Source organism: Curtobacterium sp. LFS084 (genome assembly GCF_047977705.1).
Lineage (GTDB): Bacteria > Actinomycetota > Actinomycetes > Actinomycetales > Microbacteriaceae > Curtobacterium.
Genome location: NZ_JBFPFM010000004.1, coordinates 110,705 through 208,359, shown reverse-complemented (window position 1 = coordinate 208,359; position 97,655 = coordinate 110,705). Strand labels below are relative to the sequence as shown.

Here is a 97,655-nt window from a genome sequence, read left to right as displayed (position 1 = left end):
GGGGGGGGGGGGGGGGGGGGGGGGGGGGGGGGGGGGGGGGGGGGGGGGCCCCCGGGGGGGGGGGGGGGGGCGGGGGGGGCCCCCCCCCCCGGTCGGGGTGGCTAGGCGGTGAAGGTCCAGGTCATCGGCACGGAGGCGGCGAGGCCCTGGTAGGTGTTGCCGGCCGAGGAGTCGAGCGTCACGGCGAAGGTGAACGGCACGGACGCACCGGCGGCGGGGGCTGCGGGCATCGTGAACGCCGAGGCGGCGGCGCCCTTGAAGCTGGCGAGCGTGCCGGAGAAGACCGTGGTCGAGCCGGACGTGATGACGAGGTTCATCTTCGCGCAGAGATCGGTCGCGGTGCCGTTGACCGAGCCGTTCGCCGACTGCGTGCAGGTGGCACCGGGGGTCAGCGTGAAGGTCGAGGCGTTCGCGGTCCCGGTGTTCTTGATCGAGATCGCGGTGGTGACGGTGTTGCCCGGCGTCATGGTGGTGCTGCCGCCGAACTTGTTGATGGTCGAGCAGGTCGCGGCGTTCGTCGAGACCGAGCCGCCGTCGGTGCTCGTGCACGTGACGGTGCCGCCGGCGTTCTGCTCCTGCATCGTCAGCGTGCCGCTCGCGGCGGTGTTGCTGCTGTTGGTGATGCTCGCGGCGAACCCGGAGAGGGTGCCGGTGAGCGAGAGGGAGAGCAGCACGGCGGCGAAGATGCCCGCGAGGAGTGCGACGGGGGCGAATCGGACCCGCTTCAGTGCGGGGGTGCGGAGCTTGTCGGACACGGGAACCTCTTCGGAGTGGTGATCAGGGATGGGGTGGAGCAACGCGTTCGGGTTCGTTTGCTTCGATGATCAAGATAGTCACTCATTCACCAAATTGACCACTCGTATACTGGCCCCAGTGCGAGGGACGCTCCCTCACGACCCGAAGGCGAGGACCGCCGTGCCCACGGCACCCGACAGTGACCCGACCGACCTCATCGCGGCGTTCGAGGCCGTCGTCCGCGCGAACGCGAGCCTCGTCGGCCGCCTGAGCGCCCGCGCCGGAGTGCACGAGAACGCCCTCCGCGCCCTGGTGCTCGTGAGTGACACGGGGTACTCCACGCCGACCGAGGTCGCCGGCTACCTCGGCCTGACGTCGGGCGCGGTCACGAACATGATCGACCGGATGACGAACGCCGGCCTGCTCGAGCGAGCACCGAACCCCGACGACCGCCGTGGCTCGCTGCTGCGGCTGCTGCCCGACGGCGAGGCCGTCGTCCAGGACCACCGACGCCGCTACGCCGAGGTCCTCCGCGAGGTCGACGCGGCACACGGCGGCGCCGCACTCGCGGTGCTGAGCGACCTGGCCACGGCGCTCTACCAACGGGCCGGCGACGTCGAGCCCTGATCGCGCACCCGGTCGCGACCCGGGGCGCGACCGCACGACGAACGGGAGGCGCCGTGGCCGCGGGCCCCCCGCCTCCCGTCCGTCGTCGTGCGCGTGGGCGCATCAGACCGCCGGCATCACTCCTTGACCGGGATCGACTGCGCCTTGAGCGCCGCGACCGTCTTGGACTGCCCCGACTCGAGCGCGTCGAGGAGGGTCCCCTGCCCGGAGGCCGCCTGGCCGAAGCCGTCCGACACGTCCGAGTAGGTCTGCGTCATCGTCGGACCCCAGGTGAAGGGCTGGATGTCCTTCGCCGCGGTCGCGAACTCCTCGTAGATCTTCTGGTTGCCGTAGAACGGGAGCCCCTCGGTGAGGGCGGGGAGCTCAGCGCCGGTGGACGACGCGGGGTAGAGGTTCGCCTCCTTGTTCAGCGCGGCGAGCGCCTCCTTCGAGGTGTTCAGCCAGACGAGGAACTCCGACGCCTCGGCCGGGTGCTTGCTGCCCGCGAAGACGACGTTCGACGAACCGCCCCAGGCGGCCGACTTCGAGTCACCCTCGGACCACTGCGGCATCGGCGCGACGGCCCACTTGCCCGAGGTCGACGGCGCACCGCTCGAGATGGTGTTCGCACCCCAGACGGCCGAGACCCAGGTCCAGTCCTGGCCCTTGTCGTAGGCGCTGTTCCACTGGTCGGTGAAGCTCGGCAGGGTGTTCACGAGCTTCTTGTCGATGAGGTCCTGCCAGTAGTCCGCGACCTTCTTCGACGCACTGTCGGTCAGGTTCACCGTCCAGTCCGAGCCGGAGTTGGAGAACCACTGGCCGCCGGCCTGCGAGACGAGCCCGGCGAACTGGTTGACGTCACCCTTGGCGAAGTTCGTGATGTTGCCGCCCATCGCCTTGATCTTCACGGCGTCCTGGGCGTACTCCTCCCAGGTCTTCGGGACGTCGAGCCCGGCCTTCTCGAAGAGGTCCTTGCGGTAGTACAGCGCCATCGGACCGGAGTCCTGCGGCACGGCGTAGACCGACTTCGACTCGCCGAACGTGACCTGGTTCCACAGGCCGTCCGAGAAGTCCTTCTTCGCGGCGCTGATGCCGGAGCACGCACCGATGTCCTCGAGGCCGCCCTGCACGCGGAAGGCCGGCAGCGTGTCGTACTCGACCTGCCCGATGTCCGGAGCCTGCTTGGCCTTGAGCTGGTTGAAGAAGTTCTGGTACGTGCCGCTGTTGCCGTTCGCGACGATCGAGACCTTCACCTGGATGTCCGGGTGGGCCTTGTTCCAGATGTCCACGACCTTGTCCATGTTCGGCACCCAGGTGGTGAAGTCGAGGGTGACCTTGCCGCTCGACGGCTTGCAGCTCGCGGCGGCGGTGTCGGAACCGCCACCCGAGCCGCTGCCACCGGTGCTGCAGCCCGCGAGGGCGACGGTCGCGGCGACCGCGACGGCGGCGACGCTGAGGAACTTCGTTGTCTTCATGCTGTTTCCGTTCGGGATGTGAGTGGGGTCGGTGGTGCGGGTGGGGGGCGGGCCGGGCGCCCGCCCGGGCCGGTCGGGCCGGGCGGCCGCGCGCGGGCGGGCTACTTCAGGCCGCCGGCGCCGAGGCCGGACCGCCAGAAGCGCTGCAGGGAGAGGAAGGCGACGAGGAGCGGGATGATCGAGACGAACGACCCGATGAGCACGAGGGTGCGGAGGTCGGGGTACTGGTTCACGCTCGAGTTCCACGTGTAGAGGCCGAGTGTGACGGGGAACAGCGACGAGTCGCGGAGCATCACGAGCGGCAGGAAGAAGTTGTTCCAGATCGCGACGAACTGGAACAGGAAGATCGTCACGAGCGCCGGCGACATGAGCCGGACGGCCACGGTGAAGAACGTCCGGACCTCGCCGGAGCCGTCGATGCGGGCGGCCTCGATGATCTCGTCGGGCACACTCGACGCTGCGAACAGCCGCGACAGGTAGACGCCGAACGGGCTGACGATGCTCGGCAGGAACACCGACCAGAACGTGTCCGTCAGGTCGACCTGGCTGAAGATGAGGAACAGCGGCAGGGCCAGCGCGGTCGCCGGCACGAGGACGCCGCCGAGGAACACGTTGAAGAGCACCTCGCGTCCGCGGAACCGGTACTTCGCCAGGGCGTAGCCGCACATCGCCGACAGGACGGTCCCGATGAGCCCGGCCACCCCGGCGTAGGCGATGCTGTTGAGCATCCAGCGCACGTAGACGCCGTCCTGCCGGGTGAACAGGTCGCCGAGGTTCGTGATGAAGTCCTGCACCGACGACGCGCTGAACCACAGCGAGAACGTGGTGTTGAAGTTCGCGGTCGTCTTGGTCGACGAGACGAACAGCCAGAAGATCGGCAGCAGGAAGTAGATCGTGAAGACGCCCATGACGAGCATCGCGGCGCTCCGCGAGATGACGCTCTCGCGCGGCCCGCGTGCGCCGGGCTGCAGGGGCCTGGAGGCGCGGTTCGGCTCGAGCGGTCGGCCGGCGTTCCGCACGGCGTCGCGTCGGCTCGGTGCGTTGACGGTCACTGGTCACCCTTCCGCTGGGTCAGTCGGAGGAACCCGATCGACAGGACGAACGTCGCGACCGCGAGGACCACGGAGAACGCGGCGGCGAGGTTGAAGTTGGGCACCGACGAGGTCGAGTAGACGAGCATGTTCGGCGTGAAGGTCGACGAGATCGTCGAGGTGAACTGGCGGAACACGGTCGGCTCGGTGAGGAGCTGCAGGGTGCCGATGACCGAGAAGACCGCGGTGAGCACGATCGCCGGGACCACCATCGGGATCTTGATCGACCAGGCGATCCGGAACTGGGACGCCCCGTCGAGCTTCGCCGCCTCGTAGATCTCGGTCGGGATCGCGAGGAGCGACGAGTAGATGATGAGCATGTTGTAGCCGACGTAGACCCAGGTGACCACGTTCGCGACGGCCCAGAGGACGGTCCCGGAACCGAGGAGGTCGACCTTCGACGTGACGGCCGAGAAGGGCGAGAGGTTCGGCGCGTAGAGGTAGCCCCACATGATCGCGGCGATGACACCGGGCACGGCGTACGGCGCGAAGAACGCCAGGCGGAAGAACCGCTTCCCGCGCAGCAGCGGCGAGTCGAGCAGGAGTGCGAACACCAGGGCGAGGGCGAGCATCACCGGCACCTGGACGACGCCGAAGAGCAGGACACGCAGGACCGAGCCCCAGAACTCGCTGTTCTGGAACACGAGCACGTACTGGCTCAGTCCACCGAACACCTGCGTGGGGGCGCCGAACGTGCCCTGGCGCTCGATCTTCTGCAGCGACTGCCACACCGCGTAGAGGATCGGGACGAGGTAGAACGCGGTGAAGAGCACCGCGAACGGCGTGACGAAGACCGCGATGGCGCGGCGGTACCGGAAGCCCCCGCCGCGTGGACGTCGGGCGACCCGGGGTCGCTGGGCTGTGGTGGTCATGAACGCTTCCTGTCCGTGCGGATGATCTGGGTGCCACCGGGGGCGATGGTCGTGGTGCCGGCGACGGGGCGGTCGGCGACGAGCTCGTGGCCCGCCTCGTGGTGCTCGACGGGCTGGTCGGAGTGGTTGAGCAGGAACACCCACTCGTGCTGGTCGTCCAGGCGGCGGACGACCTCGAGGCCGGGTCGGGCGGCGGGGTCCGGTGCGACACCGGCCTCGGCGAGGACCCGGCGGAGCAGCTCGGTGCGCGCGGCGTCCTCGAGGACGGTCGACACGTACCAGGCGCTGCCCGCGCCGTGCGCGTTGCGGGTCACGGCGGGCGACCCGGCGAGCGGCCCCTCGGCGTAGGCCGTGACGGGCTCGGCACCGTGCAACGAGACCGGCTCGGACCAGGTGTGCGCCCGGGTGCCGTCGGTGAGCGCGAGGGTCTGGCCGGCGCCGAGCGGGAGGAACTCGTCCACGCGCACGCCGAGCAGGTCGCGGAACGCACCGGGGTAGCCGCCGGTCCGGACACGGTCGCGCTCGTCGACGATCCCGCTGAAGAAGGTGACGACCGCGTGCCCACCGCGGGCGACGTGGTCCGCGACGACCGCGGCGTGCTCGTCACGCACCATGTACAGCTCCGGCACGAGGACGACGGCGTAGCCGTCGAGGGACGCGCCGGGTGCCACGACGTCGACGGTCACGCCGAGGTCCCACAGCGCGGCGTGGAACGCGTGGACCTGCTCGAGGTAGCGGAGCGCGGTGCTGGGGTGCGCCTCCAGGTCGGCCGCCCACTGGTTCTCCCAGCTGAAGACGAGCGCCACGTCGGCGACGACGCGGGACCCGCGGAGCTCGCCGAGCCGCTCGACGAGGGCGCCGAGGTCCACGACGTCGCGCCAGGTGCGGGAGTCGGTGCCCGCGTGCGGCAGGAGTGCGGAGTGGAACTTCTCGCTGCCCTGCACCGACGCGCGCCACTGGAAGAAGCAGACGCCGTCGGCCCCACGGGCGATGTGCGCCACGGTGTTCCGGAGCATCTCCCCCGGCGCCTTCGCGACGTTGTACGGCTGCCAGTTCACGGCGCCCGTCGAGTGCTCCATGAGCAGCCAGGGCGCTCCGCCGGCGAGCCCGCGGGTGGTGTCCGCGGCGAACGCGAGCTCGACGTGCGGTCGGGGCAGTCGGTGGTCGAGGTAGTGGTCGTTCGCGATGACGTCCATGTCCGCGGCCCACGACCAGTAGTCGAGCGCCGTGATGTGCGCCGCGACCATGAAGTTCGTCGTGACGGGCTTGTCGCTCAGGCCGCGCAGGACCTCGGCCTCGGCGCGGTGGTGCGCGAGCAGTTCGTCGGACGAGAACCGGTCGAAGTCGAGCGTCTGGCCGGGGTTCGTGAAGGACAGCGTCGCCCGCGGCGGCAGGACCTGGTCCCACGCGGAGTAGCGCTGGCTCCAGAAGGACGTGCCCCAGGCGGCGTTCAGCTCCTCGACGGTGCCGTACCGGTTCCGGAGCCAGCCGCGGAAGGCCTCGGCGGAGACGTCGCAGTAGCAGTGCGCGTTGTGGCAGCCGAGCTCGTTCGAGACGTGCCAGAGCCGGACCGCGGGGTGGTCGCCGTAGCGCTCGGCGGTGGCGCGGACGAGGGCGAGGGCGTGCTCGCGGTAGACCGGGGAGCTCGGGCAGAACGCCTGGCGTCCGCCGGGCCAGCGGGTCGTGCCGTCGGCCACGACCGGCAGGACCTCGGGGTGGGCGGTGGTGAGCCACGGCGGGGTCGAGGCCGTCCCGGTGCCGAGGTCGACGCCGATCCCGGCGCCGTGCAGCAGGTCGATGACGCGGTCGAGCGCGGCGAAGTCGTACTCGCCCCGGCGCGGCTCGACGTGCGACCAGCCGAAGACGTTGATCGCGACGAGGTTCACGCCGGCCTCGCGCATGAGCCGGACGTCCTCGACCCAGACCTCGGGGTCCCACTGCTCGGGGTTGTAGTCGCACCCGAACGCCAGGCCGGTCGAGCCGAGCCCGAGCGCGCCGGTGGCGACGGTCGGCTGGGTGGTGGTGGTCACGTCGGTTCCTCGCTGATCGGGGCGGCGCTGCACCGTCCCGGTCGCGAACGACCCCTTCGACGGCGAAGGTCACCCATGTTCTGGGAGCGCTCCCAGTCCGCACCAGCCGATCGGGGCGGGATGGTTCTGGGAGCGCTCCCAGAGTGAACAACAGAATTCGGTCCGTGTCAACACGACCGCGTCGAACCAGGCTTCCGACGTCGAACCAGCGTCGACGCCCGGTTCGACGTCGCGATCGTGGTTCGACGCCCGTCGGCCGCCGATCCGCGGGCGGCGAGCCGCTATCGTTGCCGCATGTCCGACGTCCGGTCCGCCCGCTCCCGCGCCACGATCCAGGACGTCGCGGACGAGGCCGGACTCTCCCGCGGCACCGTCTCCCGCGTCCTCAACGACGAACCGTACGTGTCGCCGAAGGCCCGCGAAGCCGTCCAGGACGCCGTCCGCCGGGTCGGCTACGTCCGCAGTGCCGCGGCCCGCAGCCTCGTCACCCGACGATCGGGCGCCGTGGCGCTCATCGTGCACGAACCGAGCGTCCAGGTGCTCGACGACCCGAACATCGGCAACATCCTCATCGGCACGAACGCCGTCCTGTCCGAGGCCGACCAGCAGCTCGTGACGATCATGGTCGACTCCGCCCGCGACAACGAACGCGTCGTCGAGTACCTGCGCGGCGGCTTCGTCGACGGTGCGATCGTGCTCTCCGCCCGCGACGGCGACCCGGTGACGCGCGCCATCGAGCAGATCGGACTGCCGGCGTGCTTCGTCGGGCACCCGTCCGACGCGCCGAACACCTCGTGGATCGGCATCGACAACCGCTCCGCGGCCGAGGCGATCACCCGGCGACTCGTCGACACCGGCCGGCGACGCATCGGCATGCTCGCGTCGGGGCTCGACCGCGACTCCGGCCAGGACCGCCTCGCCGGGTTCACCGCCGCGCTCGGCGACCGCTTCGACCCCGGACTGGTCGCGCGGAACCCGCTCTTCAGCTACACCGCCGGCGTCGAGGGCATGCGTGAGCTCCTCGAGCGGGCACCGGACGTCGACGGGGTGTTCGCTGCGTCCGACGCCGTCGCCGCCGGGGCGATGGACGTCCTGCAGCGGGCCGGCCGGTCCGTGCCGGGCGACGTCGGCGTGGTGGGCTTCGACGACAGCGCGTGGGCGCTCCGCTGCGACCCGCCGCTCTCGACCGTGCGGCAGCCGGCCCGCACCCTCGGCGAGCACGCGGCCCAGCAGGTCCTCGAGCAGATCGCCGGGACGGACGACACCCCGCGCGGGTTCGTCCTGCCGACCGAGGTGGTCTGGCGCGGCAGCGCGTAGACGACCGTCAGCGCCAGGTCCGCGCGACCACCCAGCCGTCGCCGTCGGGGGCGATGTCGACCACCACGGCCTCGTCACCCGAGCTCGCCTGGAACCGCCACCCGACCGTGCGCTCCGGCGCGTGCGTCATCGCCGACGGCAGGTACTCCGCCGTCGCCGTCAGGCGCGTCGGGGTGTCGGACACCCGCCAGCGGCGCTCCCGCCACACCATCCGGTCCGGCACGCCCTGCTCCCACCACACCGTGGCGACCTCGTGCGTGAGCATCATCCTCGACCTCCTGGTTCGAACGTGTGTTCGAATGGTAGGCGATCTCGGCGACGTCCGCGCACCGTCCTCAGCGGAGCGCGGGATCCGGCGAACGGCCGGGCGTGGCGCGCAGGACGAGTTCGAGCGCGACCTGCCGGGGCCACAGGGCGTGGCGGGGCAGCACGTCCGGACCGCACGCTCGGGACCCCAGGCCGTGCTGCGCCGCGTCGAGGTACAGGTGCAGCAGGTCGGACACGGGGAGCTCGTGCGGGTGCTCGGCGGCGTCCCACTGCTGGGCGCTGTGCCGTGCGAGCTGGAACCCCGGCAGGTCCGCCCCGGCGCGCTCGTGGGCGACGACGACGAGCGGCCCGACCGCGAGTTCACGTAGCCCAGGTCGGTGGCCGGTCTCCTGCGGCCGGGCGTACCGCACCACGAGGTCGTCGACGGATCGCTCGAAGCGGCCGACCACGGCACCGTTCCGTGCGTCCGGGTAGGACTCGTGCGGCCCGGTCCCCCACCACGACACCCGGTCGGCGAGGTCGGCGTCGAGCTCGAGGTGCAGACCGATCCGCGGCCAGGTGCAGTCCCACGCTCCAGTCGGGGTGACGCTCCACCGCAGGCGGAGGTCGTCCCCGTCGCCCGTCCACCGGAACTCGGAGTCGATGCCGGACGCGCTGCCCGCCGGCATCGACCGGACGCGTTGCACGAGGGTGTCGCCGTCGTGCTCGAGCGCCGTGACACGGTGGGTGAGCCGGTCGAGTCCCCGTACCCGCCAACGGTCGGCCGACGGCGGGACGGATTCGTCGCCCCGCCCCGCGCTGAGCTCCGGCCACGTCGTCTCGTACGACCCCTGCCCCGCGGCCCGGTCGTTCTCCGTCGGGGCGCGCCACAGTTCCGGCTCGATCGCCCGGATCGGGATCCCCGACCACGCGCGGAGCGTCCCGTCGTCGTCGAAGACGGCACCGACGGGCCGGGCGGATCCGCCGGACGGGCCGGCCACGGGCGGCAGGGCCGCGACGGCGAGCTGTTGCCGTGCCAGCACGTGCCCGCGACCGGCCCACACCGTGTCGTGCCGGAGGACCGCGCGGAAGGTGAGGTGCGCCTCGCGGCCGCGCCGGGGGGCGATCGCGTCGCTCGGCAGGGCCACGGTGGCCTCGTGGCCGGGCAGGACCGTCGGCACGTCCAGCGTGCCGCCGTCGACCACCCGTCCGTCGACCGCGAGCTCCCAGTGCACGGCGAGGTCCGCCGTGTCGACGTGACGGCGGACGTTGCGGACGGTCAGCGACGAGCCCTCGCGGGTGAACCGCACCGGCGCCCAGAGCGCCGCGAGGTCCGCGAGCGCCGGGGTCGCCGTCCCGTCGGACAGCACGAGCCCGTCCATCACGAAGACACCGTCGTGCACGGGTTCGCCGAAGTCGCCGCCGTGACCGAAGTACTCGACGCCGTCCGGGGTCCGCGTCCGGATCCCGTGGTCCCGCCACTCCCAGACGAAGCCGCCGTGCAGCCGCGGCCAGCGGTCGAAGCGGTCCTGGTAGTCGGCGAGCGCCCCCGGTCCGTTGCCCATCGCGTGCCCGTACTCGCACAGCACGAAGGGCTTGGCGCGCTGCCGCGCTCCGGCAGCGGGACCGACCTCGTGCACGGGCATCGTGACGGTCCCGCACACCGAGTCGATCTCCTCGAGCGTCGGGTACATCCGTGAGTACACGTCCGTGTACGCGCCCTCGGTGTCGCCCTCGTAGTGGATCGGTCGCGACGGGTCCCGGCGGCGGATCCACTCCGCCATCGCGGCGAGGTTGGCGCCCGTGCCGGACTCGTTGCCGAGCGACCACATGACGACGCACGGGTGGTTCTTGTCCCGTTCCACCGTCCGCCGGACGCGGTCGAGGTAGGCGTCCCGCCACGCGGGGTCCGCCGAGGGGTTGCCGACCCAGTCGACCTCCCAGAAGCCGTGTGTCTCGAGGTCGCACTCGAGCACCACCCAGAAGCCGTACTCGTCGGCGAGCTCGAGGAAGCGCGGGTGCGGCGGCTGGTGCGCGGTGCGGATGGCCTGCACGCCGTGCTGCTTCATGAGCGACAGGTCGGCGCGGACCACCGCCTCGTCGAAGACGCGACCGAGGTCCGGGTGCGTCTCGTGCCGGTTCACCCCGTGGAACACCAGGGGCACGCCGTTCGCGAGCAGTCGGTCGCCGACGACCTCGACCCGACGGAACCCGACGCTCAGGCGGACCGTCTCGGTCCGCGTGGCCACGACCAGGTCGTAGAGCCGGGGTGTCTCCGCCGACCAGGGGTCGACCGGACCGACGTCCAGCCGGGCCGGCGTGGCGGGGTCGACCCGCGCCTCCAGGCCGACCTCGGCGAGGCGGACGGTGACCTCCGGGGCGGTGGTGGTCGTCTCGACGACGAGTGTGCCGCGACCCGTCGACGGGTCGCGGTCGGCGACCACGAAGACGTCGTCGAGGCCGTGGAGCGGCCGGTGCTCGAGGGTGACCGACCGGAAGACCCCTGGGAGCCACCACTGGTCCTGGTCCTCGAGGTAGCTGCCCTGCGACCACTGCACCACGCGCAGCGCGACGGCGTTCGTGCCGGGGCGGAGGTGGTCGGTGACGTCGTACTCGACGGCCAGCCGACTGCCCGTCGACCAGCCGACGGCGGCTCCGTTCACCCACACCCGTGCGAGCGACTCGGCGCCGTCCAGCCGCAGGACGGTCCGCCCGTCGACGGGCCACCACTCCGGCAGCTCGAACGTCCGGACGTGGTCGCCGGTGGGGTTCGCGTCCGGCACGTGCGGCGGGTCGACCGGGAACGGGTACCGGATGTTCGTGTACCAGGGCGATCCGTGCCCGTGCAGGGCCCAGTGCGAGGGGACCGGCAGGTCGGTCCAGTCGGACGCCGCGTGCGCGTCGGCGTGTGCGTCCCCGCGCGCGAACGGCGGGACGCCGTCGACCTCGTCGCGAGGCACCCGGTCGTGCAGCCGGAACCGCCAGGTCCCGTCGAGCGAGAGCGTCCGGGCGTCCGACCGCACCCGCGCGCGCGGCGCCAGGCGTGTCCGGGACCCGGGGTCGGTGGTCCCGAGGGGTCCGACCGCGCCCGGTGCCGTCACTTGATCGCGCCCTTGGCGATGTCGCCGATGAACTGGCGGGCGCCGATGAGGAAGACGACCAGGAGCGGGAGCACGGACAGCAGCGCACCGGCCATCACCATGCTGTAGTTGTTCGCGAAGGTCGTGTTGAGCTGGGCCATCGCGACCTGCAGGGTCAGGTGGTTCGGGTCGTTCAGCACGATGAGCGGCCAGAGGTAGTCGTTCCACGAGCCGATGAACGTGAAGATCCCGAGGAACCCGAGACCCGGACGGATGAGCGGGATGCAGACCGTCCACCACTGGCGGAAGAACCCGGCGCCGTCGATCACGGCGGCGTCCATGAGTTCGTCCGGGATGCTCGACAGGATGTACTGCCGGAGCCAGAAGATGCCGAAGGCGTTCGCGGCGGCCGGCACGATCAGGGCCTGCAGGTGACCGACCCAGCCGAGGTTCGTCATGGTGATGAACTGCGGGATGATCGACAGCTGCATCGGGAGCATGAAGGTCACGAGCACGACCGTGAAGAGGGTCTTCCGGAGCGGGAAGTCGAACTTCGCGAAGGTGAACGCGGCGAGCGAGTCGAAGAAGAGCACCAGGACGGTGACGCTCACCGACACGATGACGGTGTTGAGCAGGGCACCGCCGAAGTCGATCTTGTCGAAGACCTCGCCGATGTTCTGGAACAACCAGGGCCCCGGCACGAACACCGGCGGCGACTTGTAGATGTCGCTGGTGGTGTTGCTCGCCATGACGAACAGCCAGTAGAGCGGGAAGATCGAGATGACCGCGCCGATCGTGAGCAGCGTGTAGAGCACGACGCGCGGAGCACCGGGACCCTTGCGGCGGCGACGAGTGACGGTCGCGTTCCGGGTCGGGGCGGCCGTGGTCGGACGGGTCAGGACACTCACGCGCGTGCCTCCTCTTTCCGGCCGGCAGTGAAGCGCCAGCTGATGATCGTGAACACGACGACGATGAGGAACACGCCCCAGGCGATCGCCGCCCCGTAGCCGAAGCGGTTGAACCCGAAGGCCTGCTGGTAGAAGTACAGGACCATCGTCAGGCCGCCCTGACCGGCGCCGCCGCTGTTCGTCGAACCGGCGGTGGTGGTGAGGACCTGTGCCTCGGTGAAGCTCTGCAGGCCGGTGATCGTGCTGACGACGAGCACGAAGATGACCGTGGGGCGCAGCAGTGGCAGCGTGATCGAGAAGAAGCTGCGGAAGGCGCCGGCGCCGTCGATCTTCGCGGCCTCGTAGACCTCGCCGCCGATGGACTGCATGCCGGCGAGGAAGATGATCGCGTTGTAGCCCGTCCACTGGTACGTGATGAGCAGGGAGACCGTGACCTGGATGCCGAACGGGGTGCTCAACCACGGCACCGCCGGCAGACCGATCGCGTGCAGGAGCGTGTTCGCGAGACCGAAGTTCTGGCCGAAGATCGACCCGAACAGCACCGCCATCGCCACCACCGAGGTGATGTTCGGGATGAAGTAGGCGATCCGGAAGGCCGTGCTGTACCGGACGGCGCTGTTCAGCATCGCCGCGATGACGATCGCGATGACGAGCATCGGGAACGTCGACAGCGCGAAGATGACGAACGTGTTCCGGATCGACAGGTAGAAGGTCGGGTCGGTGAAGAGCTTCTGGAAGTTCTCGAGACCGACCCACGTCGGGTCACCGAGCCCGTTCCAGTCCTGGAACGAGAGGACGAGCGAGTACATCGTCGGGTAGAGCCCGAAGACGAGGAACAGGATGAAGAACGGGGCGACCGCGAGGTACATCGGCCAGGTGCGGCGGATGCCCCGCCAGCGACGGTGCGACGGAGGCGGTCACTTCGCCGATTCCAACGCCGACTTCGCGGCCTGCACGGCGTCGGACCAGGCCTTGTCGGGGTCCTTGCCGGTCTGGACGTTCGTCAGTTCCGTCAGGTACGGGGCGGACACCTGCGCGTCGTAGGGGCTGGTGTACCTCGTCGGCATCGACTCGATGGACTTCTGGAAGACCGAGACGGTGTCCTGTCCACCGAAGAACGCGTCGCCCTTGGTGAGCGCCGACTCGTCGAGCGCCTTCGACGACGAGGGGAAGTTGCCGACCTGACTGTACGTCGTGGCCTGCGCCGACGGTGCGACCAGGGCCTCGATCACCTTGAGGGCGGCCTTCTTGTCGGACGTCGCCGCGGGGATCGTGAGGAACGACCCACCGGCGTTGCCGGGGCCGCCGGGGGTCGCGGTGACTCGCCACTTGCCGGACGTGTCCGGTGCGGCGCTCTTGATGTCGCCGGCGTGCCACGCAGCGCCGATGACGGTGGGGAGCTTGCCCTGGTTGACGGCCGATGCCCAGTCGGGGCTGCCGTCCTCGATGTTCGCGACGATGCCGGCCCGCTCCGCCGTCACCGCGCGCTCCCACGCCTGCTTGACCGTGCTGTCGTCGCCCAGGAACTTGCCGGTCTTGCTCACGAAGCCGCTGTCGGCCTGCGCCATCGACCAGCTGAAGACGTCACCGGCGGAGACCTCGAGGGACGCACCCGTCTTGGCCTTCAGCTCCTTGCCGAACGCGAAGTACTTGTCCCAGGTGCTCGTGGCGTCCGCGACCGCGGCGGGCTCGCTCGGCAGGCCGGCCTCGGCCAGCACGTCCTCGCGGTAGAACAGGGCGGACGGACCGATGTCCGTCGGGATGCCGATGAGCTTGCCGTCCGACGTCGTGGCCTCGGCGAGCTTCCACTTCGGGAACTGGGCGAGGTAGGACGCGGGCACCAGCGACTTCAGGTCCGTGAAGAGGCTGGACTGCTGCAGGAAGTACGGCATGTCCTCGCCCTTGACGCCCGTGATCGAGGGGACGTTCGTCTTGCCGGTGAAGGTCGTCACCAGCTTCTGCTTGAAGTCCCCACCGATGACGTTGACCTGCAGCTTGTCCGAGGCGAACTCCTTCTTCGCGCTCGAGACGACCGAGTCGCCGAGGGCGCCGGGCCACAGCCAGGCGGTGAGCTTGCCGTCGGACGCGGACGATCCGGCGGAGCAGCCGGTGAGGACGAGTGCCGCGGCGACCGCGGTGGCGAGGACCGCGGCGGTGCGGCGACGCTTCGTGGGGGTGCGCATGGGTTCTCCTGGGTTCGGGTGGCGATCGGGGAAGTGGTGCGGTGGGACGTCAGGGTCTGGGATCCGGCGGACCGGCGGTGGCGGCCTGGAGGAACGTGGGGAGGAAGTCGTACCGGTGCGGTTGGGCCGCGGTCGGGTTGGCGGCGAGCCACGGCAGGAGTTCGTCCCGCCGCGGAGCGGTGGACGCCCCGCCGGGTCGGGAGACCGTGATCGCGGCGACGAGCGCCGCGAGGTCGACGCGTTCCCGGAGCGGTCGGTCCTCGAGCGACGCGACGGCGAGCGCGGCACAGAACACGTCGCCGGCGCCGGTCGCGTCGACCGCCCGGACGCGCACGCCGGGGACGACGACCTCGTCCCCTGAGGCCGAGTCGACGGCGACCACGCCGTCCGCGCCGCACGTGACGACGCTGAGCGGGACGCGCTCGGCGAGGAGCCGCGCCGCGCGGACGGGGTCGTCGGTCCGTGTGTACGCCATGGCCTCGCGGTCGTTCGGGGTGAACGCGTGGGCACCGTCGATCGCGTCGAGCACCGCGGGGTCCCAGGCGCCGGACGCGTCCCACCCGACGTCGGCGAACACCCGCTGCCCCCGGTCGGCGCTCGCGCGCACCCACTCCGCGGTGGACTCGTCGACGTGCAGCGCCGCGACACGACCGCCGGTCGCCGGGAGGATGTCCGGGAGGGCGACGGGCGACTCGGTTCCGCCCGTCACGATCGCCCGGTCCCCGTCGTAGCCGAGGCACGCGCTCACCGGGATCGACCACCCCGGGATGCGGGCGAGCAGGGCGGTGCCGATGCCCTCGCGGGCGAGCGCGGCACGGCAGAGGCCGCTGAGCTCGTCGTCGCCGACAGCGGCTGCGACGTCGGTGGACGCGCCGAGACGGGCCGCGGCGATGGCGAAGTTGGCGATGCCGCCGGGCGTCCACGCGAAGTGGGGCGTCCAGTGCTCCTGGCCGAGCACCGGACCGTGCGGCAGGTCGGCGAACACGGCGTCGAAGAACAGCATCCCGGCGACGAGCACGTCAGCATCGGTGCTCGGTGTCGGTCGGTCGTCCATCGCTGCCTCCATCGGTCGGCGTGTGAGGAAGTTGTAACACAGATCGATCGACATCGCGCATCTTTTTGTTTGAAAAGGTTTGCATGTTGATCGAATTTGATCGCTATGCTGATCGGTATGAAGGACATCCGTGATCTCGCCATCCTCGGTCGCCTCCGTGCTGACCGCGCGGCCTCGGTGACCGACCTCGCCGAGGCCACCGGATCGAGCGTCGCGACGATCCGCCGCGACCTGCAGCGCCTCGACGACGCCGGTCTGCTGCGCCGCACCCGTGGCGGTGCGGTGCTCGCCGACGGACACGAGGGCGATGCCCCCTTCCCCGAGGTGGAGACGGTGCACCGCGACGAGAAGCTCCGCATCGCGACCGCGGCGGCCGACCTCGTCGAGGACGGCCACACCGTCGTGCTCGACATCGGCACCACGGTGCTGCAGCTCGCGACCCTGCTGCGCGGGCGTCCGGTGACCGTCATCACGGCGAACATGGCCGTGTTCGAGGTCCTCAAGGACGACCCCGAGGTCCACCTCGTCCTCCTGCCCGGCGACTACGACGCGGTGTACCACTGCGTCTCGGGCCACCTGACCACCGACTCGCTCCGGCTCATCCGCGCCGACCACGCCTTCCTCGGCGTCAGCGGGATCTCGGCGAGCGGCGACCTCCGCGACACCACGATCGCGCAGGTCCCCATCAAGCAGGCGATCGCCACCGCGTGCGACGAGGTCACCGTCCTCGCCGACAGCAGCAAGTTCCCCGGCACCGGGGCTGCGCGGATCGACCTGCCGTCATCGATCGTGCGGGTCGTCACCGACGCCGAACCGCCGGTCCCGGTCGCCGCGGCGTTCGCAGCCCACGGTGTGGAGGTCCTCGTCGCATGAAGCTCGTCATGATCGGCGGTGGTGGCTTCCGCACACCGCTCGTGTACTCCGCGCTGCTCCGCGACCACGCCGACGGGCGGGTCACCCAGGTCGCGCTCGTCGACGTCGACGTCGACCGGCTGCGCACGATGGCGCGGATCCTCGCCGACCAGGCCGAGGGCGTCGCGGACGCGCCGGCGATCAGCGTGCACACCGACGTCGAGGAAGCCCTGCCCGGGGCCGACTTCGTGTTCTCCGCGATCCGGGTCGCCGGGATGGAGGGCCGCGCGACCGACGAGCGCATCGGGCAGTCGCACGGCGTCATCGGGCAGGAGACCGTCGGGTTCGGCGGCATCTCCTACGCCCTCCGCACGCTGCCCACCGTGATGGCGTTGGCGCACACGATCAAGCGACTCGCGCCCGACGCGTGGGTGATCAACTTCACGAACCCGGCCGGTGTCGTGACCGAGGCCATGTCGACGGTGCTCGGCGAGCGGGTCATCGGGATCTGCGACTCCCCCATCGGGCTCGCACGTCGGGCTCTCGGCACCCTCGGCATCCAGCACGGCCCGGACGTCGAACTCGAGTACGCCGGCCTGAACCACCTCGGCTGGCTCACCGCGGTCCGCGTGGACGGCGTGGACCGGCTCCCGGAAGTCCTCGCCGACGCGGACCGGATCGAGTCCTTCGAGGAGGGCAAGCTCTTCGGGGCGGAGTGGATCCAGGCCCTCGGTGCCCTGCCGAACGAGTACCTGCACTACTACGCCTACCGGCGCGACGTCCTGCAGGCCGACCAGTACGCGCCGCACACCCGGGCGCGCTACCTCGTCGAGCAGCAGGACCGGTTCTGGGTGGACGCCGCCTCGAGCACCCGTCCGTTCCACACCTGGCAGGAGTGCCGGCACGAGCGTGAGTCGACGTACATGGCGACGAACCGCGACTCGGTCGGCATGGGCGAGCGGGACGTCGAGGACATGACCTCCGGCGGCTACGAGGACGTCGCGCTGGCCCTGATGCGGGGCATCGCGTACGACCAGCGCGCGCGGCTCATCCTGAACGTCCGGAACGCCGGTGCCCTCGCCGGGGTGGACGACGACGCCGTGGTGGAGATCCCGTGCATCGTCGACGCGACCGGTGCACACCCGATCCCCGGCGCCCGGGTCCCCGACTTCGGGCTCGGGACGGTCACCGCGGTCAAGTACGTCGAACGACAGACGATCCAGGCGGCACTGCACGCCGACCGGGCCGCGGCGCTCCGCGCCCTCGCGCACCACCCGCTCGTCGACTCCGTCCGCGTCGCCCGTGCGCTGCTCGACGACGCACGGTCCTCGTTCCCGCACCTCGCCTACCTGTCCTGACCCGCGCCTCCCGGCCGACGGCGCACAGCGCTGCCGCCGCCGGCCGGCCCGTCCCGAAAGCACAGCCATGCACCAGAACCAGAAGCTCGTCGAGGCGCGCATCGAGCGCGTCCTGAACGAGCGCATCGTCCCCGCCGTGTACCAGGCACGCACCCCGGTCACCCTCGCCGCCTGGCAGGTGCCGGACGAGCCCGTGCCCGCCGCCGAGGCGCTGGCGGCCGAGTACCGTCCCTTCACGGTCGGCGACCAGTGGGGTCGGGCCTGGTCGACCTGGTGGTTCGAGGTCACCGGCACCGTCCCCGCCGAGTGGGCCGGCCGGACCGTCGAGCTCCTCGTCGACCCGGGGTTCCAGGGCGACTGGCCCGGCAACCAGGCCGAGGGGCTCCTGCACACCCCGGACGGCACCCCGGTCAAGGGCATCCACCCGCGCAACCACTACCTGCGCATCGCCGACCAGGCCGACGGTGGCGAGCAGGTCCACCTGTTCCTCGAGGCGGCCGCGAACCCGGACATCCTCGTCAACGAGTTCGTCCCGACGGCGTACGGCTCGAAGCGGACCGCGCCCGAGACCCCGATCTACACGTTCCGGACCGCCGAGCTCGCGGTGTTCGAACCCGAGGTCTGGGCCCTGCGCTTCGACGTCGAAGTGCTGTTCCAGATGGTCAAGGAGCTGCCGGAGACCGACCCGCGTCGACACGAGGTGCTCCGCGACCTCGAACGCGCGATGGACGTCCTGGCGCTCGACGACATCGTCGGCACCGCCGCCGCGGCCCGCGCCGAGCTCGCCGGGGCCCTCGCCAGCCCGGCGAACCCGTCCGCGCACCGGCTGAGCGGCATCGGCCACGCGCACATCGACAGCGCCTGGCTCTGGCCGATCCGCGAGACGAAGCGCAAGACCGGTCGGACGTTCTCGAACGTGCTCGCCCTGGCCGAGCAGTACCCCGACCTCCGGTTCGCCGCGTCGAGCGCGCAGCAGTACGCGTGGGTCAAGGAGCGCTACCCGGCGGTGTTCGAGGGGATCAAGGCCGCGATCGCCCGCGGACAGTGGATCGTCGTCGGCTCGCAGTGGATCGAGCCGGACGGCAACCTGCCCGGCGGCGAGGCCATGGTCCGGCAGATCACGCAGGGCCTCCGGTTCTTCGCCGACGAGCTCGGCGCCGACACCCACGGCATCTGGCTGCCGGACTCGTTCGGCTACACCGCAGCGTTCCCGCAGATCGCGAAGCTCGCCGGCCTCGACTGGTTCCTCACGCAGAAGCTGTCCTGGAACCAGACGAACACGTTCCCGCACCACACGTTCTGGTGGGAGGGCATCGACGGCTCCCGGATCTTCACGCACTTCCCGCCGATCGACACCTACAACTCGACGCTCGAGGGCGAGGAACTGCACCACGCCGTCCGGCAGTTCCGCGAGAAGGGCGCCGCGACGACGTCGCTCGTGCCGTTCGGCTACGGCGACGGCGGCGGCGGTCCGATCCGCGAGATGATGGAGCGGCAGCGCCGGGTCGAGTCGCTCGAGGGCTCGCCCCGCGTCGAGATCGAGCACCCGGACGACTTCTTCGCCCGGGCGCGCGACGAGTACCAGGACGCCCCCGTCTGGGTCGGCGAGCTGTACCTCGAGCTGCACCGCGGCACGTTCACGTCGCACGCCCGCGAGAAGCGCGGCAACCGCAGGGCCGAGCACCTGCTCCGCGAGGCCGAGCTGTGGTGGACGGCAGCGGCGCTGCAGGGCGCCGAGTACCCGTACGCGTGCCTCGACGAGCTCTGGCAGGCGACGCTGCTGCAGCAGTTCCACGACATCCTGCCCGGCTCCTCCATCCGCTGGGTGCACGAGGAGAACGAGGAGAGCTACCGGCGGAACCACGCCGAGATCGAACGGCTCATCGCCCGCGCGCTCACGCACCTCGGTGCGACCGGTGTGGTCGCGAACGCCGCCGACCACGACCGACACGAGCTCGTCGTCGACGACGACGGCACGCCGATCGGCGTCGTCGAGGCACGGGCGCACGCACTCTCCCCGCTCGCCGTCGTGGCACCGACGAACCCCGTCCGAGCGACGACGGACGCCGGCGGCACGGTCCTCGACAACGGCCGTGTCCGCGTCCACGTCGACCACGACGGGCTCGTGGACTCCATCCGCGACCTGGCGAACGACCGGGAACTCGTGCCGGCGGACCGCAGCGCGAACCTGCTGCACCTGCACGAGGACCTGCCGAACGCCTGGGACGCGTGGGACATCGACGCGCACTACCGGCACTCGGTGGTCGAGCTCCGCGGCGCCGAGTCCGTCGAGCTCGTCTCCGACGGCGACCTCCGCGCGACCGTCCGGGTCCGCCGGCGCTTCGGCGCCTCCGAGCTCGTGCAGACGATCGCGGTGCACGCCGACGACGTGCGGGTGCACCTCGGCGTCGAGGTCGAGTGGCAGGAGCGCGAGAAGCTGCTGAAGGCCTCGCTGCCGTTCGTCGTGCACGCTCAGCACCACAGCGCCGAGATCCAGTTCGGGCACCTCCGTCGGCCGACGCACACGAACACCTCGTGGGACGACGCCCGCTTCGAGGTCATGGCCCACCGCTGGGTGCACGTCGAGGAGCCGGGCTACGGCATCGGGGTCACGAACGCTGGCACCTACGGCCACGACGTCACCAGGCGGATCGGGTCGACCGGCGAGGTCGAGACCGAGGTCCGGCTCAGCCTGGTGCGCGGGGCGCAGTCCCCGGACCCGGAACAGGACCTCGGCCACCACACCTTCTCGTACGCCGTGCACCCCGGCGCGGACCTCGACGACGTCGTCGCGAGCGGGTACGACGAGAACCTGCCGCTCCGCGCGGTGTCCGGCGAGACGGCCGCGACGACCACACTGCCGGCACCGGCCGTGTCCTCGTCGTCCGGCGTGCGGGTCGAGTCGGTCAAGCTCGCCGACGACCGCTCGGGCGACGTGGTCGTCCGGCTGTACGAGGCGCTCGGCGCCCGGACCGACACCGTGCTGGCGCTGCGGATCGACGCCGCGTCCGTCGAGCAGGTCGACCTCCGCGAGCGCCCGATCGACGACGCACCGCGGTCCGCCCGGCACTTCGCCTGGGACGGTGGTGGGTCGGTCGCGCTCGGCCTGCGCCCGTTCCAGGTGGTGACGCTCCGGATCCGGCCGCGTCGCTGACGCACCGCCGTCCGGACGGGAGGCGCGGTGCCGCGTCCCCCGTCCGGTCGCGTCCGTCCGCGCGGCGTACTGTCCGGTCCATGCCCGCTCTCATCGACACGTTCACCCTGTCCAACGGCCTGCACATCCCGAAGATCGGCTTCGGCACCTGGCAGATCCCGTCCGGCGCCGACGCCTACGACGCCACGAAGGCCGCGCTCGACGCCGGCTACCGACACATCGACACCGCCCTGGCCTACGGCAACGAGGCCAGCGTCGGCGAGGCCGTCCGCGACAGCGGCATCCCGCGCGACGAGCTCTTCGTCACCACGAAGCTGCCGGCCGAGGTGAAGACCGCGTCCGGTGCCCGCGAGGCCTTCGAGGAGTCCAGCCGCAACCTCGACCTCGGTCACGTCGACCTGTACCTGATCCACGCGCCGTGGCCCTGGAGCGACATGGGCTCCGACCACCGGGACGGCAACGTCGAGGTGTGGAAGGTGTTCGAGGAGCTGTACGACGCCGGACGCACGAAGAGCATCGGTGTCTCGAACTTCGCCGTCGCCGACCTCGAGGACCTGCTCGGCCGCACCGACGTCGTCCCGCACGCCAACCAGATCCGCTGGTTCATCGGGAACACGCAGGCCGAGACCACCGCGTTCGACCGCGAGCACGACATCCTCACCGAGGGGTACTCGCCGCTCGCCACCGGCGGACTGCTCGACAACGAGCAGATCGCCGAGATCGCGGCGAAGTACGACAGGAGCGTCGCCCAGGTCGCGATCCGCTACCTGCTCGAGCAGGACGTGCTGCCGCTGCCGAAGTCGACCACGCCGTCGCGCATCGCCGCGAACGCGGACGTGGACTTCGCGCTGTCGGCCGAGGACGTCGCGGCGCTCGACGCGCTCGAGGGCACGACCGACTGACCCGCCCTCGTTCACGCGACCACATGACGAAACGGGAGGCCCGTGGCGGATCCGCCACGGGCCTCCCGTCCGTCGTCGCCGTCGCGCAACGTTTACATGCCGACGACCTGCGACACGAGACCGAAACAGCCGGGCAACGGGGACGACACAGCAGCGCAGAACACTGGTCGCACTACCTGTCACCCGACAGGTACTCCGCGAAAGGTCTGCAGCCATGCGCTCTCCCGAAGCACCGCTCCACGCACCCCGCGCCACGTCCAGCGTCGATGCCCAGGGCCTCGCCCGGCTCGGCTACGAGCAGGAACTCCACCGCGGGGTCGGCTCGTTCTCGTCCTTCGCCGCCGGGTTCTCCTTCGTCTCCATCCTCACCACGGTCTTCCAGCTCTTCGGGCTCGGGTTCGGACTCGGGGGCGCGGCGTTCTTCTGGGCGTGGCCGCTGGTCTTCGGCGGCCAGCTGCTCGTGGCGCTGAACTTCGCCCAGCTCGCCGCACGCTGGCCGATCTCCGGGGCGATCTTCCAGTGGTCGAGCCGGCTCGCCGGGCCGCGGTTCGGCTGGTTCACCGGCTGGACGATGATCATCGGGCAGGTCCTCACCGTCGCGGTGGCGGCCATCGCGGTGCAGGCCGTGCTCCCGGCGATCTGGAGCGGTTTCCAGATCGTGGGCGGTGCCGGTGCCGACCCGTCGCTGGCGTCCCCGACGGGTGCCGCCAACGCGGTCGTGCTCGGACTGGTCATGCTCGCCGTGACGACGATCGTCAACATCCTCAGCGTGCGGCTGATGGCCCGGGTGACGAGCTTCGGCGTGCTCGTCGAGATCGTCGGCGTCGTCGTGCTCATCGTCGCGCTGTTCCTGCTGCCGCACCGCTCCCCGACCGTGGTGTTCACGACCGAGGGGTACGCCGGCCCGACGAACGAGCCGTACGTCTGGGCCTTCCTGGCGTCGTCGCTGATGGCCGCGTACGTCATGGTCGGCTTCGACTCGGCGGGCGAGCTCGCCGAGGAGACGCACAACCCCCGGCGCACCACCCCGAAGACGATCATCCGCGCCCTGACCGTGTCGGGTCTCGGCGGCGGCCTGCTCATCATCGGTGCGCTCATCGCGGCGCCGAGCCTGACCGACGGCAAGCTGGCCACGCAGGGCCTCGCCTGGGTGATCACCTCGGCGCTCGGCGACGTGTTCGGCCGGCTGCTCCTCTGCACCGTGGCGGTCGCCGTGTTCGCGTGCACCCTGGCGGTGCAGACCGCCGGTGCCCGCATGGTCTTCTCGATGGCCCGTGAGCAGGCGCTGCCCTTCCACCGCACGCTCGCCCGCGTCTCGCCCCGCACGGGCACCCCGATCGCGGCGTCGATCGTCGTCGGGGTCGGCGCCGGGCTCGCCCTCGCGGTGAACATCGGGCAGTCCGCGATCTTCACCGCCCTCTCCAGCCTCTGCATCGCGATGCTCTACCTGGCGTACCTCGGCGTGACGGGCCCGCTGCTCGTCCAGCGCATCCGACTCCGCCGCACCGGGCTGCCGACCGGGGTGGACGAGGACGGCCGGCCGCTCTTCACGCTCGGCCGGTGGGGCATCCCGCTGAACGCCCTCGCCGTCGCGTTCCAGATCGGCATGGCGGTCAACCTGATCTGGCCCCGCCCGGAGATCTACGACCTCACCGGACACTCCTGGTGGCTGCAGTACAGCGCGCTGCTGTTCATCGGCGGCGTCCTCGTCGTCGGGTGGGCGTGGTCGTCGTGGCGGCACCGCGCACACGGGCCGATCACCCTCGCCGAGGTGCCGCACACCGCGCCGACCCCCGTCGAGGCCTGACCCCGGCGCCACCGGCGACCCCGCACCGCCAGCACCGCCAGCTCCACCCGCTCCACCCGCTCCACCCGCTCCACCGGAAGGAACCACCGTGCGTGACCTGCACCAGACCGACAGCGTGATCGCCTCGCGATCGGACGCCCGCGCCCAGGGCGGTGCGACCTCCGACTGGATGCCGTACCTGCCCGCGTCGTCGTCGCCGTTCGCCCCAGCGGGCGTCGACCCGGCCGGTCTGGTGTGGGCCGAGACCGTGGCACCGGGCGGGTACACGCACAAGGTGCTCGCCCGGGGGACGCGGATCCGCTTCGACGACCCGACGGGTGACGCGTGCGCGAACGTGCTCGTGTACAACGCGCTCGAACCGTGGGAGCGCCTCAACGTCGCGGACACGCAGAAGATCCCGTGGCAGGCGTACCTCGGCCAGGGCTCCCCGCTCCTCAGCGGCGACGGGCGGGTCCTGGCGAGCATCGTCGAGGACACCTCCGGCCACCACGACGCGTTCTGCGGCACGAGCACCGACGCCGGGAACGAGCGGAAGTACGGCGACGCAGCACCGGAGGGCCCGAGCCCGAGCGGGCGGTCGCTCCTCGCGAAGGCGGCGGCGAAGCACGGCCTGTCGAAGCGGGACATGCCGCCGAGCGTCTCGTTCTTCCGGGGTGTCCGCGTCGAGGCGGACGGCACGCTGACGCCCACGGGGAGCGCCGGACCGGACCGACACGTCACCCTCGTCGCCGAACTGCCGCTCCTCGTCCTCGTCGCGAACGTGCCGCACCCGATCGACCCGCGACCCGACTACACGGTCGGCCCGCTCCGCGTGCACGCCTGGCGCGGCGCCCCGACGACCGCTGCCGACGAGCGCTTCACCGCGACGCCGGAACTGCACCGCGCCTACCTGAACTCCATCGACTACGCGGAAGCACGAGGCTGCTGATGACCACCGCCACCACGACCTCCACCGTCCCGGTCGGCGCGGTCCACGCGCCGGACGTCCCCCTCGACCGGAGCGGCTCCCTCGTCGCCGGCACCGTCGTCCGCGACGACGACGTGGCCCCGCTCGCACCGTGGTCCGCCGTCGTCCGCGCGGGCGAGGTGCTCACGATCGTCGACGTCGGCGGCAACCAGAGCGCCGACTGCCTGGTCTACGACGCGCACGACCCCGACGAGCGCTACAGCGTTCCGGACACCCTCGCGGCGCAGGGCAACGCCTACGTCCGGACCGGCACCGTCCTCATGTCGAACGAGGGCCGCCCGCTGATGACCGTCGTCGGCAACGAGATCGACCGGCAGGACACCATCGGCGGCGCGTGCTCGAAGGAGTCGAACACGCTCCGCTACGGCCACCACACACAGTTCCAGCACGGCTGCCGCGAGAACTTCCTCGCCGAGGCCGGACGGCACGGCCTCGGCGCCCGGGACATCGTGTCGAACCTCAACTGGTTCATGAACGTCCCGGTCGAGGCCGACGGGGCGCTCGGCATCGTCGACGGCATGAGTGCCCCCGGCAAGCGCGTCGCCGTCCGTGCCGAGCGGGACGTCCTGGTGATCGTCTCGAACTGCCCGCAGATGAACAACCCGTGCAACGACTTCTCCTGCACCCCGCTGCGCATGATCGTGGTCCAGCCGTGACCGCCGCGCCCGACCCCACCGGGACCGACACCGTGACTCCCCCGCTCTCCACCGACACCGTCCTCGTCGCCAACCGCGGCGAGATCGCCCGCCGCGTGATCCGCTCCGCCAAGGCGCTCGGCATGCGTACCGTCGCCGTCTACTCGGACGCCGACCGCGCCGCCCCGCACGTCCGCGAGGCCGACGTCGCCGTCCGGCTCGGTCCGGCCCCGGCGCGCGAGTCGTACCTGAGGATCGACGCCGTCGTCCAGGCCGCGATCGACACCGGCGCGGGACTCGTGCACCCGGGCTACGGCTTCCTGTCCGAGAACACCGAGTTCGCCGCGGCGTGCGAGGCCGCCGGCATCCGCTTCGTCGGCCCGACCGCCGAGCAGATCGTCCGGTTCGGCGCGAAGCACACCGCCCGTGAGCTCGCCGCGGCAGCCGGCGTCCCGATGCTCGCCGGCACCGGGCTGCTGGACAGCGTCGAGGACGCCGTCCTGCAGGCGGAGCGCATCGGCCTGCCGGTCATGCTCAAGGCCGCCGGTGGCGGCGGCGGGATCGGCATGCAGGCGTGCGCGACGCTCGACGAGGTCCGCGAGGCGTACGCGAGCGTCGAGCGCACCGCGTCGGCCGCCTTCGGCTCGGCCGGGATCTTCCTCGAACGGCTCGTCCGGCCGGCCCGCCACGTCGAGGTCCAGCTCTTCGGCGACGGCGAGGGCCGCGTCGCCGTGATCGGCGACCGCGACTGCTCGCTCCAGCGCCGCAACCAGAAGGTCATCGAGGAGGCCCCGGCCCCGGCGCTCCCCCGCCGGGTCCGGGAGGAACTGCACGCGTCCGCCCGTCGGCTCGCCGAGAGCGTCGGGTACCGCAGCGCAGGGACGGTCGAGTTCGTCTACGACCCGGTCCGCGAGGAGGCGTCCTTCCTCGAGGTGAACACGCGGCTGCAGGTCGAGCACCCGGTGACCGAGGAGGTCTTCGGCGTCGACCTCGTCGAGCTCATGCTGCGCCTGGCCCGCGACGGGGCGGTCGGCATCGACGACGACGTCTTCGACCGCGCGTGGACCCCGACCGGGTTCGCCGTCGAGGCCCGCGTCTACGCCGAGGACCCGGCGAAGGGGTCCCTGCCCTCGAGCGGCCTCGTGACGCAGGCGGTGTTCCCCGAGCGTGACGGCGTCCGCGTCGACGGCTGGGTGGAGACCGGCTCCGAGGTCTCCGCCTTCTACGACCCGATGCTCGCGAAGGTCATCGCCACCGGCGAGACCCGGGACGACGCACTCGACCTGCTCCGGGACGCCCTCGCCGACACCCGAGTCGACGGCATCGTGACGAACGCCGGGCTGCTCCGCTCCCTCACCGACGACCTCGAGCTCCGGACCGCGACGCACTCCACCTCGACGCTCGACGAGACCGAGGACCCTGACCCCCGGATCGACGTCGTCACCCCCGGCACCATGACCATGATCCAGGACCTGCCCGGCCGGGTCGGGTACTGGCAGGTGGGCGTCCCGCCGAGCGGCCCGTTCGACGCGGCGTCGTTCGCCGAGGCGAACCTCGTGGTCGGCAACCCCGAGGGTGCTCCGGCGCTCGAGGTCACCGCCACGGGCCCGACGCTCCGCTTCTCGGCGAGCGCCGTCGTCGCGGTCACGGGCGCACCGCTGCCGGTCGTGCTCGACGGCGAGCCCCTGGCGCTGTGGGAGCCGATCGAGGTGCAGGCGGGTCAGACCCTCGCGCTCGGCACGGCTGCCGGACCGGGACTCCGGAGCTACCTGGCGGTCCGCGGCGGCTTCGACGTCCCGACGTACCTCGGCTCCACCGCGACCTTCACGCTCGGCGGGTTCGGCGGTCACGCCGGTCGTGCCCTGCTCGCCGGTGACGTCCTGCGTCCCGGTTCCCCGGACTCGGACGCCCCGCACCCGGCCTTCCCCGCCGGTAGCCGGCTCGGCCTGGTCGGCGGTCCGACCCCAGCCGACCGGCGGACCGCGCTCACCGACACGTGGGAGGTCGCCGTCACCGAGGGGCCGCACGCGGCGCCGGACTTCTTCACCCGCGCCGACCTCGACGTGTTCTACGCCACCGACTACGTCGTGCACCACAACTCCGCCCGCACCGGCATCCGGTTGATCGGTCCCCGGCCCGGCTGGGCTCGGACCGACGGCGGCGAGGCAGGACTGCACCCGTCGAACATCCACGACACCCCGTACGCGGTGGGGGCGATCGACTTCACCGGGGACACCCCGATCGTCCTCGGGCCGGACGGCCCCTCGCTCGGCGGCTTCGTCTGTCCGGCGGTGGTCGCCAGCGGCGACCTGTGGAAGCTCGGTCAGCTCCGACCGGGTGACACCGTGCGGTTCGTCCCGGTGCGCGAGGCCGACGCGGCCGCGCTCGAGGCGAACCGCGCCTCCCGGACCGTCCCCCGCACCGGCGGCGACGGCGACGACGGGGTGATCGCGCGTCTGGACGCGACCGACGCCCGCCCGGGCGTCGCGTACCGACGCGACGGCGACGACAACGTCCTCGTCGAGTACGGCGACATGACGCTCGACATCGCGCTGCGGATGCGCGTGCACGCGCTCATGACGAAGCTGCAGGAGGAGGCGCCCCGCGGCGTCCTCGACATCACCCCCGGCATCCGGTCGCTGCAGGTGCACACCGACGCGAGCGTGCTGAAGGCGAGCACGATGGCGGGCCTCCTCCGCGAGCTCGAGGACGAGATCCCGCCGACCGACCAGCTCGTCGTGCCGTCCCGCACCGTGAAGCTGCCGCTGTCGTGGGACGATCCCGCGACCCGGCTGGCGATCGAGCGGTACATGGCGGGGGTCCGCGACGACGCGCCGTGGACCCCGTGGAACATCGAGTTCATCCGGCGGATCAACGGGCTCGACAGCGTCGACGACGTGTTCCGCACGGTCTTCGACGCGAGCTACCTCGTGCTCGGGCTCGGCGACGTGTACCTCGGTGCGCCGGTCGCCACGCCGCTCGACCCCCGGCACCGCCTCGTCACCACGAAGTACAACCCGGCACGCACCTGGACGGCCGAGAACTCGGTCGGGATCGGCGGCGCGTACCTGTGCATCTACGGCATGGAGGGGCCGGGCGGGTACCAGTTCGTCGGCCGCACCGTGCAGATCTGGAACCGGTTCCGCCGCGGCGGCCTGTTCCAGGAGGACCCGTGGGCGCTCCGCTTCTTCGACCGCATCGAGTGGTACCCGGTCTCCGCCGAGGAGCTCCTCGACCTGCGCGCCGAGACCGACGCGGGACGCGGGGACTTCGAGACCGTCGACGGCGAGTTCTCGATCGCGTCCTACAACCGGTTCCTCAGCGACAACGCGGGGTCGATCGCCGACTTCCGGGCGCAGCAGGCCCGCGCGTTCGACGAGGAGAAGGAGCGGTGGCGGGCATCGGGCGAGTTCGACGTCCGCGACGAACCCGCCGTGGTGCTGCCGGACGAGGTCGTCCTGCCGGCCGGTGCGACCGCGGTGACGGCGCCGTTCACGTCGACCGTGTGGCAGGTGGACGTCCGGCCGGGCGACCGGGTGGACGAGGGCCAGAAGCTGCTCGCGGTGGAGGCGATGAAGATGGAGTCGATGGTGCACGCACCGGTGGAGGGGCACGTGTTGGAGGTCTACATCAAGCCGGGCGACCAGGTCGCACCCGGGCAGGTCCTCGCCGCGATCGGAGCCGCAGCGTGAGCGGCGGCGTGAGCGGCGGCGTGAGCGGCGGCGTGAGCAGCGGCCGGGACGGCGCGGGCCGGGGTGGCGACCACGTGGTCGCCCGCGTGCACGCCGCCTTCGACCGGATCGACGCGGTCGACCGTCCCGAGGTGTGGATCACCCTGCGCGACCGGGCCGACGTGGTCGCCGAGGCATCGGCCGTCGATCCGGCCCTGCCGCTCGCCGGCATGCTCTTCGCTGTCAAGGACAACATCGACGTCGCCGGGCTCCCCACCACCGCCGCCGCGCGCTCCTTCGCGTCCACACCCGCCGCGGACGCCACCGCCGTCGCACGACTCCGGGCTGCCGGGGCGGTCGTCGTCGGCAAGACCAACCTCGACCAGTTCGCGACCGGCCTCGTCGGCACCCGGTCGCCCTTCGGCGCCGTCCGGAACGCCTGGGACCCCACCCGGATCTCCGGCGGGTCCTCGAGCGGGTCCGCCACCGCCGTCGCACTCGGGACGGTCGACTTCGCGCTCGGCACCGACACCGCCGGCTCCGGACGCGTCCCGGCAGCGCTGAACCACCTCGTCGGGGTGAAGCCCACGAAGGGGCTCGTCCCGAACACCGGCGTCGTCCCCGCCTGCCGGTCGCAGGACTGCGTGACCGTGTTCGCCCGCTCGCTCGACCTCGCCCGGACCGTGGCCGAGCTGATGGCGGGGCCGGACGGCTCCGACCCGCTCGCCCGGCCGGACGCCGCACTGGCCGACGGCTCCCTCGTGGTCCTGCCCCCGGTGCCGCGCATCGCGGTGCCGCTGCCGACGCAGCTCGAGGGACTCGCGCCCGGGTGGGCGGCGGCGTTCGACCGTGCCGTCGACCGGTTCCGCGCCCTCGGGCACGAGGTCGTCGAGGTCGACATCGCCCCGCTCCTCGACGCCGCGACGCTCCTGTACGACGGCGCGTTCGTCGCCGAGCGGTACGCGGCGGTCGGGGCCCACATCGAGGCGAACCGTGACCGGATCGGCGAGGACCTCGACCCCACGGTGGCCGCGATCGTCCTCGGCGGCGCGACGCCGACGGCCGCGGCGCTCTTCGCCGACCAGGAGCGCCTCGACGCCCTCGGTGCCAGGGGCCGCACGCTGCTCGACGGCACGACGGCGCTCCTCACCCCCACCACCACCTGGCACCCGACCCTCGACGAGGTCGCTGCGGACCCGGTCGGTGCGAACAGCCGGATGGGTCGGTACACGAACTTCGCGAACCTCCTGGACATGGCGTCCCTCGCGGTGCCGGCCGGCTTCGTGGACGGGCTGCCGTTCGGCGTCATGCTGACCGGACCGGCGTTCACCGACCGCCGTCTGGCGGCACTCGCCGCGGCCTTCGCCGCCCCGACCGTCGACCTCCTCGTCGTCGGCGCGCACCTGCGGGACCAGCCCTTGAACGGGCAGCTGGTCGCCGCCGGCGGCACGTTCGTCCGCGCGGCGCGCACCGCCCCCGACTACCGGCTGTACGCCCTCGACACGGTGCCCCCCAAGCCGGGGCTGGTCCGGTCGGGCGCCGGTGCTGCGGGCGGAGTGCGGTCGGAGGACGGCAGCACGGCGCCGTCCGGGATCGCCGGCGAGGTCTGGCGGCTGCCGGCCGCCGGCTTGGGGACGTTCGTCGCTGCGCTCCCCGCACCGATGGCGATCGGCTCCGTGACGCTCGACGACGGGTCGGACGTCACCGGCTTCACGGTCGAGGCGCACGCCGTCGCGGGTGCCGAGGACATCACGCACCACGGCGGCTGGCGTGCGTACCGCGAGATGGTGGCCCGGGAGCACACGGCCCGGGAGCACGCGTGACGGCCGGCTGCGAGGATGGGGCCATGTCCTCCGACGACCGGCCCACCCGACTCGGCAGGCCACGAGCGGTCCCGGACACCGCGTCCGGGCTGAGCCCCCGCGACCAGATCCTGGACGCCGCCGCGGCGCTGTTCGTCGAGAACGGCTTCAGCGCCACCTCGACCCGGGCGATCGCGGAGCGGGTCGGCATCCGACAGGCCTCGCTGTACTACCACTTCGCCGGCAAGGACGAGGTGCTCGTCGAGCTGCTCACGACCTCGGTCCGCCCGAGCCTCGACGTGGTCCGCGGCCTCGAGGAGCGGGTCCCCGGGACCGTCTCCGCCGCCGGCGCCCTCGCCGCCCTGGTCCTCATCGACATCGACACGCTCGCACGGACGCCCCACAACATCGGCACGCTCTACATGCTCCCCGAGGTGCAGGGGGACCGGTACGCCGGCTTCCGCGCCGACCGGCAGGAGCTGCAGGACACCTACGGGCGGCTCGGTGCCCGGGCGGCGAGCGAGGACGTCCGGCGATCGGTCACGGCCGAGCGTCTGGGCGGCGTCCTCATCCAGCTCGCCGAGACGGTCATCCAGCTCCGCCGCACCCGCGACGTGGACGACCAGGACCGCGAGCTGCTCACCGACACCTGCCTCCGCGCGTGCGGGCTCGACGCCGATGCCGTCGCCGGCGCACGCCGGGACGCCGACGCGCTGCTCGCCGCAGCCGCCGTCTGACCCCGCCCGACCGGACCCGATCCCCGACCCGCCGACCCGCTCCCCGAGGACCCGATCATGACCGCCAACGCCCCCGCACCCGTGCCGACCACCGCCCTGCGCCCGTTCGCCGACGTCCTGCTCCCCCGGACCGCGCTGGTCAGCACCGCGCTCGTCGTCGGTGGCGCGCTGCTGACCGCCGGCGCCGCCCAGGTGTCCGTCCCGCTCTGGCCGGTGCCGGTCACCGGGCAGACCCTCGCCGTCCTCCTCGTCGGGAGCGCGCTCGGCTCCCGACGCGGCGCCCTGTCGATGCTCGTCTACGCGCTGCTCGGCGTCGTCGGTCTGCCCGTCTTCGCCGAGGGCGCCGCCGGACCGGGCGTCCTGCTCGGCCCGACCGGGGGCTACGTCGTCGGGTTCATCGCCGCCGCGGCCCTCGTCGGACGGATCGCCGAGCGCTTCGGCGGCCGCCGGTTCACCGCGGCGCTGCTGTCCTTCGTGCTCGGCACCGTCGTCACGTTCGGCGCCGGCACGGCCTGGCTCGCGATCGCCCTCGGGCTCGACCTGCAGCACGCCCTCGCGTACGGCCTGTACCCGTTCGTCATCGGCGAGCTGGCCAAGGCCATGATCGGCGCCGGTGTGGTCGCCCTCGGCTGGCACGCGGCGGGCCGTCGTCGCGACGCGGACCAGCGCTGATCGCGCGGTCGCGTCGCGGACCAGCGCTCTGTGCACGGCGGGAACAGACCACAGCCCTCGCCGGTTGCACCACACGGTGCCGCAGCCAGCGGTACTCCCGACACCAGGAGGCCACCATGACCACCACCGAAACCGCCATCCTCGCCGGCGGGTGTTTCTGGGGAGCGCAGCAGCTCCTCCGTCGCCGTCCCGGTGTGATCAGCACGCGCGTCGGCTACTCCGGCGGCGACACCCCGAACGCCACCTACCGCAACCACGGCGACCACGCCGAGGCGGTCGAGATCGTCTTCGACCCGTCCCAGATCTCCTACCGCGAGCTGCTCGAGTTCTTCTTCCAGATCCACGACCCGTCGACGAAGGACCGCCAGGGCAACGACGTCGGCCGTGCCTACCGCTCGGCCGTGTTCCCCACGTCCGACGAGCAGCGCCAGGTCGCCCTCGACACCATCGCCGACGTGGACGCCTCCGGCATCTGGCCGGGCAAGGTCGTCACCGAGGTCGAGCCGGCCGGTGACTTCTGGGAGGCCGAGGAGGAGCACCAGGACTACCTCGAGAAGCACCCGCACGGGTACACGTGCCACTTCGTGCGCCCGGGCTGGACGCTCCCGCGCCGCGACGAGACGGCCGCAGCGGTCTGATCGTCGCGGTCACGCTGATCGCGTGACCACGTGCAGGACAGGAGGCGCGGTGCCGGCTGGCACCGCCCCTCCCGTGTGTCCCCGGTCGCGTCGACGGCCCTAGCGCGACCCGCCGAGCCGTTCCAACCAGTCCGCGGGCAGGCGGTCCGCCGGCCCGGGGACCGACTGGTCCACGGGGTGGCTCGTCGGCGCCTGGAGCTCGACGCCCTCGAACGTGGACCGGTCGCGGTAGTCGTACGCCCACGTCTCACCGGGCTCGTAGCTCTGGATGACCGCGTGCCCGGTCGCCTCCCAGTGCCGGGTGGCGTGGGTGTCCAGCGAGTCGTCGCAGCACCCGACGTGGCCGCACGCGGCACACCGGCGCAGGTGCACCCACCAGGACCCGGTGGCGTCGCACTCGACGCACCCGTCGCCGCTGGGCGCGACCAGGGGGTCGATCATGTCGCTGTCGTCGGTCATGTCGCTCATCCTGCCCGGCTCAGCCGCGCGGCACCAGGGCCTCGATCGCTGCGAGCTCCTCGTCCGTCAGCGGCGCACCCTCGAGCGCGTCGAGCGTCCCGTCGAGCTGTCGGACGCTCGACGCCCCGACGAGCGCGGACGTGACCGCCGGCTGCCGGAGCACCCACGTGATCGCGAGCTGCGCGAGCGTCTGCCCGCGCGACACGGCGATCTCGTTCAGGGCCCGCGCCGTCGTCAGGTACGCGTCGTCGATGCGGTCTGCGCCGAACCACCGGCCCTCGGCCGCACGCGACCCGACCGGCACCGAGCCGTCGAGGTAGCGGTCCGTCAGCAGCCCACCGGCCAGCGGGGAGAACACGATCGCGCCGGTCCCCAGACGGAGCAGCTCGTCGAAGAGGCCGTCCTCGGGCGCGCGGTCGAACATGTTGTAGCGCGGCTGGTGGATGAGCAGGTGGATGTTCTCGGCGGCGAGCGCCTCGGCCGCGGCGGCCGTCTGCGCCGGGTCGTGGTTCGAGATGCCGGCGTAGAGCGCCTTGCCGGACCGGACCGCGGTCACGAGGGCGCTGACGGTCTCCTCGATCGGCGTCTCGGGGTCCGGCCGGTGCGAGTAGAAGACGTCGACGTACTCGAGCCCGAGCCGTCCGAGGGACTGGTCGAGCGACGCCAGCATGGACTTCCGGGACCCCCAGTTGCCGTAGGGGCCGGGCCACATGTCGTAGCCGGCCTTGGTGGACACCACGAGCTCGTCGCGGAACGGGCGGAGGTCCGACCCGAGGATGCGACCGAACTGCTCCTCGGCGGCTCCGGGCGGCGGGTCGTAGTTGTTCGCCAGGTCGAAGTGCGTGATCCCGCGGTCGAACGCGTGCAGCACGATGTCCCGCTGCGTCGTGAGCGCCCGGTCGGTGCCGAAGTTGTTCCACAGCCCGAGGGAGATCCGGGGCAGCAGCAACCCGCTCCTCCCCACGCGCTGGTACGGCAGCCGCTCGTAGCGGTCGTCGGCGGGGCGGTGGACGTCAGGCATCGTTGCTCGATCCGGTTCGTGAGGGGGTGGTGGGTCCGGGATCGACGCTAGCGGACCGCGGACGCGACCCGGTGACGGACGGGAGGGACGGTGCGGGCCCGCCCCGCGCCTCCCGTCCGTCACGTGGTGCGTCCACCGCCGGACGCGCGCCGTCCGCGCGGTCGGGGGCCGCTACGCCGTTCCGGCGTCGCGGGAGACCTCGTCGTGCGCGTCGTCCTCGCGGCGGATCCGCAGCAGGCTGGCGCCGGTCGCCACGCCCATCGCCACGACGATCACGAGCAGCGACACCACCGTGCCGATCTCGGGCGCCCACTCCACGTGCTCGCCGCCGTTGATGAAGGGCAGCTCGTTGCCGTGCAGGGCGTGCAGCACGAGCTTCACACCGATGAACGCGAGGATCGCCGCGATCCCGTACTTGAGGTAGACCAGCCGCTCGAGCAGCCCGCCGAGCAGGAAGTACAGCTGCCGCAGGCCCATCAGGGCGAAGACGTTCGCGGTGAACACGATGAACGCGCTCTCGGTGATGCCGAAGATCGCCGGGATCGAGTCGAGGGCGAAGAGCAGGTCGGTCGTCCCGATCGCGATGAGGACCACCAGGAGCGGGGTGAAGTGCCGGGCGCCGTCCTGCACGACGCGGAACTTCATGCCGTCGTACGTGTCCGTGATGCGCACGCGCTTCCGGAGCAGCCGCACGATGAGGCTGTCCTTGTCGTCGTCCTCGTCCTCGCCGCGGAGCTGCTGGATCGCCGTCCAGATCAGCCACGCACCGAAGAGGTAGAAGATCCACGAGAAGTCCTCGATCAGCCGGGCGCCGAGCAGGATGAAGACGCCGCGCAGGACCAGCGCGATGATGATGCCGAGCATGAGCACCTCCTGCTGGATCGTCTTCGGCACGGAGAACCGGGCCATGAGGATCACGAACACGAAGAGGTTGTCGATGCTCAGGCTGTACTCGGTGAGCCAGCCCGCGAGGAACTGCCCCGCTGACTCCCCGCCGGCGAAGACGAACATCGCGACGGCGAACAGGAGGGCGAGGCCCACGTAGAGGCCCACCCACACGCCGGACTCCTTGAGCGTCGGCACGTGGGGACGCCGGGCCACGACGAGCAGGTCGGCGAGCAGGATCGCCACGATGACGATCAGGGAGCCGACTTCGAACACGGCCGGGAGCTCGAGCATCCGGGGCCTTTCCTGGTTGTGCGGGAGGGGAGCCCGTCAAGCCTCGCACGCCGGGAGCACCGGGGTTCTCCGGCGGCGTCAGGTCGAGTCGCGGACGACCAGACGCGCCGGGCTCGTGAACTCGACGCGGGCGCGGTCGTCGCCGGCGATGCGCGCCACCAGCAGGTCGACCGCGGTGCGGGCCATCAGGTCGTGGTCCGGGTCGATGCTGGTGAGGGACGGCGTCGTGTAGTCGGCCTCCTCGACGTCGTCGAAGCCGATGACCTTCACCTGCCCCGGGACGTCCACGCCCGCGTCCGCGAGGCCGCGCAGCGCACCGATGGCGACCGTGTCCGTGATGCAGAAGACCCCGTCGAACTCGGTCCCGGCGGCGAGGAGCTGTGCCACGCCCGCTCGTCCGCCCGCCATCGTGAAGTCCGCTATCCGCACGTGGCGGCGGGGATCGAGGGTCAGGCCGGCGTCCTGCAGGGCCTGTCGGTAGCCGACCGCACGGAGCGCGGACACCGAGATCTCGTCGTCGCCGTCGTCACCGTCGAGGAAGGCGATCCGTCGGCATCCGCGCTCGATGAGGTGTTCGACGGCGATGCGCCCACCGTCCTGGTTCGCCATCGCGACGTGGTCGACCGGTCCGTCGAAGATCCGCTCGCCCAGGATGACGACCGGCTGGTCCACCCGGAGCAGGTCGGCGTCGGCCGGACCGAGGCCGACGGTGCTGAGGATGAGCCCGTCGTACATGCGGTTCCGTGAGCGCCCCAGGGCGTCGATCTCCCCCGAGCGCTGGGCCCCGGTCTGCTCGATCAGCACCTGGAGGTTGTGCCGGGCCGCCTCACGGATGATCCGGGCGGCGAGCTGCCCCCAGTACGGACGGTCGATCTCGGCGACCGCGAGTCCGATGGTCGACGTCCGACCGGCACGCAGGTTCCGGGCGGCGACGTTCACCCGGTACCCGAGGTCGTCCATCGCCCGGACCACCTTCGCCCGGGTCGACGGTCGGACGTGCGGACGGTCGTTGATGACGTTCGACACCGTCATCGCGGACACCCCGGCCGTGCGCGCCACGTCCTGGATGGTCACCACGTCGTCCTCCTCGTCCGGGTCCATCTTGGCGCAGTCGACCGGGACCGTGGCGACGTGGCGCCCGGTCGTGTCCGTCCGACCCGTCAGCCGGCCGCGGCGATCCCGAACGCGTCGACGAGCCGGTCGAGCTCGTGCTGGTCGATCGACAGGACGGAACCGTGCTTCACCCCGGGCGGCAGGACGGTCCCCGGGACGTGCTCCCAGCGGCCTCGGGCGGGGTCGTGGGACCGGAAGAGCTGGTACCCGCGGAAGGTGAACTCGTCGATGAAGAGCCACGCGCCGTCGCCGACCGGGTCCGCGAACACCGCCGGGCCCTCGCCACGCCGGAGCACCCCGGCGCCGATCCGGTCGACGACGTCGGTGAAGCAGGGATCGTCCCGCACGCTCCCGGACTCCTGCCGCACGAACTGCACCGCCCGCGCGGGATCGTCCGTTCGGGCGTCCGCAGCGAACCGCTGCACCGACCCGCCCAGCTGCAGGAACGCGACGTCGATGACGTCGTGTCCGGGGTCGAGGTAGACCTCGGCGGGCTCGAAGGACCGGAAGTCCCGGGTGCGGGCGACGAACATGCGCTGGTGGGTCGCCGTCGTCCGGTCGCTGCCGGCCGGGTGGACCGACGACGCGAAGTACACCTGCCAGGAGCCGTCCGGGAGCGGGTACGCCTTCGGTGCCCACGCGTTGCCGGCGCCCGGGACGGCGATCGGGACGAGGTCCGGTCCGGTCCAGTCCACGAGGTCGACGCTCTCCCAGACGAGGACACCGGTGGACCCGTGGCGGACCGCCCGGTCCCAGTCGGCGGCGTCGGTGGTCCGGAGGTCCGTCGCGATGAGGACGAACCGCGCACCGTCGCGGACGAGGAACGGGTCGCGGGCACCGTGCTCGCCGACGGTGCTCGCGAGGATCGGTCGCCACCCGGCGAGGGGATGCCAGTGGGTCGGCTCGTCACCGATCGCCACCGCGAAGCGCACCTGTTCGTTGCCGTCGCGGTGGTCGTCGTCGGTGAACGATGCCATGAGCCATCCGGCGTGCCGTCGGCCGGTCATGCCGCGCTCCCGGCGACGACGGCGTCGCGCGTCGGTCGGGGCACGCCGCGGTCGACCATGCCGGCGAGCGGGTGTGCGCCCACGTCGTCCCGGTCGACCACGAGGACGTCCGACTCGACGCGGACCGATGCGAAGTGGACCGCGCTCTCCCGCGTCCCCGGTCCGCCGGGGTGGGTGAAGTAGACCAGCACGCCGTGCGGCTGACCCGACGCCGCGACGACGACCGAGGCGTGGTGGCCGATCTCGGTGTCGTCCGGTGCGCGGCCGGGACGGTCGAGCACGAGTCCTCCGCCGGTTGACTGGCGAGTCCACTGCCGCGCGTCCGGCGAGCGGTGGACGGCGAGTCCACGCCACTCGTCGGTGACCATCCACCACCACCGACCGAGCCGGAACACCACGGGCCCCTCGTGCGGCGGCGTGGCCGGGACCGCGACGCCCTCGTGCGTCCAGGTGACGAGGTCGGCGCTGCTCGCGACGACCGTGCAGCTGCCCCGGTGTTCGTCCTTGGCCCACAGCCGCCACCGTCCGTCGTCGCACCGCGCCACGCAGGCGTCGATGACCCGGTCGGACCGGAGGTCGACCGTGCCCACACGTTCCCACCGCTCGAGGTCGCGGCTCCGGAACTCGACCACGTGCCCGGACGCACCGTCCCAGGAGGACGGCACGCCGTCGACCACGGTGAGGAACATCCGCCACCCGTCGTCGACGCGGACCACCTCGGGCGCCCAGCAGGTGTCGGCATCGGGCAGCCCGTGTGCCGCACCACGGTCCGACCAGGTCGCGCCGTCGTCGTCGCTCGTCGCGATGCCGATGCTGCTCCCGTGCACCCACCGGACGCCGGGTCCGTCGTCGTGCGGACGACGGAGCGTCGTGAACATCCACCACCGGCCGGTCGACGGGTCGTGCACCAGGGTCGGGTCGGTCGCACCGGACTGCGGTGTCCGCAGGATCCCGGCGCTCATCCCTTCGTCGCTCCGGCCACGAGCCCGCTCACGATCTGCCGCTGGGCGACGACGAAGAAGACGACCATCGGGATGAGCACGATCACGCTCAGCGTCATGAAGACCGGCCAGTTCGTCGTGAACTGCCCCACCGCCGAGTACACCTGCAACACGAGCGTCTGCTTCTGCGGCGAGTTGATGAAGACGTTCGGCGTGATGAAGTCGTTCCAGACCCACATGGTCTGGAAGACCCCGACCGTCACGAGGATCGGACGGATCAGCGGCAGGACGACCGACCAGTAGACGCGGAACGCACCCGCACCGTCGATCCGCGCCGCCTCGAAGAGCTCCGTCGGGATGGTGCGCATGTACCCGATGATGAGGAAGTAACAGAAGATCGCGCCCGCGGCGTACATCACGACGAGCCCGTTGAGCGAGTCGACGAGCCCGGCGCCGGCGAGCATCCGGTAGAGCGGGATGAGCGTGGCCTGCCCAGGGACGAGGAACGCGATGACGAGGACCACCCCGACCGCCGTGGTGAGGCGACCGCGGCCGACCAGGACCCCGAAGGCCGCCATCGACCCGATCAGGAGCATCACAGCGATCGACGCGACGGTGACGTAGAGCGTGTTGACGAACGACTGCACGATCGGCAGGGTCTGGAAGACGGTCACGTAGTTGGACAGGTCGAACGAGCTCGGGAGTGCGAGCGGGCTCTGTGCCGTCTGCTGCTGCGTCTTCAGGGTGTTGACGAGGATGTAGTAGAACGGCAGTGCCACGACGGCCGCGATGGGGATCATCACGACGCTGAGGACGATGCCTCTGCTCTGCTTCACGAGAACCGTGCCTCCAGACGGCGCGAGACAGCGAGCTGCGCCACGATGATGATGCCGACGGCGAGCAGGAACAGGACGCTGAGCGCCGACGCCCGACCGATGTCGGACTGCGCGATCCCGTTCTCGATGATCGCCTGGGTGAGGGTCCGCGTCGCGAACCCCGGCCCGCCCTTCGTCAGGGTGAAGGGCAGGTCGTAGACCTTGAGGCCACCGGTGAGCAGGAGCAGCGAGCTCACCGAGACGGCCGGGGTCAGCAGCGGGAGTGTCAGGTAGCGGAACTCCTGCAGACGACCGGCTCCGTCGATCTTCGCCGCCTCGAACAGGTCCGAGGGCATCGCCTGCAGGTAGGCCAGGTACAGCACGGCGTGCCAGCCGACCTGTGCCCAGACCGCGACGATGATCACGCTGAGCTGCGCCAGGGTCTCGTCGGACAACCACGGGATCGGAGCGGCACCGAAGGCACCGATGATCGAGTTGATCACGCCCGACCCGAGCGGGTTGAAGATGAAGCCCCAGACGAGGCCGAGGATCGCGACGCTCGGCACCGCCGGGAAGAAGAACACCGAGCGCACGAAGTTGCGGCCGAAGAACCGTCGGTTGAGGACCAGCGCGAGCGGGATCGCCAGCACCGTGACGACGACCGTCGTCGCCACCGCGTAGAGCAGCGTGAAGCCGAGGGCCTGCACCATCGACGAGTCGTTCCAGATGCTGACGTAGTTCTTCAGCCCGACGAAGCTCGGGTTCTGGACGTAGCCGTTATAGTCGGTGAAGCTGTACCAGATCGACTGGCACATCGGCACCGCGTACAGCACGACGAAGACGAGGATGATCGGGAGCACGAACCACGTGCTCTCCATCCGGGTGAGGGCTCGCCGGAACCACCGACCGGTACGGACCGACGGGGCGGCCGAGCGGGTCTCGCGTGGCTGCGCGAGCGTTGTGACGTTGACCATGGGTACCTTCCCGAGTCGAGCCGGTGCGCGGGGCGGCCGGTCGGCCACCCCGCGCGGTCGGCTACTTGACGCTCTGCAGTTTCTGGTCGAGTCCTTCGGTCACGTCCTTCGGCGAGATCTTGCCGGCGATCAGCTGCTGCAGCAGTGCGGTCGCCTGCGTCGACATCACGTCGCTGTGGTCTGGCCAGCTGACGGCGGGCAGGTAGAAGTCGCCCTTCCGCACGGCCGAGGTCATCTGGTCCAGCGAGGCGTCGAGCTTCGGTTGGAAGTCGGCGGTCGTCGTGATCGCGGCCGTCTGCTTCTGGAAGACCTCCACGCCCTCCTTGCTCTGCAGGAACGAGACGAACTTCTCCGCGGCGACCGGATCCTTCGCCTTCGCGTTGATCGCGTAGCCGGGAGCCACGGCACCCGCCCAGTACGCCGTGCCGTCGGGGGTCGGCACCGGCCAGTACTCGAGGTCGAGGTCCGGCGCGGACTGCTGGATCCCGCCGAGCGCCCACGACCCGGTCCCGATCATGGCGACCTTGCCCTGCTCGAACTGCTGCGTCACCTGGTCACCGGTGAGACCGGCGACGCTCCGCGACTCCAGCCCCTGGTCGAAGAGCTCGCTCCACGCCTTCACGCTCGGCGTCCACGTCTTCTCGAACGTGGTCTTCCCGGACCAGATCTGGTCGTCCATCTTCCCGCCGAGGGAGGCGTTCTCCGCGCCGACGAGGGCCGCGAGCGACACCGGCATGCCGTCGCCGCCCTCGTAGAACGGGGTGATCCCGGCTGCCTTGAGCTTCTTGCAGAGCGCGAGGAAGTCGTCCCACGTGGCCGGGGCCGAGGTCGCGCCGACCTTCGCGAGCAGCTGCTTGTTCACGAGCAGGCCGCCGCCCCACGACGACGTCGCGGCACCGTAGAGCTTGCCGTCCTTCGTGTAGGTGGCCTTCGCCGCGTCGGCGAGGTTGCCGGTCCAGGACTCCTTGCTGAGGTCCTTCGCGAAGCCGCCGTTCATGATCTGCGTCTTGTTCTCCGCAGTGATGATGAAGACGTCCGGTGCGGTGCCCGAGCCGAGCAAGGTCTGGAGCTTCTGGATGTACTGCGGGACCGGGGGCGCGTAGGACAGGTTCGCCGTGTACCCGGGGTTGGCCTTCTCGAACGCTGCGACGACCGGCTTCATCGTCGCGGCGTTGTCCCACGACAGGAAGGTGACGGTCTTCGAGCCGGAGTCGGCGCTGCTCCCGGCGGAGCAGCCGGTCAGGGCCGCGGTGACGGCGCCGACGGCGAGCATCGCCGTGATGCTCCGCCGGAGCGCCCGGCGGCGGGGGTGTGTGCGGTGGACGAGCGTCATTGCTGCATCTCTCTTTCGTGTGGTGTTCGGGGCTGGAGCAGGACGTCAGACGAGCTCGATCGCTCGGCGTGACGGCGTGACCGGGACGAGGGAGCGGTCGTCCGCGTGGCGGAGTTCGTCGATGACGATCTCCCGGTGGAACCCGTCACCGTCCGGGACGGCGAAGCGGTGGTAGGCGATGATCCAGTCGTCGGAACCGGGCAGACGGAGGATCGTGTGGTGACCGGTCGCGAACACGCCGTCCGTCGGCGACTGCTCGAGCAGGACGCCGCCGTCGGTCCACGGGCCGTGCGCCGATGGTCCGGACGCCCACCGCACCCGGTAGTCCGGGTCTCTGGTGTCGTTCTCGGACCAGCTCAGGTAGTAGCGGTCGCCGCGCCGGTGGAGGTGCGCCGCCTCGCGGAAGGACGGGATCTGCCACGTGACGACCGAGTCCTCGACGATGCTCAGCCCGTCGTCGGCGAGCCGCGCGATGTTCGCGGCACCGTTCCCCCAGAGCAGGTAGGTCGTCCCGTCGTGGTCGACGAAGACGGACGGGTCGATCGCCCGCCCGGGGTACCGGCCCGCCGGGACGATCGGCTCACCGGCGTCCTCGAACGGCCCCAGCGGAGTCGGCGCGGACGCCACCCCGATGTTGTCCTCGGCCGAGAAGTACAGCAGGTAGCGGTCACCGGCGACGTGGGCCGCGGGCGCCCACGCCCGGCTCGACGCCCACCGGACGTCGGTGCCGAGCCGGAGGACCTCGCCGCGGTCGTCCCAGCGGAGCAGGTCGGTGGAGGTGAACACCCGGAACGCGTTGGCGCCCCAGTCCGGCTCGCCGTCCGTCGTCGGGTACAGGTGGAAGACGCCGTCGACCACCAGGAGGGCCGGGTCGGCGAAGTAACGGGAGGGAGCCACGGTGCGTCCTCGTGATCGACGGTGATCGCAGAAACTCAGCGTTGCGAGCATCTGTATCGATACAGAAGTGTATCGATACAGATGATGCACGCCCAGTGCTTCGAGCGCAAGACCCTCCGTCGAGATCGGGCCGCGACGGGCTGGGCTGCGGCCCGTCCGAGGCGCGTGGTCACCCCGTCAGGACACGCTCCGCGCGGGTGCGTCGGCACGCTCGGCGCGGCATCGCTGCGCGACCGGCCGTCGGACGGCCAGGAGGCGCGCACCACTTCCCGAGGCGGCGCCGGATCGCCGTGGGCGCCGGTCCGGCGCGACCGGTCGGGGTGCCAGGCGGGCACCTCGCGGTCTCCGAGCAGCGAGTGCTCCTGACGGGCCACGCAGGGCGGTGGAGCCGACCCATCCGGTGCCGCGACGGACGGGGCGGAGGATGCCGTGCGTCCCGGCCATGGGCGCGGTCTCCTCGGGGTGGTCACTCCGCACGGCAGGAACCTACCGCAGTGGCGGAACGACCCACCGAGGCATCGGGTCTCGAGCCACCGCACGCCGACCGACGATCGCCGATCGCCGGCCCACGCGGTGAGTCCCTCTCCCGGACACAGAAGCGCCCCCGGCGGGAGCCAGGGGCGCTTCTGTCGGATCGGACCCGTCCACACCGGAGGCCGACCGCCAAGGTGTGCCGACGTGGACCGCCCCGCGGGACGAGGTCAGTTCCGGCCCTCGCCGTGGGACTCGGCATCCTCCCGGAGCGCTTCTGCGGCACGCTCGTCCACAGCGGCGTCCCGCGCAGCACCCGCGGCCTCGGCCGCGTCATCGCCCGCGGCGGAAGCGGCTCCACGAGCACGATCGGCACCGTCCCGGGCACGGTCTGCGGCCTCGGCGGCGCCGTCGCGGACTCGATCCGTGGCGTCGGTCACGGCCTCGCGCGCGGCGTCCGTGGCGTCACCGGCGCGGTCGACCGCGCGGGACGCGGCATCGCGAGCCCGTTCGGCGGCGTCGGCCGCGCTCTCCTCGACGTGAGCAGCGGCCTCGGAAGCCGCGGTGCGGACACGGTCCACCGCGTCCTTCCCGGACTCGACCGCCCGATCGAGGGCGCTGGGCTCATCGTCGAAGGGACCGTGGACGTCGAGCACGCGCACGTCGACCGAGACGACGTCGAAGTTCAGCTGCGCAACCGCCTCACGCACCTGTCGGCGGACCTCGTCGGCGACCTGGACCACGGGCTCGGGGTACTCCACGACGATCGAGACGACGACGTCGAGCTCGCCGTCGGTCTCGTCGACCTGCACCCCGGTCGTCCCGGCGGAACGGCCGAACCGGGCGCGAACCGTGTCGGCGGCGCGGGCCAGGAGGTTGCCGAGGTGGTGCACACCGTGGACGCCGAGGGCGGTCTCGGCGGCCGTCCGCGCAGCGATGGTGACGGGCGAGGCGTCCGCGGGCAGGGGCTCGGTGAGCTCCTCGGGCAGGGGCACCTCGATGATCTGCGTCCTCGCGTTCGGGTCGTGCTGCATGACTTCCTCCTTGCTCCGGGACGACGGACGCCGCCCACCGTGGGCGGGCGGCGTCCGGGTCCGAGACGGGTTACTTGAAGACGTCCTTGACGTCCTCGCCGGCCTTCTTGGCGCTGGCTGCGGCCTGGTCCTCCTGACCCTCGGCGACCTTCTGGTCGTCGTCGGTCGCCTTGCCGACGGCCTCCTTGGCCTTGCCTGCGAGGTCCTGCGCGGCGTTCTTGATCTTGTCGTCGAGACCCATGACGGGCTCCTCTCGCTCGTTCGGGCGTCAGCCCGGTTGGTTGGTGGTCGCTGGTGCTGCCGGGAGGCGCGGTGCGCCTCCCGGGGTCCGGTCTCGTCGTGCAGACGGCCGGGTCTACTGCACCCGGGTCGACTTGGCGAGGACGGCGCGGGTGCCGCCGGTGAGGTGGACCAGGACCGGCACCTGCCGGCCGAGGGTGCGGTCCAGGACACCGATGGCGTGGTCGACGGCGTCGATGACACTCACCGCGTCGCCACCGCGACGGACGCTGACGCGGATCCGGGCGGCGCGTTGGCGCTTGACCAGGAACGTGTCGACCTTCGCGCCGACGACGTCGCGGACACCGTCGAGCTCGTGGTCGATGACGTCACGGACGAGCGCGACGTTGATCGTCACCTCGTCGTCGCCGGAGCGTTCGCGGACCGCGACGCTCGTGCCGCCTCGGCCGCGGGTGAACACCCACAGCAGCGCCAGGACGATCACGAGGACGCAGGCGCCGGCGACGATCCACAGCGACGCCGCCGGGACGGTGACCTTCGACGGGAACGTCAGGTACGGCGCGAGGGCATCGCGGACCGCGGGCAGGACGCCCGCGCCGACGGCGAGGCCGATGATCACGGCGACCAGCCCGAGGACGAGCAGGATGATCCTGTTCAGGGTGCGGTTGCTCTTGGTCATGCGAGGGTTCCCTTCTGCTCCACGCGGACCGTGACGCGCTTGCCGAACCGGGTGTCGAGGCGGCCGAGCCGCTCCTCGACCGCCGACCGGACCGCGGCCTGGTCGACGGGGATCCCGGACAGGGGCACGAGCCGCACCTCCGACGAACGGCCACGGGCCGACGCCTTCGCGTGGTCCTCGGGCAGCCCCGCAGCCAGGGCTGCGGCGTTCGCGGCGGTCGAGGCGAGGATGGCGGTGTCGATCACGACGGCACCCCGGTCGTGTGGGACCGCGGATCGCGGCTGCCGACCGGGCTTCAGCGCCAGGACGATGAGCACGACGCCCAGGACGACGAGCACGACCGCGATCGCCTCGGCGATCGCCACGAACGCGCCGTCGGGCTTCAGGGCCGCGTCGACGACGGTCTGCGGGTCCGCGAGCAGCGGCGCGGAACCGACTGCCCGGAGGACCGACTCGGTGCCGATCCAGGCCGCGACCAGCGCCAGGACGACGAGCGCCACCGCGACGGCACCCGACCGTGACCGGTGGATGCTCCGACGCTGGATGCGTCGTTCGAGCGAAGTCGTGCTCATGTCTTCCTCCTCTTACCGGACCCGGCCGTCGTGCTCGTGCACGATGCCGGTGAGTTCGATGTGGGCGCTGCCGACCCGACGGCCGGACAGCTCGCCGACCCGCTCGCGAACGCGTTCGGCGACGGCGACGGCCGAGCCGAGGACGTCCTGCTGCGCGCGGATCGGGCCGGTGACCTGCAGTGCGACGGCGCCCGCGTGGTCACCGAGCTGCACGCGGACCCGCCGGGCGGGCGCGCCGAGCCGTTCGGCTGCGACGGCCCGCGCCAGCGAGTTCAGCGCGCGAGCGGAGATCTCCACGCGGCCCGGCACGTCCGGGCCGCCGGTCACCGGGAGCTCCGACGTCCGGTCAGCACGTCGGTCAGGGCACCACGGTCGATCCTGCCGGACGAGATCGCGGCCACGAGGGCACCGATCGCGCCGAACACGATCACCAGGACGAAGCCCCAGAAACCGAACTGGAGTGCGACGACGGCGAGGATGGCCCCGATGAGGGCGCCGGTCAGCGTGTTACTCAACGCGCGACTCCTTCTTCTCGTCGTCGTTGTCGTCGCCCGGGATGAAGACGTCCTGGACGGTCACGTTGACCTCGGCGACCTCCATGCCGACGATCTGGGTCAGTGCGCGGGCGACCGACGAACGCACGCCGTCGGCGACCTGCTGCAGCGACACCGGGTACTCGGCGACGATCACCACGTCCGCGGCGACCTGCTTCTCGCCGACCTCGACCTTGACGCCCTGACCGAAGTCACGCTGGCCGATCGCGTCGCGGATCGCGCCGATCGCACGGGCAGCGCCCGAGCCGAGCGAGTGCACGCCGTTGACCTCGCGGGCGGCGATGCCGGCGACCTTCTCGACCACGGTGTCGTCGATCGTGGTCTTGCCCGACGGAGTCGAGCCCGCGGCGTGGGTGCCGGCGGAACGGTTGCTGCTGATGGTGTTGGGGGTCGTGGTGTCAGCCATGTCGTTTCCTTCCGTTCGTCCCGCCGGGCGTTCCCAGCGGTTGCTGTTCACGGATGAGACGGGGCACCCCAGACGGAAGTCACGCCCCGACGGAATCCTTCATCGAGTTCCCAGACAAGGACCCCGCGGGACGGATCTTGTCCCCCGATCCAACGTCGCCGTGGGAGCAGGTTCGGAAAACGGAGCAGCAACGGCGGGATCGTGACGAAAAGCGAGCAGGTGATGCGTACCCCGATCGCGGAGAGTAGGGGTCCACGACGATCGCCGATCGGCAGCGGTCCACGAGAACGAGAACGGTCGGTCGGTCACCCCGCACATCGTCACAACAGGAGGGTTCGCCATCCTCCTCACCGCCTCCGTCTGGGTCGGAGTCGCCCTGGTCGTCCTCGGCACTGGTGCGCTCGGGCTACTCGCCGTCGCGCGTCGCCGCGGCCGGTACTGATCACGACTTCCACCCGAACTGCGTCGTCGCCGTGGCCCGGCGGGCGGTCCGGCGATGGATCAGCTCTCGGTTCGGGCTGCTCGTAGGCTTACCTGGTGATTGCGCGCGTTCTCGGTTCTGGTCGTCCGCTCGTCGCCATCCACGGGTTCGGTGTCGACCACCGGATCATGCTGCCGCTGGCGGACGCGCTGCAGGACTTGCCTTGGCGGATGGTGCTCCTCGACCTGCCGTGGGCCGAAGCCGCCGCCGCGACCGCGACCGCGAAGAGTGCGGTCGACGTGGCCGACGAGGTACTCGCCGACATCGACGACCACCTCGGCGACGAGCCGTTCGCCGTCATCGGGAACTCGTTCGGCGGCATGATCGCCCGACACGTCGCCCACGAACGCCGAGACCGCGTCCTCGGTGTCGCGACCCTGGCTGGCGTCGTGCAGCCAGCACACGCCGACCGCGCCGTCCCCGAGCGCACCGTGCTGCACACCGAACCGTCCGTCCTCGAAGCCGCTGGCGACGCGCGAGCAGCGTTCGAGGAGGTCAGCGTCATCCAGGACGCCGCCGCGTTCACAGCGTTCGAGCGGTACGTGCTGCCTGGTCTCCGTAGCGCCGACCCTGCCGTGATGGACCGCATCGCCGCCGACTACGCGCTGGACGCCGTGCCGGAAGAGCGCCATCCGGAACTGTTCACCGCGCCGGCCCTGCATCTGTTCGGTCGGCAGGACGACGTCGTCGGGTACGAGGACGGGCTCGCACTCCGAGACCACTACCCGCGAGGGAGCTTCGTCGTGCTCGATGCAGCTGGGCACAATGTGCACCTCGAGCAACCGGAGGTCACTGCCGCCCTGGTCCGCGATTGGCTCGCACGCATCGACCGGTAGCCCATCAGTTGTGATGGGTCGGTCGTACGCGTCGCCAACGCTGCGGCGGAAGACCGTTGACACCCGAGGGTGACCTGCGATCTCGTGCTGCAAGGGTTTCGGTCGCGGAGATCCCCGCACCCCTTCCCACCACTCACCTCGCGCTCGCGACAGGTGCGTCCGACACGTCTTCGGCTTATGGTTGCCTCTGCAACACGTTGGCCCAGGAACGGGGGGTGCCATGGCTGGGGAGCTCCGGCTCGACGAAAGCGGACTCTGCGCGCTCATCCGCGAGATGCACGTGCACAGTTCATCGAGCGACGAGCACGCTGCAGACGCTGACACGGCGCTGGCCAGCGCAGCGAGTGCCGTCTCGACGCCGCAGCTTGCGGGTGCGATGCAGCGCCTCGCCGAAAGGTTCCGCGGCAACGCGGACGATGTCGGAACCCGCATGACGAGTCTCGGCGCGTCGCTCACGACCGCCGCCCACGCGGTCGCGAGCACCGACTCCTCGATTGCCATGGCGGCGCGGAAGCTCAGCCCGTGAGCGTCCTTGCTGGTGCGCTGAATGCCGCCGACGTGATCGACGTCGCGGATGACGCCGATTCGCTGCGGTCAGCGGCTCAACGGTTCTCGGCTGCCGCCGAAGGCGTGTTGTCGGCTGCGACCAGCGGCTCCATCACCTGGTCGGGGCTCCCGGCGGTGTTCACGTCAGATGCACTGCAGCCGGCCCTCGCTCCGCTGATGGGCCCGGCGCTCCAGAAGGCAAAGCAGATCCAGACAGCCGCCGACGAGGTCCTGCAAGTCGCCTCGATCGCAGCGAACCGCATCGAGGACCTCAAGCACGATCACGACGTCTTGGTGCGGCAGATCGAGCAGTTCCACGCCTCCGCTCCTGGCCGAGTCGCTGCGGAAGCAGCAAAGCAGGCTGCGCGGGGTGACCTGCTCGGCGCCGTCGGTACCGTGGTCGAGAATTGGCAGCAGGTTCCCGCGCTGGTGACGGAAGAGGTCGGGCTGCGTGTCCGGGTCCAGGCCCACAACGACAACGTCACCAGCACGATGAACGCCATCGCCGCACAGGTCGATGCGATCAGCCCCTCATCGGTCAATGCTCACCCGGTCCACACCGCGGCGCAGGTCTCCAGCACGGGTGCCAAGGCCGATCGCGACAACTGGTTCGAGGACGCTTGGAACACCACCAAGGCCGTCGTCGGCGTGGGCGGTGCGGTCCTGGGCGCGGAAGCCGAAGCGATGTGGCCGCATGTTCAAGATGCTGCGGCGACCGCGGGCAACATCTTCGCCTCACTCGGCAATGCGATGACCAACCATCCCGACGAGGTACTCGAGCTCCTCGGCGGAATCGCCATGATGGCCGGTGGCAGTGCGATGGAGGTCGGCGGCGGGGCTCTTGACCTCACCGGCGTCGGTGCCATCGGCGGTGTGCCGCTGAACATCGCCGGGGCCGGCGTCATCGCCGCAGGTGCTGGCATGGCCGCCACCGGCGGCGGTCAGCTCGGTATCCATGCGATGACCGATGACCGGAACACCCCGTACCGCACCGACCATGCCTCGGAAGCCGAGAAGGCTCGGCGCGCGAAAGAGCCCCACGACAAGCACGGCGGCCGCAGCAAGGACGGCAAGTACCGGTCGCAGGACAACTCCAAGGCTCGCGTCGACGCCGCCGAGAAGGAAGCACAGGGCATCAAGCAAGTCGAGAAGAGACTCGGTACGGAAGTCGACACGACGAAGGTCAAGGCCCGAGTCGACGGCGTCTCGAACGGCCGCGTGTACGACGGCCTGGCGAAGAAACCGGACGGCACATACGTCGGCATCGAGATCAAGAGCGGCGCCGCGTCCCGCAACGCAGAGCAACGCGCGTTCGATGGCGCGGTCAGCCCCAGCAACCCCGCCATCGCGACCCTCAACGGCAGGATCATCAAGATCACTGAGGTCATCGAGCAGAAAGTACCCTGACACTGATGTTCGTCATGACCACCAACTCCGAGTCCAGCATGCGACTGACCGACGCGTTCCGGCCGTACCGGGAGCAGATCCGGTTCAACCTCGGTCAGCTGGACAACCACGAGGACTGGGCCTACCAGCTCTGGTACGTCCCGGACTCGGCCGGCTGGCCCGACGCCCCCGGCTACTCAGACCACGACTGGAACAGCCGGTACATCCAAGCCGGCGGCAGCGCCGAGCGCATGAGCATCGAGATCCAGCGCGTCGAGAACGGCGAGCTCCGCCACTACGTCGTCGGACGCGAGCACGACGTGGACGAGCCACTCACCGAGACGGTGAACGTCGCAGGAACCGACCACCCGGTGCACCCGGCCGAGGTGTTCGGCGCCGACGAAGCCACCGAGATCTTCTTCCACTACTTCGGCGACAGCGGCACGGTGCCCGACGGGTACGCGCTGCGCTACCTCGACCTGTCGTAACAGCGCTCAGCTACCTCGGGGCACGTTCGCGCGTACGTCGTCGGCCTGCGCCTCATCGAGCTCCCAGCGTTCATGCTTGAGGTGCTCCGGGTACTTCGCGCGCAGGTAGACCCGAACGACTTGCCCGGGCCGGGACTCGTTCGTGTAGCCGAGCTCGGCTGCCAGCTCTCGAGGCATGGACGTCGTCACGAGCGTGGCCGCTTCGCGTGTTTCCGCGCGGGATTTCGAGGCTGGGTGAGCGACTTCGAGTTCGTCCGGCACAGCTCGCCGATGTCGGAGCCACATGACGGGCACGGGTGGGACAAGTCCTCGGTGGCGCGCAGATCGCGTTCCATACCGGCGTAGAACGCGTCCACCGGAACGCTCGACGAGTCGAGGATCGCCTGTTCGACCAGATCACGGTGCTTCACGAGCGCGTCACAGAACCGTTTCGGGTCGTCGGCCACGCGCATCACGACCGGGGCGACCTCCCACAGCGCCCGCTGCAGGTTCGGGAACGGTCGCGGACCACCGAAGTCACCGTTCCCGACACGTACGCCGTCCCGTCGAGCCTCAGCGATGTGCAGCATCTCGAGGTAGTCGCTGACGACGCCGACCTCGCCCTGGCAGTCTGCCGCCTCCGTCTCCCATAGGTGGTCCGCAACCGATCCCGGTGAGGGGTGTCACAAGGACGCCGTCGCATCATCGAGAAGCCGCGCGCAACTCACCATCGAGGTTGAACGGCTAACGCCAGTACAGCCTGCGACCCGAAGTGCGGTCGCTCACATCTGCTGCGAGAAGGTTCGTATTGCCTAGTTACCAGAGCATCTGACGCGGTGATACGAAAGAGCCCCAGATCCCCGTCGGAACGGGGATCTGGGGCTCTTTACGCTGGCGGTACCGGTGGGATTTGAACCCATAAGTTCACACACCAGCAGACAGGTGAGATGGGGAAATCGCCGTCATGGCGGAGGTCTTGGACGCAGTTGCTCCCACCGTTGCACGTCTCGAAACCGGCACTCCGTTACTGCTCGGTTACCGGAACACCCACGGAGGTGCCAGTGGTGAGCGCCACAATGGCTCTAGGGTTGATGGATCGAATCGGCCACCCGCGCTACCGAAGCAAGAACGCTCTGAGCGCGGGCGTGAACCGGCCAGCGCAGCGCGATGCGAACGTATCACTGCCATCCTCGGGCAAGGCTACCGCTGCCTTCACGTGCGCCTCCACTTGTCGTAACTGAAGCTCGCTACCGAACATTCGGCCGGAGCTCGCTGTCGATGCGAACAAACACTGAGTGATCGGGCTTCACTGATGCGGCATGCCGCAGATCGCATCGTCGGCGACACGGTGCAACATCTAGGTATTTGTGCACCACAGCATCGGCAAACCGATGATATGCGTTATGTTCCATCTTGCGTCACTCAGTTCGACACACTTCGTAGACCCTTGCGGAGGGTCCTTTTGGGAGCTTGATCGAGTGAGAAGTTGACGCTTCCGCCCCCGGGGGAAACACCTGCATGAGCGGGCCGCTCAGCGATGGAATCGTCAACGTCTGCGCCGCTTTGGACCGGTTCCATACGAAGACGCGCTGCGTCTCGCCCGTGTCGAGGCCGAGACAGACGATGTCGTCCGACCAGGTAGGTAGCCCAAGAGGCCAGACCGGCAGTGCTTCGCTGAGGTGACCTGTCCACTGTTTGGCGAGCCTGACCGCTTCTGCGACAAGTTGCTTGTTCGGTGCGGACAGCTCGTGAAGGAATCCGGAGAGGTAGAGACGTCCAGACAGTCCGGTGATGAGGGTAAACGCGACTTCTTCGGCTGTCATCGCGGCTGACGGGTACGCCCAGTTGCCGGCCTGTTCCGGAAGGATCGTCACCGGTGCGGAGGCGGCAATGGGCGGATACAGCAGGAAGTCCTGCTGGTCGCTCGTGGACTGCAGCTGCGTCACTGCAAGCATTCCGTAGTCGGCGCGCATCGCGCCCGAGCTGCAGTTTTCCACGCTGATTTGCGGGTGGCGGCGCCGCACGTCGGACACCCACTCCGCAAACGCGCGCGCATGTCCGAGGAGCCCTGCGGCTGCTGAGATCCCGCCGTCGTCGGTCCCGGCGCCGGGGTTGATGTTGTAGTCGAGCTTGAAGTACGTGATGCCGTGGCTGACGAGCCGGTCGACAGTGGCGTCCAAGTGCGCTCTGGCTGCTGGGTGACGGAAGTCGAGGTGGTAGCGGCGGTGTTCCTGAACGCGGCGACCCCATCGATGGAAGAACGCCGCCTCCGGGAGCTGCTGTGCGATGGGGATGTCCACGCCGATGACTTCGGGTTCGAGCCAGATGCCGCTGCGCATACCGTGTCCATGGATGCGGTCGAGGATGGGGCGGAAGCCGCCGGCAAAGCGGTCTTCGAATACTTCCCAGTCACCGACGGTTGCCCACCAGTCACCGATCGTCGGGTCTGCGAACCAACCGGCGTCGATGCAGAACACCTCAGCACCGGCGGTCGCTGCGGCGTCAATGAGCGGCAGCAGAGCCGCGGTTGATGGTTCGCCCATGAGCGTGTTCATGAAGTCGTTATAGACGACGGGTAGCGAGTCGTCGGCGGTGTTGCTGCTGCGCAACCAGCGACGGTAACGGGTCAGCTCCGCAACTGCTGCGTCGAATCCGTCGCCGAGTGCGATCGCCGCCGGCACGGTCGTGAACTCTTGCCCAGGGTTCAACTGGACTGCGAATCCGTGCTCGAGTTCTGTAGGGCCGAGGAGCGTCAGGACACCGCCGGCGGCCGTTTGTGAGAGGTCCCAGTGCCACGCGGCGCTGCTTTCGATCTGCCAGACAGCTGTGGTCCCGCCAGCACTGGCGAGGTAGCCGGCGGGGAGGTACTCGCCGGTTGACCAGGAGCCGTGGCTTGTCACGCCGAAGTGCCCGCGACCGTCCTGCCCGTGCAGGGGAAGGGACAGCTTCGGAAGAACCTCGCGGAGGGGTTGTGAGGTCCAGCGGTCTTCGGCGAGCCACTCACTTCTGGCGTAGCCGACCGTGAAATTTGCCAGGTCGTCTTCGCTGAGCCCGAAGCCGAGGGTGAGGGAGCTGACGGCGGTAAGGACGATCGGCTCGTCTGCGTCGTTGTGGACGCTGGTCTGCACGCGAAGGGCAGCGCTGCTGTGGGGCCGCGTGACGCTCGTCCGGGTCCGTATGCCCGTGGCAGCATCACCCTGCTCGATCACGAGAACCGATGCGACGGCATCTTCGCGAACCTCATGATGAATGTGTCGGAGCCGATCGCCGACTGCAGACCGGACATACGCCTGGCTGGTCCGTGCCCGCTGCTCCTCAGGCGTGAACAGCTGCACGAGCGGCACGTCGCTCCGCCCGAAGGCGCCCGTGCCCGCAAGCGCCAAAAACGCAACGGGCGACGTGTCAGACCACGTCACAAGCTCGAGAAGTTCAGCGGTGGCAGTAGTTGTAGACATGGTTGTCCTAGCAAGATGCGGCGGGCCGGCCCTTGGCCAGATGATTGCCGTGAGATGAGTGCAGTCGTCAGCTAGCGAGCGGGTCGACCGCTGCTGAGGGGAACATGGGCCGCGACGGCGTCGATAACACGAGCGGCAACCTCGTCGTACGCGGCGTCCCAGATCGCTTGATTGAAGACCTCGACCTCGACGTCGCCGACGTAGCCGGCGGCGTCAACGACGGCTGTCAACGCGGCGAAGTCGATGTGGCCATCACCGGGGAGACCCCGTGAGAGCAGCGGGTCCGCGGCGATGGGGGTGAGCCAGTCGCACACCTGGTAGCTCGCGATGCGATCTTCATCGCCGGCACGGGCAATGCTGCGGGTGACCGCCGGATCCCACCAGACATGGAACGCGTCTACGACGACGCCGACACTGGCCGGTTCGTGTGGCGCGGCGAGGTCGAGGGCTTGCTCGAGCGTAGACACCACCGCTCGGTCTGCGGCGTACATCGGATGCAGCGGCTCGATCGCGAGCTGCACGCCGTGCGCCGCGGCGTCCGGTGCGAGGATCTCGAGCGCGTCCGCGACCTGCTGTCGTGCCCCAACGAGGTCGCGGGAGCCGGACGGGAGGCCACCGGCGACGAGGACGACGACGGCGCGTGAGCCCGGCGCAGCGGCATCGGCGAGGGTTGCAGCTTCCTCGATCGCGCGCCGGTTCTCATCGAGCATCCGGCCAAAGTCGCCACCGTCTGGTGCGGTAAAGAACCCTGCTCGGCATAGGGACGACATCCGAAGGCCTGAGTCCCGCAGCATCCGTGCCGCTTCCTGCAGGCCGACCTCCGCGACCGATTCCCGCCACAACCCGATCGATTCGATGCCAGCGGACCGGGTTACCTCGAGAGCGTCCCGGAGTGACGCGTACTTGATGGTTGCCTGATTCAGCGACAACCTCGGGTGCGGAGCACAGCGGCGCGCCGCCGGTATTGCTGCCGTCGTCTCCGCGGTCATCGAGCGACCTGGGCGAGCTGCGATTGCGGTGCGAAGGTGGTCGGGGCGCCTGCCGTGTCGACACCGTTGAGGTGCAGGAGGGCATGCCACCGCTCGAGGGCGAACTCCGGCCGTTCCAGCGCACCGCACGCGTTGGCGAGGCGGACGAGTTCGGACAGGTGCGGCAGGCTCCGCGCCGCGTGCAATCCGCCAACCATGGTGAACGCGCTCTGGTGGCCGTTCAGCCACGCGAGGAACGCGACTCCGGTCTTGTAATGCCAGGTTGGTGTGGCGAAGATGTGCCGCGCGAGGGGCTCCGTCGGGCCGAGCATGCCGCGGTACGCCTGCTCATCGGGGAGCGCTTGCACTGCGGCGGAGGCGAGCGGGCCGAGCGCCGCGAATGCGCCGAGGAGCGCGTCCGAGTAGATGCCGTCATCGCCAGCGATCAAGTCCACGTAGTGGTAATCGTCGCCGGTGAACATGCGCACGCCTGTGGGCAAACGCCGGCGCATGTCACGTTCGGCGTCGGCGTCGAGGAGACTCATCTTGATGCCGCTGACACGGTCGGCGGCGTCTTCCATGATCTGCACGACGGTGCTGCTTGCCACGTCGTACGAGGAGCCGAAGTAGCCGGTGAGCGCCGGGTCGAACGCGTCACCGAGCCAGTGCAAGATGACCGGACCGGATGCTCTGCGGAGAACGCTGGCGTACACACGGCGGTAGTCGTCTGGGCTGGTCGCCGTGCGGGCAAGGTGCCGGCTTGCCATCAGGACCGGTGTCGCTCCGGCGTCTTCGGCGTGCTGCAGCTGCGCTGTATATGCGTCGGCGATGCGGTCGAGGGTGGCGACGTCGTCGGTAATGTCGTCGGTGTTCACACCGACTGCGATACGACCGCCGACGGTGGCTGCTTCCGCGGCGCTGCGGGTGATGAGTTCACGAACCGCGGCAGGGTCCAGGCCCATGTTTCGCTGCGCGGTGTCCATCGCGTCGGCGACGCCGAGCCCCCAGGACCAGAGGTGGTGTCGGAACGCGAGCGTTTGGTCCCAGTCGATGTCAGCGGGCGCACCTGGGGTGTTGTCGCCGCTGGTGCGGGGCACCACGTGGGCGGCGGCGAACACTTCCCGCGCTGCAAGCGGCGTTGCCGGCCGGGTCAGAGCAGGCGCCGGGGCGAGGGCGACCGAGGTGGTGCTGCCATCGGCCGCCAGGAGGGTCAGGGCTGTCATGAGTGGACCGCCGCGACTTCGCGAATGTCGGCTGCGTCCAGGGTGACCTGCGGCAGGGCGATGCGTCGGCCCTCACGGGACGACTGCAACGCCGCTTCGGCGAGTACAACGCCGCGTGCGCCGGAGAACAGGTCGTAGGGGTGCGGGGCGTCTTCGGCGACGTGCCGGATGAACTGCTCCCACTGCGCCTTGAAGCCGTTGCCGAACTCGTCGTTGTCCGGCACCTCGATCCACTGTCCGCGGTAGTCGCGTTCGTCGCGGAGGTCGGGGTTCCAGACCGGCTTCGGAGTCGCTTCGCGCGGCTGGATGCGGCAGCCAAACAGTCCAGCGACGGCGCTGCCGTTCGTGCCATCGACCTGGAACTCGACGAGTTCGTCACGGTCGACGCGCACCGCCCAGCTGGAGTTGATCTGCGCGGTGATCCCGCCGGCGAGGTCGAACACGCCGTAGGCGGCGTCGTCGGCCGTTGCTGGGTAGGCGTGGCCCTGCTCGTCGGTGCGTTCGGGGATGTGTGTGACTGCTCGGGCGTAGACCGATTCGACGGGTCCGAACAGGTGCTCGAGGACGTAGTTCCAGTGGGGGAACATGTCGACGATGATCCCGCCGCCGTCCTCGGCGCGGTAGTTCCAGCTCGGACGCTGCGCGCGCTGCCAGTCGCCTTCGAACACCCAGTACCCGAACTCGCCGCGGACGCTGAGGATCCGGCCGAAGAAGCCGCTGTCGATCAGACGCTTCAGCTTCCGCAGGCCCGGGAGGAACAGCTTGTCGTGGACCACACCGTTCTTCACACCTGCCGTTTGCGCGAGGCGTGCGAGTTCGATCGCATCAGCGGCGGTTTCTGCGGTTGGCTTCTCGGTGTAGATGGTCTTGCCCGCCGCGATCGCCTTCTGCAGGGCGTCGAATCGGGCACTCGTGACGGCGAAGTCCGCGTAGATCTCCCACCGCGGGTCGGCGAGAGCGGCATCCAGGTCGGTGGTCCACTCCGCGATGCCGTGTCGTTCCGCGAGCTCGGCGAGTTTCGCCGCGTTGCGGCCGACGAGGATCGGTTCAAGCTGAACACGGTCCCCATTCGACAGGGCAACGCCCCCCTGATCGCGGATGGCGAGGATGGAGCGCACCAGGTGCTGCCGGTAGCCCATCCTTCCCGTTGCTCCGTTGAGGATGACGCCGATGGTGCGAGTGGGCATGAGATCTCCTTCGATCTTGCCGTACTGGTCGGAAAGCGCTATCCACTGTACAGTCCCGACGTGCCCTTCAGCAACGGAACCGAAGACATCGTCGTCCTGACCGGTCATGGCAGGTACGCGGACCCGTGGCATCCCTTTGCCGCAACGTCGGAGATTCTCCGGGGCTGGTTGCAGGCTGCTGGTGCTGGCGAGTCGGTCGTCATCGTTGAAGACGTCGATGGGCAGCTTCGGCGCTGGGGGGAGGGTGAGCCACTTCCACGTCTGGTGGTCGCGAATCTGGGGTTGCCGCGCGACGGCGGAATCGCTCCCGCGGACGCGCAGGCGACGCGCGGGCTGGAACGGCTCCTGAACGCCGACGTTCCCACGCTGGCGCTGCACGTTTCTGCGACGACGTTCACTGATGCGTCCGCCTGGCGGGAACTGTTAGGGGGTCATTGGATTCGCGGGACCAGCTGGCATCCGCCGCAGGACGCTTTCACGGTCCGCGCTTTGCCGACACAGACAGTGCCTGCCCCTGAGCTCGGTGACGGAAGTACGGTCGACGAACGGTACGCCCTGCTCGAGCGGGATCCGGATGTCGTAGTCATCGCAGAACACGAGGTCGACGGGCACCCGGAACCGACCGCCTGGTTCCTTGAGCGCGGTACGCGCCGCGCTGCTTACATCAGCCTTGGCCACGATGAGACCGCATTCGGACCGGTGATGCGCAGCCTGTTCATCGCTGCCCTGCGGTGGACGCTGCCCACCGCGACGGAGGGCGACGCATGAACCCGCAATCGATCCGGGAAGCTCAGACGGAGGAAGGACACGCCCCCAACCCGGTGTTCCCAGGCTTCTTCCCGGACCCGAGCACCATCGTTGTCGACGGTCGCTACTACATCGCGCATAGCAGTTTCGAATGGTTCCCAGTCGTCCCCATTCACAGCTCGCCAGACCTCGTCCAGTGGTCGTATGCGGGCGCGCTCGCGTCGTCCACCGATGATGCGTGGAACCTTGCCGGAGCGCCCGACTCGCTCGGCGTGTGGGCGCCCTCGCTCAGCCACGACGGCCAACGGTTCTGGATCGTTGTCAGCATCCTCCGCAGCAACGTTGCTGGGGAGAAGAACATCGAAACGGTCATCGCAACCTCGAACGACGCTGCCGTGTGGTCGCCGCCGGTGCGAGTGCCGAGCACGGGGTTCGACCCCGCGCTGTTCCACGACGATGGCCGGCTGTGGTTGGTCAACATGGCGTGGGACAACGCTCCCAACGCCGAACGGTTCGCGGGCATTACTCTCGTCGAACTCGACCGTGAGTCGTTGCAACCACTCAACGCTCCACAGACGATTCTGCGCACCGGGACCCTCATCGAGGGGCCGAACCTGTACCGCACCGCGGACGGCTATCTGCTTACCGTCGCGGAGGGCGGCACGGGGTGGAACCACGGAATCACCGCGTTCCGCGCGGACAGGCTCACCGGGCCGTGGCAGCGCGATCCGGTACGGAGTCTGCTGACGACGCGGCATCGTCCTGGCCACCCGATTCAGAAGGCTGGCCACGGTGAGATCGTCGCCGCGGATTTCGATGGTCCGTTCTTCTTAGTGCACCTTGGCAGCAGGGTCGCGCTGGAACAAGGCGAGCGTCGGGCGCTCCTTGGACGCGAGACCTATGTGCAGAACCTCGTATGGGAGGACGGTTGGCCGCGGCTCGCAAACGGGACTGACCTGCCGGACGAGACGTTCCGGCCGCCTGCAGCTATCGCCGATGCCTCGACTGCCGCGGATGCCTCGACGACTGATGGCCTCGGCCGGGCTTGGCCTTGGTCTGGGCTTCGGCGAAGCGCCGACCGTTTCACGGAGGCTCTGTCGCCGGGGCGGGTTGCGCTGCGCGGCTCGGGCTCGTTGACGTCCCCGTACGAGGTCTCGTTGCTGGCACGGCGGGTGCAATCGGCGGAGCATCAGTTCACGGTGTCGGTGGACGCCGCTCCCGAAGGCCCCTGGCACGGCGCAGGGATTGCGCTGTACTACGACACGCGCAACTACTTCCTGCTGGAGGCCACGGCGACTGCCGTAGGAGCGCTGACGCTGTCGCTCATCCTTCGTGACGCCGGCGCGGTGCCGCAGGAGCTCCTGCTCGACGAAGCGGTGCGGACGTTGCCGGCCCACCTGGTGCGGATGCGGGTCACCACGAGGGACTTGCGTACGCAGTTCAGCGTGGATGTCGGCGCCGGCTGGCTGGATGTCGGGCCGGAGCTGAATTTCCTGACGCTGTCCGACGACCACGATTCGACGTTGCAGTTCACGGGGCCGATGTTTGGCGTCACCGCGCGCGACACACTCCTCGGGCAGTGGACCGCAACGTTCCACGACTACGTCGCGGAGCCTTGACGAAGCACACCCAGCCGACCGGAAGGGGCGCTTAGCGCAGTCGCGGGGTAGTTCCTCGCAGCACGACCTCTCCGGACAGGACGCGGTCGTCGGTCGTCGTACCCAGCGCTGCCCGCACGGTGCGGCGGCCGAGCTCCTCGAGGGGCAGACGCACCGTCGTCAACGTCGGTGTGACGTCTTCCAAGGTGGGAATGTCGTCGAAGCCGGCCAGCCCGACGTCCTTCCCTGCGACCAGTCCTCGTTCTCGCAGGGCGCGCATGGCGCCGAGCGCCATGACGTCGGCGGGTGCGAAGACGCAATCCGGCAACGGGCCGGCGTTGATCAACGCGAGCATCTGCTGATACCCGACTGCTCGGTCGAAGCCACCATCGGCGCCTCCTGGCATCGACGCAACGGCAGCGTCGCCGACACCGGAGCAGAATCCCTGAATTCGTGCGCGAGCGGTGACAAGGTGCAAGTCCCCGCCGAGGACCGCAAAGCTCTCGTAGCCCGCGTCCACCAAGGCGGCCCCGAGCGCGTGCGCTCCCGCCCGGTTCGCAACCCGGATGGTGCCGCCATCCGTTGCGCCGTCGTGGTCATCGTCGGATTCGACGGAAATCGGCTGCGTGCCTCGGAGCGCGAGTTCGTCGAGGAGTCCTTGATGCTCTGCGGCCGAGCGGTCGGTGCGGCGGCCGGCTGCGAAGATCGCGGCTCGCGGTCGCATCCCCAGCAGAAGTCGTGCGGTTTTCCCGTCCCCGTCCGTGGCGGGCACGACAGTGACGAAGAGGCCGGCCCGATCAGCCTCGGCGACGACGCCCGCGGCGATGCTGGCGAAGTAGGGGTCCGCAAGGTCGCCGACCACCAACGCAATGACGGAGCTGCTGCCACGTGCTACGGCTTGCGCTTGCACGTTCGCGGCGTAGCGCAGCTCCTTGGCGGAGGTGCGTACCCGTTCGGCGTTATCCGGACGGACCCGCCGAGTGCTGCCATTGAGCACCCGGGAGGCTGTGGCGAGCGACACACCTGCATGGGCGGCAACGTCAGCGAGCGTCGCCGAGACGAGCTTTTCCATGTTTCTCCTTACGCCGACGGCGCGGCGAGCCTCGTGAGCCCACCGCGCCGTCCGCATCGCGTGTTACTGACCGGAAACGGTCAGCCCCTGCTGCTTCATGTCGTTGACGATCCACTTCTGCATGTGCGGCGCGATCTCGGAGACCTTGATCTGACCGGCGAGGGCTTTGCCCCACCAGTTCGCGAGTTCCGCGAACGCAGCAGAAGCGTCCGGGCCGTACGTCCAGTTGTCCGCGGACTGCTGCTTTACGGCAGTGTTCACGGTCGAGTCCCACTTGTCCGCATGGTCACCGATCAGGCTCGACGGTTCGGAGATGCCGACGTACGGCGACGGGTCGGCGACGGCCGGGAACCAACCGGTACCCGTCGTCGGGCTCGCCAGCGCCTTCACGGAGGAGTCATTCGTGGCGAGCCAGCGAGCCGTGTACGCCGCAGCTTCCTTGTGCTTGGACTTGTCATTCACGGCCCAAGCGCGGGTAAAGCTCTGGTTCGAGGGCTGCTGCCCCTCGTAGGACGGGTAGGCCGACGGTTCCCATGAGCCGAGCGTCGACTTGAGGTTGGTCTGCATGCCGGCGGTCTGCCACGTCGACAGCGTTCGGAAGGCGATCTTGCCCTGGTCGTACTGCTGCATCATGGCGTTGTAGTCGGCGTACGAGATCTTCGAGACGATGTTGTCGTCGATCATCTGCTGCAGCGTGTCAGCGGCCTTCGCCGTGGCCTTGCTGTCGACGTTCACAGTCCACTTGTCTCCGTCCAGCTTCCACCACTGTGCACCCGCCTGCCATGACATGTAGACGTAGTTCGTGTAGTCCTCGCCCGCCAGGTTGAGGATCTTGACGCCGCGCTCGTTGAGCTTCTTGCCGTCCGCGATCACCTGCTCCCACGTCGTGGGGTACGACAGTCCCGCATCGCTGAAGACCTTCGCGTTTGCAAGCCCGAAGGTGGGAATTTGCGACGCCGGCACTCCAAAGGTGCGACCGCCGGTGGTAACGGCCGACCAGCTGGCCTTAGAGAAGTCTGACTTGTCATTCGACAGCGCAGTGGTCAGATCTGCCGCGATGCCATCCGACGCGAAGCTGTTGAGCTGCTCGGTCTGCGTGTCGAACAGATCCGGCCCGTTGCCAGCCTTCACAGCGTTCCGGAGGTTCTTCTGCAGGGTGTCGGCCCCCGCCTGCTCGACGAGCTTGACAGTGATCTTGTTCTGGGCCTTGTTGAACTCGTCGACGGCGGTCGCGATCTTCGCATTCGATGCCCAGAGCGTCAAGCTGACCTTGGCGCCGGTGTACTTCTTCGAGAGCGCCGGGATGGTCCCGTCACCCGTGGAGGCAGTCGTTCCGCCGCTGCACCCCGCGAGGAGGGACAACGCGGCAATCGCCGCGGCGAGGGCGCCGAGGCGCTTCGTAGCCAGAGGCATGGGGCTCCTTGAGTCTTCGTTGACATCGCCGATGCGGGCAGCACGCAGCGTTGGATAGCGCTTACCATGCATGCACTGTCCTTTGAAAGTCAAGTCGGATTTCTGACTTGACCCCGGGGCGGGCCCCCCTTACGCTGGCAAGCGCTTTCCACGACGAAGGAGTCGATCATGCAACAGACGCCATCCGTTCCCACCCCAGGGGTTCCGTCATGACGGCCACCGCGGCACGCGCGACTATCCGACCGGAGAACGGCCATGGTCAAGCCGATCCGAACCACCTCCGGCGTCAGCCGAGCTGGCGACGCAGCAGGCAGCTGAAGGGGGCGATGTTCACTCTGCCGTTCGCGCTGGGGTTCCTGGCGGTGTTCGTGCTTCCGTTGGTGTGGGCAGTCGTACAGAGCGTGTTCACGGTCCAGAAGTCGGGTGCCGGGTTCGGTGGAGCGGTCACCGTCTTCGCCGGATTCTCGAACTATCTGCAGGTCTTCCACGACTCGGTGTTCTGGGCGTCGGTGCTCCGCGTTCTGCTGTTTGCATGCGTGCAGATTCCGGTCATGTTGGCGCTCAGTCTCGTGATGGCACTGCTGCTCGACGCGTTCGCCTCGCGTGCTGCCGGGATCTTCCGCATCGGGCTGCTCATCCCGCACATGGTTCCCGGGATCGTCGCAGCGCTGATCTGGCTGTACCTCTACAGCCCGAACCTCGGACCCCTCCACAGCGTCTTCGGGATCGACTTCTACGGCGCTGACGTCGTGTTCTTCTCGATCGGCAACCTGCTGACGTGGAGTGTCGTCGGATTCAACATGCTGATCATCTACGGCGCCCTCCGCGGCGTGCCGCGAGACCTGTTCGAGGCGGCACGATTGGACGGTGCCGGTGAGTTCCGCATCGCATGGAGCATCAAGATTCCCTACGTTCGGGGAAGCCTCGTGCTGACCGGCATGCTGGCGATCATCGCAATGCTGCAGATCTTCAACGAACCGCTGGTGTTCCGCACCGCTACACCGCAGACCGTGACGTCACAGTTCACCCCGATCATGGCCATCTTCAACCAGGCGTTCACCGCGAACAACTACAACTACGCGGCCGCGCTGTCCGTCGTCCTCGCCGTGGTCGTCGGCATCGTCAGCGCGGTCTTCTACCGGCTCACCAACAGGAGCTCCTCATGAGCGCAATCGACCTCCGCCGCCAGAAGAAGACCAGCACCGCGAACGAGGAACGGGTCGTCGGCACTTCACGCACGAAGCGACTCATCATCATCGCCGGACTGGTCCTGTCACTGATCTACTCCGTTGGGCCGATCTGGTGGCTGATCGTCAACGCGACGAAGAACTCCCGCGACCTGGTGACCACCAACGGACTGTGGTTCGCAGAACCAAATCTGCTCAACAACCTCCACGAACTCTTCGCCTACGACGGCGGTGTCTTCCTCCGATGGACCGCGAACTCGCTGCTCTACGCCGGAGTGGGATCGCTCGTGGGCACGTTCATCGCCCTCGCCTGCGGATACGGCCTCGCTCGCTTCAACTTCGCGGGCAAACGAGTGCTCACCGCAGCCATCATCGGCGCGTTCCTCATCCCCTACGCCATGCTGACACTGCCGCTGTACCTACTGTTCTCTGCCGCAGGCATCATCAATACGGTCTGGGCAGTGCTCATCCCCACGGTCGTGTCGCCGTTCAGTGTTTACCTGTCGAAGACCTACATCGAAGGTGCGGTCCCCGAGGAACTTCTCGAAGCGGCGCGTCTTGACGGTGCTGGTGAGCTGCGGATCTTCTTCTCCATCGTGCTGCGCATGGTGGGTACGGGGGCGGCGACCGTGTTCCTGCTCGCCTTCATCGCCGCCTGGAACGGGTTCTTTCTCCCGCTGACGATGCTGCAGGGATCCGAACAGTGGACAATGACGCTTGGCCTGTACAACTGGCTCGTGCAAAGCCAGGCCAGCGCCTCCTCGACCACGGACTTCACCGCCCTCGTCATCACCGGATCGCTCCTGTCAATCATCCCGCTCGCGGCCGTGATGCTCGCCATGCAGCGGTTCTGGCGCACTGGCGTGAACCTCGGAGCTCTCAAGTGAGCGTCCTCGTCGGCATCTGGATGAGTGGCAGCGTCCGGGAGCACGTTCTCCCCCCGGACCTGCATAGCCAGTTGGAACGAGTCAGCGGCGCTGCCCCTCGGATCCTCGGCGAAGACCCGACTGACGCGGACCTGCAGGACGTGGAGGTGCTGCTCACCGGGTGGGGTGTTCCGACGATCACGCCCGAGACGCTTGACAGGCTCCCGGCACTGCGGGCGGTGGTGCACACAGGAGGGTCCGTCCGATTTCTCACCGAGACCGCGTGGGACCGGGACATTAGTGTCTCCAGTGCCGCCGACGCGAACGCCCAGCCCGTCGCGGAGTTCACCCTCGGGTCGATTCTTCTCGCCGGGAAGGAAGCGCCGTGGACCGCCCGCGCGTACCGCAACCGCCGCGTGTTCATGGACCGAGAAGAGGTTGTTCCGGACAGCGGCAATAACGGTCGCCGCATCGGCGTTGTCGGCGCCTCCCGCATCGGACAGCGGGTCATCGACCTGCTCCGGCCGTTCGACTTCCGCGTCTCGCTGTACGAACCGTACTGCACCCAGGAGGGCGCCGACCGGCTCGGCGTCCCCCTGGTCGGCGACCTCCGCGAGCTTGCTGCACGCAGCGACATTCTCACCGTTCACGCGCCAGACCTTCCCAGCACCCGGGGCATGATCAGCGGCGACGTCCTCGCGGCGCTCCCCGACGGCGGCGTGCTAATCAACACCGCTCGCGGCGCGCTCGTCGATCAGGACGCCCTCACCGCAGAAATCTTGAACGGGCGAATCCGAGCACTGCTGGACGTCACCGAACCAGAGGTCCTCCCAAAGAAACACCTGCTCTGGGACCTTCCCGGGGCAGTCATCACTCCGCACCTCGCGGGCGCGACCGGCAATGAGATGCGACGGCTCGGATCGGCGGCGCTCGACGACCTCGAGCGGTTCATCACCAGCACTCCGCTGGCTGGTGCTGTCAGCCTGCACCTGCGACAGACCGCCGCCTAATGCGCGTCCTCGTCGCCCCGGACAGCTTCAAGGGATCGCTGTCGGCGGCCGACGCCGCGACCGCGATCGCAACCGGTTGGCGCACGCAGCGACCGGACGACGACGTCGTCGAGATGCCGCAGGCCGACGGCGGCGAAGGCACTCTCGCCGCCATAGAACGCTCCGTCCCCGGAGCGGTTCGCCGATCCGTCGGCCCCGTCACCGGTCCCGCCGGCCTTCCCGTCGCGGGGGAATGGCTTCGCCTGCCCGACGGCACCGCCGTTGTCGAGATGGCGCAGATGAGTGGGATCACGCTGATGCCGATGCTCGATGCGCTCGGCGCGACAAGCCAAGGTCTCGGAGAAGTCATCGCGGCCGTGCTCGACAGCGGAGTGGGCCGCCTTGTGGTCGCGTTGGGCGGGTCCGCATCCACCGACGGTGGAAGCGCTGCGCTCGCCGCCATCGGCGTTCGACGCCCGCCGGCGGGTGGGGCGGTGCTGCTCACGGACGTCACCAACCCGCTCCTCGGACGAGACGGCGCTGCGCACGTCTTCGGGCCGCAGAAGGGAGCATCTACGGAACAAGTCCGTGCGCTCGAGCGCCGGCTGACGCAGTTCGCGACGAGGATCGGTGCCGATCCAACTGTTCCCGGAGCTGGCGCTGCCGGAGGTGCCGCGTATGGCCTGCACGCTTGGGGGGCAGGAATCGAATCCGGCGCCGCAGCGGTCGCGGACCTCACTGGGCTTGCCGCTCAGGCGCCGACGGCGGACATCATCATCACCGGCGAGGGACGCTACGACCGGCAGTCCCTCCACGGCAAAGTCGTCGGCCACGCACTGGGCTACGCCACCCCGCTCATGCTCATCGCGGGCTCCGTGCGCCACGAGTTTTCGGGCTGGTCCTGCGACCTCAGCCGTCTCGCTGGAAGCTCCTCGGATGCGATGCGCGACACGACGCACTGGTTGACCGCAGCCGGCGCCGCTGCCGCCAAGACAGTGCTGCAACCAGCCAGCTGACGCCTCTGCCTGTCCCGGTCGCGGACGACGCACCTCTCCCATAGGATCTCGGAACGTGCCAAGCAAAGGGAACGGGGTAACGAAGCCGCCTACCCTCGCTGACGTCGCCCGCCTCGCAGGAGTGTCGGTTCCCACGGCCTCACGGGCTCTCAACGGCGGCATCCGTGGTGAGAACAGCGGCTCACCTGAATTACGCGAACGGGTGCGTACCGCTGCTCGCACGCTCGGATACGCCGTCAGCCCCGCCGCGCAAGCGATTGCCGGAGGGCGGGCGAGGAGCGTCGGCCTCGTCGTATCGGACATCCAAGACTACGGAGCTGCCACCATCATCGCCGGCGTCATGCTCGCCGCGGAGCGGCGCGGCGTCTCCGTCGCCGTCCATGCCACGCACGACGACCGTGCCCGCGAACTCGAGCTGCTGCGACAACTCAACGGTGAACGTCACCGCGCCGTCGTCGTCGCAACCGCCCGAACCACCGACGCCGTCCGAGAACGACAGTTCCGCAAAGGACTGATCACCCTGCGCGACCACGGCGCCGCCGTCGTCATGGTCGGCGACAACTCGTTCGAGTTCTCCCGCGTCATCGTCGACAACGCCGCCGGCGCCGCACAGCTCGCCGCGGCACTTGTCGGCTCCGGCGCACGACGCTTCGCCATCCTCGCCGGCCCAGCGGGACAGGTGACATCGCAGTCCCGCGTTGACGGGTTCCTCAACGGGCTCGCAGCGAACGGTATCGAACCGAAGACCGTGCCGGTGATTCGTGGGGAGTTCACGCGCGACGGCGGTGCCGGCGCTGCGGCAAGCCTCGGTGACCGTGCGCGCGAATACGACGTCGTTGCCGCGATGAGCGACGCCATGGCAGTCGGAGCGATCGCCGCCTTCCGCGCACTGGGCATCGAAACACCAATTACGGTGCAGATCACTGGCTATGACAATGTCCCGATCCTCGCCGACGTCGTCCCGCGATTCAGCACTGTCGACGTGCCACTGATCAAGTTCGGGGAAGCTGCATTGACGCTGGCACTGGATGAGGCGGACACCCCGATGGCATCCGTGTCGCTGCAGCCCACTGTCATCCTCCACGGCGCACGGCAGGTGTAACGGCTCGCATCCTCCGCAAGCCGCAGGAGGACATCTGCAGGGTTGCAACCCGCGGCACTCAGGACTACCGTCCGTGGCAAGCGCTATCCACTGCGTGAGTCTCCGACTTCCAACCATCAACGACGAGGTTGCACCGTGAGTCTTCTGTCGCTTCGGCGAACCATCACACCCGTGCTTGCGGCGTCCATCGCGCTGACCGCCGGGCTCACCACCGCAAGTCTGATCCCCGCCGACACCGCTGCCGCTGCGACGGCCGTGTCCTGCGAGGTGCAGATCCACCCAGAGGTCGACGACGCCGGATTCACTCATCCCGGCATCGGTCTGACCGCCGAGAACCTCGCCAACGCCCGCGCTGGTATCGCGGCCGGGGAGGAACCGTGGACGAGCTACTACAACCAGATGCGGCAGTCCACCGCGGCCGCCGGGACGGTCACCTCCTCCAACGCGAGCACCACGGACCCGACGAAGCCGATGTCCGTCGCGTTCAACTCGCAAGCTGTTGAGTCCCGCTTCATCGCTGACGGTCTGAAGGTGTACTCGCAGTCACTGATGTACTACTTCACCGGGCAGGAGTCCTACCGCGCCAACGCGATGGCGATCATCCGCATCTGGGAGCAGATGGACCCCGCGCAGTACGGGCAGTATCCGGACGCGCACATTCACACCGGCATCCCGCTGAACCGGATGCTGACCGGCGCGGAAATCCTCCGGTACAGCTCCTGCGGGACCGACGAGACCGCGCCGTGGACGCAGAGCGACACGACGAAGCTGACCGCGAACCTCATCACCCCTGTCATCGAGAACTTCCAGCACGACCAGAACCACTTCATGAACCAGCACCTCTATCCGCTGCTTGGGGCGATGGCTGGCTACATCTTCACCGGCAACGACACCCGGTACGCCGAAGCAGTGGAATGGTTCACCGTGAACTCCACCGCTGACAACAGCGGCTTCAACGGGTCCATCGAACGGCTGTTCCGGATGGTGGACCGCGACGACAAGACAGGGCAGCCGATCGCTGACCCGCACGTGCAGCAGGTCGAGATGGGACGCGACCAAGCGCACGGCGGCGGTGACCTCACGAACGCGTACTACCTCGCCCGGATGATGCTCGCGCAGCACACGAAGGTCGACCCGGTGCACGGCACTATCTCCACCGCAGCGAACGCGGTCGGCCCGTACGAGTTCCTGCAAGACCGGATCCTCGCCGCGGCGGACTACTTCTGGCAGTTCATGCTCGGCCACGACCCGGAGTGGACGCCGGTGGGGTACTCCATCGGCACCGACGGCACGATCAAGGACACGTACGACCACATTTCCCACGCCTACCGCGGCCGGTACAACACCGCAAGCTTCTGGGATCTGTACTACTACTACACATTCACGCGCCACGAGGACCTGACGAAGAAGGCGCCGTACTACGCCGAAGCGTTCCAGAAGCGGCTGCCGCTGATCTACAACTACAACGGCGCAGCGGTGAACGCTTGGGACAGCCCCGACGGCGGTGGTGACTTCTGGCTGTACGTTCCGCCGGCCGCTGCCGGCACGAGCATCCCGAAGCCGCAGGCGAGCAAGACCGTCCTCGATATCGAAGACCGATACACCTCCATCAGCGGCAACGTCACCGCCGGATCGGATGATGGGACGGGTTACGCGCGCCTGGCGGCTTCGACGTCTGGGTCGAAGCTTGCCTACCTCACGGGCTCCACCGCATCGAAGGCTCTGTCGTTCCGGATTCGGACCGACGGCACCGCGAAACTCGCGGTGGTCGCCGACTCCGTCCACGAGACGATCACGCTGCCGAACACGCACGCTGCGTGGCGGAACTTCCGCGTGACACTGACGGCGTCGGAATCGCTACCCGACCTGTTCTACCTGACCGCAACCGGTGACGGAGCGAACGTCGACGTCGACAGCATCAACACCGCTCCGACAGGTATGGCGTTGACGTGGGGCAACGTGACCGCACGGATCGTCACCTGGACCGGGCAGCAGACAACGACGGACCTCAGCGCGGCGAACACCGGTTTGTTGACGTACTCCGCCGACGGGCTCCCCAGCGGCGCGGCGCTCGACTCGGCGACAGGCGAACTGACCTGGGATGCACGCACCGCCGGGTCGTTCACCTTCACTGAAGCGGTCAGCGACGGAACCTCCGGCGTCGCCCGGAACGTTACCGTCGCAACCGCGCAGGGCCGCGGCGGTGCACTTCGCCTGGCAAAGACGGGCTACCGCGGAGGTGTCGAGTACGAGCCGGCCACCGCAACCGCATACCAGGCGGCGTGGAACGCCGCGACCGCTGCTGCCGACACCGGAACGGACGCCGCCTATCTCAACACCCTCCGCACGCTCGTCACCGCAACCAACGGGCTGAAGCTTGAGTCCCCGCGTCTGGCGGACGGCAGTCTCGACTACGCAGAGCTGCTGGCGTCGAGCTCGGCGGGAACGACTGTCTCCACACTGACCGACGGCACGAACCAGACCGGCACCACGTACCAGACCGCATCCGGGCTGGCGCAGATCGTCAATTTCGGGCCCTCGAGCCGGGTGACCGCATCCAAGTTCGGGTTGCAGTCGAACATTTTCGAGGACCGGTTGGCGAACTCTGCCGTGTTCGGTTCCAACAACGGCACCGACTGGACCCGACTCACTCCCGACGTCACGAAGATGACGCAGGACTACCAGGTCCTCGACGTGGAGCCGGACCTGCGGCAGACCCGCTTCCAGTTCTTCAAGGTGCAGCTGCTGCAGCCGCTCCCGGACGTTCTCTATGGGACGATCAACAACCTGTTCGAGATGACTGAGTTCCACATCTACGGTGACCGACACCCCACGACAGGGCAGCTCGACCAGGTGAGCATCGCCGGACCGAGCACCGCGGTGAACGGCCGCGTCATCGCCGGCGACGCCGTGACCCTCACGTTCCATTCACCGGACCCGGTGACGAATCCTGTGGTCACCATCGGAGGGAGCACTGCGACCGCTGCCTCGAGAGACGGCCAGACGTGGACTGCACAAGCTGCGGTTCCCGCATCGGTGAAGACGAACCAGCAGCTGCCGTTCAACATTGACTGGACGACCCCAGATGGAAGAACAGCCGACCAAGTCGGCACGACAACCGACGGCAGCAAACTGTACGTCTCCACGAACCAGGGCCTCATCGACGCCGTCATCGCGGCAACGCAACCCACGAACGATGCCGGCCAGGTTGTGGCCAGCATCACCACGGATGCCGCGCGACTGTTCGACAACAACGCGGGCACACACTCCGACACACGTCTGGTGAACGGGCGAGCCAGCATCGTCTGGGACCTCGGCGCCGGCTCCGCAGCAACCATCACCGGCGTCGACGTCCTCGTCCGGCAGGACCAGTACGGCACGTCACGGCTCAGCACGCTGCGCTTTGAAGGATCCGCCGACGGAACAACCTGGACGCCGATGACGACCACCGTGACCGCCTCCGCCGACTGGCAGCACCTCGACAGCACGAACGCCGGGGCGTTCCGGTACCTGCGGTTGACGAACGGCAACATCATCAACATCGCTGAAACGCGGGTGTTTGGAACCGTCAGCGGTCCCGCCGCGCCATGACGGGCCACCGCCCGGCAGCATTCACAAGCTGCCGGGCGGTTACGCATCACGCGGGGAAAACTCGTTTATTAGCGACGGCCGTAGGAATCGCATAGAAGCGCGTCGACTAAACCCGACAGTCAATGTTCCTTCGGCGCCCAGGTTTCCCACCACTCGACTCTCGCACGGCCGTCCTCGATGAACAGAGGAAGCCACACCGCGGGGGAGTGGAATAGGTCATCCTTCGCCCATCGGTCCCCGACGTACACCCAGCCTCCAGCCGGGCCGCGAACTACGGTGCTTATCTGTGATTCGATGGTGCGGCTTCCGGCGGGAGCAAGGTCCTCCCACGTGCTCCAAGGGCCACCAAGGTTCGTAGCGGTTGCGAACTTATCGTCGTTGTGGCTCCATCCGGTGAGGTCGGACCCAAAGAGGTAATACGTTCCAGCCTCCTTCACCACGGCTGGAGACTCATAGCCATGTGCTCCGTCCATTTTCATGGTGGTCGCTACAATGCGTTCCGGTCGTAGGAAATCGTCAGAAATCTCGTAGATGTGCAGTCCCGACGCGCGATCTTCCGAAAGCAGGTATGTATCCGGTGCGTCTCGGCGCGGCCGTGCGGCTCGATCGGGCTGACTTAGGTTCAAGCTTCACCGGCACAGAAGACTTCGAACGGCTCGAGTGAGACGGATCGTTCGCTCAGTCGAACGAGCATTTGATGCTCGACCTGGGCAGGTAGCCGATAATATACATTATGTCAGATAAAAGGCGTTTTACTGTTCGAATCAAGGGTGACTAGCAGCCATGTGACCTGTGAGACGCTGCCAGCGTGGATCAGCGAGACCTCGAACAGCTCATCGCAGCAATCGGTCACCCCGCCCCGTGGGACTACTTCGTGGGAGCAACGTCGATACTCGCTTCGGCCGCGAGCGTCGTCGTGGCAATCGTCGCGACCCGGATCGCACGGAACGCCGAAGCGGGTCGTGTACAAGCGGAACAGCGGCTCGCACAGGAGCGCGCCGAAGGAGCTCTGCGGGACGCACTACGGGCGCTCATTACGGCGCTTAGCGAACAAATCCACGAGATCACCGCCTGGGCCGCACGTCCCAATGACACGCTCTCTGCGGCTGGCTTCGAGCGGACAAACGGCGGTGTCGAGGACCTCCTGATCCGGTACGGGCCAGTCGAGGGATCACCGACCCCGTACGTCGGAGAGGCAGCAGTGCGGCCGGCCTTTGACCTACTCCGAGGCGAGATGGACAATGTGCTGCTCGCCGCCACGCCCAGCAGCATCGGCCCACTCGAGACGATGCGCGAGCTCGTGCTCCTGGTGGTCATCGAGCCGCAGTGGTTCGGCGCCACTGGCCACCTCACGGCGATCCGATCCGCGCTCGCCCGCTGGAGTGGTCGGGCGGCCGGCGACGCACAGTTCTCCTCGGACCTTGAGCAGGTTCGCTCCCAGTACCTCACCCAGTGCCGCGAGGTCGAATCTCTCCGCGGAACACAATGACTCCGCGACGTCTGCACGTCTCGGTCTGTCAGTTCAGCGCACTGGAAGGCGAGACGCGTTCGTCCTCCAGAACCTGCCCAGGCGTGAAGAGCGTCGCGTGGGGATGCTGCGGTGGCGACCGCTGGTGCGGTGGCCGCTCGCGACCGTCGTCCAGGATCGGGAACGGCACGTCGGCTACCGCATGGCTTAAGCCAGACCCACACCCGGGTCCTGTCGCACCCAGCACTCCCCCTGGCTGGACAGCGAAGGCCCCGCTCGCCGGGGCGAGCGGGGCCTTCTTGTTGCTACCGCGCGCCGAGGACCTTGAGGAGTTCCTCCTTGGTGAGGTCGAAGGATCCGTCCCCGTACGCGCCGGTGCGGATCTTCTCGCGCCAGATCGGCGTGAACACCTCCAGCATGCGCAGGTACGACGGCAGCCAGGGGTGGTGGGAGTTTCCGCCGTCATACGGGCTGTCGTCCTCGAACCGATCAGCCAATGACGGCCAGCGTCCCTGGTCGACGACGAGGTGGCGGGCATAGCTGAGCAGGCGGCTCTCGTGGTCGTCGTTGGCGTCGAAACCGCGGAACCTCGTCCGGTAGGCGGTCTGTTCGTCGAAGCTTCCACGATCCGCATCGTTGAGGCGCTCCATGGAAGTCTCAAGGGCTCGGAACATGTCGAGGATGTCCATGACGAGGCCGCTGTCCCGGCGTGGTAGTTCCGCATAGATGGCGGTGAAGAGCTGCGGGTACTCTCCCGTCCACCCGTACTCGAGGACCTTTGCGCGTTCACGCTCCCAGTCCCCGTCAGCGTCCGGCTCCGCATCGAGCTGCTGGGCATGGATCCGGTGGAGCATTGCAAGCATGTGCCGCTCGACAGTGCTGAGGCGCTCGGGGACGGGGGCCTGGCCGGAACGGTCCACCTCGTCACGATCGTCGTCGCGCTCGAGACTCGACAGGACGATCTCCCGCGCGTGCGGGCCCACGGTGAGACCGTGCTCTCGTGCGGTCGCTTCGAGAGTGCGATACGCGTCGTCGGGGACGCGGAAGGTGATGACTTCGCTCATGCTTTTCACCGTAACGTATACGTGTAAACAATACAAGGATTTCTGTCTGGGATGGAGGATGCCCGCGTTGGGGTGCCTCTACCCCAGCGAGCGACGGGCCGTCGGACTCGGCCGGCCGCAACGTCTACGGTGCGGACACGTCATCGGCCCGGGATCGCCGAGCAGCGCGGCCGTTCACCTCGTTCTTCCGGACCGCCTCGGACTGCTCGTTCCCGAGGCGCTGTTCACTAACGTGCCTGGACCTGGCCGCACCACAGGGTCAGGACATCCAAAACCCACGCCGGCCACAGGCACCTCAACCACCGGCAGAACGAAAGTCTCAGCGCGGACATCGACAAGGCTCGTCGCTGGGCCCACAGTCGAGGACCGACAGTCGCCGAGCGTGTAAACGGTAGGCGAGCCTCGTCTGGACGCGATCGAACCGCCGACGTTCACCAACGGATAGGACCGAATTCCTAGCAATGCATCCGTGGCTCCTACAGGAATGGGACCGAGCTGGTCCGAGCCTCGCAGTTATCGACAAAGTCGGGATAGACTGACTGTGTCCGGAATCCTCCAGACACAGAAACACCCCAGCGGTGCTGGGGTGTTCTGCCCTCACAACCAGTCGACGGTCAACTTTGACAGGTGTACACCGTCGGCGGAAAGGTCCATTTTGAACAGGCGCTTCGCCATGTCCATGCGGATGCGCGGCCTCTGCGTCATCCGCGTTCACTACGAGTCTACCGCGAACGAAAACGTTACGCCAGTACGTATGAGTGCCGCGGTAGTTATTTCCTTTATTGCGACAACGTTGACGACGATGCTTACGGCAGTTCAGTTGTTGGATTGCGTTTCCTCCGCCATCACAGCAACGTCGTAAACGGCCATCTCGATCGAACGGCCCGTCTCGTTTCTATGAGACGGGCCGTTTTCATGTTTCTCGTGCAACTTCTCCTGCCGGCGAAGCGTTCCACAACGACAGAAGCGCAAGCATCATTGACAGTCGTGCTTCCATGTCCCGTTTCGTTTTCGTCGACGTCGGCCACATCAGCCCTGCATCCAGCGACGCGCGCACGTCTGGCAGGTGGGTGGCTTCCCGAGAGAGCCAGGCAAGCACTCGCGCCCGGCACGGTTCATCCGTAGCCTGGAACCAGAGAAGGAGGTGCCGGGATGACGATGAGTACGCGTGTGCTGTACAGCGACGTGAAGCCGTACGCCGTGCCCGCGCGCCTCGAGGACCTGCGTGGGCCCGAGCATGGAGTGCTCGAGCTGCCGTTGAACGTCTACTGGGGTCCGAACCCGCTGGTCGATCTCGACACGGACGACGGCGTCGAGAAGGCGTACCAGTCGGTGATCCAGGAGGGCCGCGTCGAGGACCTCGTCGCGATCCTCCACCCGGCTCGCCTCCACGCGGTCTGGGCCGACCTCCTTATCCCGGGCCGCGCTCGCACCGAGTGGGAGTCCCACTTCCCCACCCTGGCCGCGTGAGCGAGGACACCACAGAGCTGCAGCGACAGGTCACCCACGCTGCCCTCGACGCGCTCCGCGAGCACCCGTTCGCTCTTGCTGGGTCCGGCGCGATCCGGGAGCACGGGTTCATCCGCCGGCTCTCCCACGACGTCGACCTGTTCAGCAACGACCCCGCGTCGTTCGGCGCCGCCGTCGACGCGCTCGACGCGGAGCTAACCGCCCGCGGGTTCACCGTCGACCAAATCCGCCGATACGAGTCGTTCGCGCAACTGCGCGTGACGACCGCCGACGGGCAGGCAGTGGACATGGACCTCGCCGTCGATTGGCGCAGCACCGAACCGGTGTCCCTACAGGTCGGTCCAGTGCTCGCGGTCGAGGACGCCGTCGGCAGCAAGGTCGGCGCGATCTACACCCGTCTCGAGGCCCGCGACTTCATCGACGTCGACGCGATCCGCCAGTCCGGCCGCTTCACCGACGAGCAGCTGCTGCAGATGGCCGAGACCCGCGACGACGGGTTCGACCGTGCCACCTACGCGACCCAGCTCCGGCAAGTGGCCCGGATCCGAGACGGCCGGTTCGCCGACTACGGCACAACCGGCGAGGACCTGACCGCGCTCCGCACCCGGATCCTCGACTGGGCGGACACGATCGCGCCGCGGTCGGCTGACCAGCGCACGCCAGCAACGACCGTCTCACCGTCACGACTCGCTGTGCCAAAAAGTCCCTGGCCCACTGACACAGCACGGTCGACGGCGGCAACTCCACGGCGTGAGCGTCCGGGGCCAATCATCGTCTGACCTCCTACCGATTAGGTAGCAGGCTCGTCGCGGTAGAGGGCACGCTGATGGGTCGTCACCAGCACGAGGGCACTGTCAGCCAGCTCCCCAAGCCGGCTACGCCGGCGGTCGCACTCCGCGACGATCTGGTCGGCGCGGATGGGGCGTTCGATCCGCGTGACATCCGTCATCTCCATGCGCATGGTGTGCAGCTGCTCGCGTAGGTCGTCGTCGAGAATCCGGTTCGTGACGAGCATGAGCTCAGCCGAGACAGCCAGCCCCTCTTCGCCGCCCGCGGGGTGGTTGCTGGTCAGCAGCCCGGATGTGATCAGTGCGCTCTCGTCCGCGAGGAGGAGCCGCATCCGCATTCGGACGTGACCATGCACGAGGTCGGGGAGACGACTGAACGTCTCGATCTCGAAGGCGCGTCGTTCGGCGTGTTTCGCAGCCGCGCGTGCCGCGTCCCTCGCAATCTGTTCTCGTCGAAGAGCGCCCGCGTTTGCCCACCAGTGGCCGAAGACGGTCCCGAGGGAGCCGATGGCCGCACCGACCACGCCGCTCGCAGCGGGGATGATGAGTTCGACCCAGGTGAGCTCTGCCATGCCGAGAAGGTATCGGGGAACTGCCGCTGTGCCATGTGGTGATCAGGAGATCGAGGGGTTGTCTCCGTCTACGGGTCGCCACGAGGCCGGCGCCGCCACGTCCTCCGCTCGTGCACGTCGTGCAGCACGACCGTTGGCCTCGTTGCGGCGGACCGGGTCGGGTTGGCTGCCGCGGAGGCGCTGTTCGGTGACGCCGTCGTCAATCCGCGCCATGACCTTCCGGTACGACTTCGACAGCTTCGCCTGCTGCGCCTTGTCCTGCTCGAGGCCGGCGGTGAGACGGTTGCGGGCGTCGGCGAGCTTGTCGCGTTCGGCGGGCTCGACGGGACGGCCGGCGTGCCGGTTCGCGTTGTCGCGAGCTTCGAGGTCGGCCAGACGTTGGTCGAGCTTGAGTAGCGTCCGTTCCCGCTGCGCGATCCGGTCGACGACCTGCTCGAGCGCGTTCCGGGCGTCGTGCTGCACGGCCCGTTCGGACTGCAGGCGGTCGTCGACGTTGGCGGCGTGTCCCCAGGGGCGGTCCTGCCATGGCGCCGGCACGTCTGGCTCCCCCACTGCCCGAGCGGCGGTGTCGAGTTCGGCCTGCGCGGCGGCACGGCCGTCAGCGATCGTGGTCTGTCTCGCCGAAACCTGGGCCGACAGCTCGCCGGAACTCCGGGCCGGGAGTCCTACTTTGGCCCGCTCGCCGACATGTGGCGTGCGGCGCGAGCGGCGGTGGAGCGCCAGCGCGCGATGCGACGTGCGTCCCGAGCCGACCCGCCCGGCTAGATCCTGGACGCCGTGCGGCTTCCGACTCGCCCGCAACCGAGGCCCGCTACCCCATTCGGAGCGGCCTGCCTTCTTCAGCTTGGAGGTATTCATCCGTGCCGATAATGTATCTTATGTCAGATTAGCCCTCCCCGGCTGACATGGCGGCGGATCGCGCTGAAACACGTCTGTAACTTGGATCACCTACGCTGGCTAACGTACGTTCGTTCGGCAGCTGGAGGTGGGCTTTGGTGGTCACGGAGCAAAGAACCGTTCATGGCAGTGTTGCCATCGTCGGGAGTGGCCCATCCGGCTGCTACACCGCTGCGGCCCTGAGGAAGAGCGCACCGGAAGTAGAGATCGTCGTCTTCGACTCGCTGCACACTCCGTACGGCCTCGTCCGACATGGCATTGCGCCGGATCATCAGGGGATGAAGGCTGTGACTCGGCAGTTCGATCGCATCTTCGCAGACGGTCACGTCCGATTTGTGGGCGGCGTGCACATCGGCCGTGACCTGACCCTGTCCGATCTTCAGAACCACTTTGATGCTGTCGTCGTCGCGACCGGTCTTCCGGAGGACCGGCCGCTTTCCGTTCCTGGAGCTGATCTGCCGGGCGTCGTTGGATCCGGTGAGATCGTACGGCTTCTCAACGCACACCCGTTTGCGCGGCTGCGGACCACGTCCGCGCTGCCGAAGCGCGGCCTCGGCAGCGAGATCGCGATTATCGGCACCGGCAACGTCGCCATCGATGTGGTGCGCTTGCTCGCGAAGTCCCGCGCGGAACTACATGGCTCTGACGTTGACGATGGGGCCCGTGATCTGCTGCGTCCGGATCAGATCCGTCGTGTGCGGATTTTTGGACGAGGCCCCGCAACAGCCGCGAAGTGGGATCCTTCAATGCTGCGAGAACTTGCCGGCGTCGCACGGATCGACCTCACCATCGATGGCGTCGCGTTCGTCACCGAATCCGCGACGGTGGCCCCGACGAGCACGGACGCCACAGCTGAACCCCTGCTTGTTGACGTGCAGTTCGACTTCACGCTCGAGCAGCTCACCTCCTCCGCCGCCGGCGCACTGGAGGTGCATGGTCACGGCCGCGACATGAGCTCCGTCGTGATCGAGGCTGACACGGTGATCACTGCAATCGGATTCGTCGACACCGCGAAGCCGATCGGCGACGTCGACCTGCCGGTGTTGTCCCGGCGAGTGCGGACGGTTGGTGGCTGCGGGACCGGTGTTCTCGGGAGCCTCGCGCAGAACCGCAAAGCCGGACAAGAAGCCGCCGCCGCAATCCTCAAAACGCTCGGAACGCTCACTCACCCCCGGTCGGGATGGTCAGGTCTGTCCGCACGTGTGCCCTCACAGCACACTGACTACGTCGCGTGGAAGCGGATAGACGAGGCGGAGCAGGCGCGTGCTGGTACTGATCGGTGCCGACGCAAGTTCAGCACGCAGGAGGAGCTGCTTGCGGCGGCCTTCACTGCTGCACCGTGACCGGCGCACCGCCTCCGATGCGGCTTTTGCGGGCACGGAGCCTCTTTGGAATCCTGTTGTCAGTTTTCGTGGTGCCGATGTCAGTCGCCGGCACTGCGGTCACTCTCCCAGCGGTTTCGGCGACTCTCGGAACGGCTCCGTTGCCTCTGCAATGGGTAGTGAACGCGTTCAACGTCGCGTTCGCTGGAAGCACGCTGCTGTGGGGTTCCGCCGCAGACCGGGTTGGTCACCATGTGGTGTTAAGGATTGGGGCGGGAGTTTTCGTTGCAGGTTCTGCTCTCAGTGCCGCAGCACCGACTCTTGTGGTACTTGATTGTGCCCGCGCTGCTGTCGGTGCTGGCGCAGCGGCATTGCTGACAGCGAGCACCGGGCTGATCGCGACGGCGACTTCACCGATCGCACGCGGTCGAGCGTTCGCGAATTTCGGGGTGGTGATGGGCGTCGGACTCGCGCTCGGGCCGACGATCGCAGGTATCCTCGCCGATGCTGTCGGGTGGCGTGCCGCGTTTGCAACACTCGGAGCGGTGGTCCTCGCAGGTGCCCTCCTGGGCGGCCCCTTGCCGGGGCGTACCGCCGCGGTGCTGCAGCGGACGACGAGGTTGGACGCGCCGCTGCCACCCCTTCATGCTGTGCTGCAGCCGCGTTTCGTAGCGGTGTGCTGCGTTCCGGTCTTACAGGCTCTGGGCTGCATCACGCTCCTGACCTATCTCCCGCTCGTATTGCGGGCGAGCTGGCATCTTGCGGCCGCCGGAGCCGGTGTGGCGATGCTGCTCCTGACTGCGCCGTTGCTACTGGCCTCCTTCGCCGGCACGATGATGACAGGGCGAAAGGGAGCCAGCTCGCCGGAACGAGTCATCGTCGCTGCACTGGTGAGCTTGCTCATCGGTGATGTCGTGCTGATCGGCGCACACTTCCTTCATCCAGCGGTGGTCGCCGTAGGCATGGCACTGGTAGGTATCGGATTCGGCTTGCCACTCGGCATCCTCGACCGAGAGGCCCTGCTGGCGGCGCCGAAGGGTTCCACTGGCACCGCTGCGGGCGTATTCAACTTCGTCCGACTGGGAGCGGAGGCAGCGGCCGTCGCAGCATTCGGAGCGACACTGAACGCCGTCATTCACGCATCGGCGACGGACGCAGTCGCACGTGTCGCGCTGGTCGGAAGCCCCGGCACGGCCGACCTACTTGGCGGCGCATTCGCCTGGGTACAGGGCGGCGCGACGATTCTCGTAAGCGCGGGAACAGCAATCACGATACTGCTCCTAAGACGATCTCGAGCAGCGAACACCGGGACAACTGCAAACGACAGCGAACTTCCGGTAGCAGGCGTCGGACGCCAGTCGCCCCTGCCCTGAGTCAGCGTGTCAGCGCGCGTCCTCGACCTCATCGGCGGAGAGCTGAGACGACGCCGCAGCGGGCAGTTTCAGGAGCATTCTGCTCACCTGCTGTGCTCGTGCAATGCCATCGGGGAGATCATCTGGTCGGCACCAACGCGTGGCTCCTTCCAACACGGTCATCACCAACGCGAGAATTTCTTCCGACAGCGCCACGCCCATATCAGTGGCAGTTGCCCGATACATATCCTCGTAGTGCCGTACCAGCGCATCTACGTCCGCACGAACTGCGACAGGAAGAAAATGCACGGTGCGGTCAGTGGCGACTAGGAGATCCCAAAGGTTACTCTCTGGGAGACGCACCTGACGTGAAAGATGCGTTGCGACGAGAGCGTCCCAGAATGCTGCAGGGCCGACAGCAGCGTCGACGGCATTGAGGATAGCCGACCCGAACTTTGAGAAATGCCAACGCAACGAAACCGCAACGATCTCGTCCTTGCCCTCAGGAAAATGCGCGTACAGGCTCGGTGCCTTGATGTGCAGCTCCGACGCAAGCATCCGCATCGTCACTGCCGTAAAGCCGTGCACGTTCGCCAACCGAAGAAACGCCTCCAGTGCCTGCTGACGAGAAGCGGTCTGCGCCGACCAGTCGAACTGCTCGAGATGTTGCTGCAGTCGCTTGGCGGCGTCCAGGCGGTGCGTCGAGCTCATCATCCTCCATCGACAGTGCCGACGGTTCGAGCACTCACCCAAAGAGTATCGCAGCCAGGACCTGGCCTCCGGCGCGCCTCGCGCAGTGCGGTGACGGCAGATGTCATCTACCCGCAACATTTCGGAAACAGGCCGCGCGTAACCTAACGAACGTGCGTTCGGCGGCGAACGCTACACGAGAGGAGTCCTCTGATGAACGTTCGAGTGATGTACGGCACTGAGTCAGGAAACGCAGAGATGGTTGCCGACGAGATCGTCGACGCTCTCGCAGGTCACGGACTCGAGGCAACATCGCAGGATCTGTCCGACGTTGATGTCGCCTCCCTCAATCCGGCAACGGTCATTTTGGTGAGCTCCACCTATAACGAGGGCGATCTACCTGCCAGCGCTGAACCATTCGTCGCTGCATTGGACCTGTTGCAGCCGGATCTCAGCGGCGTCAGGTTCGCCGCGTTCGGCCTCGGCGACAGCACGTACGAGTTCTACAACAACGGAATCGACACACTGCGCAAACTGCTTACCCATCTGGGCGCAGAACAGGTTGGCGACACCGGCAAGCACGACGCTTCCTCCGGCGCATCACCCATCGAGCCAGCAGTGGCCTGGACGAGCGCCGTCATCAGCAATCTCACTCTCACGACCACAAGCTGATCGGAACACCTTCATGAGTCTCACACTGACGCCCGCCGCGGACCTGTTCCCGTGGAGTGATCCCCAGTTCCAACAAAATCCCTATCCCTGGTACGCGGCCGCTCGCGCGGCGGCTCCTGTGCACCAAACGGATGACCGAACGTTCGTGCTGACGCGATATGACGACGTCATGCATTACGCCAAATTGCCCATCATGAGCATCCGAGAGGCGGACTGGGTCGATCCGAACCCGTGGGAAGCATTCGGTAACACGGTCCTCGCGAAGGACCCGCCGGACCACGCGAAAGCACGTCGACTCTTCAGCCGCTGGTTCACCCCGAAACTGATCAGAGACTGGGTTCAGTTCACCCGCGAATCGATCACAGACCGGTTGGCGACCTACGAGCCCGGAACTCCCGTGGACGCCCACTGGGACTTCGGCGTGGTCCCCACCCACGTCACCATGGCGCGGGTCCTTGACCTGCCGGCCGGTGACCCGGAGAAGCTGTTCTGGGCCCTGTGGGACGCGATGCTCATCCAGGCAACTGACCCTGCACCGGGCACTCGTGAGGTCTCCGTCCGCGGCTTGGAGTATCTCTTCAACACCACCAGCGAACTTCTGCATGCCAAAGCTGCCAATCCCGGATCAGGGCTCGCCGACGCAATCCTCACTGCGCACGTGAATGGCGATATCACGTGGCGGGAGGCGCTCGAGAACATCGTGCTGTTTTACATGTCCGGCGGCCCGAACCCGGCCGTGCTCATCGGCGCGGGATTCGAGCTATTTGCAACGCAGCCCGGGCTGATGCAGCTCTTCCGGGACAAGCCGGAGGTTCGCGAACGTGTCGTGAACGAAATCGCGCGGCTGACGCCAGTCGAGTTGATCCTCACTCGCTTCCCTACTGAGGACATCACCATTCATGGTGTAAACATCCCCGCCGGCTCGCAGCTGAAATTCCCCGTCGGAGCCGTGAATCGTGACCCGGACGTTTTCCCGGAACCAGATCGATTCGATTGGGAGCGCCCTCTCGATGCCAGCCGCAACCTCACGTTCGGGCTCGGGACCCACAGTTGTGCTGGGCAGCTCATTGCTCGCGCGGAAGTTGATGCCGTGTTGACCATGGTCAGCGAACGGTTCGATTCCGTAGAAATCCTCGCCGAACCTGAACTGGTTCGCACTGACCGACTCGTCGCATACAAGACCCTCCCGGTGGCGCTGCGATGACAAACCGAATTCGGCAGATTCTGCGCTGGCTTCTCGACGGTTACTACACCAGCCTTGAGCTGCGCTGGCTTCCGATCCGGCGATGATCTCATAAATGAACTATCACGGTGGCGCCGCGGGCTTTGGCCTGCGGCGCCATCGTTGTTTCCAGACGAGTACGCATTCCGCAATAACCCGGTAACACAACAACGCTCAAGTCGTCACGCGGACGAAACATTGGTCTCCTAGGCTTCCGAACGAGCGTTAGTTTGGTCCGAGCCTGCATGGCACCTAATACTCGTCTGATGTTGTCCCCTCGCGCCAAGCAACACCCCAGAAGTCTCCTCCGGTCAGCGCTATAGCACCTCCCGAGCCCAAAGGATCTTGCATGTCAAAGATTATCGCCGAGACCCCAATCGGCAGCTCCGTCGCTCCGACAATGTCACAATCCGCAACTGTCGAGGGCAGGCTTTCCGGCCAACTCGGTACCACCTCACTCGTATTGAGTGTCATGGCGTTCTCGGCCCCCATCGTCACCGTCGCCGGCTATATCGCCTTCGCAATCGGCTTTGTCGGAGAGGCTGCGCCGATTGCCTGGATTATTGCGACAGTCGCGCTACTGATCTTCTCGGTGGGTTACACCGCGATGACCCGTCATATCCCTCGACCAGGCGCCTTCTACGCCTATATCAGCCTCGGCCTCGGTAAAGTGCTCGGCGTCGGGGGGGCCTACCTCGCGACAGTGTCCTACATGGTAATCACTGTTGGCATTTACGCTTTCGCGGGCACAACCGTGTCATCTTTCCTTGCTGATTTCAGCGGACTGGGCGTGCCATGGTGGTTCAGCACCACATTGGTCTGGGTGATTGTCACAGTGCTGGCACACTTTCACATCGAACTCTCGGCGAAGATCCTCGGAGTCGTCATGGTTCTCGAAGTACTCATTGTCGCTGTCTTCAACGTCGTCACGCTTGCTCGAGGTGGAGCTGAAGGACTCAGCGCCGCCCCGTTCAATCCAGCCGCGTTCATCAACGGGGGTACAGGCCTGGCGCTGCTCTTCGCGTTTAGCAACTTCATCGGTTTCGAAGCCACCGCTCTGTACCGCGACGAAGTGATGAATCCGAATCGGACCGTTCCCCGCGCGACATACATCTCCGTTGCGCTCATTGGTGGATTCTACGCGCTGTCCGCGTATACGCTTATCATTGCTTTCGGACCGTCCGCGGTTGCGAAGGCCACCAGTGCACCTGGCACGATGTTCACCGAGGCGCTCACCCGCTATGTCGGCGCGACCGTTGCGCAAGCCACGCTCCTCCTGGTGATGACTAGCGCGCTCGCATCTGTCTTGTCCGTGCACAACGTGACGGCTCGGTATCTGCACAACCTCAGCGCGGATCATGCCCTGCCTGGGTGGCTGTCTGCTGTGCACCCCAAGCACCGGTCCCCTTACCGTGCCTCGCTGATCGCCGCCCTTGCCGTTGCAGCGATGCTGCTCCCGTTTGTTGTCGGAGGCGCCGACCCGTCGTTCATCATGGGAGCAGGGAGCGGCATCGGGACCGCAGGTGTCCTGATCCTCATGGCCCTGGTGAGCCTGGCAATCCCGGTTTGGTTCAAGCGCCGGGGCCTGCCTGCTGGCGAACGGCGCTGGCGTGTCTACGCCGCACCTATCGTCGCATTTGTACTCATCAGTGCCGTCGTCGTATTCGCCATCGTGCGCTTCGATTTGCTTGTTGGTGGTGCTCCAGGACAGAACCTGTGGATGCTGCTGGTCCTGCTCGCCGTGCTCGTTGCCGGCTGTTGCGTGGCGCTGCACTTCCGACGTAACCGGCCGGACTGGTACGCCCGTTTGGGCCGCGCCGTCGACGAGGAGCACCACTCCGTCAGCTAGAACGAGCTCGCGACGTCACATGCCGAGGGTCGCCGCAATTACGGCGGCGATCTTCGGCGTGCGTCACGCATCTGACGCGTCACTGTTGCAACGAAACCGCAGTGGTTGTAGCACCAGCGGTTTTGCGCTTTTTCCCTTCAGCGCCGAGCGAGCGACAACGCGCAGTCCTCATGAATTCCGGTCCTGCCCAAGATCCGTCTCCGCGACTACCCAGCGGAGTCACGCCACACGATCTCGTTCGGCAGAATCTCATGCCGCCCTCGAACTGCGCTGCCGTCAATTTCGTCGAGTAACATTTCCGCCATCCGAATTCCCGTTTGTCGAGCTGATTGACGCACGGTGGAAATTTGGGGCGTAGTACGTATGGCCCAGGCGGAGTCATCGAACCCGACGACAGCAATGTCAGCGGGCACACTCAGCCCTTCCGCACCAGCCGCATCGATTACACCCGCTGCGAGCGCATCGGATGCCGCGACAACCGCATCAAGACGCGGTTCCAAGTGCAGAAGATCACGAAGGGCACGTCGGCCTTCCTCCGCAGTCCAGGCATTCGCCCATACCACCAGTTCAGGGTCGTATAGGTTGCCTAAGCCTTCCTGATATCCCTGATATCGCAAGGGTGTGACCGGGGCCTCAGGCGGGCCGTTGATGATGGCGATTCGCTGCCGGCCCGACATGGTGAGCCGCTCCGATATGGCTCGTGCTCCGCCGACGTTGTCTGTGTCGACGGAGGTCACTGACGACTCCGCGAGCGGTGTGCTCGACGTCACGAGGGGCGTGCCCGAGTTCGCCAGCGCGGCAACGACCGGATCCTCAATATGCATGGCCAGCAGGAGGGCCCCGTCGACGGCACCTCCGCCGATCATCTCAATTACGCGAGCGGCCGAAGCATCGCTTTCGACAATCAGAATCGACATCTGGTAGCCACGCTCGGAGAATGTTGCATTCGCTCCAATAGCCATCCCGCTAAGGTTGGGGTCGTCGAAGAACAGATCGCTATGTTCACGTACTACTAACGCGACCGAGAAGTTCTTTCGCATGACGAGCGCTCTGGCAGTGTTGTTCTTCACATAGCCGGTTGCGGCAACAGCGCGGTCGATCGCTCGTCCCGTCTCGGAAGAGACATACGAGCGGCCGTTTAAGTATCGAGAGACAGTGGCGTGGCTCACGCCCGCCAGGTCCGCTACGTCGCGGATGGTGGAGCGTTGGCCGGGTGCTAGGTGCGTCACGGGGCCTCCTCTCTGGTTCGCCAGACTAGCGCGACGATTGCCGAGCCTCCGGCTGGGCAAGGGGTGGCGAATCAGTAGGTACACGTGTACAGTCCTGCTTCGAGGCGCGTGTGTACACGTGTACATGGGGCAAGGCGGCCCCGACGGAGCAGAGCAGCTCCGCGATCCCGAAGGAGGGCGTTGTGCCCGGAACACCCCGAAAATGGCTCACCCGGCTGATCGCAGGAAGCGCAGTCCTTGCGCTCGGCGCGACACTTGCCGGCTGCTCCGCTTCGAGCTCCTCCAGCTCCGCGGACGCGAACGAGAAGGTCACGATCAACTACTGGGGCTGGGTTCCCGGGATGCAGAAGCTCGTCGACGAGTGGAACGCGAAGAACCCGAACATCCAGGTCAAGTACTCCGCGCAGAGCGGCGGCGACGACGCAACGTTCTCCAAGATCACCACCGCGGCGCAGGCGGGGGACGCTCCTGACCTGGTGCAGTCGGACGTGAAGTGGGTGACGAGCCTGGTCCAGTACGCGAAGGACGTCACCAAGGACGCATCGACGTACGAGAAGAACTACACCAAGGGCGCGTGGAGCAACGTCACGCTCGACGGGGTGACCTACGGCATCCCCCAGGATTCCGGTCCCGTCATCTACTACTACAACAAGGCCAAGTTCGCCGAGTACGGCCTGACAGTCCCGAAGACGTGGGATGAGTTTGCGACCGAGGCGAAGAAGGTCGCCACGGAGCACCCCGGCACCTACCTGGCCGGCTTCTCCTCGGACGACACCGAAAACCTGCAGTCCTACATCCAGCAGGCCGGCGGCAAGTGGTGGTCCATCGACGGCAAATCGTGGAAGGTCGACATCGACGGCGCGACCAGCGAGAAGGTCGCGTCCACGTTCCAGGACCTCATCGACTCCAACGCGCTCTCCCCCACCAAGCGCTGGGACCCGACGTTCTACAACGACCTCACCAACAACAAGATCCTCTCGGTCGTCGGTGCCGGCTGGCAGGCGCCTCTCATCGCGGACAGCGCGAAGGCTGGCTCCGGTGACTGGGCGGTCGCACCGGCACCGCAGTGGACCGCAGGGAAGAACGTGTCCGCGAACAACGGCGGCTCCGAGCTGCTGGTGATGAATGACAAGCACACCGCTGCCGCGCTGAAGTTCGCCAACTGGCTGAACACGAACACCACCGGCCTGATGGACCTTGGCCTTTTCCCGGCCACGGCGAACGCGAAGATCACCACGCCGGAGAACATCAAGACCTACTTCAGCGGTGACGACGTCTACGGTCTGCTCTCCGACGCTGCCAACAACGTCGACACCCAGTGGTTGTTCGCCCCCGGATACGCGACCTTCAGCAAGTCCCTTTCCGATGGCATCGCGGACGTCCGCAACGGCAAGACCACCCTGCCGAAGCTGCTGCAGTCGCTGCAGTCACAGAGTCTGTCCGACCTCAAGAGCGCGGGCATCAGCGCTTCCGCAGGCTCCTGAACCCGACCCGACTGAAAGGCGCTCCCGTGTCAGTTCTTGATTCTCGACCCGTTTCAGTCGGGCCGTCCTCGAAAGGCGGCGCGTCCGGTGGTATCCGCCGGACGCGCCGCCGGGGCGGGCTTCCGCTGCCCGTCTTGCTCCTGCTCGTCCCGTTCCTGCTGTTCTTCATCGCCACGTTCGTCGCGCCGATCGTCTACGCACTGGTCACTAGCCTGTTCTCGCAGAGCAGCGGCGGAGGCCTTGGGCTGTCCAAGCAGGAGACGATCTTCGTCGGCCTGGGCAACTTCGTCCGGGTCTTCCAAGACGACGCGTTCTGGGCGGGCACGCTTCGGGTGCTGATCTACGGCGTCGTGCAGGTGCCGTTCATGACCCTGTTCGCACTCCTGCTTGCGTTGGCGTTGGACGCGATGATGTCCCGGCTGAAGCGGGCCCTGCAGGTGCTGTACTTCCTGCCGTACGCAGTTCCCGGGGTTGTCGCCGCACTGATCTGGACCTACCTGTACGTGCCGCAGCTGAGCCCCGTGGTGCAACTGCTGCAGAACTTTGGGGTGTCCTCGAACGTGTTTCTGGACCCCAGCACGATCCTGCTGTCCATCGCCAACATCACAACGTGGAGTTGGACCGGCTACAACATGATCATCATCCTCGCCGGCCTGCAGGCGATCCCACGTGATCAGTTCGAAGCGGCGCGGCTCGACGGCGCAAACGAGTGGCGCATCGCCTGGCACATTAAGGTCCCCAGCGTCTCCGGCGCGATCGGCTTGTCGGTGCTGATGTCGATCATCGGCACCATCCAGCTCTTCAACGAACCGACCATCATGCGGACCGTTTCGAACAATATCGGCTCCGACTTCACCCCGATGATGATGGGCTACAACGCCCTCAGCACCGACCCCGGATTCTCCAGCGCCATCGCGCTGTCCATGGCAGCGGTGACCGCCGTTCTTGTCTTCGTCTGCTACCGCATCTCCTCAAGGCTTTCGCAATGACCGCTCTCCTACAGCGCCCCCAGGCCGCCCCCAAGCCTCACCAGTCCGCTGAACAGTCAGTTAACCGGCCGCGGTTCAGCTGGCAGAGCATCCCTCCTGCAGCGTTCCTGGCCATCTCGGCGATCTACTTCCTGCTGCCCGTGTGGTGGTTGGTCGTCTCCGCCACGAAGAGCAACAGCTCGCTGCAGAACTCCAACGGCTTCTGGTTCGACGCGCCCCAGATCCTCACCAACCTCGAGCGGACCTTCACCTACGGAGACGGACTCTTCGGACGGTGGGTGCTGAACTCCCTGCTGTACTCCGGCGGCGCTGCCGCGATCGGCACCCTCATCGCCGTCGCTGCTGGATACGTGCTCGGCAAGTTCGCGTTCCGCGGCCGCGGCGTGATCTTCAGCGCCATCGTCGGGGGCGTGCTCGTCCCGAACGCGCTCCTCACCATTCCGCTGTACTTCCTCGCCAGCGGAGTCGGCCTGATCAACTCGCCGTGGGCAGTGATCATCCCGTCCTGCGTCAGCCCGTTCGGCGTCTATCTCGCACGGATCTACGCAGAACAGTCCATCCCCGACGAGATCCTCGAAGCAGCCCGCATGGACGGCGCCAGCGAACTGCGCATCTTCTTCACCATCGTCAGCCGCATCCTCGGCCCGGCGACTGTGACCGTGTTCCTGTTCATTTTCGTCTCGTCCTGGAACAACTTCCTGCTGCCGCTGATGATGCTGAACTCCGACGAGCTCAAGCCCGTCACCCTCGGCCTCTACGGTTGGCAGTCCTACCGAGGAGCAGCGACCTACGACATCGTGCTGATGGGATCGCTCGTGTCGGTGATCCCGATGGTGCTCCTGTTCTTCTTCCTGCAACGCTTCCTCCGCACCGGCCTCGCCGCCGGCAGCGTCAAGGGATGATCCCCGTGTTCGGATCCGACCGTCCCCTCGGCATGCCACAGCTGCCGTTGATCGGCTACGGCGGGGACTACAACCCCGAGCAGTGGAACCCTGAAGTCATTGATCGAGACATCGAGCTCATGCGGCAAGCAGGTGTCAACCTCGTCACCGTTGGTGTCTTCTCCTGGGCAAAACTCGAGCCCACCTCCGGCGTCTTCACCCTCGACTGGCTCGAAGACGTGCTCGACCGCCTGCACGCGGCCGGCATATTTGTGGACCTCGCCACGGGAACCGCGTCACCGCCGCCGTGGCTGGGTCGGACTGAACCGAGCACGCTGCCCGTTACCGCCGACGGGTTGCGACTGTCGTGGGGTTCACGGCAGCAGTACAATCCCAACAGCAGCATCTTCCGGGAGCACATGCAAGCTCTTGTCGAGCGAATGGCTGCTCGGTTCGCGGCGCATCCCGCGGTCATTGCGTGGCATGTGAACAACGAGTACGGATGCCACGTCGCGGAAAGCTTCGACGACGAATCAGCCCGCTGCTTCCGCGTCTGGCTGCAGGACCGATACGGAAGCCTCGAGGCAGTCAATGAAGCTTGGGGGACGGCGTTCTGGTCCCAGCAGCTCTCCGAGTGGGACGACGTCATCCCACCGCGCGCGACCCCAACGCTGCACAACCCGCACCACCTCGACGACTGGCGCCGTTTTAGTTCCGACAGCCTGCTGTCCCTGTACCTGCTGGAACGTCAGATTCTGAAGGCTGCGAACCCGACAATCCCGGTCACCACCAACTTCATGGGCCTGTTCCGCCCCATCGACTATTGGTCGTGGGCACCGCACCTGGACTTCATCAGCAACGACTCCTATCCGGATCCTGCGAACCCGCGGGCAGCGCGAGAGTTCGCGTTCGAATGCGATCTGATGCGCTCCCTCGGGCAGGGACGCCCGTTCGCGCAGATGGAGCAGGTCACCTCCGCGGTGCAGTGGCGGACACGAAACGCCGTCAAACGGCCCGGCCAGTACGCGCTCTGGTCCCTCATGGCCGTTGGACTCGGCGCGGATGCGGTCCTGAACTTCCAATGGCGGCAGTCCATCGCCGGCGCGGAGACCTTCCACGGCGGCATGGTGCCCCACGCCGAAACCGAAACCCGCACCTGGCGGGAAGTGGTGCACCTCGGCGCAGACCTGCATGCCGCCGACGGTGCTCGTGGCGGCAAAATCAGCACACCGATTGCGATCCTCTGGGACTGGGAGAACGCATGGGCCTACGACCATGCGGTCGGCCCGACAACCGAAGACGCCCCTGAGAACGACACACGCGACTGGCACGCCACGCTCTTCGAACTCGGCCACAGCGTCGACTTCCGGCACCCCGGCGACGACCTCACCGGCTACCGCGTCGTCATCGTTCCGGCGCTGTTCCGGCTGACAGAGGAAGCCGCAGCGCGGATCCGAGAAGCCGTCGCAGCGGGCACGACGGTGCTCGTCACCCGGCTCACGGGCTACGTCGACGCACATGGACATGCCGTGCAGGACGGGTACCTCAGCAGCATCGCCGACGTGCTCGGTGTCCGTGTCATCGACATCATGCCTGCTGGCGTCACCCCAAGCAGCTGGGGCCGTGACGAAACCCTTCGAACGGACACCGATCGCATCTCCGCAACCGTGCAGACACCCGCGACAGCGACCACGGTGCCGCTGGAGTCGCGCGACGACCGGTTCCACCTCGCCGGCCGCTCCTGGGCTGAGGAGATCACTGTCGACGCCGACGACGTCGACGTCGTGGCAACTTTCACCATCCCGGACCTTCCCGTGACCCCTGCGGTCACCGTCCGAGAGCAGATTGGCTCCGGCGCTGCGTGGTACATCGGCACCGACCTGGACGCGCAGTCCCGCGCCGGACTGATGAAGACCGTCCTCGCGGCCGAAGGCATCCCCACGACCATCACGGCACCAGGCCTGCAAATCCTGCGCCGCGGCACCGTCACGCTGCTGCTGAACCACTCCGACGGGCCGATCGTGCACGACAACTACACCATCGCGCCCCGTTCCGCGCTCATCAACAACGCGTCCGCGGCCGCGGCCGACACCCGATCCGCCGCAGAGCACTTCGTCACTCCAGTCTGAAGTCAGTCCCACCAAAGAGAAAGCGATCGACAATGACGTCACGACCCCTCCTCCTCGCCGCGGCGGTGATCACCGCCGCGACAACCCTGCTCGCCGGAGCACTACCAGCCGCAACCGCTGCGGCAGCGACCTCACCGACGCACGTCTACGCGGCAACACCGGGAGACACCACCAGCAGCAAGTACCAGGTGCAGGCCGACGGCACTTCCGTCCCCGCAGTGCAGTACAACCAGTCCGGTTACAACTTCGACATCGCCCGGTTCTCCTCCAGCTCGAGGACTCCCGCACTAACGGTCACGCTGCCGAACACCACCATCAACTCGGTGATGATCAACCCAACCAAGTACTACCCACAAAGCGCGATCAGCGTCAGCGCCGACAAACACACCATCACGTTCCAGATGTCGGCCGCGGCGCAACTGAACTACGCGATCGTCCGCGTCAATGCTGACTCCACGAACGCCGCCGGGCAGCCATATCTCGCGATCATCAACGACCCGCTCGAAAACGCCGCCGACGAACCCGACACCACGTCGGCGTCCGACGGGTCCGGCATCAACAAGAGCACCGGAGTCCTCAACTTCCAGACGTTCGCGAACAACTACCTCGCCGCGAACCCGAACAGCTCCGCGCAGAAGGCACCCGCCGCAACCACGAGTTCCGTCGCGGGGAAGACCATCAACGGCACAGCCATCCCCGCCGGACAGCAAACCTCAGCAGGCAGCATCGTCAGCGCCAGCAGCGTCAACGTTCGCTACCCCAACGTGCGCGCGATGAGCTCCACTGACGTCACCTACGCACTGCAAGCAGCCCTCACCGTCATCAAGCAGAACCCAACGACCCTCAACACGCTGTACTTCCCCAACGGCACGTACACCTGGTCCGGGCTTGACATCAACGGCTTCAACGGCAGCGCTCTCATCGGCGGCAAGCTGAAGATCTACGTCGATGAGGGCGCGCTGCTGAAGAACCGGATCCAGGCCAACATGGAGGCGATGGAACCGGCGATCGGGATCTGGAACTCCTCCAACATCGCCATCAGCGGCCGCGGCATGTTCGACGGCAACGGCACCGGCAACTACAACGCCAGCAGCAGCGGTGACCGTCACGACGCGTACAACAGCCAGCACCAGGGCGGCGCGATGATCGTGCAGTCCTCCAACATCAGCTTCACCGACACCTACCTCCGCAACGCCAAGCAGTGGAACTGGGAAACCCACACTGCGAAGAACGTCACGTTCACCAACATCAAGGGCCTCACGCCCTACGCCCTCCCCTGGGTCGACGGAACCGACTTCGCCAGCGGACAGAACATCACCGCCGATGGCGTTCTCACCCTCGGCAACGACGATGCCTTCGCATCCGGCCACTACAACCCCAGCAACGGCTACGTCCCCACCGCCAGCGGTCTACTCAACAGCTTCGGGATCGGCACCAGCAGCCCCAACGTGCAGGGCTACGTCAACGCCGTCGCAGGCTACGACGCAGCAACCGCCGAGAATGGTGTCGCCGCAACCGGCTGGGACTCCGCCGATTCTGACGCCATCAACGTCTCGAACACTCTCGGATGGACTGTCGCTCCCGGCAACGGCATCCGGCTGGGCTACCAGAGCATGGGGTACAAGCTCGGCAACTACACGTTCACCAACGTCAACCCCACTTCCGCAACTGTCGGCGGGATCTACGTGATGAACAATCACGACACCTATCCGCGGATCAACAGCGTCACCGTTCGGAACAGCTCGATCGACACGTCCCGGCTCACCAGCGGCGGGATCAGCATCAACGGCGGCGACGGCAGTACGCAGACCGTCACTGCCGCGCAGCAGCTCAACGGCTACGCACCCAACCCGAACGGCTCCGGCTCGACGTACACCTATACGAAGACACCGATCTCGTCCGTCGTCCTCGACAATGTCGCGTTCTCGAAGCAGACCACCAACAACATCACCGGCGTCACGAGCGCCACATTCAACGACCTCAGCGTCGCCGGGCAACAGGTGCGTTACTCCAACCAGTTGGCCCTCACCGCGACCAGTGTGCCGACGCTGAAGACCACGTACACGGATTCCTCTGGGGCGACGCAACCTGTTCAGCAGAACTCCGTCCCTGCCTTCACAACTCCGACCAGCAGCAGTGCCAGCGTTGCCGCCGGCTCACGGCTCGCGTTCACTGTCGCGGCGACTGACCCTGACGCAGGCGACTCGGTCACGCTGAGTGCGTCGGGGTTGCCGTCCGGAGCGACGTTCAACCCGGCCTCCGGCGCGTTCGACTGGACCCCGACCGCAGCGCAGGCCGGCACCAGTCCGACGGTGACCTTCAGCGCATCGGACGCTGGTGCACGGGCCGGCTACTACCCAGCCACGGCACTGCCCGTCACAATCACCGTTACCGCTGCTTCCACAACCACCACGGCAATCACGGCAAACGGGGACACCTGGGTTGGCGCTTGGTCGGGTGATCAAACCACCAACAACTCCACCGGGCTGTCCCTGATCACGCGGAACACCGGTCAAGGGCTCCTCGGTGAGCAGTACACAACGGGATCTGGAGACGGGAAGATCACCTACCTGCAGTTCGACTTGTCCTCGCTGACTGCAGCACCGTCGAAGGCCACTCTGAACCTGACGTACATCGGTCACCGCACGAGTAGTGTCCCAGCGACCGACACCGACAAGGTCCTCGTCCAGCCGGTCTCTGCCACGAGCTGCACCCAAGGCTCGACGTGTCCTGTCAGCACGATGACCTGGCAGAGCCGACCGGCGTTCACTGCGACGACCAGCAGCACCGCAAGCTCGAGCTCCTTCACGCTGGGTTCCACGGTCGTGCCTGAGGGAGGCGGATCGCATCAGGCGGATGCCATCGACGGTCGAGTGGTGAGCATTGACATCACCAGCATGGTCAGCAGCGCCATCGCGGCCGGTCAAACCAGCCTCCTGCTCGCCGCTGGCGACACGTCAACCTCACATGAGCTGCGTTTTGTCAGCACGGAAGGAGCGTCCGGGTCAGGGAAGATGACCAACGCCACCGCGGCCATGGCGCCGACACTCAACATCACTAGGTAGCCGAGCCGTCGGCCCGGGCCGCCCGCCGCCCCGCCGGGGGTTGATCAGAGCGGCGGGGGGCCGGCCCCCGGGGGCCCCCCCGCCCCGCCGGGGGGCCCCGCCGCTCTCCTATGCGTGCAGCTCTCAGCTGTCCCCGCCGGGTCCGCCACCTGACGGCGCACCCCCGCCGCCGCTGGCGGCCTGCTGTTCGACGCTGTTCGCGTAGTCGTTGGAGGGGTCGCGGTAGATGGTGTGGACGTGGCCCCACCCGGAGGTGCTGACGCCACTCACGTCCGCGCCGGCCGATCCGCTCTGCGACTGGAACGCGAGGTACACGTTCGGTCCGGAAACGGAGAAGTTGATGCCGTCCCCGGTCGACATGTCGTACGTCGTTTCGCCGGACCAGGCGATGACAGTGTCGTCGAGGGTTGCTTCGATCTCGGCGCGGGTAGTGGCGGCGCTCTCTTCGTCGGCCATGCCCGACCAGTTCGCAATGAGGTCAAGGAGCAGGTCGCGCTGCTCGTCAGTCAGGTCGGAGCCGGAGAGCCCGGATCCGGTGGCGTAGTCGCAGGTGTCTCCGGGGGCACACATCGTCACCTCACCGGATGTGAGGGTCTGCTGCTGCTCGCTGGTGAGGCTGTCGTAGAAGGCGAATGCGTCCTCGTAAATGCTGCCGAAGGTCTGCACCTCATCGCCCTCGGAGTTCGTGTAGACGGCCGGCTGCATCCCGAGATGCGTGGGAGCGAACGTGATCGCGTTCGAGGAGCCGTCGAGGGTGGCGTTGATGCCGAGGTGGTGGCCACCGAACTGCACCTCGTATGCCCCACTGTCGGACGCGTCCCCGAAGAAGGCGATGTAGTACTGGCCCAGGGAGTCCTCGGTGCTGCTGCTGTTCTCCTTCAGGTACTGGTCGCCGCCGATGATGTCGACGACCTGCTGATAGCCGTCATCGCTGAGGAGCGCTTCGAGGACCTGCATCGCAGCGACCTGCTGCTCCTCGGTCAGATCCGCGAGGTTCAGGCCAGCGCGCTGGACGAATGTCACGGGGAAGTTCGACCACGACGTGGTCTTGGTCTCGTCGTCGAAGTCGTACGTGACCGCCTCGACCTGGTCGTTGCTGAGGGTGGCGAGGAACGCCTGCACCGCGGCGGTGGTGTTGTCGATCGTCTCCTCGGTGGTGTCCGAGTCCGATTCGGTGACCTCGGTCGACGCTGCAGCGACGGTCGAGGTCGACGACGAGCTGCTGCTCGAGGATGAGCCGCCGCTCGATGAGGTGGTGTTAGTTGCGGTGCAACCGGCGAGAGCGATGCCAGCGGCGAGCAACAAGCTCGACCCGAGGAGGAGCGTGCGGCGGCGCGGGCGCTTGGGAGTGTCCGTGAGCTTCGTCATGACAGCACGGTAAGAAGCTGACCTGTATACCTAGGCAGGTTTGTTCCGGACTTCTCTAAGAGACCGAAAGGCCGTTGCTTCCGGAACGCACTGACATGGCGGAGTTGTCGCCAAACACATCACGTTGCGGACTTGCGGCAGCGTCCGGGCTCGTCTCGACCGAGAATCACCCGAACGCTGCCTCGGTGGGCGTCAGTTCGTACTCGAGCTGGATGATCCCGACGAGGAGCCTTCAGATCCCGAGGAGTTACTGGAACCGGATGCGCCGTCCGGAAGAGCTGGCGGCTGCCCAGTCGTGCCTGATTGTCCGCTGGTGCTCGTTTGCCCGGTCGTACCCGATGAGGCTCCGGGCGGCGAGCCGAGCTGACTCGTCCCTGCGGCGGACGTACCGCCGAGCTGATAGCCAGTGACTCCTCCGGCAAGCCCGCCGAACGCAAGCCCACCAACCAGGAGCGCTGCCGGAAGCATCCACCGACGACGTCGATGCGGCCTTCCTCGATCGGTTGTCGGCTGACTTGCGGGAGGGGCGGCTGCCCATGACGTGCTCGTAGCCTCTCGCGCGGAGCTGGTCATCTTGCTTGCCTCTGGCGCGGCGGAGGCGCGCGGCGCCTGGCCAGGAAGATCAGTGCCGTGTGTGTCGGTGAAGTCGTTCATGCGTTCGTCTCCTCAGAGTCGACATATGCCGTGCGTGGAGACCCCACCGTAAAAAGCGCCGCCGCAGGTCCTTCATCGAAACCGTTGGCACACCGTAAGAGCTTGCAACGCGCCACCAATGACTGACTCCATCCAAGGGCACCAGGCGTGGGCTCCTACGGCTCGCCGGCCCGGCGGGCTCGCCCAGCATCGGTTGAACGCCCTTGACATCGGAGCCAGCTGGTCTGCTAGGTTGCGTCTGCACAAAATCACTTCCCGGTTGGTAGTCCGGGCGCTCTCGGGCGTATACCGCGAAGTCGCGGTCCAGTGTGACTCTCTCTCCGTTTCCATCAGAGGAGCTCACATGAGCGAATTTCGTGTTGCCATCGCCGGGGCCGGTCTCGCCGGCTTGACACTCGGCAAGATCTTGCACCGCGCCGGGGTCGATGTCTCCGTCTTCGAGCGGGACGCCTCGATCAGTTCCCGATACGCCGGGTACCGCGTCCACATCAACTCGTCCGGGACGACCGCGTTGCATCAGGCACTCGAGCCGGACCTGTGGGCCGCGTTCGTTGCGGCGTCGGGTATGCCTGACGACGCCATGCGCGTGTTCGACGATCAGTTCCGCGCCGGACCGCTCCGGAACAACCGAGACAGCGCTGGTGTGGGTCGTCCGACCAACGACATCCCTGAGCACCTCGCTGTCTGCCGATCGACGGTTCGGCAGATCCTTTTCTATGGTCTCGAGGAGCGAGTGTTCTTCGGGCATCGTGTCACCGGGTTCGAAACGGACCCCGCTACGGGCCGCGTTCGATTGCTGAGCCCGGAGGGCAGCCTCGGCGAGTTCGATCTGGTGATCGCAGCCGACGGCATCAACTCCGCAGTCCGGGCGCAGCGCCTCCCGAGCATGCAGGTCGTCGATCTCGGTTCACGCCACATCGCGGCGAAGGTGCCGCTGACGGCCGAGTCGATGGCGGTGCTTCCCGAAGAGCTCATGTGCCTCTTCGCGATCGCGAAGGACGACGCCGGCCTCGGGTTGACATTCGGCCCGCTGTTCCGCAGCGACCCGGAAAGCGCAGCGCTCGAGCGGATGCCCGCAGCCGTGCAGGAAGAGGTGCAGTCCGACTACGCGCTCAGCATCTTCAACATCACAGCCGAGAGGGCAGTCACGGACGAGGTCTTATTTGCAATGACTCCGGAGCAGCTGCAGGCGTACGCGCTTGAGCAGATGAGCGACTGGGCGTCGCCGCTTCGTGCGGTGGTTGAGCAGTGGGATCTGGACACGGTGCAACCGCTCGCGCTGCGAAGCACCGTGCCCGTGGCCGCGTGGGAGCCGACGAACGTGACCATGATCGGTGACAGTCTCCACGCGATGAGCTCTGCCCTAGGGATCGGGGCAAACACGGCGTTGCGCGATGCAAGCGAACTCGGCCAGCGGATCGTGGCAGCCCGCGCCGCCGGGACGTCAATCGTGCACGCGGTCGGCGAGTACGAAGCTGCCGTGCGGACCTATGGGTTCGATGCGGTTCGCGCGTCCGCCAAGGTCGGGCACTGGGTCATCGGACACGACGACATCCCCACGCTGGCGGTGTAACGGCGCGCGTCCACCGTTTCCCAACGGAGGCGTGATGCAGATGAGCGATCCCGGCTCGAGGCGGGACGAGCCGGGATCGCTCATGCTTTGGAACGCAGAATCCGATTCTGCGTTCCAATGCCGGTGCGCAGCGGCTGAGGAGAGCTCGCTGAGCACACGAGGAAAGCGGCGGGCCAATGTGGCCGGGACCGCTGCGGCGTTAGATGGTCAGGCCGTGCCCGAAAGAGAACAGCGGGTGTTCGGTCGAGAACGGGGCGTCGGAGTCGCTTGCTTCAACGGCTTCCATGCTGCGAGGCATGT

General features: G+C 68.1%; 83 protein-coding genes (1 of these 83 cut by a window edge). 40 read left to right on the top strand and 43 right to left on the bottom strand.

Features of this window, described 5'->3' with window-relative positions; all coding sequences use genetic code 11:
- Window positions 1-101: 101 nt before the first annotated feature.
- The gene (locus ACNQOV_RS04815) at window positions 102-755 is read right to left on the bottom strand and encodes a hypothetical protein (protein ID WP_022906106.1); all 654 of its coding nucleotides are present in this window, start codon (window positions 753-755) and stop codon (window positions 102-104) included.
- A gap of 160 nt (window positions 756-915) precedes the next feature.
- On the opposite strand from ACNQOV_RS04815, the gene ACNQOV_RS04810 reads away from it, so the two are divergent.
- A complete protein-coding gene (locus ACNQOV_RS04810) occupies window positions 916-1,362 on the top strand; it encodes a MarR family winged helix-turn-helix transcriptional regulator (RefSeq protein WP_022906105.1) in 447 nt (148 codons plus the stop codon).
- A 116-nt stretch (window positions 1,363-1,478) separates the two neighbouring features.
- On the opposite strand, the gene ACNQOV_RS04805 is transcribed toward ACNQOV_RS04810, so the two are convergent.
- The 4 genes from ACNQOV_RS04805 to ACNQOV_RS04790 all read right to left on the bottom strand — a co-directional run bounded on the left by ACNQOV_RS04805 (window position 1,479) and on the right by ACNQOV_RS04790 (window position 6,809).
- Window positions 1,479-2,816: an ABC transporter substrate-binding protein gene (locus ACNQOV_RS04805; RefSeq protein ID WP_416393598.1), complete on the bottom strand. Its 1,338-nt coding sequence runs from the start codon at window positions 2,814-2,816 to the stop codon at window positions 1,479-1,481.
- Between the two features lie 101 nt (window positions 2,817-2,917).
- Window positions 2,918-3,868: a carbohydrate ABC transporter permease gene (locus ACNQOV_RS04800; protein WP_022906103.1), complete on the bottom strand. Its 951-nt coding sequence runs from the start codon at window positions 3,866-3,868 to the stop codon at window positions 2,918-2,920.
- A complete protein-coding gene (locus tag ACNQOV_RS04795) occupies window positions 3,865-4,779 on the bottom strand; it encodes a carbohydrate ABC transporter permease (protein WP_022906102.1) in 915 nt (304 codons plus the stop codon). The genes ACNQOV_RS04800 and ACNQOV_RS04795 overlap by 4 nt, the downstream gene beginning before the upstream one ends.
- Window positions 4,776-6,809, bottom strand: a complete 2,034-nt coding sequence (locus ACNQOV_RS04790) for a beta-galactosidase (RefSeq protein ID WP_022906101.1) — start codon at window positions 6,807-6,809, stop codon at window positions 4,776-4,778. The genes ACNQOV_RS04795 and ACNQOV_RS04790 overlap by 4 nt, the downstream gene beginning before the upstream one ends.
- A 294-nt stretch (window positions 6,810-7,103) precedes the next feature.
- Between ACNQOV_RS04790 and ACNQOV_RS04785 the strand changes: the two genes are divergently transcribed.
- Window positions 7,104-8,126 carry a LacI family DNA-binding transcriptional regulator gene (locus tag ACNQOV_RS04785; RefSeq protein WP_402268699.1) on the top strand — a complete coding sequence of 341 codons (1,023 nt, stop codon included), beginning with the start codon at window positions 7,104-7,106 and terminating at the stop codon, window positions 8,124-8,126.
- 7 nt (window positions 8,127-8,133) lie between these two features.
- Here the strand turns inward: ACNQOV_RS04785 and ACNQOV_RS04780 are convergent, their stop codons facing one another.
- The 6 genes from ACNQOV_RS04780 to ACNQOV_RS04755 form a co-directional block, all read right to left on the bottom strand.
- On the bottom strand, window positions 8,134-8,394 hold the full coding sequence (locus tag ACNQOV_RS04780; protein WP_402268696.1) for a hypothetical protein: 261 nt from the start codon (window positions 8,392-8,394) through the stop codon (window positions 8,134-8,136).
- Between the two features lie 67 nt (window positions 8,395-8,461).
- Entirely contained in the window at window positions 8,462-11,473 is a 3,012-nt protein-coding gene (locus ACNQOV_RS04775; protein WP_416393597.1) for a glycoside hydrolase family 2 TIM barrel-domain containing protein, read from the bottom strand.
- Window positions 11,470-12,360 (bottom strand): carbohydrate ABC transporter permease, encoded by an 891-nt coding sequence (locus ACNQOV_RS04770; RefSeq protein ID WP_416393596.1) that lies wholly within the window; start codon window positions 12,358-12,360, stop codon window positions 11,470-11,472. The genes ACNQOV_RS04775 and ACNQOV_RS04770 overlap by 4 nt, the downstream gene beginning before the upstream one ends.
- Window positions 12,357-13,229 (bottom strand): carbohydrate ABC transporter permease, encoded by an 873-nt coding sequence (locus tag ACNQOV_RS04765; RefSeq protein WP_083857873.1) that lies wholly within the window; start codon window positions 13,227-13,229, stop codon window positions 12,357-12,359. Before ACNQOV_RS04765 ends, ACNQOV_RS04770 begins: the two co-directional genes overlap by 4 nt.
- 48 nt (window positions 13,230-13,277) lie before the next feature.
- Window positions 13,278-14,543: an ABC transporter substrate-binding protein gene (locus ACNQOV_RS04760; protein ID WP_402268687.1), complete on the bottom strand. Its 1,266-nt coding sequence runs from the start codon at window positions 14,541-14,543 to the stop codon at window positions 13,278-13,280.
- A gap of 49 nt (window positions 14,544-14,592) precedes the next feature.
- Window positions 14,593-15,651: a carbohydrate kinase family protein gene (locus ACNQOV_RS04755; protein WP_416393595.1), complete on the bottom strand. Its 1,059-nt coding sequence runs from the start codon at window positions 15,649-15,651 to the stop codon at window positions 14,593-14,595.
- A 63-nt stretch (window positions 15,652-15,714) separates the two neighbouring features.
- Here ACNQOV_RS04755 and ACNQOV_RS04750 point away from each other — a divergent pair, with 63 nt between their 5' ends.
- The 12 genes from ACNQOV_RS04750 (at window position 15,715) to msrA (ending at window position 32,792) form a co-directional block, all read left to right on the top strand.
- Complete coding sequence (locus ACNQOV_RS04750; RefSeq protein ID WP_416393594.1) at window positions 15,715-16,470, top strand: DeoR/GlpR family DNA-binding transcription regulator; 756 nt, start codon at window positions 15,715-15,717, stop codon at window positions 16,468-16,470.
- Window positions 16,467-17,807 carry a 6-phospho-beta-glucosidase gene (locus ACNQOV_RS04745; RefSeq protein WP_402268682.1) on the top strand — a complete coding sequence of 447 codons (1,341 nt, stop codon included), beginning with the start codon at window positions 16,467-16,469 and terminating at the stop codon, window positions 17,805-17,807. The genes ACNQOV_RS04750 and ACNQOV_RS04745 overlap by 4 nt, the downstream gene beginning before the upstream one ends.
- A gap of 67 nt (window positions 17,808-17,874) precedes the next feature.
- Window positions 17,875-20,961 carry an alpha-mannosidase gene (locus tag ACNQOV_RS04740; RefSeq protein ID WP_416393593.1) on the top strand — a complete coding sequence of 1,029 codons (3,087 nt, stop codon included), beginning with the start codon at window positions 17,875-17,877 and terminating at the stop codon, window positions 20,959-20,961.
- An 80-nt stretch (window positions 20,962-21,041) separates the two neighbouring features.
- Window positions 21,042-21,863, top strand: coding sequence for an aldo/keto reductase (locus ACNQOV_RS04735; RefSeq protein WP_416393592.1), 822 nt, complete (start codon window positions 21,042-21,044; stop codon window positions 21,861-21,863).
- 214 nt (window positions 21,864-22,077) lie between these two features.
- On the top strand, window positions 22,078-23,670 hold the full coding sequence (locus ACNQOV_RS04730) for an amino acid permease (protein ID WP_402268673.1): 1,593 nt from the start codon (window positions 22,078-22,080) through the stop codon (window positions 23,668-23,670).
- Window positions 23,671-23,758: 88 nt separating this feature from the next.
- The gene (locus tag ACNQOV_RS04725) at window positions 23,759-24,598 is read left to right on the top strand and encodes an urea amidolyase associated protein UAAP1 (RefSeq protein WP_416393591.1); all 840 of its coding nucleotides are present in this window, start codon (window positions 23,759-23,761) and stop codon (window positions 24,596-24,598) included.
- Complete coding sequence (locus tag ACNQOV_RS04720) at window positions 24,598-25,293, top strand: urea amidolyase associated protein UAAP2 (RefSeq protein WP_416393590.1); 696 nt, start codon at window positions 24,598-24,600, stop codon at window positions 25,291-25,293. The genes ACNQOV_RS04725 and ACNQOV_RS04720 overlap by 1 nt, the downstream gene beginning before the upstream one ends.
- The gene (gene uca / locus ACNQOV_RS04715) at window positions 25,290-28,964 is read left to right on the top strand and encodes an urea carboxylase (protein WP_416393589.1); all 3,675 of its coding nucleotides are present in this window, start codon (window positions 25,290-25,292) and stop codon (window positions 28,962-28,964) included. The genes ACNQOV_RS04720 and uca overlap by 4 nt, the downstream gene beginning before the upstream one ends.
- The gene (atzF, locus tag ACNQOV_RS04710; RefSeq protein ID WP_416393588.1) at window positions 28,961-30,766 is read left to right on the top strand and encodes an allophanate hydrolase; all 1,806 of its coding nucleotides are present in this window, start codon (window positions 28,961-28,963) and stop codon (window positions 30,764-30,766) included. Before uca ends, atzF begins: the two co-directional genes overlap by 4 nt.
- Window positions 30,767-30,789: 23 nt before the next feature.
- Window positions 30,790-31,482, top strand: a complete 693-nt coding sequence (locus ACNQOV_RS04705) for a TetR/AcrR family transcriptional regulator (RefSeq protein ID WP_402268660.1) — start codon at window positions 30,790-30,792, stop codon at window positions 31,480-31,482.
- Window positions 31,483-31,539: 57 nt separating this feature from the next.
- Window positions 31,540-32,154: a biotin transporter BioY gene (locus ACNQOV_RS04700; protein WP_416393587.1), complete on the top strand. Its 615-nt coding sequence runs from the start codon at window positions 31,540-31,542 to the stop codon at window positions 32,152-32,154.
- A 116-nt stretch (window positions 32,155-32,270) separates the two neighbouring features.
- The gene (gene msrA / locus ACNQOV_RS04695; protein WP_022907648.1) at window positions 32,271-32,792 is read left to right on the top strand and encodes a peptide-methionine (S)-S-oxide reductase MsrA; all 522 of its coding nucleotides are present in this window, start codon (window positions 32,271-32,273) and stop codon (window positions 32,790-32,792) included.
- 99 nt (window positions 32,793-32,891) lie between these two features.
- On the opposite strand, the gene ACNQOV_RS04690 is transcribed toward msrA, so the two are convergent.
- The 17 genes from ACNQOV_RS04690 to ACNQOV_RS04610 form a co-directional block, all read right to left on the bottom strand.
- Window positions 32,892-33,251, bottom strand: coding sequence for a UBP-type zinc finger domain-containing protein (locus ACNQOV_RS04690; protein WP_416393586.1), 360 nt, complete (start codon window positions 33,249-33,251; stop codon window positions 32,892-32,894).
- A 19-nt stretch (window positions 33,252-33,270) separates the two neighbouring features.
- A complete protein-coding gene (locus ACNQOV_RS04685; RefSeq protein WP_416393585.1) occupies window positions 33,271-34,272 on the bottom strand; it encodes an aldo/keto reductase in 1,002 nt (333 codons plus the stop codon).
- Between the two features lie 171 nt (window positions 34,273-34,443).
- Window positions 34,444-35,451 carry a TerC family protein gene (locus tag ACNQOV_RS04680; RefSeq protein ID WP_022907645.1) on the bottom strand — a complete coding sequence of 336 codons (1,008 nt, stop codon included), beginning with the start codon at window positions 35,449-35,451 and terminating at the stop codon, window positions 34,444-34,446.
- A 78-nt stretch (window positions 35,452-35,529) separates the two neighbouring features.
- On the bottom strand, window positions 35,530-36,552 hold the full coding sequence (locus tag ACNQOV_RS04675) for a LacI family DNA-binding transcriptional regulator (protein WP_416393584.1): 1,023 nt from the start codon (window positions 36,550-36,552) through the stop codon (window positions 35,530-35,532).
- Window positions 36,553-36,611: 59 nt separating this feature from the next.
- A complete protein-coding gene (locus ACNQOV_RS04670) occupies window positions 36,612-37,541 on the bottom strand; it encodes a glycoside hydrolase family 43 protein (protein ID WP_416393583.1) in 930 nt (309 codons plus the stop codon).
- 26 nt (window positions 37,542-37,567) lie between these two features.
- The gene (locus tag ACNQOV_RS04665; protein WP_416393582.1) at window positions 37,568-38,533 is read right to left on the bottom strand and encodes a hypothetical protein; all 966 of its coding nucleotides are present in this window, start codon (window positions 38,531-38,533) and stop codon (window positions 37,568-37,570) included.
- Window positions 38,530-39,348, bottom strand: coding sequence for a carbohydrate ABC transporter permease (locus tag ACNQOV_RS04660; RefSeq protein WP_416393581.1), 819 nt, complete (start codon window positions 39,346-39,348; stop codon window positions 38,530-38,532). Before ACNQOV_RS04660 ends, ACNQOV_RS04665 begins: the two co-directional genes overlap by 4 nt.
- Window positions 39,345-40,301, bottom strand: coding sequence for a carbohydrate ABC transporter permease (locus ACNQOV_RS04655; protein ID WP_416393580.1), 957 nt, complete (start codon window positions 40,299-40,301; stop codon window positions 39,345-39,347). Before ACNQOV_RS04655 ends, ACNQOV_RS04660 begins: the two co-directional genes overlap by 4 nt.
- A 61-nt stretch (window positions 40,302-40,362) precedes the next feature.
- Window positions 40,363-41,634: an ABC transporter substrate-binding protein gene (locus ACNQOV_RS04650; RefSeq protein WP_416393578.1), complete on the bottom strand. Its 1,272-nt coding sequence runs from the start codon at window positions 41,632-41,634 to the stop codon at window positions 40,363-40,365.
- A 45-nt stretch (window positions 41,635-41,679) separates the two neighbouring features.
- Window positions 41,680-42,531, bottom strand: coding sequence for a family 43 glycosylhydrolase (locus tag ACNQOV_RS04645; protein ID WP_416393576.1), 852 nt, complete (start codon window positions 42,529-42,531; stop codon window positions 41,680-41,682).
- A 701-nt stretch (window positions 42,532-43,232) separates the two neighbouring features.
- A complete protein-coding gene (locus ACNQOV_RS04640) occupies window positions 43,233-44,036 on the bottom strand; it encodes an Asp23/Gls24 family envelope stress response protein (protein ID WP_416393574.1) in 804 nt (267 codons plus the stop codon).
- Between the two features lie 70 nt (window positions 44,037-44,106).
- Window positions 44,107-44,277, bottom strand: coding sequence for a CsbD family protein (locus ACNQOV_RS04635; RefSeq protein ID WP_416393572.1), 171 nt, complete (start codon window positions 44,275-44,277; stop codon window positions 44,107-44,109).
- Window positions 44,278-44,391: 114 nt separating this feature from the next.
- Complete coding sequence (locus tag ACNQOV_RS04630; protein WP_022907642.1) at window positions 44,392-44,955, bottom strand: ABC transporter permease; 564 nt, start codon at window positions 44,953-44,955, stop codon at window positions 44,392-44,394.
- Complete coding sequence (locus ACNQOV_RS04625) at window positions 44,952-45,527, bottom strand: DUF6286 domain-containing protein (RefSeq protein ID WP_416393570.1); 576 nt, start codon at window positions 45,525-45,527, stop codon at window positions 44,952-44,954. The genes ACNQOV_RS04630 and ACNQOV_RS04625 overlap by 4 nt, the downstream gene beginning before the upstream one ends.
- Window positions 45,528-45,539: 12 nt before the next feature.
- Window positions 45,540-45,854: a hypothetical protein gene (locus tag ACNQOV_RS04620; protein WP_416393568.1), complete on the bottom strand. Its 315-nt coding sequence runs from the start codon at window positions 45,852-45,854 to the stop codon at window positions 45,540-45,542.
- On the bottom strand, window positions 45,851-46,042 hold the full coding sequence (locus ACNQOV_RS04615; protein ID WP_416393566.1) for a DUF2273 domain-containing protein: 192 nt from the start codon (window positions 46,040-46,042) through the stop codon (window positions 45,851-45,853). Before ACNQOV_RS04615 ends, ACNQOV_RS04620 begins: the two co-directional genes overlap by 4 nt.
- Window positions 46,035-46,487, bottom strand: coding sequence for an Asp23/Gls24 family envelope stress response protein (locus ACNQOV_RS04610; protein ID WP_416393564.1), 453 nt, complete (start codon window positions 46,485-46,487; stop codon window positions 46,035-46,037). Before ACNQOV_RS04610 ends, ACNQOV_RS04615 begins: the two co-directional genes overlap by 8 nt.
- A gap of 537 nt (window positions 46,488-47,024) precedes the next feature.
- On the opposite strand from ACNQOV_RS04610, the gene ACNQOV_RS04605 reads away from it, so the two are divergent.
- The 4 genes from ACNQOV_RS04605 (at window position 47,025) to ACNQOV_RS04590 (ending at window position 50,224) form a co-directional block, all read left to right on the top strand.
- Window positions 47,025-47,804 (top strand): alpha/beta fold hydrolase, encoded by a 780-nt coding sequence (locus ACNQOV_RS04605; protein ID WP_416393562.1) that lies wholly within the window; start codon window positions 47,025-47,027, stop codon window positions 47,802-47,804.
- A gap of 220 nt (window positions 47,805-48,024) precedes the next feature.
- Window positions 48,025-48,330 carry a hypothetical protein gene (locus ACNQOV_RS04600; RefSeq protein WP_402268611.1) on the top strand — a complete coding sequence of 102 codons (306 nt, stop codon included), beginning with the start codon at window positions 48,025-48,027 and terminating at the stop codon, window positions 48,328-48,330.
- The gene (locus ACNQOV_RS04595; RefSeq protein WP_416393560.1) at window positions 48,327-49,757 is read left to right on the top strand and encodes a hypothetical protein; all 1,431 of its coding nucleotides are present in this window, start codon (window positions 48,327-48,329) and stop codon (window positions 49,755-49,757) included. Before ACNQOV_RS04600 ends, ACNQOV_RS04595 begins: the two co-directional genes overlap by 4 nt.
- Window positions 49,758-49,762: 5 nt before the next feature.
- On the top strand, window positions 49,763-50,224 hold the full coding sequence (locus ACNQOV_RS04590; protein WP_402268606.1) for a hypothetical protein: 462 nt from the start codon (window positions 49,763-49,765) through the stop codon (window positions 50,222-50,224).
- A gap of 6 nt (window positions 50,225-50,230) precedes the next feature.
- On the opposite strand, the gene ACNQOV_RS04585 is transcribed toward ACNQOV_RS04590, so the two are convergent.
- The 6 genes from ACNQOV_RS04585 to ACNQOV_RS04560 form a co-directional block, all read right to left on the bottom strand.
- On the bottom strand, window positions 50,231-50,401 hold the full coding sequence (locus ACNQOV_RS04585; protein WP_416393559.1) for a hypothetical protein: 171 nt from the start codon (window positions 50,399-50,401) through the stop codon (window positions 50,231-50,233).
- A gap of 8 nt (window positions 50,402-50,409) precedes the next feature.
- Window positions 50,410-50,670 (bottom strand): hypothetical protein, encoded by a 261-nt coding sequence (locus tag ACNQOV_RS04580; RefSeq protein WP_416393558.1) that lies wholly within the window; start codon window positions 50,668-50,670, stop codon window positions 50,410-50,412.
- Between the two features lie 951 nt (window positions 50,671-51,621).
- The gene (locus ACNQOV_RS04575; RefSeq protein ID WP_416393556.1) at window positions 51,622-53,538 is read right to left on the bottom strand and encodes a glycoside hydrolase family 36 protein; all 1,917 of its coding nucleotides are present in this window, start codon (window positions 53,536-53,538) and stop codon (window positions 51,622-51,624) included.
- A gap of 191 nt (window positions 53,539-53,729) precedes the next feature.
- Window positions 53,730-54,647, bottom strand: a complete 918-nt coding sequence (locus ACNQOV_RS04570; RefSeq protein WP_416393554.1) for a sugar phosphate isomerase/epimerase family protein — start codon at window positions 54,645-54,647, stop codon at window positions 53,730-53,732.
- A complete protein-coding gene (locus ACNQOV_RS04565; protein ID WP_416393552.1) occupies window positions 54,644-55,849 on the bottom strand; it encodes a dihydrodipicolinate synthase family protein in 1,206 nt (401 codons plus the stop codon). Before ACNQOV_RS04565 ends, ACNQOV_RS04570 begins: the two co-directional genes overlap by 4 nt.
- Entirely contained in the window at window positions 55,846-57,036 is a 1,191-nt protein-coding gene (locus ACNQOV_RS04560) for a Gfo/Idh/MocA family protein (RefSeq protein ID WP_416393602.1), read from the bottom strand. The genes ACNQOV_RS04565 and ACNQOV_RS04560 overlap by 4 nt, the downstream gene beginning before the upstream one ends.
- 60 nt (window positions 57,037-57,096) lie before the next feature.
- Between ACNQOV_RS04560 and ACNQOV_RS04555 the strand changes: the two genes are divergently transcribed.
- Together ACNQOV_RS04555 and ACNQOV_RS04550 are read left to right on the top strand one after the other, a co-directional pair.
- The gene (locus ACNQOV_RS04555; protein WP_416393551.1) at window positions 57,097-57,804 is read left to right on the top strand and encodes a ThuA domain-containing protein; all 708 of its coding nucleotides are present in this window, start codon (window positions 57,097-57,099) and stop codon (window positions 57,802-57,804) included.
- The gene (locus ACNQOV_RS04550; RefSeq protein ID WP_416393549.1) at window positions 57,801-59,402 is read left to right on the top strand and encodes a family 43 glycosylhydrolase; all 1,602 of its coding nucleotides are present in this window, start codon (window positions 57,801-57,803) and stop codon (window positions 59,400-59,402) included. Before ACNQOV_RS04555 ends, ACNQOV_RS04550 begins: the two co-directional genes overlap by 4 nt.
- A gap of 31 nt (window positions 59,403-59,433) precedes the next feature.
- On the opposite strand, the gene ACNQOV_RS04545 is transcribed toward ACNQOV_RS04550, so the two are convergent.
- Both ACNQOV_RS04545 and ACNQOV_RS04540 read right to left on the bottom strand, forming a co-directional pair.
- Window positions 59,434-60,453 (bottom strand): LacI family DNA-binding transcriptional regulator, encoded by a 1,020-nt coding sequence (locus tag ACNQOV_RS04545; protein ID WP_416393547.1) that lies wholly within the window; start codon window positions 60,451-60,453, stop codon window positions 59,434-59,436.
- Between the two features lie 63 nt (window positions 60,454-60,516).
- Window positions 60,517-61,938 carry an ABC transporter substrate-binding protein gene (locus ACNQOV_RS04540; protein ID WP_416393546.1) on the bottom strand — a complete coding sequence of 474 codons (1,422 nt, stop codon included), beginning with the start codon at window positions 61,936-61,938 and terminating at the stop codon, window positions 60,517-60,519.
- Window positions 61,939-62,075: 137 nt separating this feature from the next.
- Between ACNQOV_RS04540 and ACNQOV_RS04535 the strand changes: the two genes are divergently transcribed.
- From ACNQOV_RS04535 to ACNQOV_RS04505, 7 genes are all read left to right on the top strand, one after another.
- Window positions 62,076-63,032, top strand: a complete 957-nt coding sequence (locus ACNQOV_RS04535) for a carbohydrate ABC transporter permease (protein ID WP_416393545.1) — start codon at window positions 62,076-62,078, stop codon at window positions 63,030-63,032.
- A complete protein-coding gene (locus tag ACNQOV_RS04530) occupies window positions 63,029-63,940 on the top strand; it encodes a carbohydrate ABC transporter permease (RefSeq protein WP_416393544.1) in 912 nt (303 codons plus the stop codon). The genes ACNQOV_RS04535 and ACNQOV_RS04530 overlap by 4 nt, the downstream gene beginning before the upstream one ends.
- Entirely contained in the window at window positions 63,937-64,929 is a 993-nt protein-coding gene (locus ACNQOV_RS04525; protein ID WP_416393543.1) for a hydroxyacid dehydrogenase, read from the top strand. The genes ACNQOV_RS04530 and ACNQOV_RS04525 overlap by 4 nt, the downstream gene beginning before the upstream one ends.
- The gene (locus ACNQOV_RS04520; RefSeq protein ID WP_416393542.1) at window positions 64,929-65,924 is read left to right on the top strand and encodes a glycerate kinase; all 996 of its coding nucleotides are present in this window, start codon (window positions 64,929-64,931) and stop codon (window positions 65,922-65,924) included. Before ACNQOV_RS04525 ends, ACNQOV_RS04520 begins: the two co-directional genes overlap by 1 nt.
- 55 nt (window positions 65,925-65,979) lie before the next feature.
- On the top strand, window positions 65,980-67,026 hold the full coding sequence (locus tag ACNQOV_RS04515; protein WP_416393541.1) for a LacI family DNA-binding transcriptional regulator: 1,047 nt from the start codon (window positions 65,980-65,982) through the stop codon (window positions 67,024-67,026).
- A gap of 42 nt (window positions 67,027-67,068) precedes the next feature.
- A complete protein-coding gene (locus ACNQOV_RS04510; protein WP_416405897.1) occupies window positions 67,069-70,617 on the top strand; it encodes a hypothetical protein in 3,549 nt (1,182 codons plus the stop codon).
- An 808-nt stretch (window positions 70,618-71,425) separates the two neighbouring features.
- Entirely contained in the window at window positions 71,426-72,106 is a 681-nt protein-coding gene (locus ACNQOV_RS04505) for a hypothetical protein (RefSeq protein ID WP_416393539.1), read from the top strand.
- A 284-nt stretch (window positions 72,107-72,390) separates the two neighbouring features.
- Here ACNQOV_RS04505 and ACNQOV_RS04500 read toward each other — a convergent pair whose 3' ends face one another.
- Window positions 72,391-73,149, bottom strand: a complete 759-nt coding sequence (locus ACNQOV_RS04500) for a YfbU family protein (RefSeq protein ID WP_416393537.1) — start codon at window positions 73,147-73,149, stop codon at window positions 72,391-72,393.
- A gap of 1,152 nt (window positions 73,150-74,301) precedes the next feature.
- Here ACNQOV_RS04500 and ACNQOV_RS04495 point away from each other — a divergent pair.
- Complete coding sequence (locus ACNQOV_RS04495) at window positions 74,302-74,619, top strand: hypothetical protein (RefSeq protein ID WP_416393536.1); 318 nt, start codon at window positions 74,302-74,304, stop codon at window positions 74,617-74,619.
- Window positions 74,616-75,398 carry a nucleotidyl transferase AbiEii/AbiGii toxin family protein gene (locus tag ACNQOV_RS04490; RefSeq protein WP_416393535.1) on the top strand — a complete coding sequence of 261 codons (783 nt, stop codon included), beginning with the start codon at window positions 74,616-74,618 and terminating at the stop codon, window positions 75,396-75,398. Before ACNQOV_RS04495 ends, ACNQOV_RS04490 begins: the two co-directional genes overlap by 4 nt.
- 11 nt (window positions 75,399-75,409) lie before the next feature.
- On the opposite strand, the gene ACNQOV_RS04485 is transcribed toward ACNQOV_RS04490, so the two are convergent.
- The gene (locus ACNQOV_RS04485) at window positions 75,410-75,979 is read right to left on the bottom strand and encodes a hypothetical protein (protein WP_416393534.1); all 570 of its coding nucleotides are present in this window, start codon (window positions 75,977-75,979) and stop codon (window positions 75,410-75,412) included.
- A 42-nt stretch (window positions 75,980-76,021) separates the two neighbouring features.
- Window positions 76,022-76,837 (bottom strand): hypothetical protein, encoded by an 816-nt coding sequence (locus ACNQOV_RS04480; RefSeq protein ID WP_416393533.1) that lies wholly within the window; start codon window positions 76,835-76,837, stop codon window positions 76,022-76,024.
- Window positions 76,838-76,974: 137 nt separating this feature from the next.
- Here ACNQOV_RS04480 and ACNQOV_RS04475 point away from each other — a divergent pair, with 137 nt between their 5' ends.
- Window positions 76,975-78,219, top strand: a complete 1,245-nt coding sequence (locus ACNQOV_RS04475; protein WP_416393532.1) for an FAD-dependent oxidoreductase — start codon at window positions 76,975-76,977, stop codon at window positions 78,217-78,219.
- Window positions 78,220-78,236: 17 nt separating this feature from the next.
- On the top strand, window positions 78,237-79,571 hold the full coding sequence (locus ACNQOV_RS04470; protein WP_416393601.1) for an MFS transporter: 1,335 nt from the start codon (window positions 78,237-78,239) through the stop codon (window positions 79,569-79,571).
- A gap of 9 nt (window positions 79,572-79,580) precedes the next feature.
- On the opposite strand, the gene ACNQOV_RS04465 is transcribed toward ACNQOV_RS04470, so the two are convergent.
- Entirely contained in the window at window positions 79,581-80,261 is a 681-nt protein-coding gene (locus ACNQOV_RS04465) for a TetR/AcrR family transcriptional regulator (RefSeq protein WP_416393531.1), read from the bottom strand.
- Window positions 80,262-80,453: 192 nt separating this feature from the next.
- Here ACNQOV_RS04465 and ACNQOV_RS04460 point away from each other — a divergent pair, with 192 nt between their 5' ends.
- From ACNQOV_RS04460 to ACNQOV_RS04450, 3 genes are all read left to right on the top strand, one after another.
- Entirely contained in the window at window positions 80,454-80,912 is a 459-nt protein-coding gene (locus ACNQOV_RS04460) for a flavodoxin family protein (RefSeq protein WP_416393530.1), read from the top strand.
- Between the two features lie 13 nt (window positions 80,913-80,925).
- Entirely contained in the window at window positions 80,926-82,116 is a 1,191-nt protein-coding gene (locus ACNQOV_RS04455; protein WP_416393529.1) for a cytochrome P450, read from the top strand.
- Between the two features lie 367 nt (window positions 82,117-82,483).
- Window positions 82,484-83,983 carry an APC family permease gene (locus ACNQOV_RS04450; RefSeq protein WP_416393528.1) on the top strand — a complete coding sequence of 500 codons (1,500 nt, stop codon included), beginning with the start codon at window positions 82,484-82,486 and terminating at the stop codon, window positions 83,981-83,983.
- A gap of 206 nt (window positions 83,984-84,189) precedes the next feature.
- Here ACNQOV_RS04450 and ACNQOV_RS04445 read toward each other — a convergent pair whose 3' ends face one another.
- Window positions 84,190-85,212, bottom strand: coding sequence for a LacI family DNA-binding transcriptional regulator (locus ACNQOV_RS04445; protein WP_416393527.1), 1,023 nt, complete (start codon window positions 85,210-85,212; stop codon window positions 84,190-84,192).
- Window positions 85,213-85,553: 341 nt separating this feature from the next.
- Between ACNQOV_RS04445 and ACNQOV_RS04440 the strand changes: the two genes are divergently transcribed.
- The 5 genes from ACNQOV_RS04440 (at window position 85,554) to ACNQOV_RS04420 (ending at window position 93,760) form a co-directional block, all read left to right on the top strand.
- Complete coding sequence (locus tag ACNQOV_RS04440; RefSeq protein WP_416393526.1) at window positions 85,554-86,696, top strand: ABC transporter substrate-binding protein; 1,143 nt, start codon at window positions 85,554-85,556, stop codon at window positions 86,694-86,696.
- A gap of 134 nt (window positions 86,697-86,830) precedes the next feature.
- A complete protein-coding gene (locus tag ACNQOV_RS04435) occupies window positions 86,831-87,685 on the top strand; it encodes a carbohydrate ABC transporter permease (protein ID WP_416393525.1) in 855 nt (284 codons plus the stop codon).
- Complete coding sequence (locus tag ACNQOV_RS04430) at window positions 87,682-88,587, top strand: carbohydrate ABC transporter permease (RefSeq protein WP_416393524.1); 906 nt, start codon at window positions 87,682-87,684, stop codon at window positions 88,585-88,587. The genes ACNQOV_RS04435 and ACNQOV_RS04430 overlap by 4 nt, the downstream gene beginning before the upstream one ends.
- A complete protein-coding gene (locus tag ACNQOV_RS04425; RefSeq protein ID WP_416393523.1) occupies window positions 88,584-90,695 on the top strand; it encodes a beta-galactosidase in 2,112 nt (703 codons plus the stop codon). Before ACNQOV_RS04430 ends, ACNQOV_RS04425 begins: the two co-directional genes overlap by 4 nt.
- A 32-nt stretch (window positions 90,696-90,727) precedes the next feature.
- Window positions 90,728-93,760, top strand: coding sequence for a putative Ig domain-containing protein (locus ACNQOV_RS04420; RefSeq protein WP_416393522.1), 3,033 nt, complete (start codon window positions 90,728-90,730; stop codon window positions 93,758-93,760).
- Window positions 93,761-93,883: 123 nt separating this feature from the next.
- On the opposite strand, the gene ACNQOV_RS04415 is transcribed toward ACNQOV_RS04420, so the two are convergent.
- On the bottom strand, window positions 93,884-95,128 hold the full coding sequence (locus tag ACNQOV_RS04415) for a DUF3500 domain-containing protein (RefSeq protein WP_416393521.1): 1,245 nt from the start codon (window positions 95,126-95,128) through the stop codon (window positions 93,884-93,886).
- A gap of 997 nt (window positions 95,129-96,125) precedes the next feature.
- Between ACNQOV_RS04415 and ACNQOV_RS04410 the strand changes: the two genes are divergently transcribed.
- On the top strand, window positions 96,126-97,355 hold the full coding sequence (locus ACNQOV_RS04410) for an FAD-dependent oxidoreductase (protein WP_416393520.1): 1,230 nt from the start codon (window positions 96,126-96,128) through the stop codon (window positions 97,353-97,355).
- 199 nt (window positions 97,356-97,554) lie between these two features.
- Here the strand turns inward: ACNQOV_RS04410 and ACNQOV_RS04405 are convergent, their stop codons facing one another.
- Window positions 97,555-97,655, bottom strand: the 3' portion of a protein-coding gene (locus ACNQOV_RS04405) for a glycoside hydrolase family 3 protein (RefSeq protein ID WP_416393519.1). Its footprint extends 1,657 nt past the window's final position; the window shows 101 of its 1,758 coding nt (coding positions 1,658-1,758); its start codon lies off the right edge, out of view; its stop codon occupies window positions 97,555-97,557.

Excerpts from the sequence above, each read along its gene's own strand:
- ACNQOV_RS04805 (WP_416393598.1), bottom strand. The coding sequence starts at position 2,816 with ATGAAGACAACGAAGTTCCTCAGCGTCGCCGCCGTCGCGGTCGCCGCG.
- ACNQOV_RS04795 (WP_022906102.1), bottom strand. The coding sequence starts at position 4,779 with ATGACCACCACAGCCCAGCGACCCCGGGTCGCCCGACGTCCACGCGGC.
- ACNQOV_RS04785 (WP_402268699.1), top strand. The coding sequence starts at position 7,104 with ATGTCCGACGTCCGGTCCGCCCGCTCCCGCGCCACGATCCAGGACGTC.
- ACNQOV_RS04780 (WP_402268696.1), bottom strand. The coding sequence starts at position 8,394 with ATGATGCTCACGCACGAGGTCGCCACGGTGTGGTGGGAGCAGGGCGTG.
- ACNQOV_RS04765 (WP_083857873.1), bottom strand. The coding sequence starts at position 13,229 with ATGTACCTCGCGGTCGCCCCGTTCTTCATCCTGTTCCTCGTCTTCGGG.
- ACNQOV_RS04760 (WP_402268687.1), bottom strand. The coding sequence starts at position 14,543 with ATGCGCACCCCCACGAAGCGTCGCCGCACCGCCGCGGTCCTCGCCACC.
- ACNQOV_RS04755 (WP_416393595.1), bottom strand. The coding sequence starts at position 15,651 with ATGTCGATCGATCTGTGTTACAACTTCCTCACACGCCGACCGATGGAG.
- ACNQOV_RS04750 (WP_416393594.1), top strand. The coding sequence starts at position 15,715 with ATGAAGGACATCCGTGATCTCGCCATCCTCGGTCGCCTCCGTGCTGAC.
- ACNQOV_RS04745 (WP_402268682.1), top strand. The coding sequence starts at position 16,467 with ATGAAGCTCGTCATGATCGGCGGTGGTGGCTTCCGCACACCGCTCGTG.
- ACNQOV_RS04740 (WP_416393593.1), top strand. The coding sequence starts at position 17,875 with ATGCACCAGAACCAGAAGCTCGTCGAGGCGCGCATCGAGCGCGTCCTG.
- ACNQOV_RS04735 (WP_416393592.1), top strand. The coding sequence starts at position 21,042 with ATGCCCGCTCTCATCGACACGTTCACCCTGTCCAACGGCCTGCACATC.
- ACNQOV_RS04730 (WP_402268673.1), top strand. The coding sequence starts at position 22,078 with ATGCGCTCTCCCGAAGCACCGCTCCACGCACCCCGCGCCACGTCCAGC.
- ACNQOV_RS04720 (WP_416393590.1), top strand. The coding sequence starts at position 24,598 with ATGACCACCGCCACCACGACCTCCACCGTCCCGGTCGGCGCGGTCCAC.
- ACNQOV_RS04705 (WP_402268660.1), top strand. The coding sequence starts at position 30,790 with ATGTCCTCCGACGACCGGCCCACCCGACTCGGCAGGCCACGAGCGGTC.
- ACNQOV_RS04700 (WP_416393587.1), top strand. The coding sequence starts at position 31,540 with ATGACCGCCAACGCCCCCGCACCCGTGCCGACCACCGCCCTGCGCCCG.
- msrA (WP_022907648.1), top strand. The coding sequence starts at position 32,271 with ATGACCACCACCGAAACCGCCATCCTCGCCGGCGGGTGTTTCTGGGGA.
- ACNQOV_RS04690 (WP_416393586.1), bottom strand. The coding sequence starts at position 33,251 with ATGACCGACGACAGCGACATGATCGACCCCCTGGTCGCGCCCAGCGGC.
- ACNQOV_RS04685 (WP_416393585.1), bottom strand. The coding sequence starts at position 34,272 with ATGCCTGACGTCCACCGCCCCGCCGACGACCGCTACGAGCGGCTGCCG.
- ACNQOV_RS04680 (WP_022907645.1), bottom strand. The coding sequence starts at position 35,451 with ATGCTCGAGCTCCCGGCCGTGTTCGAAGTCGGCTCCCTGATCGTCATC.
- ACNQOV_RS04675 (WP_416393584.1), bottom strand. The coding sequence starts at position 36,552 with ATGGACCCGGACGAGGAGGACGACGTGGTGACCATCCAGGACGTGGCG.
- ACNQOV_RS04670 (WP_416393583.1), bottom strand. The coding sequence starts at position 37,541 with ATGGCATCGTTCACCGACGACGACCACCGCGACGGCAACGAACAGGTG.
- ACNQOV_RS04665 (WP_416393582.1), bottom strand. The coding sequence starts at position 38,533 with ATGAGCGCCGGGATCCTGCGGACACCGCAGTCCGGTGCGACCGACCCG.
- ACNQOV_RS04655 (WP_416393580.1), bottom strand. The coding sequence starts at position 40,301 with ATGGTCAACGTCACAACGCTCGCGCAGCCACGCGAGACCCGCTCGGCC.
- ACNQOV_RS04650 (WP_416393578.1), bottom strand. The coding sequence starts at position 41,634 with ATGACGCTCGTCCACCGCACACACCCCCGCCGCCGGGCGCTCCGGCGG.
- ACNQOV_RS04640 (WP_416393574.1), bottom strand. The coding sequence starts at position 44,036 with ATGCAGCACGACCCGAACGCGAGGACGCAGATCATCGAGGTGCCCCTG.
- ACNQOV_RS04635 (WP_416393572.1), bottom strand. The coding sequence starts at position 44,277 with ATGGGTCTCGACGACAAGATCAAGAACGCCGCGCAGGACCTCGCAGGC.
- ACNQOV_RS04630 (WP_022907642.1), bottom strand. The coding sequence starts at position 44,955 with ATGACCAAGAGCAACCGCACCCTGAACAGGATCATCCTGCTCGTCCTC.
- ACNQOV_RS04625 (WP_416393570.1), bottom strand. The coding sequence starts at position 45,527 with ATGAGCACGACTTCGCTCGAACGACGCATCCAGCGTCGGAGCATCCAC.
- ACNQOV_RS04610 (WP_416393564.1), bottom strand. The coding sequence starts at position 46,487 with ATGGCTGACACCACGACCCCCAACACCATCAGCAGCAACCGTTCCGCC.
- ACNQOV_RS04600 (WP_402268611.1), top strand. The coding sequence starts at position 48,025 with ATGGCTGGGGAGCTCCGGCTCGACGAAAGCGGACTCTGCGCGCTCATC.
- ACNQOV_RS04590 (WP_402268606.1), top strand. The coding sequence starts at position 49,763 with ATGTTCGTCATGACCACCAACTCCGAGTCCAGCATGCGACTGACCGAC.
- ACNQOV_RS04585 (WP_416393559.1), bottom strand. The coding sequence starts at position 50,401 with ATGCCTCGAGAGCTGGCAGCCGAGCTCGGCTACACGAACGAGTCCCGG.
- ACNQOV_RS04570 (WP_416393554.1), bottom strand. The coding sequence starts at position 54,647 with ATGACCGCGGAGACGACGGCAGCAATACCGGCGGCGCGCCGCTGTGCT.
- ACNQOV_RS04565 (WP_416393552.1), bottom strand. The coding sequence starts at position 55,849 with ATGACAGCCCTGACCCTCCTGGCGGCCGATGGCAGCACCACCTCGGTC.
- ACNQOV_RS04560 (WP_416393602.1), bottom strand. The coding sequence starts at position 57,036 with ATGCCCACTCGCACCATCGGCGTCATCCTCAACGGAGCAACGGGAAGG.
- ACNQOV_RS04550 (WP_416393549.1), top strand. The coding sequence starts at position 57,801 with ATGAACCCGCAATCGATCCGGGAAGCTCAGACGGAGGAAGGACACGCC.
- ACNQOV_RS04545 (WP_416393547.1), bottom strand. The coding sequence starts at position 60,453 with ATGGAAAAGCTCGTCTCGGCGACGCTCGCTGACGTTGCCGCCCATGCA.
- ACNQOV_RS04540 (WP_416393546.1), bottom strand. The coding sequence starts at position 61,938 with ATGCATGGTAAGCGCTATCCAACGCTGCGTGCTGCCCGCATCGGCGAT.
- ACNQOV_RS04535 (WP_416393545.1), top strand. The coding sequence starts at position 62,076 with ATGACGGCCACCGCGGCACGCGCGACTATCCGACCGGAGAACGGCCAT.
- ACNQOV_RS04530 (WP_416393544.1), top strand. The coding sequence starts at position 63,029 with ATGAGCGCAATCGACCTCCGCCGCCAGAAGAAGACCAGCACCGCGAAC.
- ACNQOV_RS04520 (WP_416393542.1), top strand. The coding sequence starts at position 64,929 with ATGCGCGTCCTCGTCGCCCCGGACAGCTTCAAGGGATCGCTGTCGGCG.
- ACNQOV_RS04500 (WP_416393537.1), bottom strand. The coding sequence starts at position 73,149 with ATGAGCGAAGTCATCACCTTCCGCGTCCCCGACGACGCGTATCGCACT.
- ACNQOV_RS04495 (WP_416393536.1), top strand. The coding sequence starts at position 74,302 with ATGACGATGAGTACGCGTGTGCTGTACAGCGACGTGAAGCCGTACGCC.
- ACNQOV_RS04485 (WP_416393534.1), bottom strand. The coding sequence starts at position 75,979 with ATGGCAGAGCTCACCTGGGTCGAACTCATCATCCCCGCTGCGAGCGGC.
- ACNQOV_RS04480 (WP_416393533.1), bottom strand. The coding sequence starts at position 76,837 with ATGAATACCTCCAAGCTGAAGAAGGCAGGCCGCTCCGAATGGGGTAGC.
- ACNQOV_RS04470 (WP_416393601.1), top strand. The coding sequence starts at position 78,237 with ATGCGGCTTTTGCGGGCACGGAGCCTCTTTGGAATCCTGTTGTCAGTT.
- ACNQOV_RS04465 (WP_416393531.1), bottom strand. The coding sequence starts at position 80,261 with ATGAGCTCGACGCACCGCCTGGACGCCGCCAAGCGACTGCAGCAACAT.
- ACNQOV_RS04460 (WP_416393530.1), top strand. The coding sequence starts at position 80,454 with ATGAACGTTCGAGTGATGTACGGCACTGAGTCAGGAAACGCAGAGATG.
- ACNQOV_RS04455 (WP_416393529.1), top strand. The coding sequence starts at position 80,926 with ATGAGTCTCACACTGACGCCCGCCGCGGACCTGTTCCCGTGGAGTGAT.
- ACNQOV_RS04450 (WP_416393528.1), top strand. The coding sequence starts at position 82,484 with ATGTCAAAGATTATCGCCGAGACCCCAATCGGCAGCTCCGTCGCTCCG.
- ACNQOV_RS04440 (WP_416393526.1), top strand. The coding sequence starts at position 85,554 with ATGCAGAAGCTCGTCGACGAGTGGAACGCGAAGAACCCGAACATCCAG.
- ACNQOV_RS04430 (WP_416393524.1), top strand. The coding sequence starts at position 87,682 with ATGACCGCTCTCCTACAGCGCCCCCAGGCCGCCCCCAAGCCTCACCAG.
- ACNQOV_RS04425 (WP_416393523.1), top strand. The coding sequence starts at position 88,584 with ATGATCCCCGTGTTCGGATCCGACCGTCCCCTCGGCATGCCACAGCTG.
- ACNQOV_RS04420 (WP_416393522.1), top strand. The coding sequence starts at position 90,728 with ATGACGTCACGACCCCTCCTCCTCGCCGCGGCGGTGATCACCGCCGCG.
- ACNQOV_RS04415 (WP_416393521.1), bottom strand. The coding sequence starts at position 95,128 with ATGACGAAGCTCACGGACACTCCCAAGCGCCCGCGCCGCCGCACGCTC.
- ACNQOV_RS04410 (WP_416393520.1), top strand. The coding sequence starts at position 96,126 with ATGAGCGAATTTCGTGTTGCCATCGCCGGGGCCGGTCTCGCCGGCTTG.